Below are 111184 nucleotides of genomic sequence, written 5' to 3'. Positions count from 1 at the left end.
GGCAGCACGGCGGCGGTGAGAACGGCAGCAGCGCCGCTCAGGAACAGCCCACCTGTCATGGTCTCTCCCCTTGGCTCGGATCGGTGGGGGGTGAATGCGCCGGGCTCTCCCCAGTTTGATCGTGTGGACAACCAATGAAGTTTCTGTGAAGAGCCGGGGCGAGTGCATCGTAGGAAGCCACCTGGGACGCGCCCAGGGTGAACTCCGGCCATTCACCCCGGCCGGTTCACACCGCGACCAAGGGCCTACATGACGTCGAGGGCCCTGCAAGTCAGCCTGGCCGACGGTGCCCAGTGCCTACCGCGTCCGCCGTGCGGCACGGTACTGACGCGCCAACACCCCCAGCAGGGCGGGCAGTGCCGGTCGAGCGCCTCCGTCAGCCAGGCCGCCGCCCTTCCGGCGGACTGCGCGGAGCCGGAGTTCCTGTACCTGCACCATGGCGGTGATGAAGGGGCGCGTATGCGGTGGCACCAGATTCACCAGTGGCCGACTCGCGGTCAGCCGCGCATGCGCCAGTTCCGCCTGCTCACGGACCAGTTGCTCAAGCCCCGCACGGACTGCTCCCGTGGGCGCCCGAAGGCCCTCGACGGACAGTCCGTGACGCTCCAACTCCTCGACCGGGAGACCGACATGGCCCTGCGTCGCGTCCTCAGCCACATCATCGAGGAAGTCGACGCGCTGCATCGCCTCAATGAGGTCACGGCAGCGGCTCTCGAACGCGGCGGCTTCCGCACTGTTCTCCTGCTCCAGCAGACACGCCACGAGCATGAAGGCGGGCAGGGAGTACCCATCGACATAGACCTGAAGTTCGTCCTCAGTGCCGAACCCGGCGTAGTCCACCTCGTGTCGCGCTCCCTGCAGGAATGCCTCAACCCGCCGCTTCAGCCGCGGATGACGCATGGCCGCGTCCCCGAGGGCGCTCAGAGTCGCATCGGTGGCGGGCTCGCCGTCGACTGCCTTCAGTGCGGCGGTCCCCCACTCTTCCAGCGCTTTCCTGCGGGCATCGCTTGTGCCGGTGTCGATGCGCTGGTCCGTCTCGTGCATGAAGGCGGTCGCGGCGATCACCGCGGGGTGCAGGCGCGTCGGCAGGAGGAGTCGGACCGCCACATACTCCTCGACCTTGAATCGCCGGATGAGTACACGCTGTTGACCGTACGCCGCCGTCAAGTCCGGCTCGGTGATGCCAGCCTGACGGAGTGTATGGATCCACCTGGGCATGTCGTGTTCCTTGCCATGGGGCTGTTACCGAGACACGAGCGTACGCGCAGCGTCCTCGGCGGCCCGGGACCGGACGGACTGGACGGCTGGCGCTGTTCGTCACCGCGGCCGAGCGGTCACGAACTCCTATGCAGGATCGGGAAGTTGGAGCAGTCGGGCGCGGAAGTGGTCAAGGACCTGGTCGAGCGCCTGGCGGGTGGGCTGGCCGGGTTCGTCGATCAGATGCTCCGTGAGAACCGAGTGCGGGGAAAGCCGCCCGTCGGGGTTCGCCGCCGTGTCGTCGAGTTCGATCCCGACGAACGCCTTGCCGAGCTTTTCCCGTAGCAGTGCGAAGCGTTCGGCGGGGGCGATCCGGTCGCCGCGGAAGCGTAGGCCGAGCACGGTCAGGCCCGCTTCGCAGCGCTGCTGGACGGTGCGCAGGTCACTCGGGGAGATGTCGAGGGAGCGGCGCTTTCTCGCGGTGACGGCGAGCGGGAGGGAGGGCTGGCAGAGCACGGGCGCGAGGAGGCGTTCGTCGGTGGCCATGGCGAGGGCGTAGCCGCCGGTGAAGCACATGCCGAGCGCGCCGACGCCCGGGCCGCCGCACCGCTCGTGCTCGCGGACCGCGAGTGCCCGCAGCCACGTGACCACGGGTGAGGTGCGGCCCGCCGCGAGCATGGTGAACTCGCGACTCACGCAGATGTGGGCGGCAGCGCGCAGGCCTGTCATCGCCGCTCCGGTCCGCCCATGGGTCTTCGGATCGGGATCACGTCCGGCGACGCCGAACAGGTCCGGCAGAACCACCGTGCAGCCTATGTCGCGGACCCGCCGCGCGAACTGGGCGACCTTGGGAGTGATGCCCGGAATCTCCGCCATGACGATCACGGCCGGGCCGGTCCCGGAGCGCAGCACGACATGCGACCGGCCCTCGTGTGTGAACGGCTCCCGGGCGAAATCCGTCAGCGTGTCGTCGGCCACGCGTCCTCCTGGCTTCAGGGCGGTGCTGAATCCTGACAACGGATCAGGAGCCTACTCGCAAGTAGCCACGACCGCACCAGTCAGTCACGTGCACGCGATCGCGCTCTTCCCGGGGAACGGAATGGGCCCGCGGTACCCGGCACCTCTCGTGCATGTATTCGAGGGCTGGATGCTCGCACAGGCCCCGCCCCCGGCGGTCCGGCGCTCATGCTGCGGCGGGTGCCGGGCCCACCAGCTCGGAGAGGACGTCCTCCATCGTGACGAAGCCGAGGACGGCGCCGGTCTCGCCGGTGACTGCGGCAAGGTGGCTGCCGTCGGCACGCAGGGCGGTGAGGGTGTCGTCCAGCGGGGTGTCGATACGGACCCGGGTGACCGGGTGCAGGGCACCGCTCGGGAAGGGCCGGTCGCGGTCGGTGACGCCGAGGGTGTCCTTGATGTGCAGGTAGCCCAGCAGAGTGCCGTTCGGTCCGGTGACCGGGAAGCGGGAGTAGCCCGCGGCGGCGGCTGTCCGTTCGAGTTCGGCCGGGGTGACGGTGTGGTCGACGGTGCGCATCTGCTGCGAGGGGACGAGGATTTCGCCGACCGGTCGGGTGCCCAGCTCCAGTGCGTCGCGCAGCCGTTCGCCGTCGGCGGGCGAGAGCAGGCCTGCCGCACTGGAGTCGACGACCATACGGGCGAGCTGGTCGTCGGTGAAGACCGACTCCACCTCGTCCTTCGGCTCGACCCGCAGCAGCTTCAGCAGGGCGTTGGCGAAGGCGTTGATCCCGAACACGACCGGCCGCAGGGCACGGGTGAGGGCCACCAGCGGCGGGCCCAGCAGCAGCGCGGTGGGAACCGGTGCCGCGAGGGCGATGTTCTTCGGGACCATCTCGCCGATCAGCATGTGCAGGTATGTCGCCACGGTCAGCGCGATGACGAACGCGATCGGGTACACCAGGCCGTGCGGAATGCGGGCTGCCTCGAAGCCGGGTTCCAGCAGGTGCGCGATGGCCGGTTCGGCAACGGCGCCCAGCGCCAGCGAGGAGACGGTGATGCCGAGTTGGGCGGTGGCCATCATCGCGGAGAGGTGTTCCAGGGCCCACATGGTCATCCGGGCGCGGGTGTTGCCCTCCTTCGCGCGCGGCTCGATCTGGCTGCGGCGTACGGAGATCAGCGCGAACTCGGCGCCGACGAAGAAGGCGTTGGTCAGCAGGGTGAGGGCGGCGATGGTGAGCTGCAGGACGGTCATCGGAACTCCTCCCCCGCCGGGGCCGGCACTCGGGCCGGTTCGGTGATGAGGACGCGGTCGGCGCGGTGGTGATCGACGTCGAGGACGTCGAGGCGCCAGCCGTCGTCCAGGTCCAGGACGTCGCCCTTGGCGGGGATGCGCCCGAGGCGGGTGGCGACGAGGCCTGCCACGGTCTCGAACGGGCCCTCGGGTGCGGTGAGTCCTATCGCGGTGAGCTGGTCGATGCGTACGGAGCCGTCCGCCTCCCATGCCGCGTGGCCGTCCGCGGCCGGCTGGGCGGGCAGCAGGTCGGGCACTTCGAGGGGGTCGTGCTCGTCGCGGACCTCGCCGACGACCTCCTCGACGATGTCCTCCATCGTCGCTACGCCGGCCGTGCCACCGTACTCGTCGATGATCACGGCCATGGTGCGGGTGGAGCGCAGACGCTCCAGCAGCCGGTCGGCGGTGAGGCTGTCGGGAACGCGGAGGGGCGGGGTGGCAAGCTCGGTGACGGGGGTGTCCGCGCGCTTCTCCGGGGCCAGGGCGAGTACGTCACGGATGTGGACGGTGCCGATGACCTCGTCCAGGCTGTCGCGGTAGACGGGGAAGCGGGACAGGCCGGTGGCGTGGGTGAGGTTCGCGGCGTCGGCAGCCGTGGCGTGCGCTTCGAGGGCCTTGACGTCGACGCGCGGGGTCATCACGTTCTCCGCGGTCAGCTCGCCGAGGTGGAGGGTCCGTACGAAGAGTTCGGCGGAGTCCGCTTCCAGCGTTCCCTCGGCGGCAGAGTGCTCCGCGAGCGCGACCAGTTCCTCGGGGCTGCGGGCGGAGGCCAGTTCCTCGGCGGGCTCCAGACCGAAGCGGCGGACGGCACGGTTCGCGGTGTTGTTCAGGTGCCGGATGAAGGGGCCGAAGGCGGCCGTGAAGCCGCGCTGCGGGCCGGCGACCACCTTGGCGACGGCCAGCGGACGGGAGATCGCCCAGTTCTTGGGGACCAGCTCGCCGACCACCATCAGCGCCACGGTGGACACGGCCACGCCCAGGACGGTCGCGACGGTGGATGCGGCGCCGCCGAGGCCGATCGCCTCCAGCGGGCCGCGCAGCAGCGCCGCGAGCGACGGCTCGGCGAGCATGCCGATCACCAGCGAGGTGACGGTGATGCCGAGTTGGGCGCCGGAGAGCTGGACGGTCAGTCGGCGTACGGCCTTCAGCGCGCCCTCGGCGCCGCGCTCGCCCGCCTCGGCGGCACGCTCCAGGTCACCGCGCTCGACCGTGGTCAGGGAGAACTCGGCCGCGACGAACAGCGCGCAGGCCAGTGTGAGGAGGAAGGCCAGCAGGAGCAGCAGGACCTCGGTCACCGTGCCACCCCCGTTCCCTCAGGTCTGTGGCCTGGGCAGGGCTTGGCACGGCTGGTACTGGGAGGCTCACCCATTGCGGGACTCTGGCTCCTTTTCGGTACGTCGGGTGGATGTAAGCCGCTCTATGGTTCTACTCGATTGTAGAGAACGTACGGGCCCTCCCCGATGTTCCGCGCTTCCGCGACGCGAGCATGGCGGATCGTGATCGCAGGCGCCGACTGCGACTTCAAGCCGACCGAGCAGGCCGTGGCCCGCGAGGCGTGCTGCGCTCTGGACCTGCCGCCGCACGAGTTCGACCCGTGAGCACTCCCTGCACGCGGCGACGCCGCTCTGACCCCGGTCCTGGGTCAGAGCGGCGTCGCCGCGTACAGGATGAGGGCCATCGTCACCGCCGAGTTGGCGGACGACAGTGCGGACACGGCCGTTCCCGCGGCCGCCGTCCACGCGGCCACGCCCACCGCGGTGAACACCGAGGGCCAGGTACGTGTCGCGGGAGCGGGTCCCAGCAGGGCCGCCACCCGACGCGGCACCGGTCCGGGCGAGGCGAAGCCCGCGAGTGCGGGGACCGGCGTACCGCGGGAGACCAGTGCCGCCCTGCCGATCGCGCGCGCCACGCTCCGGCGGTCGCCGAGGGCGCGGGCCGCCTCCTCGTCCGCCCACCGCTCGGTCGTGCAGGCAACCGCCGTACGCAATGGCCGCAGGAAGGGATTGGCACGCGCCGCGAGTTGCGCGATCAGGAGGAAGCGGTGGTGACGGGCGGCGAGGTGGGCCCGTTCGTGAGCGAACAGGGCGCGCCGCTCGGCGGGTTGGAGACCGGCCAGCAGGGCCGTGGTGACGACGATCCGGTCGCGGGCGCCTCCGGGCAGGGCGTACGCGTACGGCACGCCGTCGGGCAGCACCGCGACCTCCGTGGCGGGCAGCCCGGCGAGGGCCTGGTGGGCGCGGCGGCGTACCCGGCCGTGCCGCCACAGCGTCCGGCCGCACATCAGAGCCACGGCGAGCAGGGCTGGAATGGCCGCCCTGCCCGCCACCTCGTCGTACGGGACGGCCTCGCGCACTTCCGGGTCCGACCAGCCGTCCGGCAGCGGGTTGCCGGGCAGTTGCGCGGTGCCGACCACCATCAGCAGCCCCAGGCACACCGTGCTGCACAGCGCCATCACCCCGGCGACACCCGTCAGCAGGCGGGTCGCGACGCGCGGATGCAGACGGTGCTCGGCCAGCCGCGCGATCGGCCAGGCCGTGAGGGGGAGTACCAGCGGCAGGAAGACGAACACCCCCATGAGGCCTCAGCCTTCCCCTTCGTCCTTCGGCTGACCCAGCAGGTCACGCAGGAGCCGCTCGTCTTCGGGGTCGAGGGCGGTGACGAAGCTGGCCAGTACCGCCTCGCGGTCCTGCTCGGCGTCCAGTACCTTGCGCATCTTCCGCGCGGCCAGCCCGGCCTCGTCCGAGGCCGGCGTCCACACGAACGACCGGCCGGCACGCTCCCGGGTCACCGCGCCCTTGGCCAGCAACCGGGTCAGGATCGTGATCACCGTCGTATAGGCGAGGTCGCCGCCGAGCCACTCCTGCACCCAGCCCGCGGTCGCCGGTCCGTCCGCCTCTCGCAGGGCCGCGAGGACCTGTACCTCCAGCTCGCCCTGCCCCCGTCGCCGGGGACGCCGGTGATCCGTCACGCCCCGTCTCCCTTCCGCTGCCGCGCACTTCACGGGCGGTCCATCGTAAGGACACCGGGTGCCACCCGAAGACCTCCCACTCCGGATCACACCGTCCGCCTTTTCTACAATGCTGTAGATTCTGCTGGGACGGAACCGGTATCTCAACCAGGAGGAAACAGTGGGTGTTTCTCTGTCCAAGGGCGGCAACGTCTCGCTCAGCAAGGAGGCGCCGGGTCTGACCGCGGTACTGGTCGGCCTGGGCTGGGACGTGCGCACCACGACGGGCACCGACTACGACCTGGACGCTTCGGCCCTGCTGCTCGACGCGGCCGGCAAGGTCCTGTCCGATCGGCACTTCGTCTTCTACAACAACCTCACCAGCCCGGACGGCTCCGTCGAGCACACCGGCGACAACCTCACCGGTGAGGGCGAAGGCGACGACGAGGTCGTCAAGGTGAACCTCGCGGGCGTGCCCGCCGAAGTCGACCGGATCGTCTTCCCGGTCTCCATCCACGACGCCGAGAACCGCGGCCAGAGCTTCGGCCAGGTCCGGGGCGCCTTCATCCGCGTGGTCAACCAGGCAGGCGGCGCCGAGATCGCCCGCTACGACCTGTCCGAGGACGCGGCCACCGAGACCGCGATGGTCTTCGGCGAGCTCTACCGCAACGGCGCGGAGTGGAAGTTCCGTGCGGTCGGCCAGGGCTACGCCTCCGGGCTGGCCGGGATCGCCTCCGACTTCGGCGTCAACGTCTGACGCGGCGGGAAGCGACATGTTCGGACTCACCGAACTCGCGGTCATTCTCATCGTCGTCATCGCCGTGCTCGCCGCCAAGAAAGGGCCCGAGCTGGCTCGTTCCGCGGGCAAGGCGGCGCGCATCCTCAAGGCGGAGAGCCGGGCGATGAAGGAGGACCGGGAAGCGGACGGGGAGCACCGCCCCGTGTGATCCAGGGCGAGGCCGCCGCCCCCGGCCCCTGACGCGCCGCGGCCGCCGGACACCCTCCAGCACGAACCCGGCTCAGCCCCGCCCGGCCAGCAGGCCCTGGACCGCATCCGCCGCGAGGTCCCGCTCGAAGGCGCACACCTCGACGTACCGCGTACGACTGGTGTCGTGGCGGATGCGTACGGCGGGCACGCCCGCCTCGGCGCACGGGACGATGGCCACGACGCCGTTGCGGGCCAGCACCTCGGCCATCAGGCCGATGCGTTCGACATCCGTGTCGTGGCCGCCCGCCCGGTCGAGCACCTCGACCCGGCGCCGTTCGGCCAGCAGGCGTTGGGCGAGGGCGTAGGCGGCGGTGCGCCGGTCGGCCGCCGAGGGCCCGGTCACCCACACCGTCGCTCCCGGGCACGTACATCGGCACGTCACATCGGTCAGGTCGCTCAACACGGATACCCCCAGGCGCGGGTGATGTCGCGCAGCGCCGCCGGAACGTCTTCCGGTTCCGGCAGTGGTCGCGCTTTCTGGATCTTCCCGGACTTGATGTTCGCGCTCCAGTCGCCGATGAAAGGCACGAACGGGCCGTGATCGCCCTTCTTGTAGTCGAGCATCCGCGCTGTCCAGGGCACACCGAGGAACGCGCAGATCTCCCGGGTGACCGCCTCGGGCCGCTCGGTCAGATCCTCGTAGCGCACGGTGAGACCGGGCAGTGCGGCGCGGGCCGCCTCGACCGCTTCGACGTACATACGCACTTCGCGTACGGTCGCGTCCGGATCGCGATCGGGGCGGTTGTTGATCAGAGAGTTCACCATCGACGCCGGATGGCGCAGCGGGAAGATGTACCGCGCCTTCGGCCAGCCCTCGCCCCTCGTACTGCTCGCCCAGAACCAGGCCGACCAGGCCCGCACCGCCCTCGCCGCGGTGCCCGAACCACCGCCCGACCACATGCAGGAGGCACTGTGGTGCCTGACCGCCCGCGCCGCCGTCCGCCTCGACGAACACAACATCGCCGCACGCGCCGAGACCGCCCTGCGCGATGCCCGCGCAGAACACGCCGGCGCCGCCAGCGGAATGCTGACCCTGGGCCCGGTGGCGCGATACCTGGCAGAGGCGGAGGCGTGCGCCAGAGCGGGCTGAAGCTCATGGGACAGGTCGGGGGCAGCCTGTTCGGATTCGCCGGGAGGGCCTGGACGTGTGTCCCGTCACTGGCCGCTCTGTGGGCTGTAGGGCTGGAGGAGCTGGTCGACGGGTGCGTAGTCGTCGGTGAGGAGTGGGGCGTCACCGATCCAGGAGGTGAGGGCGTCGCCTGTCGCGATCTTCCAGCCGGTCTTCCGGGCGTCCAGCGCTTCCTGGGTCGCGGACAGGTCGACGGGGCGGTTCGAGGCGAGCACGACCAGATTGCCGCCCTGGGGGGTTCCCGTCGGGTCGAGGCCGATATCGGTGGGCTCGCCGACAAGGGCGACGTGCTCGAAGGTCTCGCTGAGGGTGGCTACTTCGGCACGCGCGAAGGCCAGGCCACCGTGATCGATGAGGTTGGCAACGTACAGGCCGTCCTCGTCGAGCACCCGCCGTACGTCCGTCATCGCTTCCACCGTGGTGAGGTGCCACGGCACGCTGACGCCCCCGAAGGCGTCGCCGACGACGAGGTCTTGGCTGCCGGCATCCAGTCGCCGCAGGCCGAGCCGGCCGTCCTCGGTGCGTACGTCGATACCGGCTTGTGGTCTCAGACCGAGTTGTTCGCGGTTGATGCGCACAACCCCGCTGTCGATCTCGGATACGAGGCTGCGCGTCCCGGGCCGCGTGGTCGCGAGGTAACGGGGGAACGTGAGGCCGCCGCCGCCCACGTGGTAGGCAGCAAGTGGCTCACGTTCGGGAAAGGCCGTATCGACGACAGAGGCGATGGCGCGCACGTACGTGAACTTCAGGAAGGTCGGGTCGTCGATGTCGACGTAGGAGTGCCGCAAGCCGTCCAGGACGAGTGTGCGGCCGCTGCCCCGGTCGGGGTCTGCGACGACCCTGGCGCAGTGGTACCTGGTCTCCGTGTCGCAGCCACCGGGCGCGACCATGGTGGCGAGGCCGCCGGCAACGATCACGAGTGTCAGGGCGGGAGTACCGAGCCACCCGCGCGTTCGCCACTCCACCAGCGCTGAGCCGGCCACCAGCAGGATTCCGAGGCCGATCAAAATGCCGCTGACCGGAAACCGCGACAGGAGGACGAAGCCGGTCAGAACGGTGCCGAAGATGGCGCCGATGGTGCCGACGCCGGACAGGCGGCCGACCACCGTTCCGGTCTCGGCGAGGCTGGTGAGGCGCAGCTTGGTCACGATCGGCGTCACCGCGGAAAGCAGCGCGCCCGGCACGAGGATGGTCAGCGACGCGATCAGGAACAGCAGCGCCGGCGCCCACTCGGCCGTCGTGCGCAGCACGACGGGCGTGAGCGCCACCACCGCTCCCGACACCCCCAGGGAGGGGCCAATGAGCCGACGCGGGCTGACCTGGTCGGCAATGCGCCCGCCCAGCCAGGAGCCCGCGGCGATCGCGGTGAGAGCGATACCGATCACCATGGTGCTGGTCTCCAGCGTCAGACCGAGGTAGGGAGCCAGCAGCCGCAAAGAGACGATCTCGACCACCAGGACCGCGGCCGAAGAGGTGAACACCAGTAGGACAGCCGCACGGGAACCCAGGCCGTTGTCGCGAGGCCTGCTCCCGGCGACGGGCGTCGAAGACAATCCGGTCACACACGGCATCCTTCCATACGGCCCATCCACACACAGGAGTTGAGAAAAGCCGCCAGCCGGTCGGCGATGCATGTGTCGGCCAGGCTGTGCAACAGCCTCCGGCTCATGAACCACCTGCACGTGGCCCTGATGCCGCAGGACGCAAAATCGCCGCTTCACCCCTGCTTCCCCGCCGCACCGGACCCAGTCGGCCTTCTCACGACACGTCAGGCCAAAGCCTGACGCCCTGACAGGCAGCCGGCGGTCCGTCACCCGGCGGGTCGCCCCAAGTGGCGGGCGACGGGTTCCGCGCTGACCGTGGATCACGTCGAGGCGGGATCGGATCCAGTTGATACAGCGTCAGCCACCCGCCCGTCGGCAGAAAGGGATCTCAGATGCGTTCTGCACGCACACTGCTCGCCATCGCAGCGGCATCGGCCGCCCTCGCTCTCAGCGCTCCGGCCGCCTACGCCGTCGAACCGGACGGTGACCAAGAGGACTCCTCGTACAGCAAGGACCAAGGCAACGGCCAGGACTACGGGGCCGACAGCGAGGACTCCTGGAGCGGCAAGAAGGACGAGAAGGAGGACTCCTCGAGCGGCAAGCAGGACGAGAAGGAGGACTCCTCGAGCGGCAAGCAGGACGAGAAGGAGGACTCGTGGAAGGGTGACAACGAGGAGAACTCCTGGAAGGGCGACTACGACAAGCCCAAAGGCGGCATGCGCACCGGAGGCGGCGCGCTGGACGCGCCGACAGTGACCGCGGGCGGGCTGGCGGTCCTGGCGGTCGCCGGCACCGGCCTGTACGCGGCACGCCGCCGCAAGACCGCCACCACCGCGGCCTGACCATGCCCGACGCGATAGCCACCGCGGCCGCCACGCGCGTGCCGCGTGGCGGCCCCACGGCCGCCCATTACCCCGACCGCATTCCTGCCCCGCCCAGGTGAGGTGGACTCCCCCATGACGACTCGTCCCTCTCCCCGCACCGACGCCGATACGACCCGGCCGCAGCCCAGTTTCCGCGGCGGCGTGCTGGTCATGGCAGGCCTCGCCCTCACGGTGCTGGCCATGACTGTCTTCAGCGACGACGAGTCGTCCAGCACGCCCAGCACGCCGCCTTCCGCACGGACTTCCACATCAGCGCCGCCGGCAGGCCAGCCGGCGCATCATCCCGCGCGCAAGCACCTGCCCCGGTCCAAACCCGTACGGCTGCTCATCCCGAAGATCTTCGTCGACGCCCCCTTCACCGAACTGGCGATCGGCCGCTCAGGGCAACTCAATCCGCCGCCCGCGGACGACACCAACCTCGTCGGCTGGTTCGCCAAAGGTCCCACCCCCGGAGAAGCGGGAACGGCCGTCGTCGCCGGACACGTCGACACAGCCACCGCACCCGCCGTCTTCGCCAACCTCGCCGATCTGAAGAAGGGAGACGTCTTCCACGTCAAACGCGCCGACAAACGCAGGGCGTCCTTCGTCGTCGACAGTGTCGAGACCTTCGCCAAGGACGACTTCCCCGACAAGCGGGTCTACGCCGACACACCTGAAGCCCAAATCCGCCTCATCACCTGCGCAGGCAACTACGACCGCGCCGTCAAGGACTACACCGACAACCTCGTCGTCTTCGCCCACCTGAAATAGCACGCACCCCACCGTCGGGTGCCGTCGTATCCAGACGCGCTTCGCAGCGGCCCGCTCTGCTGAACGAGCGGGCCGCCTTTTCCGTGTCAGGCGAGGCCGAACCTCTCGGCGTGCACCTGTCGCGAGGGGACTTGCAAGTCGCGCAGGCCGGAGAGCACCGCCGCGGTCATGGCGGGCGGGCCGCAGACGTACACGTCGCGTTCGGTGATGTCGGGGACCAACTGGTGCAGAGTGCTCGGGCCGAACGGCGGGACGCCGTTCTCGCCGGTCCTGCCGGTCCTGCCGGTGAGCAAGTGCAACCGTCCGCCCTGGTGCGCAACCAGGTGGCGCACCTCGTTCAGCAGCACTGCGTCGGCCTCGCTGCGCACTCGGTACAGCACGACGACATCGCCGGTCGTCTCTTCCTCCAGCATGGCCCGCACGGGCGTAATTCCCACGCCGCCGGCGATCAGCAGGGCGCCGGGCCGGGTCCGGTGCAGCGAAGTAAAGGCCCCGTACGGCCCTTCGACGAAGGCGCGGCTGCCGGCCGGGACGTTGCGCAGGCCGGCGCTGCTGGCGCCCACGGCCTTCGCCGTCAGACGCAGTCCCTGTCCGCCTGGTGCCGCGGACAGGGAGAAGGGGTTGGCGATCCACCAGTGGTTGTGCCCGGTGAACCGCCAGATGCAGAACTGGCCGGCCCGGGCGGGGAACTTGTCGAGGTGCCGTCCGGTCACGTACACGGAGACCGCGTTCAGCGACTCCGGCACCACGGCCACAACGCGGAACCGGTGGTAGGCGTTGCGCCACAGCGGCACGGCGACCCGCCCGGTCAGCAGCGCGCCGAACGCGAACAGCCACAGAGCCCACCAGTAGGCCGTGGCGAACGCGGAGGACGTGAACGTGGTCGTCTCCTGCAACTGGTGGACGAACGCCAGGCCCAGGGCGACGTAGAGCAGCAGGTGCAGTCCGTGCCACACCTCGTACTGCAGTCGACGCCGCACGGCCCGGGTGGAGATCACGGCGATCACGACGATGACGGCCGCGGCGAGCATGCCCAGCAGGGAGGCCGGAACCCCGCTCAGTGCGACGAACGTCTTCCCCATGGATGTGTCGTCGAGTGTCGCGTAACCGAGGACCACCAAAGTGGCGTGGGTGAGGACGGTCCACAGCAGAGTGAAGCCGACCCAGCGATGCCACACCGTGAGCCGGTCCATCCCGATGCGACGGTCCAGCCACGGCAGCCGGGCCACCAGCAGCAGTTGAAACAGGATCAGCAGGGCCGCGTGCAGTCCGAAGAACTTCGCGACCGTGAGCACGTCGTTCTTGCCTTCACCGGCGCTGAGGAACAACGCCTCGACGACCGCCACGTTGACGAGAACAAATGTCCACATCACCCAGCGCGCCGCGTCCACCGGAAGCACGGTGCCAGTCCGCACCGTGTTGCTCGTCGCCATCATGGTTGCCCCCCATCCCCCGGGCCGCATAACGCATGGCCCATGTGCACAAACCCCATGAAGACCGAGAAATTCGGCCGAATGCGAACCTCGATCGGGTAAGGATACGGCGCACCGGCCCGATCCGTTCATGCCGGAACCGCCCATCTGACCACCATGTGTGGCGCTCGGCGGCTGCGGCCCCCGCGGGCGAACATGCCGGGCAGGCACCCAGCACGGGGGCCGGCAATGCCCGGCGCGCCCGGCATCATCCACCGCGAGCGGCGGACGCCCGCCCGCGGTCCCTCAAATGGGGTGATCTCCCCTACATACGGTCGGTCCCTTGATGGGTTGGCCGACGGAACGGGACAAGTTATCGGCGAAGGCCAGTCCATCCGACGGAGGAGAAGCGACCCATGGTCGAACAGGACGAGCGATTCGATGTCGTAGTACTCGGAGCCGGTCCCGGTGGCTACGTCGCCGCCGTCCGCGCCGCCCAGTTGGTCCTGCGGGTCGCCGTCGTCGAAGAGAAGTACTGGGGCGGCGTCTGCCTGAACGTGGGCTGCATCCCCACCAAGGCCCTGCTGCGCAACGCGGAACTGGCCCACATCTTCACTCATGAGGCGCAGACCTTCGGCATCAAGGTCGACGGGCAGGTCTCCTTCGACTACGGCGAGGCCTTCCGCCGCAGCCGCAAGGTCGCCGACGGCCGCGTCAAGGGCGTCCACAGCTGATGCCCGCGCACGCGGCCGAGGCCATGGGCACCATCGCCGCCGAGACCATCGCCGACGCCGAGACCATGGAGCTCGACTACGCCATGATCCCGCGGGCCATCTTCTGCCAGCCCCGGATCGCCGGCTTCGGCTACACCGAGGCCCAGGCCCGCGATCTCGGCTACGACGTCAAGGTGGCCAAGTTCCCGTTCACCGCGAACGGCAAGTCCCACGGCCTCGGTGACACCACCGGCTTCGTCAAACTCATCAGCGATGCCACGCACGGCGAGCTCATCGGCGGCCATCTGATCGGCCCGGACGTCACCGAACTGCTGCCGGAGCTGACCCTGGCTCAACAGTGGGATCTCACCGTGCATGAGGTCGCCCGCAATGTGCACGCCCACCCCACGCTGAGCGAGGCGGTCAAGGAGGCCGTGCACGGCCTGGCCGGCCACATGATCAACATGTGAGCACGCTGGGATCGCACCTCAGCTGATCCGCCAGGGACGGAGCTGCTCGGAGTTTCTGACCGCCCAGATGCGCCTGATGCGGTCGCCCGCGATCTCGAACGCGAACATCGTCGAGAGGTTGCCGTCCTGCTGCCTCACCAAGCCGGGCAGGCCGTTGACCGTGCATGCCAGGAGCGTGGTGCGGTCGCCCGACGCACGGCGATCGTGGCGTAGGCGCGCGCGATCTGCTCACTGCCCACGATCGGGTGCAGGTGGCTGACGGCAAGCCCGCCGCCGTCGGCGGTCGCGACGGCGGCGGGGGCGAGCAGGCTGATCAGCGCGGCGATGTCCTTGGCCTCCACGCTGTTCTGAACTGCCCGACGATGCCGGCCTGGTCGGCGCTCGGGCCCGCCGGGCTCCGCGCCGTGCGGATGCGCCGGCGGGCGGACGAGGCCAGTTGGCGGCACGCCGCCGGAGAGCGGCCGACGATCTCCGCGACCTCGCCGAAGGGGCAGCGGAAGACGTCGCGCAGGACGAATGGCCCGGCATCACCTCAAGGGCGATGATCGAGGTCAGAGCAGGACTCAGCAGCCATTCCCCATCCCGCTGAAGCGGGGCGCCCCCTGGCCAGGTCCTGATGGGTATGACGACGGTCGCCGCAGCCCGCCCAGGGAAGATCGCCGGTCTGCCCCATCCCGATCATCCGCAGCCGAGGAGGACACCATGACCGCTACCTATACCTTCGACGTCTTTTCCAGCCTCGACGGCTACGGCGCCGCCGGCGGCGACTGGACCGGCTACTGGGGCAAGCAGGGCCCCGAGTTGCTGGCCCACCGCCTTGACTTGTACGGCGCGGAGCAGCGGATGGTCTTCGGAGCCAACACGTACCGGGCGTTCGCGCAGATGCTGGCGTCGAGCACCGAGGAGTCCGAAGTGCGTGACCCATGGGTCACGCGGATGAGAAACCTGCCGGCAACGGTGGTGTCGAGAACGCTGGAAGGTCCTCTCGACTGGCCGAACGCGACCGTCGTGAGCGGTGACGCGGTCGACGTCGTTGCCCGGCTCAAGGAGGAGTCCGAAGTGCCGTTGCGCTCGCACGGCAGCCTGTCGCTGAACAGGGCGCTGATGGCCGCCGGCCTGGTCGACCGCTTGCAGGTGACGCTCTTCCCTGTCATCACCGGTCGGACCGGGCTGGACCCGGTCTTCCGGGATGCGGCCGACTTCGACCTGGAGCTGATCGAGAACCGGACGCTCGACGGTCACATCCAGGAGCTGATCTACCGGCCCACCCTCCATTGACCTCTGCGGACGGGAAGACCGGTCGGCGGCTGCGGTCGCGGTTCGGATTCAGCGGCCGTCGGCACCCCGGCGCCGTTCGTGGCTGGCATGGCGCAGCCGCTCGGTGTGGCCGGTGATGGTGTCGATGTGGGCGGCGAGGTCCGCGTGGGCGGAAGGGAGGTGGGGGCGGGCCGCTTCGAGGGGGGCGAGGAGCCGGGCGGCGTCGTTGTCCGCGAGGGCCTGGTTCAGGCGGCTGATGGTGGGGTGGGCGGCGGCGGGGAGGTCGGGGAGCGCTGTGATCTGGCCGGCGAGGCGGCGGAGGCCTGCGGCGTTCGCGCGGGCCCAGCTGGTGACGGAGCGGTTGGCGGCGCGGTGGTCACGCGTGGCTTTCACGCGCTGCTCACCGGTCGTGCCGGCGGCTCCGGGGCGCAGTCGCAGATAGCGGCGCTCCGCTGCCTGGCGGCTGGTGACGCCGAGGGGGTGGGCGAGGTCCGCCCAGCTCGCTCCCGCCTCCCGGGCCGTCTCGATCAGGTCGGTCTCCCAGCCCGCGAGCCGCTCGCGTACCTCACGCAGCAGGAGAAGAGAGGCCAGAACCTGTTCGGGACCAGGGGCAGCGTCGGTGCCGTGCGGCGCGTCGGCTCGCTGGTCGTGGGCGGCGCGCAGGGCTTCGTCGATGGCGCTCAAAGCTGCGGCCGCCGCGAGAAAGGAGGCGGGGCCGGTGCCTTCGGGCAGGTCGGTTCGGGTCCGGTCGGCTGCGGTCACGGCACGATTCCTCCAGGCGAAGGGGCTGTCACCCTTTCGACGACATCGAACTTGTCAACGTTTCGATGACATGCTACAACGAGAGACAGGTGAAGCGCATTGGCACATATCGCCACAAAACCTGGAGGTGTTCACCGATGTTGATGCGCACTGACCCGTTCCGTGAGCTCGACCGTCTTACCCAGCAGCTCCTCGGCACGCCCGGCACCTGGTCGCGGCCGACCACGATGCCGATGGACGCGTACCGCGAGGGTGACGAGTACGTGATCGCCCTGGATCTGCCGGGTGTCCCGGCTGACGCCATCGACGTGGATGTCGAGCGGAACATGCTGACCGTGAAGGCGGAGCGCCGCCCGGTCGCCAAGGCCGAGGACGCACAGATGGAGCTGTCCGAGCGTCCGCTCGGTGTCTTCTCCCGGTCGGTCATGCTGGCCGACACACTCGACGTCGATCGCATCAAGGCCGACTACGACGCAGGTGTCCTGACCCTGCGCATCCCGATCGCCGAACGCGCCAAGCCGCGCAAGATCTCGATCGGCACCGGGGACACCGGGCACAAGGAGATCAGCGGCTGACCCGCGGGCCCGACCAGGGCCACAGCCGACGTGCCCGTCGGACGACAGGGCACCGCCGGTCACATCGGCACCAACATGCCCGGACCCCGCGCGCGGAGGGCTCACCCCCTCCCCTCCAGCCCCCTCCGCGCGCGGTCCGGCCGACACGGGGAAAGCCTGGGGTTCATGGGAGGCGGTCGTCACCGCTGCCGGGGCGTAGGCGCATGCGGCGGACCTCCCCCAACTCCCCCTTGACTACGACCTCTTGTCCGGCCACTCCACGTTGTCCGGCCACTCCACGCCCTCATGAGCCGCGGCGCCTGGCCCCGTGACCGGCCCGCAGCACCGGCCTCTCAACCATCAGAAAGGTGATCCAGCCACCGATGTTCCCCGAGCCCGCACCAGCCCGGCCCACGCCCGCCATGTCCTACGACCAGATGCTGGAGAAGGTGAGGTATGAAGGCGCGTATCCCACCCGCGAACGAGCCGCGGAGGCCGTCAACCTCGTGCTCGCCGCACTGGGACGGCAGCTGACCGGCGACGAACGCGTCGAACTCGCCGCGAGACTGCCCCTGGAGGCAGCCCGGACCTTCACTGCTCAGATCCCTGGCACCCAGAACCTCACCGGCTGGGGCTTCGTGAAGGACCTCGCCACCCGGAGCGGCGGCACCCAGGCCACCGCGCGCTGGGACGCCGGAACCGTCCTCCAGGTGGTCGCCCACCTCGCGGGCCGCGACCTCCTCGCCCGCATCATCGCCCAACTCCCCACCGGCTTCGCCCTTCTCTTCGGCCAAGCCGAACTGACCCCGGCGGCCTGAAACGACCGGCCAATCCGCCGGGCCCCGCCCATGGCCGCGGCCCGGCACCCCAGTCGCACCCGGCGTACCGTCCGGACTCCGCGTCAGTGCAAGGCGAGGACGCAGAACTCGTGGCCCTCCGGGTCGGTCAGGCACGTCCACGCGACGTCGCCCTGGCCGAGGTCGAGGTCGGCGGCGCCGAGGGCCCGCAGCCGGGCCACCTCCGCTGCCTTGTCGTCGCCGGGGTACGGCAGCAGATCAAGATGGACGCGGTCTGGCACGGTCTTCACGTCGGGCGTGCGGAGGAACTCCAGGTACGGGCCGACACCCTTGGCGGAACGCAACACCGCCTGTTCGTCAGTGACTTCGTGCACGGTCCAGTCCATCGCCTCGCCCCAGAACCGGGCCATGGCCCGCGGATCCGCGCAGTCGACCACCACCGCGGCGATCGGCCCGGTGTCCCGGTAGATCTCCCGAGGTTCCAGCACACAGAACTCGTTGCCCTCCGGGTCGGCGAGGACCGTCCACGGCACGTCGCCCTGCCCCACGTCGGCGGGCGTCGCGCCGAGAGCGTTCAGGCGCGCGACCAACTCCGCCTGATGGGCCGCAGAGGTGGTGGCCAGATCGAGGTGCACACGGTTCTTGGCCGTCGTCTTGGGTTCCGGCACGGGCACGACGTCGATGCCGACGACGACCGGGTCCGGCCACACGAGTCCGCCGGCAGGGCCGACGTACGTCGTCACGCCAGGGCTGTACGCACTCCAGCCGAGCGCCTCCGCCCAGAACCGGCCGACCGCCGAGGCATCAAGAGCCTTGATGATCACGTGAACAGGTCGCAGTGCCATGCCGGCGATCCTATGTGCCCGCTCTGCAACGACATCCGCCGCCTCACTCCTCCACACTGCGTCTGCACGCGCCGGTCCGCGCGCGGAGTGAGCCGCCAAGTGCCGTAGGCGAAGGCCAACATGAGGGGATCAGCAGGCCCTAGGGTCGTCCCATGACCGACACGCGAACCGTTGACGAGACCCCGGCGGCGAGGGCCGCCCGCTTCCGCGCGGAGGCCGCCGCACGGGGGATTCCGGCAGCCGAGGTGGAGGCGTACATACGCACCGCCCGCCCGGCGATCTACCTCGCGGAAGACGGCCCCGGCCCCGTGGTGGCGCTGACCGGTGGGAACCCGCCGCTGCCGGAGGGCGCCCCCGCGCCGACGACGGCGTTCGTCGCGGCCGTCGACTGCGCGGCCCTGCCGCCCGGGGCAACGGACCTGCCGTTGCCCACCGAGGGCCGACTGCTGTTCTTCGCCGACCCCGACCCGGGCAGCGGGTACGTCACCGCTGACGCGGTGCGGTACATCCCGGCCGGTACGCCGTCGGCCGGGCGACCGAGCGACCCGGCCACGTACCACCCGGCGCGGCTGGACTTCTGCTTCCACCAGTGGTCGTGGCCGTACCGCGACGAGGACGACGACGAGTCGTCGCAGCGGGCCGCCGAGCTGGAGTCCGCCTGGTCTCACGTGGTCGGCTGGCGCCCGCGCTGGCGCTTCCAGCTCGGCGGTCTGCCGAACCTCTTCAACTGGGACCCTGTCGAGGCGGCCCAGGACGACGTGCCGCTGCCCCTCGCGGACGGCGACGAATGGACGCTGCTGGCGACCTGGCGCGGCGATGACGACTGCGAGGAGCTGGAGGCGGGCCTCTTCCACTGGGTGATCCGCCGCGCCGACCTGGCCGCCCTCCGCTTCGACCGGGTGTATGTGTACGTCGACGCGTTCTGAGGCACCTGGACATGGGCTCGATTTGCGCGGGGGTGGCGCTGCCCGATCCGGCGCGTCCCGGCAGCAACTCGTCGATCACCAAGGGCCCAAGTGCTCAATCGTGACGCCGTACAGCTCCGCCAATCGCTGGGCGATCAACGAGCTCGCGGACCGGTTCATTACTTTCGGTGCAGCCTTGGATGGTTGCCAGGGCGATGGCCACCGCGCAGACCGCGGCTCGTCATATGGCTCTCGGCATGGCGTCCATCTGACACCAGGTCACATCAGCAGCGGAAGAGCAGAAGGATGAACTGGCAGTCAGCCGACGGCTGGTGGTCCGCCAGGCGCGCCCCGGTCCGACAGGTGGCCTCCGGAGGCAGTGTCACGGTGTGGGGAGCGCTTGGGCCGTGTGGGATGCCTGGGCGGCGTCATCTCCCCGCACACCGTCCGCCACCACCTCAAGACCGTCTACGCCAAGGCCGGAGACTCCAGCAGAGGTGAGCTGGTCGCCCGCCTGTTCACCGAGCATCACTGGCCCGCCCTTCCGGAACCGGCACCGATCCAGCGCCCGGGCCGGCTGCCTGCCCATGCACGGGTGCCCAGCCGACGCTGACCGGTCCCCGCTGACGTCCCGCAGCGGACGCAGCTGCCGCACCGTGAGGTGCTGACTGTGCCGTGCATCGCTGTCGCAGTGTCACAGGCGTGTCCGAATACGGCTCTCACTCGATGTGAGCAGGCGGAAGCATCTCTCCCATGCGGCACGATCACCGGGACATTCCGACTCCCGGGGGACTTCTCATGGCTCACGCAGCTCGTTCACGCCGTACCACCGCCGTACTGGCCGCTCTCTCGCTCGGCATCCTGGCACTGACCGCATGCGACAGCGAAGCCGAGAAGGACACGGCCGCTCCGAGCGCGACAGCCAACCCGTCCAATACTGGTACGGACCAGGGCTCCGACACGCCCCCGACCAACGGCCCGGATGATGACAGCGGTGGCAGCACCCCGCCGCCGTCGGAGGCCGGGGCGGACGACGACCAGGACGGCGGCGTAGGGATGTGCGAGACAACCGACTTGAGCTACAACGTCACCGTCGCGTCCAGGCCCGTCAACCACGCCTTGCTGACCGCTGTGAACAAGGGCAGTGACCCCTGTCTGCTGCCGGCGAACGAGCTGGTGATCACGATTCCGGAACTCGACGGCGCCGCCGAGCACATGGGACCCGACGGTAAGGACTGGATTCTCAAGGCCGGCGAGAGCGCCTACGCCGGGATCATGTTCTCGCGCGCCGACACCGCGGGCGGCAAGAGCGCCGACCAGATGGAGGTGGCGCTCTCCGCCTCCGGGAGCCCTACGACGGTGTCGATCAGCGGTGGTCCCGTCACGGTCAACGACGGCCAGGTCACGAGTTTCTTCGGCACCGCTGAGGACGCACTCACGTACTGAGTGCTCCGCACGGGCAGTTCGCGGTCCTGGAAGCCCTCACGCGCGCGGGACCGGCGTCTCTGGTGGATCGGGAAGCGTCCGTCCCAGGCGGGCGAGTGGGGACAGGGCCATCAGGGCCGGCGACAGCAGCATGCCTGCGGCTGTTACGAGCAGGCTGGTGCGTGTCCCCCACACGTCCCCGAGAAAGCCGCCGAGCAGCGAGCCGAGCGGGGTCAGGCCCATGCCGACAAAGTTGATCGTCGCGGCCGCGCGGCCTTGCATGCCGTCCGGAGTGACCGTCTGCCGGACGGCCATGACCGTGACATTCACCAGCTGGCTGAAGGTCCCGGAGACGAAGTTGACCGCGAGGAGGGCGCAAACCGTCACCGCGGAGGAGCCGCGCAGTGCAGGCACCAACAGGAACACGCCGTCGCCGGGTGCTGCCCCGGACACGAGCACAGCGCCATATCCGAAGCGGCTCGGCAGGCGGGCGGCCAGCAGCGCGCCCGGCCCCGTCGCCGCTCCGCCCGGCCGTGCCTTGGCTGACGGACGTGCTCCAACTGGACCTTGGCCTTCTGCGGGCGCAGCTCGACCGCTCACCCTGCACCGTCGCTCTCAGCACGGACCCCACCGCGCTGCTGACGGACCTGGGAGCCGGCCGCCTGCCCGTGGCCCCTCGCCAAGGCCGGTTCCGGGTACAGCTCGTCGACGACGGCGCACGTGTCTGACCTTGCGCTTTCATGAGGCGGAGTCCGAGAGTTGATCAAGAAGGCGGGAAGCCTCGAACTGCGCCTGCCGAACCCCCGGCTGACCAGCGCTTTCCGAGGTCAGGGCTTCATGTAGTTCACGGGATTCGAGCAGTCTTCTTGGACGCCGTTCTCCAGCGCGCAGACGGTGATCTTGATCCGGTCGATCCCGCCGGGGAGGTTCGTGTCGCCAATGGAGCAGGACGTCGGTGTCCCAGCCCGGCAGGGGGTGTCGTACGAGCTCCCACTCCAGGTACTTGTTGTAGGGGCGGGGGCGGCGGTCAAGGGTGAAGAGCAGTTCGAGCAGATAGCGGATGCTGTCGGCGGCGTCGAGGCGAGCGGCGAGAGGCCGGCCGTCGCGGTGGTTTTTGAGGGAGCGGTAGAGAGAGTTGGCGTAGGCGTCAAGCCAGCCGCGGGAGTCCTGGAATGCCTCGTCCGCGTTCAGGCGGGCCTTGTCGGCGAGGATCTGGGCGATGTCTCCGTCGAGGCGGTCGAGGAGGATGTGGGCACGGGCGAGGGCGTAGCGTTCGAAGCCGGGCATTCCGGCTGCGCGGAACTGCGTGAGCGAGACGATGACGAGGTCGAGGTCGGCGGTGCGGTGGCCCCCGAAGCGGGTGAGGTCGGTCGGGGCGTCGTCGGCGATGATCACGTACAGGTCGTGATCGGAATGGCGCGTGATCATGCCGTCGTGGGCTCGGGAGCCTTTGAGGACGAGGCCGACGACGGCTGAATCAGCGGTGGCGAGTTCGACGAACGCGTCGTAGGTGAGTGGCTGCTCAGCAGTCATGGTGGGGATCTCCGGTGAGGTGATGACGGGTATGTCTGCCGGGGCCGCCCCGTGACAGGAGACGCCCCGCACCGTCTGCGGCTGCACATGGCCGCCGCCCGGAGGATCAACGCACAGCTGGACTCTAACGCCTGGCCGGCCGTTCGGCGGCTTGACCTTGACACCGTGACAAGGCCTTCACTGTGGCCAAGGAGGTGCTCTCCATGTCCCCAGAGAACACGAACACGATGGCAGCGCTCCAAGGCCTGCAGAACAGCAGCTCAACGGTGCGGCTCAGAGCGGCGCTGGCGGTCGGTACGGCTCCCGACCCCCGATGCGTGGACGGGCTCATTGCGCGATGCGCGGTTGAGCCTGAGTTTTATGTGCGGGACATGCTCACGTGGGCGCTCACCCGGCATTCAGCGGAGATCACGGTCCCGAAGCTGATCGATGAACTCCGTTCGGACTGTGCGCAGGCACGAAGTCAGGCCTTGCACACCTTGTCCAAGGTCGGCGACCGGCAGGCCTGGCCGGCGATCACACGTGCGCATCTGACCGACGCCGACGACGAGGTGGCGCAGAGCGCTTGGCGAGCTGCCGTCATACTCGTGCCCGAGGTTGAGAAGCCCGAGCTGGCCGAGGTACTGGTGACCCAGCTCGGCCGCGGTGGACGGGAAACGCAGTTGAGCCTGAGCCGGGCGCTGCTCGCACTCGGTGAGGTGGCCGAGCCTGCTGTGCGCGTCGCGACGACGCATCGCGTCGTTCGTGTGCGGCAGCACGCCATCGCCACGGAGCGGCTGTTGCGCCACCCGGATACCGCATTCGAGTTCGCGCTTGAGGAGGCGAAGCGCATCGTAGCCCTGGGTCCCAGCGGGCAGGAGGAGTGAGCAGCGGTGTTGATCGGCGATGTGGCACGGCGGTCCGGGGTCAGCGCTCGCATGCTCCGGCACTATGAGTCACTCGGCCTGGTGCGGCCCACAGGACGTACCTCGACCGGCTATCGCGAGTACTCCAGCGCGGACATCCAGAGGATCTTCCATATCGAGAGCCTGCGGTCGCTGGGACTGTCGCTGCGCGATGTCGGGCGCGCCCTGGATGATCCCGGCTTCCGGCCCTCGGCGCTGGTCGCCGACCTGATCCGCCAGACACGGGAACGCCTCGCGCGGGAGACGGAGTTGCTCCGGCAGCTCCGTCGCATCGATGCCGCGGAGCCCACCGGTTGGGAGGACGTCCTCCAGACCGTCTCCCTCCTCCAGGCCTTGGGCTCGGAGAGCGCGGGGAAGCGCCAGCGCGCGGCCTTGTCCTCTGTCGAGGAGGTTCCGGTGCCGGTGGAGGCTCTGGTCGACGCCGCGTTGAACGAGACGGAGCCGAACGTCGCCGGAGCCCTTCGATGGGCTCTGGCTCAGACCGGTGATGAAGGACTGGCACTGCTGGCGGAGGGCCTGGGCTCGTCGGAGGCCGAGGTTCGCAAGCGTGCCGTCCAGGCCGTCGCCGAGATTCCGACCGCTGCCGCGACCGCCCTGCTCCAGGACGCCCTCGCAAGCTCCGACCTCGTGGTCCGCAGGTGCGCGGCGCTGGTGCTGGGAGCACGGGGAGTGGCGGACTCGATCCCGACTCTCATCGACATGATCGCCGATGAGGTGAGCGACGTCGATGCCGCTGATGCGCTGAGCACGCTGGCCAGTGAGCCTTCGCCGGCGGAGACGATCGCTGCCGGCCTCGTCGACCGTCTGGGCGGCGCCGCCGGCTCCGGACGTCGACGTCTCGCCCAGGCGCTCGCGGACATCCCCGGCCCTACGGCGTCGCGCGCTCTGGCGGAACTGGCAGGCGACGAAGACCGTACCGTCGCGCTCACCGCGACATACATTCTCAAGCTGCGCGACTCACGCTGATGCCCCCAGCCGGTCCGTTACGTGGATGCCAGGTCGGTCTGCAGCATGGAGTGGTCCGAATACGGGCTGGGTTGCACGCGGTGATTGAGCGGGGCCATGCCGCGCAGGAAAACGTAGTCGAACTTGCTCTGCCATTCGGTCGTCGGCTCGCAGGTGCCGACGGGCGAGGGGTGGCACTCGGGGTCGACATCCGCGGCCACTGCCCATATCGGGGCGAGTTCGGGGGCGTCCGGTACGGCGTTGAAGTCACCGAGGACGATGGCGCGGTCGTGCCGGGCGACGGCGGCGGCGAGTACGGCCGTCTGGTCGGCTCGGACCTGTTCCTGACGGCGTTCGGCGAGGTGTGTGTTGAAGACCCGGACGAGCCGGCCGCCCACGCGGGTGGTGACTGCCATGTATCCGCGGTCTTCGGATCCGCCGTCGGGGTACTCCACGTTGACGTGGTCGGTCATCGGTGCCGCCGAGAGGATCGCCTGGCCGTAGGCCCCCGGACGCCATGGCGCTCCCCCGCAGCGGCCCCAATTCCGAAGCACCGTCCCGTACTCGACGTGGTACACCAGCCCGTACACGCTCTCCAGGTAGTCCCGGATCCTCGCGACGTCGCGCGCGCAGGCTTCTTGCAGGCCGATGACCTGGGGTGCGTACGTGGCGATCTCCGCTGCCCGGTCGAGGTTGCTTTCCTCGCAGGGGTTGCAGAGGTTCCACGTCATGACCCGGTTCGGTACGACATCGCTCTCGGCGTCGGCGGGCAGTGGCCTGCCGATGGGGGCACCGCTTGGCGCACTGGGGCCGACGAGCACCGCACAGGCCACGACTACGGCGCCCGCGAGCAGCCGCGTGCCCCTTTCGAGCACCATCGCCTCCTGACTGTGGATACACAGGGCAACTGACGTCTTCCTCCACGAGATTATGCGACGGGGTTGCCGGCAACACCTGCTTTTGGATCTTTACCGGGCGTGCGAGCCACGGCCCGGTGTCCGTCGTGCAGCAGGTCGGGGGCCAGTCGGCGGTGCTTCTTGGCCAATGCAGAGGAGGAGGGCAGCCCCTATCACAGGGAACCCGGGCCGGGGCGGGCCCTGTTGAGAGCCTCCGGCGGCTCGGCCACCGCAACCAAGGGTGTGGGGGGTTTACCCCGGGGGCGCTGGGGCACTCGTTGCGTGCCTGAGTGGCCGCGGGAACGAGGCTGCGGGCACGGTGGGACCCGTGCCCGCAGCCTCAACGTCTGCGCCAGGCATGCAGTTTGTGGTCTCACTCCCCCACTTCACCTGCCGGCGGCAGTTGTTCGTCGGGCACGACGTTCACCGCGGCCTCCTCCGCACCCCTCGCCGCGTCCTCGGCGGTGTCCGTCCCCGCGCCCTCGTCCGCGTCCGGCGCCGTCACGTCGGGTACCTCCTGCTCCAGCCTCTCGTCGAGGGACTCGCCCTCGTGTTGCTCGGACGCCGTGGTGCCTGTCCTGGTGACACTCATCGGCTCGTCCGGCGGGGAGTAGCCGTCGTCGAGCATGTCGTCGTACGTGCGCTCGTCCACCGCGTCCTGAAGGTCCAGCGGAGCGGCGTCCTCCTGCTCCTCGTTGCTCCCCGTGGGCTGATAGACGTCGTCCGCCATGTGCTCGTCGCTCATCTTCGCCTCCTGGGGTCGGATTCCTCGGGGGTCGGATTCCTCGGGGTCGCCGACGGCCGGGTTCCCCTCAGGCCTGCTGGAAACATTCGGGCTTCAGCCTTATCGGGCCTGGTCACAATGCCAGTGACAGCGCGAAGGCGAGGAAGAACGCCGCGCACAGTACGACGACGATCATGATGATGAGCAGCGGGCCCTTGGCCCAGCCCTTCGCCGGGTTGTAGCTCTCCTGCGGGCCGGCCCAGGGTGTGCTGCCCTCTGCGGGCGGTGTCTCGCCGGGCGGCACGCTGCCGCCGGGCTCCAGACCGGGGGTGCTGCGCGGGTCCGGATCAGGATTCTTCTCGTTCATTTCTCGTGCCTCTCCGTGGGGAGACCGTGGTCCTGGACTCCAGGGCGATGAGGCCTTGCGCTCGCCGAGTACCCGCGCCTGGGCGGCTCCAAGACACGACTTCGGGGAGGCCGTGGGTGGGCGGCACGGCGTCGTGCGGTCTCGCTGCGGCAGATCCACACGTCCTGCCAGGGCGGCGGAATGACCAGCGCCCGGATCCGGTCCGGCTCTCGAGGACCGCGCAGGCCTTGTCCTCCGGCGTGGGTTGCTCCCCAGTACCCCGAATCGGGGTGCCTGAACAATCAGGCTCACCCCGACCGGGCTGCGTCCCGGTCCGGCGCTGTGCACCAGTGGTCCAGCGCGGCAGTGAGGTCCCGTCGGCGGTGGTCGCGGTCGGGCTCGTCGGTGGCCCAGGCGACGTAGCCGTCCGGGCGTACGAGGATCAGGGGAGGTACGGCCGCGGCACGGCTGTCCGCCACGGCGTGGACGTCGACCGCGTCCGCCACCCGGCCGTCGAGCGCAGCCGTCTCGGACGGGTCCGCCGTCAGCAGGACGAACCTCCCCGTCCGCAACGCCTCGTACAGCCTGTTCGCCCCTCCCGCACCGGACAGCGGCAGGTCGGGCGCCCGTGCCCCGGCCGACGGATGAGCGTGCGGCCCGGCCTCGTAGCGGATGGCGATCCCGGACAGCGCGCCCGCCACCTTGTCCACGACGGGTCCGGCATGGAGCACGGTCCTGCCGACGAGTCCGCGCACGGCCCGCAGGGGCGGCGTGCGCAGGAGGACGACCCGGACCAGCGTCCCGGTCCTGCGTATCACCGCCTGCCCGACGGGATGGCGCTCGGCTTCGTAGCTGTCCAGCAGGGCGTCGTCCGCGCGGCCGCGTACGACGGCGGCCAGTTTCCAGCCAAGGTTGAAGGCGTCCTGCAGCCCGGTGTTCATGCCCTGCCCGCCGGCGGGCGAATGGGTATGGGCCGCGTCACCGGCCAGCAGGACCCGGCCCTGGCGATAGTGCGGGGCCTGGCGCTCGTCGTTGTGGAAGCGCGACAGCCAGCGGGCGTCGTGCATGCCGTAGTCGGTGCCGAGCGCGCGGCGGGTGTCCTCGCGCACCTCCTCCAGCGTGGCGGGCGCGTCGTCGGGCAGCTGGCGGTGCCGGTACCAGGTGATGACCCGGTACCAGCCGTCGCCGAAGGGCGCGATGAAGGCGAAGCCGTCGCCGGTGCCGTTGACGGTGAGTACGTCCGTCGGGGGCTCGGCGAGTTGTACGTCGGCCAGAACCAGCGAACTCATCACCGAGGAACGGCCGATGAACGGCAGTCCCACCGCGCGGCGAACGGTGCTGTGCACTCCGTCGGCGCCGACCAGGTACGGGGTCCGCTCGGTGCGCACCGTCCCGTCCGGCCCGCGCAGTTCGGCCTCGACCCCGTCGGCGTCCTGCCGCAGCGAGACCAGCTCGGTCCCCCACCGCATCCGCACGCCCACCGCCTCGGCCCGCTTCCGGAGCACACGCTCGGTCTCGTACTGCGGAGTGACCAGGACGAACGGGAATCGGGTGGGCAACCGGGTCAGGTTCAGGTCGGCCGCGCCGAAGATCCGGATACTGTCGACCGTCACGCCGCCGGCGACGAGTTCGTCGGCCGTCCCCCTCGCGTCGAGGGCTTCCAGGGTGCGGGCGTGGATGGCGAACGCCCGGGTCAGATTGGACTCGGTGTGCCGCCGCTCCACGAGCGTCGTGGCGACGCCGGTCTGGGCGAGTTCTGCGGCGAGGAGCAGTCCGGTGGGGCCGGCGCCCACCACCAGAACGTCCGTGTCCGGGGCCTTGTCGGTCATCTCCGGTCCTCCGCCCGGTCCGACGCGCACTGCATGACGCGACCGTCGCTACGGCCTCGTGGCCGATTGCCCTCACGGCCCGTCCATAAACTCGCCGGGCAGGGGATGCGGCGGCCGAGCCGGGTGGGGAATGGCGGGACTCATACGGTGTCGTGGTCGCGTCGAGGGCTGCCGTCGGGCGCGGGGGCGAAGCGGGTCGCGACGCGGCGGCCGCCGGTCCACCGGCCGGCGTCCGTCACTGGTGATCCCGGCCCGCGGGCCGGGCGCGTCCGGCAGCCGGTACACGGCGCCCGCCTCGGGTGTGCCGTCGGGCCAGGCCGTGTCCGCGCCCGGCCGCAGGGCGTACGGCGGTCCGAGGCCCACCGAGCACCCGGCAGGCGCACGCCCTGTGCGTGAGCCAAGGCGGCGAGGGGCCCGGTTCGTCGTGGGCTCCTCGGGTACTCGGAGAGCCCGGTGATGGAGGGGACTGAGACCGGACGAAGGGCCGTGAGGATGTCTTCCCTGACACAGACTGCCGCGCTGGAACCCCGGGTGAGCCGCGGCGCTTCCACCCGCTCCGCACGTGCGCGCGGCCGGGTGCCGGAGCCCGACGAGGAGCCGGATCTACTCGGCCAGTATCTGACCCAGATCGCGGCGACCCCGCTGCTCACCGCGGAGGGCGAGGTACGGCTGGCCCAGCGCATCGAGGCCGGAGTGCGAGCCGCCGAGGAACTGGGCGAGGCCGACGCCTACGAGCGGGAGCTGGCGCCGGAGCGGCGCCAGGACCTCGATGCGGTCGCCCGCGACGGCACGGCCGCCAAGGACCACATGATCCGGGCCAACCTCCGGCTCGTGGTGGCGATGGCCAAGCGGCACGCCCACCGGGGTGTGCCCCTGCTCGACGTCATCCAGGAGGGAAACCTGGGGCTGATCCGGGCGGTGGAGAAGTTCGACCACACCAAGGGCTTCAAGTTCTCCACGTACGCGACCTGGTGGATCCGCCAGGCGATCGAGCGAGGCCTCGCCCAGCACGCCCGGGCCGTACGGCTGCCGATGCATGTCGTGGAGGAGCTGCGAAAGCTCGGCAAGATCGAACGGCGTCTGCGGTTCGATCTGGGGCGTGAGCCCACCGCCGAGGAAGCGGCCCAGGACAGCGGCTTCAGCGTGGACCGGGTCGGCTGGCTGCGCCGCGTCGGGCGCCAGGCCGTCAGCCTGGACACCCCGGTCGACGAGGCCGGTGAGACGGTGATCGGCGACCTCATCCCCGACACCGAGGTGCTGCAGGCCGCGAACGTCGCCGAGTACCAGGCACTCGCCCAGGACCTGAGGAAGGCCATCGGCACCCTCGCACCCCGCGAGGCCATGATCCTCAGCCTCCGCTACGGCCTGCACGACGGGGAGCAGCGCACCCTCGAACAAGTCGCACGGCACGTCGGCCTCACCCGCGAGCGCGTACGCCAGCTGGAGAAGCAGTCGCTGGCGCGGCTGCGGGAGCCCGAGACGGGGCAGCGGCTGCTGGCGTGGGCGAGTTGAGCACCGGACCCCGGTCATCGACCCCGGATCAGCCCGCGCCCCTTTCAGGCGGCAAGAGGCGGGGAACTCGGTCACCGTTCATGCCCGCCCAGCGGTCAGGAGGCCGTCGTGACCGATCCGCAGCACACCCAGCAGAACCCGGCCACCCAGCACCCGCGCCCCGACTTCCCCCCGCAGGACCAGCCCCACCCCGGGTGGACCGGGCCGATGGACCCGCCGCCCGATCACGGTGAGGAGAGCTACCGCGGTGCCGGACGCCTTGAGGGCCGCAAGACCGTCATCACCGGCGGCGACTCCGGCATCGGACGGGCGGTGGCCCTGGCCTTCGCCCGGGAGGGGGCCGATGTGCTCTTCACCTACCTTGAGGAGGAGGCGGACGAGGCCCGCGAGTCCGCCCGGCTCGTCGAGGACGCCGGCCGCAAGGCGGTCGCCGTCTCCTGCGACATCCGCGAGGAGGACAACTGCCGGGCCCTGATCGAGCGCGCGGTCGGGGAGTTCGGACACATCGACGTCCTGGTGAACAACGCCGCCTACCAGATGTCCCAGCCCGAGGGCATCGAGGCGATCACGACCGAGCAGTTCGACCGGGTGATGCGCACCAACCTCTACGGCATGTTCTGGCTGACGAAGTTCGCGCTGCCGCACATTCCCGAGGGTGGCAGCGTCATCAACTCGACGTCGGTGCAGGCCTACAAGCCCAGCCCGCATCTGCTGGACTACGCGACGACGAAAGGCGCGATCGTCACCTTCACCCAGGGACTGGCCCAGATGCTCGTCGACCGTGGCATCCGCGTCAACGCGGTCGCACCGGGCCCGGTGTGGACGCCGCTGATCCCGGCGACGTTGCCCGACACCGTCGAGTTCGGCAAGCAGAGCCCCCTGGGGCGCCCGGCGCAGCCCGCGGAACTGGCTCCGGCGTACGTCTATCTCGCCTCCCAGGAGGCCGGCTTCGTCACGGCGGAGATCCTCAACGCGACGGGCGGCACACCACTTCCGTAGTCAGAGGTCGCGTTGCTCCAACGGCCGCAGAGCCGGCCCTTGGAGCACGCGGCCCTGCGGGTCGAACCGGGAGCCGTGGCAGGGGCATTCCCAGGCCCGTTCCGCGCGGTTGAAGGCCACCAGACAGCCCAGATGGGTGCAGCGCGCGGAGACGGCGTGCAGTTCGCCGTCGTCGTCGCGGTGGACGGCGCTGCGCTGCCCGTTCACATGCACCACGGCTCCGTCGCCCGGGGCGATGTCCGTCACCGCCGGACCCGACGGTGACGGCAGGCGGTCACCGACGAAGTGCCGTGCCACCTGGGCCTGGTGCTTGAGGAACTCGGTGCCTTCCCTTACGACCGAGGCCACGCGCCGGGGATCGTACAGATCACTCCACGGCGACTTCCCGCCGGTGACGAGCGTGCTCAGCAGCTGACCGGCCATGATGCCGCCGCTCAGCCCCCAACCGCCGAAGCCGGTGGCCACGTAGACGTGACGGCTCGCGGGATGCAGTGGGCCGACCAGGGGGACGGAGTCGGTCGGGTCGTTGTCCTGTGTAGCCCACCGGTGGGTGAAGGTGAGCCCGCCGAAATGCCCCTCCGCCCACTCGGACAGCCGCCGGAAGCGTTCCTCGACGTCACCGCCCGTGCCCGGGGTGAAGTGCTCGCCGGTCACGATGAGCAGCCGTTGTCCGTGCGCGTACGGGGCGCTGCGCAGCGAGCGCGTGTTCTGCTCGGGGGTGATGTACATGCCGCGGGGGGCCGTCTCGGCGGGGACCGGGGCGGCAACGACCAGTTCGCGGCGGGGCGAGAGCCGGGTGAAGAGGAGGGCCCGGTCGAAGACGGGGTAGTGGGTGGCGACCACGACTGCGTCGGCGGTGACCTTCACACCGGTCTCGGTCGTCACGACGCTCGGTTCGCCCTCGGTGAGGCCGACGATCCGGGTCCCTTCGTGGATCAGTCCGCCGCGGCGCCGAATGCCGTCGGCGAGCGCCAGGAGGTACTTGCGCGGATGGAACTGCGCCTGGCCCGGGAGCCGGATCGCGCCGGCGACGGCGAACGGCAGCTCGGTCTCCGTCACGAACTCGGCGGGCAGCCCGGCCGCGCGGGCCGCGTCCACCTCCGCCCGCAGTTCCTCCACGCGGGCGCTGTCCTCGGCGTAGGTGTACGCCGCCGTCTCCTCCCACTCGCAGTCGATGCCGAGTTCCTCCACGATCCCGGCGGCACACCGGATCGCGTCGGACTGGGAACGTGCGTACTGCTGAGCGCCCTCCGGGCCACGGGTGCGGCGGAGCCGGTCGTAGACGAGCGTATGCAGAGCGGTGAGCTTGGCGGTCGTGTGGCCGGTGACTCCGGCCGCGATCCGCCCGGCCTCCAGCACGGCGACGCTCCGGCCGCGTCGGCACAGCTCCCAGGCGGTACTGAGGCCCGCGATGCCGGCCCCGACGACGGCAACGTCGACGGACAGGTCCTCGACCAGCTCCGGAAAGGGATCACCGGGCGGTGCGGTCTGCAGCCAGTACGACACCTGAGGGACTTCCTGTCGGTTCATGGACACCGAGTTCCACGGCCGGGCCAGGTCACACGGTGCCCTCGACGTCGGGTGCTACCGAGCCGCGAGGCCGGCGAGCAGGCCCTCCAGCGGGGCCGGGACGCGGTCGGCGGTGAGGGCCTCGACGAGGACCCGGCCGTAGTGGATCTTGCGGCCCTTCTTCGTTCCGAGGAAGCGCTTGAACTGCTGGTGGGGGGTGCGGCCCTGCTGTGCGGGCTGACGCAGGAAGGTCCGCAGTGCTCGGAAGTCGCCTTCCGCCCGGACGAGCTCCGCCACCCGTGGCACGCCCAGCGCGCGGATCAGCTCGTCCTCCAGGTCCGCGGCACAGACGTAGAAGTCCTGCTCTGTCGCACCGGCCTGCGTGAAGCCGCGGGCGTAGTAGGGACGTTCCGCCTCGTCGCACAGGCCGGCGAGAGCAAGGCCCAGGCCGGGTGCGCCGAGGAGCCGGGCGTAGCGGCCGACGCTCATCGCACCGCCGATCGACAGGACGCAGATCCCTTCGGCCGCCAGGTCCCGGCCGCGACGCTCGGCCAGCGCGCTGACCGCCGCGACGTCGCTCAACCCTTCGAGCAGGACGGCCACCCGGACGGACAGCGACGCCGCCACATCATGCGCGGGCTCGCCGGGGCCACCCGCCGCCCACGCGGTGACCGCGTCCCGGAACGCCCCCATGTCAGCCATGGGAGGAGTCTCGGGCCGTTCCGGCCACAGCGCGAGGGAATTTCCCCGGGTGTCTCGATCGGCGCCGGCCGCCGTCACCGAACGGGAGCGGCCGCCCGGTGCACGGCAGTGTCCGCCGACCGCACCCACCCCCACAAGGACAGCGAGAGCCACGTCACCGACGCGCCCGCGAACACATGGACGAGGCTGGTGAACACCGAGTCGGGCAGCGGCGCGACCAGTGCGAGCGCGCCCAGCATCACGGCGTACCCCCACGAGGGCACCTTGGGACAGAGCCCCGTGCGCACCATCGAGAGCCCGAACAGCGCGGTGCCGACGGCGAACACGACCGCGCTCCCGAGCAGCGCTGCCCGGGCCGTCCCGCTCAGCACCTCCTCCAACGTGGCGTCGTCGAGGCCGAACAGCGCCATGTTCAGCGTGAACGCCGCACCCCCGAACAGCCCGAGGCCGATGAGGTTCACGGCGTACGCGATCGCGCCCCCGCGACCCGCCTCGCCGTGCTGGCGCAGGTGCAGGGCGACGAGCAGCGGCGTGGCGAAGGCAGGTGAGACGCCCAGGACGAAGCTGGTGGCGGTGGTCTCGCCGGTGAAGGCCTCGATGGCGCCGGGCAGTGCGATGAAGAGGCCGGACAGGATTCCGCACACGGCACCGAAGCGGAAGAACGAAGGGGCAGGGGCCAGCAGCATGACGGCACACTCCGAGGACGACGGTTCCCGCAGTTCAGCGGGACACGGCGAATGTAGGAGCGGCCCGGGGCGGGCCGTGAGTGCCGGCCGTCCAGTCCTCGCGGCCAAAGGTCATATGACGTTCGGCAGGGTCCGCGGCGGGGCCGGTCCACGTAGCCTGGGGCGGGGAGGGGCGATGGCGACACTGGGGATGAGCGGCCACAGTACGAGCTCTGGCATGGGCGCCACGGACACCGGCCCCGTGCCCGCCGGTCCCTCCCGTCCCGTTTCCTGGGTAGCGCCGCTCCTCTACCTCGCCGTCCTCATCGCGGGCCTGACCGCCGCCGCCCACACCAGCTCCCTCGCCACTGCCCCCACCGCCGCCTTCGTCGCAGGCATCCTCCTGCTCCTCCTCCTGGAGAGCGGACCGCTCCGCCCGCCCCTGGCCGTGCTCGCCGCCCGGCTCGTCCTCATCGTCGCCGTCGCAGCGCTCGACGAGTCGGGCCTGTCCAGGGCGCTGCTCGTGCTGGTCCCCTTCACCGCGTACTTCGCCTTCGGCCGCACCGCCGCACTCGCCCTGACCGTCTGCTGCGTGGCCGTGGTCCTTGCTCTCTACACGCTGTCCGAGCCCGCCTGGTACGCCGACCCGGAGTACGTCTCCGACCTGCTGATGCTGCTCATCGGCCTGGTCCTCGCCCTGTCCATGGCCGCGGTGGCGATCGGCGAGCAGCGGGGACGGGCCCGGCTGGAGGAGTACGCGGCACGGGTCGCCGAACTGTCGGCCACCAACGAGCGCAACCGGCTCGCCCGCGACATCCACGACGGTCTCGGGCACCATCTCACCGCGATCGCCGTCCAGTTGGAGAAGGCCGCCGCCTTCCGCGGCCACGATCCGCACACCGCCGACCAGGCCGTGGCGGACGCCCGCCGCTCGGCGGGGCTCGCCCTCGACGACGTACGGACATCGGTACGGGCACTGCGTGATGACCATGCCGCGCCCTTCCCGCTCCCGGCCGCGCCGGCCGATCTCGTACGGGAGCTCAATGACGGCCGGATCCAGGCGACCTTGCAGGTCGACGGCGAGCCGTACGAGGCTCTCGGCCCCGACGGGACGGCGCTCACGGCCCTCTACCGCGCCGCCCAGGAAGCGCTCACCAACGTGCGGCGGCACGCGGATGCGCGGCACGTGACCGTGTCCCTGACGTTCGGCGCGGACAGCGCGCGTCTCGTCGTCGCGGACGACGGCCGCGGGTTCGAGCCCGGCGCCGTCTCCCAGGGGTTCGGGCTGCTCGGCATCCAGGAGCGGGCGCGGCTGCTCGGCGGCACGGTCGGGGTCGACAGTGCACCCGGGGCTGGTACGCGTATCACGGTCGAGATCCCGCGCGCCGTACCGGAGAGGGACGCATGACCGACGTATCCGAGTCCATGTCCGTGTCCGTGTCCGTGTCCGCACGTCCCCTTCTCCGTGATCGAGCTGGAGGGCGGCACACTCGTCGGCACCGCGAACCTGTGGGGCATCGACACCCACAACCGGGGCGCGCACATCGGCCTCGGGCTGTTGCCGTCCTGCCGGGGCTAGGGCTACGGCACCGACGTGGTCGCGGTGCTGTGGTAGGGGGCGAAGAACGCCAGCCGCCACACCCACTGGCCGGGCAGGCCGGTGTGCACGAGCAGGGCCATGGCGAGGGCGACCGCGACGAGCGGGACGGTCGACAGGACGGTGAACCACACGGTGTGGCCGAGGGCGCGCCACATCTCCGCGTCGCCGAAGGCCTCGGTGAAGTTGTCGAGGCCGATGAAGGACGGGTCGTGGGCCGACAGGGAGGTGTCGGTCAGGCTCATCCACAGTCCCTGGCCCAGCGGCCAGAGCATGAAGACGGCGAACAGGGTGAGGAAGGGGAGCGCGAAGAGCAGGCAGGGGGAGAGCAGCCGGCGTACTGACAGGGCCCCGGTGCGGGGCGAGGCGTGGGGAGAGGACATCGTTGTGCCTCCTGCGCGGGAATCGTTCGCAGCCGGGTCAGGCCGGGCTGGGCTTGGAGAGGAAGGTGTTCAGGCGGCGCACCATGGCGCGCGCCGCGCGGTCGGGGGCGAGGCCGTCGAGGAGGGCCTGCTGGAGGACCGGGACATGGCGTTCTGGAAGTCGGATCCGGCGCCGGCGAACCAGACCGCCGGGTCGAGCACGACATGGCTCTGCGCCTGCACGTAGTGGGCCTGCGGCTTCAGGCGCTGGTACTCGGCCGTGCGGGTCACCGGCCGGTAGGACGGGATGTGGCCGGCGGTGGCCCAGATCTGGCCCGCCTTGAGCAGGGCGGCGACCGCGCGGTGGGTGCGGCGGCGGCGCTCGGTGTCCGGGTCGGGGTGGTGCGGGAGGACGAAGGCGGGCGCGTCGGCGTAGACGGCGGGGGTGCCGAACACCGTGGGGAACGGGGCCGCTCCGACGTTCTCGTCCGCGGCGCGGAAGGTGCCGAGCTCCCACCCTCCCGAAAGGATCATCGCCGTCTGCCGGTTGGCGAAGGCGGCGATGGCCGCGGCGTAGTCCAGTCGGCGGGGGTTGACCGTGCCGTCGACGAGCCGGGCCATGAAGGCGATCACGTCGGCCATGCTCGGGACGGGGGACGTCCGGGAGGTGCGGGACGGGCATGGGGCTCCTTGCATCGAGAGTGCCGATCGGTGCGAGGCTCATGGCACCATGGGTTTACATCGATATAAATACTCGGAACCAGGATGGCGCGGCCCGAAATCGATTCGTGACGGTCGGTACGATCACGGTGAGCGGAAGGATGGGGAAACGTGGCGGCCAGACCGAGGATCAAGGACGTGGCGGAGTACGCCGGGGTCTCCCCCAAGACCGTCTCCAATGTGATCAACGACTTCGAGCACGTCTCGGAGCAGACCCGGGCCGCCGTGCGCGAGGCGATCGACGCGCTGGGCTACCGGGTCAACATCGCCGGCCGACAGCTACGGCAGGGCCGCACCGGCATGATCACCCTGGCCGTACCGGAACTCGACGTCGCCTACTTCTCCGAGCTGGCCAAGCACGTCATGGCCGAGGCCGACCGCCGCGGCCGTACCGTCCTGCTCCACCAGACCGGCGCCGTGCGCGAGCGCGAACTGGCCGCACTGCGGGGCTTCGACACACAGTTCTCCGACGGCGTCATCCTCAGCCCACTGGCCCTGCTCCCCCACGACCTCGCCACCCGCGACCGCAGACTGCCGGTGGTCCTGCTCGGCGAGCGCTCCGTCGAGGGCACCGACCACGTCGGCATCGACAACGAGCGAGCGGCCCGGGACGCCACGGAACACTTGCTCGCCCGGGGCCGGCGCCGCATCGCCGTGATCGGCGGCGCCGTGCGCGGCCGCCAGGGCACGGACCGGCTGCGCACCGACGGCTACCGCGAGGCGCTCAAGGCGGCCGGGCTGCCCTTCGACGCAGGGCTGGTGGTGCCGGTGGAGGCGTACCACTGGCAGGACGGCGCCCGGGCCGCGACGGCGCTCATGCAGCGGGCCGCTCCGCCGGACGCACTGCTGTGCCTGAACGACCACATGGCGCTGGGTGCGTTGCGCGCCCTGCACGAGCTGGGCCGCTCGGTCCCCGGCGACCTCGACGTGGTCGGCTTCGACGACATCGAGGCGTCCCGCTTCAGCGTGCCCTCGCTGACGACCGTGGCCCCGGACAAGCGGGAGATCGCGCGTGCCGCGGTGGCCCTGCTGCTGGAACGGATCGACGGTCCGGACGGGGGGCCGTTGCAGGACCATGTGGCCGGACACCGGGTCGTCGTGCGGGAGAGCAGCGGGGGCTGACGCGGGGACGGGCGGAGTGGCGGCTTCCGTGAGGCCGCCGCCGGTAGCCGGGGACGGTGCTGCGCCCGCTGCTGGGCCGCCGCATCCCGCTCGCTACCGGGATGCGCCCCCTGCGCGCCTCCGTGCGCGGGGTCGGATGGCCGAATTCCCGCCATCCGTAAGGCACTTGGCTGCGAAGTGGGTATCCACATCACGGTGGCACCGGGGAGGCATTGGGGGGCTGGCACTGTGGCGCGCCTGTCGTGGACGTCCGGCCCCTTCGAATCGCGTCGCGCGCAACGGCGGCAAGCCGTGCGACTGCTGCGAGCCCGCGGACTCTACGGGCCCAGGTTCCGCGAGGTGCTGCCGGCGCTCGCGTTGCTGGTGGCGGCGGTCTGCTCCGTGGTCGCGCTGCTCGCCTGGGGATACCGTGCCGCGGGGGTCGCGGTGCCGCTCGCCGGGGCCGTGGTCGTCGTGGCTGCCGTCGCGTTCTGGGCCCGGCGTCGGCGCCCGGGTGCTCGTCGGCGCCTCGGGTATTACACGCCGGACGACCTTCTCGAACTCGACACCCAGGGCCTCGCGCTGGCCGTGGCGCGGATGCTGCGCAGGGACGGCTGGCGAGTACGGCTGATACCCGCGCCCGACCGGCCACACGTGTGCGCGCGAAACACCGACGGCTGTCACCTGGACGTGTCCTTCCGGCCGGTGGCCGAGCCGCTGCCCGACGAAGAGCCGCCGCATCCCCATGCGCGCCGCGGGAAGCCGGACGACGAGGTCCTCCGCTTGGTCGTCCACCGGGGCACCTTCGCGGCCCGCGACGTCCGATGGGCACGCCGGGAGGGCAAAACCCGTCTGCTCGACGGCTCCGCTCTGCGGCGTTGGGGAGCGGGCGAGAAGCTGGACGAGTTGCTCGCCGAAGAGGCGTGAGCCCGAGTGGCGCCCCGTTGCGGCGACGCCTCTGCGCGGGGCGACGCCCGTCTGCCGACCGCCGTGCGGCAGGATGAGCGCCATGAGCGTAGTCAAGATCAACGTACTGACCGTCCCCGCCGAGCAGCGCGAGACGCTGGAGAAGCGCTTCGCCTCCCGTGCGCACGCCGTCGAGAACTCCGACGGGTTCGAGTGGTTCGAACTCCTCCGGCCCGTCGAGGGCACCGACAACTACCTCGTCTACACGCGCTGGCGCGACGAGGAGTCCTTCCAGGCGTGGATGGAGGGCCCGATGAAGACAGCGCATCAGGGCGGCGGCGCTGAGGGCGGCGAGCGCCCCCGGCCGGCGGCCAGCGGGTCCACCCTGTGGTCCTTCGACGTGGTGCAGCAGGCGGCACCCAAGGGCGACTAGCCTCTACGGTCCGACAGCACCCCGGGCAGGCCGGCGCCGCGCCGCTCGCTGGCGCGGGCGGCTCAGGCGTCGGCCTCGTCGGCGGCCGGGGTGCGCTGGGCCTCGTAGCCGAACGTGATCCTGCACAGGCGCACGACCTGAAGCCGACCTACCCCCCGCCCGCAGCGGCCCGGCACAATGGGCGCTGCTTCACACCGGCGTCACCGCACCCGGGTCCGGCACGCGGCCAACCATCCACGGCCATCGGGGAGTTGTGGGCTATGAGAGCACGCCGTACCACCAGGGGACGTTTCCGGTCGACCGCCGGCGCACTGAGCCTGCTCGTCGCAGCCGTCCTCGCCCTGCCCGGAACGGGCTCGGCCGCCGCGGCCGAGGCGGTGACGACCCGCGCGACAGAGGCCGCCACGGCCGTCGAGACCCTGGGAATCGCCGGGACAGCCTGGGCCGTCGACCAGCGCACGGGGACCCTGCGGGTCCATGCCGACTCCTCGGTGACGGACGCCGACCTCGCCCGACTCCGACAGGTGGCCGCGCATTCCGCCGGAGGCATGACCCTCGAACGGCAGGACGGCCGGCTCCGCACCCTCCTCTCGGGCGGCGACGGCGTCTACGCCGCCGGCCTGCGCTGCTCGGCTGGGGTCAACGTGCGCAGCGGAAGCACGTACTACTTCGTCACCGCCGGGCACTGCACGGACACCACGTCCACCTGGTACACCACTTCCGCCCAGACCACCGCGATCGGCCCGACCACCAGCAGCAGCTTCCCGGGCGACGACTTCGGCGTGGTCCGCTACGCCAATACGGCCGTGCCGCACCCCGGCACCATCGGGACCGTCGACGTCACCGGCACTGCCACCGCCTACGTCGGCCAGAGCGTCTGCCGCCGGGGCGCGACCACCGGTGTCCGCTGCGGCGTGGTCACCGCGCTCAACGCGACCGTCAACTACGGCGGCGGCGAGATCGTGTACGGCCTCATCCGGACCAACATCTGCGCCGAGCCCGGCGACAGCGGCGGCCCCCTCTACGCGGGCGACAAGGTCATCGGCGTCCTCTCCGGCGGTTCCGGCAACTGCACGACCGGCGGGACGACTTACTGCCAGCCCATCCAGGAAGTCCTCGCTGTCCATGGGCTGTCCGTCTACTGAGCGGAACCGTTCTCACACCGAAGGCTGCTCCGGGCGTCACGCTCCGATGAAGCTCACGGTTTCGCCGCCGCGGCGGAGAAGCGGTCCAGACACGGCGGGCCCAGTCCGACCGGGTACATCGGATACTCCCGCCCATCCGCCGGGTCCCCCGCGAGGGCCCTGGCCGTCGCACGTCTCTTCAGTTCGGCCAAGGGCTCGCCGGTCACGACATACACGTGCCCCTCCTTGGACACCGGCTCATCGCTGAAGGCCCGCACAGCCCGGCGACTGTCCACCGCCTCGTACACATCCACGCCTTCTCGTCTCCTCACTCGACGGCAACCACCTCTCTGCCGTGGTCAGCATGCACAAGCGGCCAGGCTTGGCCGACGGGTGGTGTGGCGTGGGTCCGGCGAGCAACAGCACGGTGCCGCCCGCCTGGTTCCCCCGTGGCGGGCGGCTGGTGCCGTAGGTGTTCAGAGATCGACATCGGCGGCGGCGCACTGTAGGCGTCCTGGGCCGCTGGACGACATCGGCCGTGGCCGACGGCGGGATTCAAACCCGCGTTACCCGCTTGAGAGGCGAAGCAGCCGCTGCCTGCGCACCTGAACGAGGCCTACCGTACGGCGTTCTCCGGGGCGGGGCACCTGAATTCCGGCCGGCTCAGGCTTCTTCCCATACGAGCACCGTGAGGACCGCGCTGGTGACGGTGATGGGCACGTCAGCCTGGTTGAGGAGGCGTACTCGCATGCTCCGGCCCGATGCCAGTCGCTTCGTGAGGGGCACGACCGCGAAGGTGTCACCGCCAGTGCCGACGATTTCGTCGATGGGGTGGTCCGTGCGGTGCTCGGTCCCCTCGAACTCCGACATCCGCGCCTGGACCACGCATCTGTCGGGCAGGCCGTCGAGTCGCAGGCTCACGGACCCGGTGAAGCGGGCCGGGCCGCGGACGAAGACGCTGCCGCCTGCGGCGTGGTCGCCGGGCTCGTCGGTCCACTCAGCGGTGAGCTCGATCGAGTCCCAGGCGCCGGGCGCCAGCTCGTACGGTTGCGCCAGGCCGAGGTTGACGTACTGGGGCATGGGGTCGTCGTCTCCTTCCCACACGCCGGCCGGGAGGTCCAGGCATGCGGCGAGGTCGCTGCGGAAGTCCTTCATGTCGAAGCCGCGAGGGTCGATCTTCCAGTCCGACCATTCCAGGTGGCCGATGGCGCTCTTCGCGCTCCAGCCGTGCGCACGGCAGATCCCGGCGGTGGCCTTGACCATGGCGAGGTACTGGACCAGCGGCCACGGGTCCCTGCCGTCGCCCTTGTTCTCGCACTCCCAGCCGTAGAAGCGTGCGTTGCCGTCCACCGAGCCGTCGCTGCCGTCGTGCTCGTTGGTGGGCGGCGGGTGGTTGCCGTACGACTCGTTGATGACGGCGGCGAGCACGTCAGGGTCTCCGCCGCCGGCGTGGTTGGCGCGGCCGTTGCCCGTGAGGTGGACCGTGCCGTCCTTGGTGATGCAGCCGGTGGCCAACGGACCGGGCAGCGCGCTGTGGCCGTCGTAGATGAGGCTGACGACGTCGGTCCCGGGTCCGGTGACGGTGTGGTGGATAATCACGCCGTTCACGGGGCCCCAAGGGCCCTTGTGGTTACGGTTGTTCGTGCGCCAGCCGCTGACCTCGCGGACGGCGCAGCCCTCGGAGCGCAGTGCGGCAACCAGCCGGTCGGCGTTGAGCGGATCGGCCATGGCCAGTCCTCCGATCTCCGTGGAGCCCAAGTCGTGCCAAGCGGGCATTTCTTCACCGCGAAAGTCTTGCCCTCCCTGGCGTGGCCGTACGCCACACGGGCCGTGTTGAGTCGATGATTTCTCGGGGTGCGTCGGGTCTATGTCCTGAGTAGCTCTGGAACGTGGATGGGAGTGCAGCATGAACAGTCGCGGATCTGACAGCGAAGCCCTTGCTCCGGAGCCGGAATTGGTGAATCTGGACCCTGCGACGACAGCGGTTGTCCGTGGTGTCGTTCCGATGGCCGAATTGCTGAACTTCTTCGATGCGTCCTTCGGCGCTCTGGCCCGGATCATCGATGAGCAGGGCATCACCTTGTTGAGTCCCGCCTTCGGGCTCTGCCACGGGTCGCCGGGAGAGACCCTGGACCTGGAGGTCGGTTTCGTGACGGACCGGGCGGTACGGCCGGAGGCCGGGGTCGCGGTCGGTTCGCTGCCGGGAGGACGGGTCGCACGGCTGACGCACCGCGGCTCGTTCGACGGTCTCGGGTCCTCCTGGGAACGCCTGCATTCCTGGATGCGGGCGCAGGGACTATCGGCCGGAGAGGACAGGTGGGAGTTCTACGTCACACGGCCCTCCCCGGACATGGACCCGCGGGACCTGCGTACCGAGCTCAACTGGCCAGTGGCGTAGCTGGGACCTCTTACGCCAAGCGACCCCTTCGGTGTTCAATCAACGTCACCTTGGACGGGTGCTGCGATCATCGCGTCATCCCCGCCGACGAAGATTTGCATCGTCACGCGGTCGAGAAACTCGCCCAGGCCGATGCCCTCTTCTTTGGCCGGGTGACGTACGGACTGATGGAGGAAGCGCCGCGGAGCTCGTGCGCGGCCCGCTGGCGTTGGCGGAGCTGGGGACGGCCCCGTTCAGCAGCTCAAGCGGGAGTCCGGCAAGGGACTGTTCGTGGGGGGCGTGAAGCCCTCGCTGGCGTTGGCGGAGCTGGGGTTGATCGCAGCCCCACCCCCGCCACGTGCGCATCAGACCCGCAGGGCCGTCCCACACCGTCGTGGCGTTCTTGACTCAGCTCAGCAGGGCGTAGCCGTACTCGTACCGGTCAAGCGTTTGAGTGCAGCATCGGTGCTAGCTCTTTCGTGGGGTTTGATCACCCGTTTGCCGGACAACCCCCTTCCCGATTGCGTTCGTTATGCGGACGTGAACGCGACAGAGAAGTTCGGAGAAAGGATTCTTCCGCGATCGGTGATACACGCGAACTTGACCGACGGCGGGACCTGCTCAAACCAACTTGGATGATTTTCTGAACGTGATCAGGGATATGAGAACTGAATACTGGCGAGCCCATGAGGGGCATGGCAGCGAAGGCTCTGGGTCGGCGCAGGCGTCCGGGTCCCGTGCGCAAGACGGAACAACGTGAACGAGGGCACGGAGGGCTTCCACCCGGTGGACAGGTACAACGACAGGGCACACTTCTACACCCCGCAGTACCCGCTGAGATCAGAGCACGACACGCGTGACCCGTACGACAGCGTCCCGATCCCCGCCCAGCAGTCCTGGGACAGCGCGGTGCCGGACGCCACGCTGAGGCGCAGGGATCTGGAGGAGGAACTGGCCCGGACGCTGCCCACGGCATCGCGCCCGACACCGTCTTCCGCCCCCGCGGACGAACCACTGCGCAGAAGCGACCGGCGGCGCATGCAGCGCAAACCCCCCTTCCGCATCGGCGGTCATCCCATCACCCAGGTGACGGTCCTGTTCGCCGCTATCGCGGTGTGCGCGGCGTGCCTGCTGGGCTGGTCCATCACCTACACCTACGGCCAACTCACCACGATCGCCCAGCTCGTACTGCCCGAGCAGCTGGCGCAGTGGTGGCCGCTCACGGTGTACGGCCCGTGGTTCGTCGCGGCCCTGTCGATTCTGCGGGCGACGGTCCAGCGTCAGCCCGCGACCCGTTCGTGGGGTGTTCTCCTGGTGACCTCGGCCATGGCGGTGGCCTTGTGTGTCAGTCATTCGTCGCGCTCGCTGCTGGCGTTCGTGACGCTCGGAATTCCGCCCATCACCGCCCTGGTGTGCTTCTGGGAACTCGTCGGTCAGATCGCGTCCAAGCACCAGACGAGGAAAGGGGCTCATGCACAGCGGAGTTCCAAGATCTGAGTTCAGTTCAGTGTGAGGTCGGTGGCCGGGAGGGTTCTCCCGCGCTCGCCGTCTGTCCCGTGTGGCCTGCCCGCAGGTGTGGGCAGGCCACATGTCCGGCGAATCAGGAACACAGGAAATCCGCTCATGGCCATCGCTCGACGCCCCTTCTTCTCGCTTCCGCTGGCCGTTCAACTGGCGGTGCGGGAACAGACGGGAGCGATCCATACCGCACGCACGGTGAGAGGGGGCGGCAGTTCAGGTGTCGCCGCCTGTCTCGAAACGGAGAAAGGAAAGGTGTTCGTCAAGGGCATCCACGAGGGCCATCCGCTGGCCTCCGCTCTCGGGCGGGAGGCACACATCAATCCCCACCTGCCGGAGGCGTGCCCGCGGCTGATCTGGCGGGTCGAGGCCAAGGCATGGGCGCTTCTGGGCTACTCGTTCCTGGCCGGCCGCCACGCCGACTACCGGCCGGGCTCGCCCGACCTGCGCCCGGTGCGGGAGGCCCTGAACGAGGTGCAGTGCCTCACCGTTCCCGAAGGCACCTCCACGCTGTCGGCGCAGCAGCGCTGGGCCTTGTGCGCCCCGGCCGGCAGCGCGCACCGCTTCGCCGGTGACACGCTGCTGCACACGGATCTGGCCCCGGACAACGTTCTGGTCGGTGAGCGGGCGCACCTGGTCGACTGGGCGTGGCCGACCCGAGGGGCCGCGTGGATCGATCCGGCGCTCCTCGCCCTACGGCTGATCGCCGCGGGGCACTCCCCCAGGCAGGCGGACGCCGTCGCCCACACCTTCCCCTCGTGGAAGGGTGCGGACCTGGTCTCCAAGTGCGCCTTCGCCACGGCCACCGCCCGCCTGTGGAGCGACATCGCCGGCAGTGACCCGGCCGTCTGGAAGTACCGGATGGCCCGCAGCAGCACGGCGTTCGCCGAGTTCCTCGCTCACTCCTGACGCTGGGGACGTGGCCACACCTTGTCCTGATCAAGGAAAAGCCAAGAGATCTGACGCGAAAGGCCCCGTCCACCTGTGGACCTGCCACACCGGACCCAACCAGAAATGGACACTGCCATGACCGCCTGAGCCACCCGCACGAGCCGGCGAGGTGACGAACAAGCGTATAGGGCACGGCTATTGAGTGCCCTCGGCTGCCGGCCGCAGGGGTGCGGCGGGAGTCACCGCGGCGGTCCGATCAGAGGGCTGACTCGGGGTGACGCCCGCCCTCCCAGCCGAGCCGCCTGGTTCAGGGCGACTGGCGCGGTGTCTCGTGTCGGTGGGTCAACACAGGGGCACGCGAGGTCTGGACAGCCTCTGGGGGCCGTGCTGTCATACCGCTGTCACACGATTTCCAACGTTGAAAGGCCGACGCCGACGACTCCGTCAGGTCACGGCCTCTGCACGAGGAAAGGGTTCGATGACACAACACCGCACCCGCCCGAGAGCCAGATTGTCGGCGCTGCTCGCCGTGGCCGCCCTGATCCTGCCCCTGCTGGGGCTGATGCCCACCGCGACGGCCGCCGTGCAGCCGAGCGGCTCGTCGGTGCCCGCGGCGGCGCAGGCCGACGTCCAGACACGCGGTCTGAAGGGCGAGTATTTCAAGATGTCCGCGCCCGGCGCCCGCGACTTCGCCGAACTGGGCGGCACCCTCCTCGACCCTCAGATCAACTTCTCCGGACTGACCAGCACCTTCCAGGAGTTGACGGGACAGACGGAACACACCACCGCACGGTGGACGGGACAGATAACGGCGCCCGCCACCGGTGACTACACCTTCCACGCCATCGGCGACAACGGCTTCCGGCTCTACATCGACGGCGAACCCGTCATCGACCACTGGGTGGGCGACTGGGACAGGGAGCAGACGAGCGCCCCCGTGCGGCTGACCGCGGGTGAGCGGCACGACTTCCGCCTGGAGATGTTCCAGGACACCGGCGGAGCCAACATGTATCTGCGCTGGTCGACACCGACACTGTCCAAGCAACTGGTGCCCATGTCGGCATTCACCCCACCGGCCGACTTCGAGGTGTACCCGGTGGAGCCCTCCGTCGCCGCGGACGGCAAGCGGCTGCGCCTGCGCTTCGACGGCCGGGTCGGCATGCTCCAGGCGGTCAAGGACCACCTCAAGATCGAGGGGGACACCACCGCGATGCCCATCGGGTCGGTCACGGCCTACCCTGGTGACCCTTCGTCCCTGCTGGTCACGCTCTCCGAGCCGATTCAGAAGAACCAGCTGGTCAAGGTCGCCTACGACGGAGAGGGCGGTCTGACGGCCGGCGGCGAGAGCGTGCCGAGGGTCATCCGTTACGCCGAGAACGCCTCCACCCACCGCCTCACCACCCGGTGGGGTGACGGGCTCGACAAGCAGCGTCCGCTGCCGGAGTACCCTCGCCCACAGCTGGTGCGCTCCGCCTGGAAGAACCTCAACGGGCCTTGGCAGTTCAGCGCCGCCAAGGAGGGCGAGGAGCCGGTCTTCGGCAAGAGCCTCGACGAGAAGATCACTGTGCCGTTCCCGGTCGAGTCCCAACTGTCGGGCCTTGAGCGGCACGAGGACCACATGTTCTACCGCAGGCTGGTCGAGGTCCCCAAGGACTGGAAGGTCGGCGGGGGCAGCGAGGCCAACCGGCTGAAACTCCACTTCGGCGCCGTGGACTACCGGGCCCGCGTGTACGTCAACGGCACGAAGGTCGCCGAACACACAGGCGGCTACACCGCCTTCAGCGCCGACATCACCGACGCGCTCAAGCCCACCGGCCCACAGGAGATCGTCGTCGCGGTCACCGACACCGGCGGCGCGAACCAGCCCATGGGCAAGCAGTCGACGAACCCCAGCGGCATCTTCTACACACAGACCTCCGGTATCTGGCAGACCGTGTGGATGGAGCCCGTCGCCCCCTCGTCGATCGACGACCTCGTCACCACCCCCGACATCGACACCGGCACCCTCGCCGTGACGGTCGACTCCGATGACGCCTCCCCCGCCGCCCGAGTCGAAGCCGTGGCCCGCGACGCCCGCGGCAACGTTGTCGGACGGGTCAGCGGACCGGCCAACGAGCAGCTCACCCTGCCCGTGGCCAGGCAGCGTCTGTGGAGCCCGGACGACCCCTACCTCTACGACCTCGACGTCAAGCTCACCGACGGCAGGTCCACCGACAGGATCGGCAGCTACTTCGGCATGCGCGAGGTCGGCGTCGAGAAGGTGGGCGGCTTCAACAAGCTCGTCCTCAACGGCAAGCCGGTCTTCTCCCTCGCCACCCTGGACCAGGGCTTCTGGCCCGACGGTCTGTACACCGCGCCCAGCGACGAAGCCCTCGCCTTCGACCTGAAGGCGCACAAGAAGCTCGGCTTCAACGCCGTCCGCAAGCACATCAAGGTGGAGCCCGCCCGCTGGTTCTACCACGCCGACAAGCTCGGCCTGCTGGTCTGGCAGGACTTCGTCTCCGGGAACATCACCAACGACACGGGCCAGAAGGCCTTCGTCGACCAGGGCCGGGAGATGATGCGGCAGCACCACAACTCACCCTCCGTGATCGGCTGGATCGTCTTCAACGAGGGCTGGGGCGAGTGGAGCCGTGAGGAGACCGGCCGCATCGCCGAGTCCGTGAAGGCCGCCGACCCGTCCCGCGTCGTCAACACCCACAGCGGTGTCAACTGCTGCAACTCCAAGGGTGATTCGGGCAAGGGCGACATCATCGACCACCACGACTACAACAACACCGACCCCGCCTTCCCCGACGAGCAACGGGCCGCCATGGACGGCGAGCACGGCGGCTTCACCCTGCGCACCCCGGGGCACATATGGCCCGGCGCCCCGACGGTGATCTACAGCGGGGTCACCACCAAGGAGGAGCTGACCCGCAAGTACGTCGAGAACACCGAGGAGTTCTATCTCGCCCAAGCCGGAGCGGAGCTGTCCGGATCGGTGTACACACAGATCACCGACCTGGAGAACGAGCTCAACGGCCTCTACACATACGACCGTCGCGAGATCAAGGTGGACCCGGCCCGGGTACGGGAGATCAACCGCAAGGTGATCGCCGCCGGCGCCGCCGCTGGCTCACGGCAGCCGCTGACGGGCGGCGGCCACTGGAATCTGGACGAGAACTCCGGCACGACCGCCAACGACCAGGGCCCCAACAGCCGGCCCCTCACGCTGCGCGAAGGCGCCTCCTGGACCTCCGGCGTCAGCGGCAGCGCGCTGAGATTCGACGGCCAACAGCAGTACGCCGAGACGGCCGGACCGGTGCTCGACACCACGGGCAGCTACTCGGTGGCGGCCTGGGTCCGGCTCGACCAGCTCCCCGGCAACTACGCCACCGCGGTCAGCCAGGACTCCCGCGCCACGGCCAACTCCTTCTATCTCCAGTACGGACACGGCACCTTCGCCTTCAGCACGCCCGGAGAGCGCCGCGCCCAGGTGGCCACCACCGTGGAGATGGGCCGCTGGTACCACCTCGTCGGCGTCCGGGACGCCACGAGCAACCAGATCCGGCTCTACCTCGACGGCACGCTCGCGGCGACGACCACCGGCGGCGCCGCCTATCCGAGCACCGGCCCGCTGACCGTGGGCCGGGCCCACTGGGACGGCACGAACGTCGACTTCTGGAACGGCGCGATCGACGAGGTCCACGCCTTCGACAAGGCGCTCACCGCTGAGGAGGTGGGCGGCCTCTACGCCGACGAGAAGCCCTGACCGGCAGCGCGCCGAGCGTCGTCGACTGCGCACAGGTCTGGGGACGTCCACCCGCCTCCGTAGGTAAGGGGTGGGCCGAGAGGGGCCCGGTCACCGGGCCCCTCAACGGCACAGATGGGCCGCCGCCCCGATCAGCCCTGACCGCCCTCCCCCGGCGTCGCCCGCCCCAGCGTGCTCTCCCGCTGCACCAAGTGGTAGTCCGCCCACACGCGGCGCGCCTCGGGCAGCGCACCGCCGCCCAGCCGCGCCAGCACCGACTCGACCGCGAGCCGGCCGATGGCTTCCTTGTCCGGGGAGACGGAGGTGAGCGTCACCGCGCCGAACCGCCCCTCGACCACGTCGTCGAAGCCGACGAGCGCGATGTCATCGGGCACCCGCAGCCCGCGTTCATGAAGGACCCGCATCGCGCCGATGGCCATCGGGTCGTTGTAGGCGAAGACCGCGTCCGGACAACGGCCGGCATCCAGGATGCGCGCCATGGCCGCCGCGCCGTCCGCGTGGCCCCATCCGTCGGTGGCGGCGACCAGTCCGTCATCGGCCGGCAGTCCGGCGGCCGAAAGCTCCTCGCGCCAGCCCCGTACACGCAGTTGGGCGGGTTCACTGCGACCCCGCCGCGCACCGATGAACGCCACCTCCCGCCGCCCCAGGTCGACGAGGTGACGCACCGCAGTACGGGCCGCGGCCACGTTGTCGATGGCGATGTGGTCGTACGGCAGGTCGTAGTCCCGTTCGCCGAGCAGCACCAGAGGGACGTTTTCCGCCTGGTCACGCAGGTCCTCGGCCTCCAGCTCGATGGGGCTGAGGATGAGCCCGTCGATGACCCTCGCCCGGAAGCCCTGGCTGACCAGGACCTCCTGCTCTCGACGGCCGCCCGTGTGGTCCAGCAGCACGATGTAGTCGTGTGCGGCGGCGGCATCGACCACGGCGGCCGCGAGTTCGGCGAAGTAGGGATTGCCCAGTTCGGGCAGGGCCAGGGCGATGATGCCCGTGCGCCCTTTGCGCAGATGCCGGGCGGCGAGATTGGGCCGGTAGCCGAGCACGTCGATCGACCGCTGGACGCGCTCGCGCATGGCTGGTGCGACGTGCTGATAGTTGTTCACCACGTTGGAGACGGTCTTGATGGAGACCCCGGCGTGCGCGGCAACGTCCTTGAGGCTGACCCGCACAGCAATCCCTTCACGTGGCCTTTGCCACGTTATACCGGCGTGCTCACCGGGCTGACAAGGGAAGCAGCGACCGCGCAGGCGGTCCTGAGAAAATGGCTGGTGGGTGAGGCGGGCTACGCCGCTGGAGTCCGCTGCATGAACACGTACGGACTCCGGGCTGGCCGACCCGTCGGCCGCCGTCCGCGCGGCGGTGTGCCGGGAAATGCGCGCGACGGGCGACGATCCCCGCGCGCATTACCAGGCGCTGTGCGCCGATCCGGCCGCCGTCGTGCCGGCGGCGGTCATCGGCCTGGCCGAGCAACGGTGTCCCGAGGAGGCCGTCCCGCTGCACTCTCTCACCCGTCACTCGCTGGCCGCGGTCCGGGCCCGTGCCCTGTCCGCGCTGCGGATGCTGGGGGCCCTCGGCGACGACGCGTTGGCGTACTTCGCCGACGACGGCCCCGACCGACAAGAGGACTGCCTGCCCGGCCTTGGCTCGGTCCCCTGCCCGCCGCGACCGCCGTTGCACGAACACCATCCCGAGCAGCGCGCCGAGCGCGGTGCAGAACCCCGTCACCATGCGCGCAGTGAAACCGGGGCGTCACTGATCGCCAAGAGGCTGCGCCCGTACCGGCGCCGGAGGCTCGCAGGCCTCGGCGCCGGTGGTGGCGTACGAAGCGGTTACGAGCTGTATGTTTCGAACTCCGCCACCTTCGGTGTACCGGTCGAACCGGTGATCTCGAAGGTGATCTTGCTCAGTGAGGTCTGCGGGAAGGTGATGGCGCCAGCGCCGGTGCCGGAGGTCAGGACGGTTCCCGTGTCGGCGTTGAGGAGCCGCCAGGAACCGATGGTGCCCACGGAGCCGGCGGCCTCGCGGATGTTGACGCGGGAGACCGTGGTGGCGGAGCCCCACTTGATGGAGACGGATCCGGTCGAGGCGGTCGGTGACCAGTACGTGCTCATGTTGCCGTCGCGGACGTTGCCGTAGCTCGTGCCGTCGGCCTTGCTGGAGCCGTCGGAGCCTGCCCCGATACTGAGGTTGGTGCCACTGGGCTGGGTCGGGGTCGGCGTGGGAGTGGGGGTGGGGGTGGGAGTCGGCGTGGGTGTCGTGGTCGGGGTCGGTGTCGGTGTCTGTGCCGTGCAGTTGCCGTCCGACACCTGAAGGCCGGTGCCGGCGCCCGCGGTTCGGCTCACGACATCGGGCACGCATGCGGCCGCGTCGAGCGTGTAGGCGTAGGGGATGCTCACCGTGGTGTTGGACTGCGGGTTCGGGCCCGCGGGGTGGTTCTCGGTGCCGGCACTGGACCAGGTGACGTTGTCGAAGATGTTGCCGCTCACCTGCCAGTAGCCGAGTTGGTCGGTGTAGAAGGTGCCGAGGACGTCCTTCGAGTCCTCGAAGTAGTTGTTGTCCACCTTGGCCTTGGCCCCGGCGCGGGAGTTGATGCCGGACTCGTTCAGGCGCACGTAGTAGTTGTTGTAGGCGTGGGCCGTGCCGCCGCGCAGCAGGGGTGCGCGGGAGTCGATGTTCTCGTACAGGTTGTGGTGGAAGGTGACGTACCCGTTGCTCAGGTCGCTCTCGCTGGAACCGATGAGGCCGCCGCGGCCGGAGTTGCGCAGGATGCTGTAGGACAGCGTCACGTACTTCGTGTCGTCCTTCATGTCGAAGAGGCCGTCGTAGCCTTCCGACTCGCCGCCCGACGCCTCCAGGGTGGTGTGATCGACCCAGACGTTGCGGACGCCGCTCTCCATGCCGATGGCGTCGCCACCGTTGGATGTGGGCGAGCCCGACTTCTTGACGTTCCGGACCGTCACGTTCTGGATGATGATGTTGCTGGATTCACGGATGTGGATGCCCAGTTGATCGAAGACGGCTCCGCTGCCGACGCCGACGATCGTGACGTTGCTGATCTGCTTGAGCTCGATCACACCGTCGGCCGTGTTGCAGCTCTCTCCCGAAACCTTCGCGGTGTTGCCGTGGTTGATGGTTCCCTCGACCTCGATGATGATCGGCGTGCTGCTGCTGGCCCGGCCGCACAGAGCCGCGTGGATCGCGGTACCCGTGGTGGCCCGGACCGTCTGCCCGCCGGCTCCGCCGGTGGTTCCGCCGTTCTGAGTCGCGTACCCGGTGGCGCCGCCGGTCGCCGCCGATGCCTCGGGCATCGACAGGGCCACACCGGCCGCGGTCGCCAGGGCCAGCGCGGCTGTTCCCGCGGACAGTCGCAGTGCGACGTGTCTTCTCATTCTCGTCTCCTGAGTTCGCGTGGTTCTTATGAGGTGCGGCGCGTCTGAGGTGCGGCGCGTCTGAGGTGCGGCGCGTCCTCGCGTGCCATGTGCGCCCGTACGGGTCCGCACCGCCTGGGGGACGCGGGACGCGAACAGGCTGTCGACGGTGCGGAATTCAGCGCGGCATGGAGCGAAGCCGGCAGAACCGGAAGGGTGGGGCGGCTCGTTGCACACGCCGCGGCGGCCCACCGCGACGGTCGGTCGACTCTCCCGAAGTGGTCCCAACACTGCGGGAAAGCGCTTTCTGACGGCAGACGATAGGGGGCGGCCGACAGGCTGGCAAGACTGCTAGCGGAATTTGGTTCACATTCTCGAACAGCTCTCCGGCGGCCGCGGAGCCCGGACCCCGCCCCCTCGACCCAGCCGCGAACACGTCCCCGTGTCGCTCTCGTTGACATGAACCGGTCCGCGCGCGACGCTGAGAGCGCTCTCAAAGTGGTCCGGACCAACCTCCCCCACCCGATCACCCGCAGGGAGACGAAGCATGTTCAGAACCCTCAAACGCCGCCTGCCGGCGCTCGCCGCCGCGGCCGCACTGCTCGGCGCCGTGCTGTCGGTCACGGGACCGTCGACGGCCGACGCGGCGGTGCCCGCGACCATCCCCCTCAAGGTCACCAACAACTCCGGGCGCGGCGATGCCGTCCATGTCTACGTCCTGGGCACCTCCCTGACGACCGGTCAGCTCGGCTGGGCCGACGCGAGCGGCACCTTCCACCCGTGGCCGGCCGGCGGTGTCCCGCCGATCCCCGCGCCCGACGCGTCCATACCGGGCCCCGCCAACGGCCAGTCCAAGACGATCACCATCCCGAAGCTCGCGGGCGGCCGTATCTACTTCTCCTACGGACAGAAGCTCGTGTTCAAGCTGGCCACCGGCGGCCTGGTGCAGCCGGCCGTGCAGAACCCGTCCGACCCGAACCGCAACATCCTCTTCAACTGGTCCGAGTTCACGCTCAACAACGACGGACTCTGGATCAACAGCACCCAGGTGGACATGTTCTCCGCGCCCTACTCGGTCGGCGTCCAGCGCGGCGACGGCAGTGTGGTCAGCACCGGGCGGCTCAAGTCCGGTGGATACAACGGGGTGTTCGCCGCGCTGCGCGCCCAGCCCGGCGGATGGGGCTCGCTGATCCAGACCCGTTCGGACGGCACCGTGCTCCGGGCACTCTCCCCCACCTACGGTCTGGAGACCGGGGCGCTCCCGGCGAATGTCCTGGACGACTACATCAATCGCGTCTGGCAGAAGTACGCCACGACCACCCTCACGGTCACCCCGTTCGCCGACCAACCGGGCACCAAGTACTACGGGCGGGTCTCGGGCGGCGTCATGAACTTCACCAACTCCGCCGGGGCGGTCGTCACCAGCTTCCAGAAGCCCGACGCGCCCAGCGTCTTCGGCTGCCACCGGCTCCTGGACGCCCCCAACGACCTGGTGCGTGGCCCGATCTCACGCACCCTGTGCGCCGGATTCAACCGCTCCACCCTGCTGACCAACCCCAACCAGCCCGACCCCTCGGCGGCCGGCTTCTACAAGGATGCCGTGACCAACCACTACTCGCGGATCATCCATGAGCGGATGGCGGACGGTAAGGCGTACGGGTTCGCGTTCGACGATGTGGGACGCCATGAGTCCCTCGTCCACGACGGCAGCCCCCGTCAGGCGTACGTCACCCTCGACCCGTTCTCCTGAGACCGGGCACCCGATACCTCAGCGGCTCATTGCGCGCCAGGGTGGAGCGGCGAGGCAATGCTGAAACACGCCGACTGAAGCTCCGGCGGGGTGCTCACCGGTTCGGCAAACAGCTTGAAGTCCCTGTGCCGGATGAGGCGATCAGGGAATTTGAGCACCTCATCGACCAGGTCGGCGACAAACCGGGCCAGGTGGTCCTCGGGCAGCCAGTCATCCAGCGACGGCGGCAGCAACAGGACCTGATGCGGATCGAACGCCCGGAACGTCTTGTCCACCGCCGCAGGACCCATCGGCCGCTTCTTCTCGACCGGCTCGACCTCGAACAGTCCATCGCCACCACGCATACCGAGATCATCCCGCACCAATGATCACGAACCGCAGGCGGGTTGCCCATTACTGAGACACGCTCCTAGCCGGCCGAGTGCCGCGGCCACGGCCTCACGGACCTCCGGGGCGCGGTCGTTGGCCGATCCGGCCAGGATCCATGCGTGCTCGTCCCGTCCGATCCCGCGGCGTAGAGCCTGACCGGACAGCGATCACCCCTTGACCATCCGGACGGGCACGGTCCGCGTCTCGCGGATTCGCCGGCCAGCCTGCTCACTCGGCTGCTCTCGTACCACCAACGGGCCGAGATCGGCGTGCCGTTGTGGCCCATGACGGGAGCCAGGCCGGCTCGGGAAGCGGTGTCAGGCTTCTGAAGTGGTTGATGATCGCCCGCAGTCCCGGGTGTGGATTGGCTCGGAGGAAGATGAGCGAGAGCGGGTAGGCGAGCGTCGGATTCACGATCGGGATGCGGCGCAGGTCGTGGTTGGTCGGCCAGATGTACCGGTCGCGTGAGCCCACGAGGGTGGCCACGTCCGCGGAGTCCGCGAGGATGTCGAGGAGTACCTCGTTGCCGAAGTTGGGTCCTGCCGTGTCGACGCGGAGGTCGAAGGCGGTGGCGAGTTGGTCGTAGAACTCCGCCCATTCGCTCAGCGGCGCGATACCCGGCACCCAGATCCGGTGCCCGCGCAGCTGGGGCGGTGTCAGTGTTCGTGCGGCGGCGAGCGGGTGCCTCGGGCCGACGAGGAGTTCCAGCGGCGAGTCGAACGCGTGGATCATTTCCACCTCGCTCGGCAGTGCGGCCCGGTCGGTGACCGAGCGGAACGAGGCGTCGATGTCGCCCGCCTGGACGGCGGTGACCGCCAGGCGCGGGTCATTGACCCTGAGGGTCACCACGTCGAGGTCGGTTTCGGGATGCGACCGCCAGTACTCGTGCAGGACGACGGCCTGTGCGGAGCGCAGGCCGAGAACGTCGATCCGAAGGCCCCGCGAGCCCGGTCTGATCGCGGTGATGGCGCGATCGACTCCCGCGACGATGTTCCGGGCGTGGGGAAGGAAGGCCTGGCCGTCGAGGGTCAGCTCGACTCCTCGGGCGGTGCGGGTGAACAACCGGACGTCGAGTTCGCGCTCCAGGGCCGCGATCCGCTTCGACACGGCTTGTTGCGTCACGCCGAGCTCGTCGGCCGCGTGTCGCAGCTGTCCGAGCCCGGCCGCGCGGACGAACGATCGTACGGCCTCCGTATCCATTGAGCCAGCATAAGCGTGCACAACCGATGGTTGTGGCTCGTCCGGGAGTCGGTTGTTTGATCTCGTGATGCTTCGGCCGGTGTGATGCGAAGACCCGAACATCGGTTGTCGCGAGGGAGTCATGGGCGTGCGATTGGGGCGCGGTTTCGGCTGGCTGTGGTCGGCCTACGCCGTCAGTACATGCGGTACGTGGATTGCCTTCGGCGCGTTCCCGCTGATCGCAGTGCGCGTGCTGCACTCGTCGGCATTCGCCGTGTCACTGCTGGGGGCGGCCGGGCCTGCCGTCGCGGCGGTGCTTGCGTTCTCGCTCGGGCCGTGGGTCGAGCACCGGGCCAAGCGTCCGGTGATGATCGCGATGGACCTGATCCGGTTCGCCGCGATGGCGAGTGTCCCGATCGCGCACGTCCTCGGCTTGCTCTCCTACGGCCAACTGCTCGTCGTCTCGGTCATCTCCGGGACGGCGAGCATCGCCTTCACCGCGGCGTCGGGCGCGTATCTGAAGTACCTCGTCCGCGGTGACCACCTCCTCGTGGCGAACGGCAGATTCGAGGGCACGAGCTGGGTGGCGACCGCGGCGGGCCCGCCCCTCGGTGGAGCACTCACCGGGTTGCTCGGCCCGGTCATCACGGTCGTGGCCGACGCCCTGAGCTTCCTGTTGTCAGCGCTCGGGATCCTCCGTATCCGCGGAGGCGACGTCGCAGCACCCCGCGACCGGGCCACCAGGTTGCGCGCGGCCGACCTGCTCGCCGGCTGGCGGTGCATCTTCCGCGACCGCGTACTGCGACGCCTGTTCCTCAACTCGATCCTCGTCAGCGGGCTGATCATGGCCACCGTCCCGCTCCTGTCCGTCCTCCTGCTGGGCCAGTACCACTTCCCGGCCTGGCAGTTCGGCCTCGCCTTCGGCATCCCGGCACTTGGCGGCTTCGTGGGCGCCCACCTCTCCGGGCGCCTCGTGACCCGCTACGGCCGGCAACGGGTCATGATCGTCTCCGGCTGGCTTCGATCACTCTTCCCACTGGGGCTCATGTTCGTCCGCCCCGGCATCCCAGGACTCCTCACCGTGATCATCGTCGAGGGCCTGCTGATCACCTGCATGGGCATCTTCAACCCCATCTACGCGACAGAACGCCTGCGCCGGACTCCCGCGGATCACACCGCCCAAGTCCTCAGTACATGGAGCGCCATCAGCAGACTTCTGCAAGCTGCCCTGATGGTGATCTGGGGCATGCTCGCCACACTCACCAGCCCGCTCGCCGCGATCACCATGTCGGGCGTTCTCCTGCTCGCCACGCCGCTGTTGCTGCCCAAACGGTCACATGAGTCCGCCCGGCCGCTGGAGGAGGTCCCAGTCGCATGACACACCGCAACGGCGACCTGAGACAGGGGCTGCTCCCGGTGGCCCCTCGGCCCAGAACGATCATGCTCACCAGACGCCTCCAGCCTCCTCCGTCACCACCTCCGGCGAGACCCGGTCGATAGCTGCCCAGACCCTCCCGTCGGCGCACCCGGCGCCCTACGGTGGGACCGCGAGGAGAGACCGCTGTGCGCGGTTTCTGATCGAGCAGGGGGGAATTCCATGACCATGTACGAGGCCGCGTCCGGCCATTCCAACGAGGTGAAAATCCCCGGCGATTCGCTGGCGGCGCTGACCGATGCCAGGACCGCGGAGTTCGAGCGGGAGATCAAGAAAAGGGACGATCGCGCGCACCTCAACGCGGCGCTCATCGAGGCGGCAACATCGGTGCGGGCCGATTCGTCGGACGCCGAGGCGGTCTCCGCGTGGCAGGACAAGGTGCGCGCGACGATGCGGCGCGCGCCGGAGTACGCGCCTCCGTCCGACGCGGAGGCGGCCGACCTTCAGCTGTTCGCGCGACCGTGGCCATGGCGGCGGGGCACCGCAACGCCCGGCCACACGTCGACGGTGAACCTGGACAGCGGTGAAGCCCATGTCGGGCTGGGGATCTACTTCACGACCGGCGCCGCCGGCGGCACCGCGGAAATGGGCGGGCCGTTCCGCCTGCCGGCCTTCAGCGACTTCGAGTTCCGGACCACGGTCGACTACCGCTACGACTGGTACTTCGCCACCGCGCTCGGTGGAGCGGACAGTCAGGGCTGGATCTCGATCATCGTGGATGAACTGCTGGACGCGCCGGGCTCGCAATGGCACTCGGTCGTCAACCGCAGGCTGCAGCTCTGGTCGGACTCCACCGCCAGCGGCGGCTCGGACGGGGCGACCGAACCCGGCAACCGCATCACCGTCAACGAGCGTTTCCGCGGCCGGCCGGATGCCAGCTACGTGTGGTGGGTCGGCGGCAACGAGACGATCCAGACCGAGTTCCAGGCCGCGTCGCAGGCCAATCTGTACGTCGACCTCCGCTATCTCGTCGCCGTCGGCCGCGTATGAGCGGGCAGGCGGTCGGAGGCTGACTCCAGTCACGCGAACGGCCCCGGACGAGTCCGGGGCCGAACCGCGGCCCTGCGTCACTCGCTGCTCAAGGCGTGGCTACGAGTGCGTAGTCGCTGGTGTGCGCCCGCAGCTGCGAGCTCTGCGCGCTGTAGAGGATCCTCGTGCCGGTGGAGGACGCGTCGAGGACGACCCTGAGGGCGAGGTTGCTGGTGATGTTGTTGGTGGCCAGGTAGTTGCGGGCGCCGCCGGCGACCAGGACGACCCCGGGGTCAGCCTTCGTCCAGGCGGCGCACGTCCTCCTCGTCCCACTTCCTCGTGTCCCGGGGCTGGGTGTAGGGCTCGACGTCCGGCGGATGCCCGCCCGCGATGGCGCGCTGGCGCACGGTCTCGGCGTCGAACTCCAGGCCCAGCAGAATCGCGAGATTGCTGATCCACAGCCAGACGAGGAAGACGATGACGCCGGCCATGGTGCCGTAAGTCTTGTTGTACGAGGCGAAGTTGGTGACGTAGAACGCGAAGCCGGCCGAGGCGGCCAGCCAGATCACCAGGGCCAGGAAGCTGCCGGGAGTGATCCACCGGAAGCCCTTGACCTTGGCGTTCGGGGTCGCCCAGTACAGGATGGCGATCATGAACGTGACCAGGACGACCAGGACGGGCCATTTCGCGATCGACCACACCGTCAGCGCCGTGTCCCCGATCCCGAGCGCCTGTCCGGCCTGACTGGCCAGACCACCGGTGAAGACCACGATCAGCGCACAGGCCACCGCGATCACCATCAGCACCACGGTGACCGCCACCCGCACCGGCAGGATCTTCCACACCGGCCGGCCTTCCGGCATGTCATAGACGGCGTTCGCGGCACGGATGAATCCCGCCACATAGCCGGAGGCCGCCCACACCGCCAGCACGATGCCGACCAGGGCCATCACCGATCCGGTGCCGGCGTTGTTCTGCAACTGCTCCACGGCGCGGGTGATGATGTCCCGCGCGGAGCCGGGGGTGAGCTCCTGGAGATTCTCGAGCACCTTGTCCGTCGCCGACTTGCCGGCGATGCCCAGCAGGGACACCAGCACCAGCAGCGCCGGGAACAGGGACAGCACGCCGTAGTAGGTCAGCGCCGCGGCCCGGTCGGCCAGTTCGTCGTCCTTGAACTCCTTCAGGCTGCCCTTGAGCACCGCGCCCCAGGCCCGCCTCGGCAGCTTCGTCGGCGACTCGGGCGCCGCCTCCTCGACCTGCCGGTCCGGGCCCGCTTCCTCGGGCGACACCCTTCCATGGGCCGGGCCCTGATCAGAGCCGTGGTGTTCCCTACGACCTGGAAGATGCAGCTTCGCCATACCGCGCCGAGTAACCCCATCACGCCCACTCAAAGCAGCTGCGCCTTCCCAGGGTTCGCGGTGTACACGGCAGGGCCTGGGTCGCCGCCTCCACGTCGCCCGCGTGCTCGGCCGGCGCGGCGGCGACGGCCGAGCCGATCAGGTCCAGGTCGTCGGCGGCCTTCAGACGAGGGCCGACGGGCACGACCTTGACGCCGGGTGCAGGGGGCTGTCCTGCCTGCCGACGGGGGCCTGCCGACGGGGCTCGGGCTGCGGTGCGGGCTCGGCGGCGCCGCATTCCGCGGGATCCAGGTGCTGCGGGAAACGGCGACCTGGTGGCGGGCCGGCTCCCCGCACAGGACACAGGACTCGACCGCGGCCAGGGTGACGACGACGTCGTCGTCGCCGGACTCCTGGTGAGCGTCCGCGGGCTCCTCCGCGGGAGCCTCCTCGGCCACGGCCGCGGCCAGCTTGTCCCGGGCGCCGTTGAGGAAATAGGCGTACTTCTCCCGCACTTCACCGCTGGGATCGCGTCCGGACTCCCAGCCCGCGACCGTCGACGGGCTGACGTCCTGCGCCTGCGCGAACTGGGGCCGAGAGACATTCAGTCCCTCGCGCAGGGAACGCCGCTCCTCGGCGGGTGGCAGCGGGACCTCTTTCCTGGCCTCGGCGAGCAGGGCGTCGATCGCGTCGAAGTTCGTCACCGTGCTCCCCCGTCCTGTACGGCGGCGGCGCGTGCCGTGGCGACGGGGCGGCCGGATGCGCGGCGGCGCCCCTCCGGCAGGGCCTCCGAGGCCCGGGTGGGACCCGCGAGGAGTTCCAGGACGTCGATGCCGTAGTGCGCGGCGACCGCGTCGCAGTCGGCCAGACTCCATGCGGCCGTACCGGACTGACGGCGGCTCACCTGCGCCTGGCTCACTCCGAGGGCGGCAGCGAGCTCCGTCTGCGACTCGCCGGTCGCGTGCAGGAGCGCGGCCACCGCGGACCGGACTCGATCATCGAGGCTCATACCCACGACGGGAACTCCAGCCCGCAGAGCTCATGAAGCATGCGCATTCCGCATGATGGCGCTCAGGCGGCGCGCTTCCTCCCCCGGCGCCCGGCCTTGGCGAGAGCCTCGATGAGTTGCTCGCGGCTCATCTTGGAGCGGCCGGACACGCCTTGCTCGGTGGCCCGCTGGTACAGCTCCGCCTTGCTCAGCCCCTCCAACTCCCGCTTTCCGCCGCCTCTTGCAGCGCGGCCCTTCTTCGAAACCGATGAGCGGCCGGCGGCCTTCCTCCTCCCGGCGCCTCCTGCGCCGCGCGCTCGCTCCAGAGAGCCCTCAAGGGCTTCCATCAGGTCAATGACGTTGGTCGCCTCGGGTGCCTCCTCGGCCAGCGCGACTTCCTTGCCCTCCGCCTTCGCGCGGACGAGCTCGCGGACCTTGTCGGCGTAGGTGTCGTGGTACTGCTTCGGGTCCCACGGACTGCTGAGGGCGTCGATGAGCTGAAGGGCGACGTCCATCTCCTTGCCCTTGCCCGCCCGGCCCGAAGGAAGTTCGGGCAGCTCCTGGCGCGGGTCGCGGACCTCGTCGGCCCAGTGCAGGGTCTGCAGGACGAGAACCTTGTCCTCCGCGCGAAGCGCGGTCAGATACTGCCTGTTGCGCATGACGAAGGTGGCGATACCCACTCTGTTGGTCTTGGCGAGCGCTGCCCGCAGCAGCTCGTAGATCTTCAGGTACTCCTTGCCGCGTGGGGCGAGGTAGTAGGTGCGGGCGAAGTAGACCGGCTCGATCTCGGCCAGGTCGACGAAAGCGCTGATGTCGAGTGTCCGGGAGCGGCCGGGCGCGATCTCGTCGAGTTCGTCGGGCTCGACGATGACGTACTCACCCTCGTCGACCTCGAAACCCTTGACGATGTCGTCGGTGTCGACTTCCTTGCCGGTGCGTTCGTTGACGCGCCGGTTGCGGATCCGGTCCGCGGTGCCCCGCTGGAGCTGGTGGAAGTGGACGGTGTGGTCCTCGGTCGCGGTGTAAAGGCCGACGGGCACGCTCACCAGCCCGAACGTGATCACGCCAGTCCAGATTGCCCGTGCCATCGCCGTCCGCTCACCTTCCGTGACCGCCACCCTGACAGGTGCTCCATGTGGCCACGCTGGCACTACTCCGCCCCGAGCGCGCGCCGAGCCGTGCACCCGGCCACTCGGTCGGGGGAAGATTCGATCGCGGTCGTACGATGGCCTGGCCGTGTCGCGTCATCCCAAGGAGTCACCGTGGCCCGCCCTCGTGCCGCCGCCCGGACGGTGGAGCACCCCGATCCGGCGGCGGTCTCGCTCCAGCAGGTTCTGGAGGCGCTGGTGGATCCGGTGCGGCGGATGATCGTGTCCCAGCTGGCCCGGGCCGACGGCGAAAAGAGCTGCGGCACCTTTGACACCCCGGTTTCGACGTCGACCTTGACGCACCACTCCAACGTGCTGCGGGAGGCGGGCGTGATCCGGCAGTACTACGTCGGTACGACGAAGATGAACACGCTCCGCGCGGACGAGCTGGAGGAGCGGTTCCCGGGCCTGCTGTCGTCCGTGGTGGCCGCCTCCGCCGTCGAGCCCTAGACCCGTACTTCGCAGGTCACCCGATCGTGAAGACCAAGCGGTCGTAGCTGATCGCTCGCCGGTCGGAACCGCAGCAGCGATGGCCGTCTCGGTCCGGCCCGGTCGAGATCGGACGCCGTGAGGCCGATGCGGAGAACCTTTTCGGCGACCTGCGAAGTACGGGCCTAGAGCGCGCGGCACGAGGGTCTACGCCAAGCCGCCGGCCCACGCCATCGGCACCGACGCCCCGCCGACGCCTGCACACACGGCGGGCCGTCGGCCAAACGCAGCCGACCGCAGCAGGTCAGGCCCGGCAGCGGAGCATCTCCAGCGGCGGGCTCGTGCGGAGGTCCGCCCAGAAGTCCTCGCCGTACTCACGGATGCCGGCTTCGGACACCTGCAGCGGAACCCACTCCACCGCGCTGAACCCGGCCGCCCGCAGGCACTTCTCGTAGACCTCGCGGCGCGGGGCCGAGCTGACGATGGTGATCGGCTGCGGGTCCAGGAGGGCTGTGACCCGTACCCGCGGACCGGTCTCGATCTCCTCGCCGGCCGGCTCGCAGCGGAACCCGTACCGGTCCAGGGACGCACAGTCGAACTGGTAGTCGGGCTTCTGGGCGAGCACGAAGAACTCGCCACCCGGCACCAGGCTTTGGTGGATGTTGCGGCACATCCGCTCCATCGCCGCGATGTCCTCGGCGTAGTTGAGGCACTGCACGCCCAGCGCGATGTCGAAACGACGGTCAAGGGGCCGCAGTTCGATCACGTCACCGACCTCGTAGTCCACGCCCAGCGGATCACGCTGCTCGATCTCCCGCGCGGCGGCGATCATCTCGACGGAGATGTCGACGCCGAAGACGTCCGTGGCGCCGCGCCGCTTGAACTCCCGGCTGTAGAACCCGGTGCCGCAGGCCAGGTCGAGAACCGACTTGCCGCTCACGTCCCCGACCATGCCCAGGAAGCTCGGCACCTCCCCGTAACGCATCAGCGGCAGGGACTTGAACCCCTCGAATGCCTCGCCGATCTCGTCGTACTGCTGCACGCTCACGTGCGGCCCCCTTCTGCGCTTGATCCTTTACGTGGCAGAGAGTCTCCCCTCGCCCTGTCCGGCCGCCCTACCGGCAGATGACACGAAGAAGTCGGCCGGTCGCCCTCCGATCACCCAAGACACGCGGGATGGGGAGTGACCGGCCCACCGTGTTCATCTTCAGGGCAGGAACTCGTAAAACGGGCCGTCAGGCGCGAAGTTGTGGGAACACAGCGTCACGTCCCTGCCCTTGAGGTAGTCCAGCAACCAGTCGCTGAACCTCATCTCCTTGAGGGTCCGGGCCGGACTGCCGGATTCCTGGACCACGACTCGCCAGGGCGAGGAGGGATCATCAGGGATGCGGAGGAAGACGGTTTCCCCCGTAGTGGCCGACGCCACGGGTATCAGCTCACCGGGATTCGATCCCACCGGACTCGGCAGGAACTCGACCATGTCCTCGTCGCGCCAGAGTTCGAGATCTCCCCTGATGTTGTCTCCCAGACTGTGCAGAAGACGACTGGCGGGGTGCGTCAGATACAACTGCCCGTTTGACCTCGATGGAACCGTGGGCGTCCACAATTTCACGGAAGTCCGCCGGGAATCCGATACCGAGTTCCCGCTCCAGTTCGGTCCACGGAGCCGGATCCGACCAGTTGAACCGGGGTTCGCCCAACAAGGCTGTGATCTCTGCAAGCGACGCTGCCACCACTAAGCTCCTTCCCGGAGCTGGTCGTACGGTTGCTGGATTCCGCTTCCGGCGAGGAAGGTGCGAACGGCTGTGATTTCGGTGGGTGTTGCCCGCTTGGCGTGCCACAGCCGTACGCGTGTGGTGCCCGTGATGTCGACGATGCCTCCGTCGAGAGCCAGGCAGCCTTTCTGGTGGGGAAGCCCCGCTGTCCACGTGCCCTCGCCCGTCTCGTACTCCCAGACGAGGGCGCGGGCGAAGATGCCGGTGAGCGGGTGATCGCGGTAGTAGCGGGCCCACTCGGCATGCGGCCATACGCGGTCCTCGTGCAGCAGCGCATGCAGGCGGCGGCGCTCGGCGCAGAGCGTGTCCTCGATCTTGCCGGCCAGCAGCCGGGTCGCGTCGACGTTGTGGGGCAGGTACTTGGTCTTGAATCCGGTGGGCGAGCGGAAGGGCGCGACGGTGCGGGTGGTGGTCCCGCCTTCGTCGACGTCGATCCAGTCCACGCTGACCCGGCCCGTTTCGGAGACGGTGATGACGGCCTCGTAGGGAATGTTGAGCCAGACCGCGCCGCGGCCGATCCAGCCCAGTCGCAGGGTGCCGTCCTCGCCGACGCCGTGCGTGTGCACCGTCCGCTCCTCCACCTGGTGGGGCGGAACACCGAGGCGGGCGGCGGTCTTCCTGACCATCTTCGCCAGGTGCCGGTGGGAGTGGGCGCCGGGCTGGACCTCGCGGTGCAGGGTCCACAGGGCTTCCATGGCCGACAGGTCGGCGAGCGCGGTGAACACGGCCCCGGACAGCTCGTCGTCCCGCTTGTAGTAGCCGTCGAGGACGAAGGCGTTCTTGCGCGCCACCGTCACCAAGTCGTCGACCAAGTCCTGGAGTTCGGACGGCGCGGCGCCACGGGCCAGGTATCCGGCGGCCAGGGCGAAGCCGTTGGCCAGGTCGCGGGTGGGCGTCCGGTCCGACTTCGCCCAGAGTTCCTCCCACGTGACATTCGGGTCGGTGCAGTCGTGCAGGGAGCCGCCGGCCGCCAGCGCCCGTATCGCCTCCGCCACCAGCTGCCGTGCGCCGCTCGCCTTCAGCAACGCCTTGGTCTGCCGCTTCCAGGCGGCGTCGACCTTGTAGTGCCAGTCCCAGAAACTGCCCGCCTGCCCAAGATGCAGCACCAGAGCGGTCAGCTCCGGCGACAGCTCGCTCACCCGATCCCGGATCCGGTCCGCCCATCCGTTACCGGGCTCCAGCAGCTCATCCACACGTTCGGTCATACGACGATCTTGCCAGCCACCACTGACAATCCCTCCGACTCCCCCGATACGCCGGCGGGCCTGCTCTCACCCGCGCCTCACAAAGCGGTCCGTGATGGCCAGGGCCGTTGCCATGATGCTCAGTTGGGGATTGACCTCAGGGCAGCTGGGCAGTGCCGAGCCAATCGGTGATCAGGATGCCGTGGACGCCGCGGAGGTGGCCCTCCGGGTCGGTCGGTGAGTGTTCGGGGTCTGCGCCGGCGGCTGCCGTGCCCGTGGGGTGGAACGCGGAGATGTGCAGCCGGCGTGCCGTCACCGTGTCCAGCAGCGCCTCCAGTTGGTCGGGTGTTCGCGCGCGGGGGCGTGCGGGACGCCGGTGAGGACTTCCTCCGCGCCCGCGGCGAACAGCAGGCGGCGCATGGCTCGTTGGGCCCGCAGGAGGCGGCCGGCGTCGCGGGGGGCGAGGTCGTAGCGCAGGGAGCGTGCGCTCGCGGCCCAGGACCCGGCCCGAGGGCGATCGGCGACCATGGCGCCGAGGGTGGCGAGGTGTGCGGTGGTCTCCAGTTCGCGGCGCAGGGTCTGGCCCACGCCCGGCAGGACGAACGAGGTCATGCCCGGTGGAGCCGCGGTCGCCTCGATCAGGATGCCGTCGGCGTGCAGCTCTTCCACGCCGACGCTCTGCAGTACGCCCTTGCCGTCGGTGACCGGACGGCTGAAGCGGCCCGCGACACTGATGGCCGGGTGCACGCTGAGGTTCCGGCCCGTGCGGGGGTGTCCGCCGAGACCGGAGCGGCGCAGCAGCGGCGGGGTCTGCAGGGCGCCCGCGGCGACCACCACCAGCAAGCTGAGGATCTCCAGCGCGCTGCCGTCCGGGCGGAGGGCCAGTACCCGGCGGCGCGCGGGCCACCCGGCCGGTCGGGGTCGGTGAGGATGCGCCGTACGCGGGCGCCCGTCACGATCCGGGCGCCGGACGCGCAGGCGTCGGGGAGCACGGAGAGTTGGACGCTCTGCTTGGCGCCGGTGGGGCAGCCGACGACACACTGGCACGAGCCTTTGCAGCCGGGCGCGTTGCGGCGCAGGGGCGCCACGCTCCAGCCGAGCTCCTTCGCTCCGGCCAGGGCGAGCCTCCCATTGGCGCCGATCACGTCCAGCGGCTGTCGGGCCACGCGCAGGGTGCGTTCCACCTCGTCCAGGTAGGTGTCGAAGCCCTCGGCGGCGGCGAATCCGTACCGGCTGCGCCAGCGGGCCACGAGATGGTCGGGTGTGCGGTAGCAGGTGCCGGAGTTGACGACCGTGGTGCCGCCGACCGCGCGGCCCACCGGCGGGACCAGCGGCGGGTTGCCGAGCGCGAGTGTGGCGCCGCCGTGCCGGTAGAGGTCGGTGAAGACACCGCGGCGATGATCTCCAGCACGTCGCCGCCGCCCAGATCCGCGTGCAGCCAGGCCCAGCGCCGTGCGTTGCCATGGCCGTAGATCCTCGCGCTCGCGCCCACCGCCTCCTCCAGCCGCAGTTCGGCCGCGCCGTAGCGGACGGTGCCGGTGTACAGGCAGCGGGCGGCGGGCAGCATCTGGCTGGCCGGCAGCCAGGGGCGGCGCCACGACCAGCGGGGGAACGTGTGGACCGGGGCGCCCTGGGGCGTCTCGGTGAGCTCCCAGGTGAAGGAACCCGCCGAGCCCGCCAGCCGGCCGGGCAGCGCGCTGACGTCCTCGGCGAGGAAGCCCTGCCGAGGGGCCGTCCACGGTACGGGGCCGAAGCGTGCGTGCTCGACGGGACCGTCCTTGGGGAAGACGGCCACCCAGCCATGGGCGTAGGCGCCGGAACCGTCGGTGGGCGCCACCACTTCGTGGTGCAGCCGGACCCCGCTGCCGGTGGCCGGATCGGTGAGGGTGGTGTACCAGACCTCCGTGTGCCCCGGGGTGCCGTCCCACCGTGACGCCGGATCGGGAGCGGCGGCGGGGGCGGCCGCTCGTGGGAAGCGGAAGCTCGCCAGGAAGGGCAGCAGGCCGGTGGTGAGGGGGAAGCGCAGGGTGCCCTCGCCGACGCGTTCACCGTCTTCGTACAGGGTGAACGGCAATACGGTCATCGAGGTGAGCGGCCGTGCGGGCGAGACGGACTTCCAGCCGTCCAGCTTGAGAGAGGACCTGACGGACACCATGAGTCGCCGCATGAGCCGGCCAACGCACGGCGCGCTGCACCACGTCGAGCTGTGGGTGCCGGACCTCCACCGCGCCCTCGCCTCGCTCGGCTGGCTGCTGGAGGCACTGGGTTACGACCCCTTCCAGAGCTGGGAGGGCGGACGCAGCTGGCGGCTCGGCGCGACCTATCTGGTCGTCGAGCAGTCCCCGGACCTCACCGCCGCACAGCACGACCGCCGGCGCCCGGGACTCAATCACCTGGCCTTCCACGTCGAAGACGCCCCCACGGTCGACAAGCTGACGGCGGACGCGGCCCATCACGGCTGGCACCTGCTGTTCCCCGAGCGGCACCCATACGCCGGCGGCGGACAGCACTACGCCGCCTACCTGGAGAACGACGACGGCTTCGAAGTCGAACTCGTCGCGATCAACTCACCCGAGCGAAGCTGAGACCAGCCGTCAACGCGTCCGGCCCGCCCCGATGTTCGGGACGGGCCGGAGATCCGAGCGCCGGGCAGGCCTTGCACCTGCATCTCCCCGCAGGAAGCGGGATGTCTTTCCTTGGACCACCGACGCAGTACCGGAGCGCCGTGATGAACGGCGACCAGCTCATGATCGACTATACAGCACCTAGGGGCTGAGGCTCGGCCGCCGCGCGTACACCTCGATCTCGAGCGGTGAGGAGCTCAAGCGGTTCCGCATCCGGCACGACAGCTACTTCGTGGAGGACTTCGAAGCCGGAGCGGGGTAGGTCGTCAGCGGCAGTGCGGTGAACGTGTGCCCTTCCCAGAGCCGGCGGGACGTCTCCTCCGGGTAGGCGGCGACCTGGGCTTCGGTGTCGAGGAGTTGGACAAGACGCCGTTCGGTGTCGTAGGCGGGCCAGCCCGGGTCGCCGGTCGTGGCGAAAGCCGTCCACGCGGAGCGGATACGGGCGGACAGCGCCTCGGTCTCCGGGGAGGGCGTGGGCCCGATCAGCAGGGCGCCGAGGCCGCCGTAGACACCGAAGGTCAGTGGCACGTCCAGGCCGTGGCAGGCGCCCAGCGCGCCGCCGCCCGCCGGGGCGGACCAGGTGAGTTCGTAGACATGCGCCCGACCGCCACCGGCCACGTGGGCCTCGGCGAGGTGCAGGGAGGGCATGCGGAACAGCCAGTCGGACTGCACGAGTTCGAAGAGGTGCTCCGCCGAGGCGTCAGGGAAGGCGGCGCGATAGGACCGCTCGGCATCCGGTGCCGGCCCGAACCAGTTCAGGGCTGACGCGGCGAGGCTGTCGTCCACCCGCCCGAGCAGACCGCCGAGCAGGAGGAAGAGCCGGTACTCGTCCCGGTTGTGGCCGGCGATCAGCTCCACGTCGCGCGCGGTGCCGTCGGCCAGCGCCTCCCACGGCGACCGGGTCAGGACCTCTCCATCGACGACCGGCGAGTACGGCGTCGGGGTCTGGGCGACCGCGCCCCAGCGGTGCCCGTACGCACGCATCCGCCCGCCCAGCACGGCCCCCGCCTCGGGCAGCTTGCGCGGGTCCACGCCGGACAGGTCGGCCACCGTGGGCCGCAGCCCCAGCTCCCCGGCGATCGCTCCGGCGATGTCCACGGCCAACTCGTCCGAGAAGAACGTGCCCGGCACACTCTGGACGATGGCCCGCCGGAACAGGCCCCGCGCTGTGTCCATCGTCAGCAGCGCGGCGATGGACCCGGCGCCGGCCGACTCACCGAAGACGGTGACCTGGTCGGGGTCGCCGCCGAAGGCGGAGATGTTCGACCGCACCCACTCCAGGGCCGCGACCTGGTCAAGGAGACCACGGTTGGCCGGGGCGCCCTCGATGCGGGCGAACCCCTCAATGCCGACCCGGTAGTTGAAGGTGACGACGACCAGGTCACCGTCGTGTGCGAGGCGGCCGGCGTCGTAGGCGGGGTCGTCGGCTGAGCCGAACTTGTAGGCGCCGCCGTAGATCCAGACCATCACCGGGCGGCGGGCGGCCGTATCCGCCTCCGGCGTCCACACATTGACCGTCAGCCAGTCGTCCCCGGCGGCTGTCGTGCCCACAGGCGTGGCCTCAGGACCGAACGGCTCCTGCGGGGGCGGCGGGCCGAAGGAGTACGCCTCCCTCACGCCGTCCCAGCGCCTCACCGGCCGCGGAGCCGCGAAACGTGCCTCTCCGACCGGCGGCTGCGCATACGGAATGCCGCGGAAGACCGCCAGGCCCGCCTCGCGACGCCCGCGCACGGCGCCCGACACCGTCATGACCTCGGGAAATTCGGCACTGCTCATGAAGGCTCCTCAAGCGACGGACCCCGCCTCGGCCCGGCCATCCTCCCCCGAAACTCTTGAAGTATCAATTAGTGGGTCGGTGTCTCCCCCGAACTCCACCGCTTCCGCCCGGGCGTGTCTCACCTCACCATCCGAATACCAGGCCTCACCCGCGCACCCCCTCGACAGCCCCGTACGCTGGCCGGTGCAGCTGGTTCGCCCCGTCCGCCAGGCGGGATGCGTCGTAAGAGGGAACCCGGTGAGAATCCGGGACTGCCCCGCAGCGGTGAGTGGGAACGACCGCCGTCATCCGCACTGGGCCCGACGAACTGGGTCTGGGAAGCGACGGCCAGTAGGTGTCCTCCCGAGGAGGACGTGCCCGCGAGTCCGAAGACCTGCCATCTGCCCGCGCGCGGACCACTCGTGCGCGGACATCCCGGTGACCTCGCGGGCGGGTCGGCGACACATACCAGGCGGCGCGACACCCTTCGCTTCCCGCCCGGTCCGTCTCCCCTTCGCGCTCTCGTCCCGTCCCCGGGATCTCAGGGATTCATCTCGCGAAGGAGATCTCCGTGACCACCACATCCGCAGCCCCGGCTGCGCAGGCCACCGTGTACGGCTACCCCCGGCAGGGCCCGGACCGGGAGTTGAAGAAGGCCGTCGAGAGCTACTGGAAGGGCCACGTCGACGCCGACGCCCTCCGCGCCACCGGCGCCGAGCTGCGGCGCGGCACCTGGCGGCAGCTGGCCGAAGCCGGCATCGACGAGGTCCCCACCGGCGACTTCTCGTTCTACGACCATGTCCTGGACGCCACCGTCATGGTGGGCGCGATCCCCGATCGCCACCGGGCCGCCTTCCAGGCCGAGCCTCTCGACGGGTACTTCGCCATGGCGCGCGGCACGCAGGACGTCGCCCCGCTGGAGATGACCAAGTGGTTCGACACGAACTACCACTATCTGGTCCCCGAGTTGGGCCCGCACACCGTGTTCACCGCCGACTCCGGCAAGCAGGTGAGCGAGTTGAAGGAGGCCCTCACGCTCGGCCTGAGCGCCCGGCCCGTCCTCGTCGGTCCCGTCACCTACCTCCTCCTCGCCAAGCCCGCTCCGGGAGTCGCCGCGGGCTTCGATCCCCTCACCCTGCTGGACCGGCTGCTGCCGGTGTACGCCGAGGTCCTCGCCGACCTGCGCGCTGCGGGAGCGCAGTGGGTTCAGCTCGACGAGCCCGCCCTCGTCCAGGACCGCACCCCGGCCGACCTCAACGCCGTCGCACGTGCCTACCGTGGCCTCGGCGCGCTCACCGACCGGCCGAAGCTGCTGGTCGCCTCCTATTTCGGCGCCCTCGGCGAGGCGCTGCCGGTGCTGGCCAAGGCCCCGGTCGACGGACTCGCGCTCGACTTCACGGACGCGGCAAGCCTCGACGCCCTCGCCGCCGTGGGCGGACTGCCGGGCAAGCGGCTGGTCGCCGGAGTCGTCAACGGCCGCAACATCTGGGTCAACGACCTGGCCACCTCGCTCACCACCCTGGGCACCCTCCTCGGCCTGGCCGACCGCGTCGACGTATCGGCGTCCTGCTCCCTCCTCCACGTCCCTCTCGACGCCGCGGCCGAACGGGACATCGAGCCGCAGATCCTGCGCTGGCTCGCCTTCGCCCGTCAGAAGACCGCCGAGATCGTCACCCTGGCCAAGGGCCTGACCCGCGGCACCGACGCCATCGCCGCCGAACTCGCCGTAAACCGAGCTGACTTGGCCTCCCGCGCCCACTCCCCCATCACCCGCGACCCGGACGTACGGGCCCGTGCCGCCGCGGTCACCGAGGCAGACGCCCGCCGATCCCAGCCGTACGCCGAACGCGCGGCCGCGCAGCGTGCCCTGCTCGGCCTGCCCCTGTTGCCGACGACCACCATCGGCTCCTTCCCGCAGACCGGCGAACTGCGCTCCGCACGGGCCGACTTGCGGGCTGGCCGGATCGACACAGCCGCGTACGAGGAGCGCATCCGGGCCGAGATCCAGGAAGTGATCTCCTTTCAGGAGAAGGCCGGGCTCGATGTCCTGGTGCACGGTGAGCCCGAGCGCAACGACATGGTCCAGTACTTCGCCGAGCAGCTCACCGGGTATCTCGCCACGCAGCACGGCTGGGTGCAGTCCTACGGCACCCGTTACGTCCGCCCGCCGGTCCTGGCCGGCGACATCTCCCGTCCGGAACCGATGACGGTGCGCTGGACGACGTACGCCCAATCGCTCACCGGCCGCCCCGTCAAGGGGATGCTCACCGGACCGGTCACCATGCTCGCCTGGTCCTTCGTCCGGGACGACCAGCCGCTCGCCGAGACCGCACGGCAGGTCGCGCTCGCCTTGCGCGACGAGGTGAACGACCTGGAGGCGACGGGCAGTTCGGTGATCCAGGTCGACGAGCCCGCGCTGCGCGAGACACTGCCGCTGCGCGCCGCCGACCGGCCGGGGTATCTGTCCTGGGCGACGGAGGCGTTCCGGCTCACCACCAGCGGGGTTCGGCCGGACACCCAGATCCACACGCACATGTGCTACGCCGAGTTCGGTGACATCGTGCGGGCCATCGACGATCTCGACGCCGATGTCATCAGCCTGGAGGCCGCCCGCTCCCATATGCAGGTGGCCCGTGAGCTGGCCGCGCACGGGTATCCGCGGGAGGCGGGGCCGGGGGTGTACGACATCCACTCGCCGCGTGTTCCGAGCGTGCGGGAGGCGGCTGATCTGCTGCGGACCGGGTTGCGGGCGATTCCCGCCGAGCGGTTGTGGGTCAATCCCGACTGCGGTCTGAAGACGCGGGGTTGGCCGGAGGCCCGCGCGGCGCTGGAGAACCTCGTCGCGGCGGCGCGGATCGTGCGGGCAGAGCGGGACGTCTAGGATCCTCAAGATCGTTCAGTCGTTCGGCAGATGGTGGGCTGGGGTATGGGGGAGCTTCGTCGTGCGGTGGGGGTACCGGTCGTCGTGCTCCTGCTGCTGTGACCGGCTGCGGCACCGACAAAGCCACCGAAGCGTGTGAAGGCATCCAGGTCTACCCCGCCCACACCACCGAAACGGCCGCCGCGCTGATCGCGGATCCCGAGAGCGCGGAGCGGTTCAAGGCCGCGGTCGCTCGGTACGGGAGCCGTACCGAGCGGGCCGCGGTGCGGCATGTGACGGGGCTCAGCAGTCCCGGCGAGGGGGTTGAGCACGACCAGGTCTCCCTGTACGTCGAGACCGACCGCACCCCTCCCCCACCCATCGACGGCCTCTCCGACGAGCGGTACTCGGAGAAGAGCCGGGCGCATGACCGCCTGGAGCAGGAGGGCAAGGTCATCGTCCGGGCGCTCAGCAAGTGGTGGCGGGGGCGCGATGCCTCCCAGGCCGAGCATCTGGAACCTTGGGTGTGGGTTCAGTACGAGGGGGGCGGCGGGTCGATGGCGCGGGAGACCTTCGAGGCGTCCCGCGACTTCTGTGCGCCGCGGTAGTGAGCCCCGAAACTCGGTTCCTGAGTGCGGTCGGTTCCGGCCGGATCCGAGTGCCTTGGCTCCGGCCTGGACCGTGGTGTTATAGGGGCCGCCCGACCTCAACTGCGAAGAGTCACTTCAGGAGCCGACGATGGATGACGACATTCAGCTGATCAGCGACGGCGACGGCCTGGCGGTCATCGGAAGTCCGACGGCTGTCGAGCGCTTCCTCCTCTCCGAAGGACTGCCGTCGAAGGACCTCGGACTGGGAAGACTCGGCTCCACCCTTCATGCCGTGGCGGGAGCCGCGCAGACAGGTTCCGAGATTGCAGCCGCGTCGGGTCGTTGGGTGAGGTTGTCCGAGCAGTCCGCGCGAGTTGTCGAGAAGTACGGGCTGATGAAGGGTTCGCATGCGGGTGTCAGCCGTGCCGTGTTGACAAAGAACGGCAAGATCAAGGGACTCCTCGAATTGGAGAGGTCGCCCGCATCGTTCCTGACCAATCCGGCGCGTCTGGCTGGTGCCGCGGGGCTCATGGCACAGCTTGCGATGCAGCAGACGATGGACGAGATCACCGACTATCTCGCCGCGATCGACGAGAAGGTCGACGACGTGCTCCGCGCCCAGAAGGACACGGTGTTGGCGGACATGATCGGCGCGGGTTTCGTCATCGGGGAGGCCATGACCGTCCGAGAGCAGGTGGGCCGGGTCTCCGAGGTCACGTGGTCGAAGGTGCAGGCCACATCGATGGTGATCGCACGTACCCAGGCCTATGCCTTGCGTCAACTCGACGCGGTCACCGAGAAGATGGAGCACAAGACCAAGATCGGTGATCTCGCCAAGGCGTCCAAGGAGGCTGAGTCCACGGTTCGGGAGTGGCTCGCCGTGCTGGCTCGTTGCTTCCAGTTGCACGACGCGATCGCCGTGCTCGAACTCGACCGCGTGCTGGATACGTCTCCGGATGAGCTCGACCGGCATCGCCTCGCCCTTCGGGCTGCCCGGCAGAACCGGATGGAACTCATCTCACGGAGCACCGAGCATCTGATGGCCCGCGTGGATGCGGCTGTCGGCACGGCCAACACGAAGGTGCTGCTGCACCCGACCGCGTCCCCAGCGGTGGTGCATTCGAGCAACCACGTCGCCCTCGCCGTCGTTGACTTCCACGGGCGGCTCGGGATCGCGCACGGTCGACAGTCCTTGGACGCCAGACGATGGGCGGACGCGGCCGCCGAGGCGAAGGACAACGTGCTGGAGACGGGGGCAGAGGGCGTCAACGCCGCGCTGCGCCTCCGTAACGAGACCCTCAACCGAGCCAGATCGGTGACGGGCAAGCTCTCCAGCGGTATCGCCGAGCGGGTGCGCCGTCGGCGGGTGGACGACGAGGGACGCGACGAAGAAGGCTGAAACGCCGGCACACATGCACCGACGGCGGACCGGTCGCTCTTGGCGGCGTGGGCCAGTACGCCGGTGCCGCGCACCGGCGTCTGTGCCGTCAGGGCGAGTGGGCTGACCCCGAAAGCCTCCGTTCCCCGAGGGTGAGGAGTGCGTCCTCGGCCTCGCCTGAGCCTTGCCCTACCGTGCGCTCAACCCCGTCCACAGCCGCAGCACTTCGTCGGCGCGCCGTCGCACGGAGCGCACCACGGGCCGATGACCAGCGTCCACCCGTCGGCTTCGGGGCGTACACCCGGCCGAGTCCGTCGGGGTTCTCCTCAGCGTCGCCATGACGCCGGCTTGGTCACCCATACAGACAGCAATCCAGTGCGGCCAGCATGTCGCGAGAAGCCTTGGCTGTCCTCAGACCTCCGGCGGCACCTCCGCCTCATCCGATGCACGCGCCTCCCGCACCCGGGAAATCCCCAGCACCACCGCCTGAAGGACCGCCCCGCACAGCCCCACCCACAGGGCGAACCGATAGCTGACCTGGTCGGCCAGCACTCCCCCGAGCGGCGCTCCCACCGCCACCATCCCCCAGTTGAACGACCGGATGGTGGCGTTCATCCGCCCCCGCAGCCGCTCCGGAGTGACCGCCTGCCGGTAGCTCAGTTCCACCGGGCTCTCGATCGCGATGGCCAGGGACACCAGGAAGAAGGCCGAAGACACCGCCGGGAGTGCCCAACTCCCCTTCTCCGCAAGGACAATCGGCAGCCAGCCCGCAGCCGCCAGCACCCGGAACACGATCAGCGTGACGCCGACGTCGAGCCTTGCCAGGACGCGCCCGGAGAGCGCCCCGCCGAGCACCGCGCCCACCCCCGCGCACGCGTAGGTGGCCCCGAGCCCGAAGTCCCCGACCCTCAACTCGCGCAGGGCGAAGACGACGAACACCGTGCTCACCATGGTGTTGAAGAGCAGCATCGCGTGCGAGGTCAGCGCGATGGGCGCCAGGGTGCGGTGGTGGTAGACCCATGCCACTCCCTCGCGCAGCTCGCTGCCCAGACCACGCCGCTTGCCGCGATCGGGGAGGGGGTCATGGGCCTTGACCGACATGAGCAGCAGGCCGGACACGAGGTAGCTGAGGGCGTCCAGCAGTACGGCGAGCGGCGCGCCCAGGTACTTGATCAGTACTCCGGCGATCAGCGGACCGGTCGAGCCGGCCACCGCACTCGCCTGCTCGGTACGCGCGTACCCCGCGTTCAGGAGTTCCCTCGGCACGAGCTGCGGGACGTACGACTGATTCGCCGCCTCGAACAGGAGGCTCAACAGCCCCACCCCGAAGACGAACAAGCACAGCGTGGCGATGCTGAGCAGGTCCAGTGCGTGGAGCAGCGGGATCGCGGCCAGGAGCACCGCCCGCCCGAGATCCGTGCCGACCAGCATGGGCTTGCGGCGGCAGCGGTCCACCAGGACTCCGGCCAGGAGCCCGAAGAGCAGGTACGGCAGCCAGCGGGCGGCGCTGACCAGTCCCACCTCGGTCGCGGAGGCGCTCAGCGTGACGGCAGTGAGGATCTGCAGGGCCAGACCCGAGATCTGGGTGCCGAACGCCGAGACCGCCGAGGCGGTCCAGAAGAGCGGGTATCCGGGGACGTCCACCAGTCGCGGCATGATCGGACCGTAGCAACTCCCTTTCGCCGCATGCCGGTTCAGGCCGGAGCCGTGGACGTTCACCACCTCGCCACTGCCGTGCCGTTGACGCGCGTAGCACTTGGCCTCAGGCTTGGCAGCGATCGCCGCCGAGAGGGCGGTGGTCACAGCAACCGGAAGTCGACGACCCGGAGGTCGGGATGTTCAGACGGATGGCACGTTCCCTAGCCGCGTTTGTCATGATCATGTCCGGTGTCGTGGTGGGCGTGGGCGCCACCGCGGGCACCGCGCACGCCGACGAGTGCTACACCTGGAGCCGCACCCTCTCCCAGGGCGCCTCCGGCAGCGATGTCACCCAGCTCCAGATCCGGGTAGCGGGCTGGGTCACCTCCGGCGAACGCCTCTCCTACGACGGCCAGTACGGCGCCCGCACCACCGCCGCCGTCAAGAAGTTCCAGTCCGCGTACGGCCTGGCTGCCGACGGAGTCGCGGGACCGGCGACCTTCAGCAAGCTCTACTCCCTCCAGGACGCCGACTGCACCCCGATCCACTTCACCTACGCCGAGCTCAACCGCTGCAACTCCGACTGGTCCGGCGGCGCCGTCTCCGCGGCCACCGCCAAGGCGAACGCCCTGAAGACCATGTGGAAGCTGGAGGCCATGCGGCGCGCGCTCGGCGACGCCCCGCTCACCGTCTCCAGCGGCTTCCGCTCCTACGCCTGCAACAACGCCGTCGGCGGCTCGTCCACCAGCCGCCACCTCTACGGCGACGCCGCCGACCTCACCGGCTCCCCGACCCTGTGCCGCCTCGCCCAGCAGGCCCGCACGCACGGCTTCTCGGAGATCCTCGGGCCGGGCTACCCCGGCCACAACGACCACACCCACGTCGCGCTCGACCCCTCCCCTTACTGGTCGGCTCCCACCTGCGGCATCTGAGCGACCGTTGTCATAGCCGGCGGCTGGTCTGCGCGCGTGACAGAGACGACTGTGGACGACCGCGCACTGCCGCCGGCCCTGGCCGAAACAGCCGCAGTGGAGTTCGAACGTACGTCGAGGACATCGACGCGCTCTGCCGGTAGCAGAGTGGGCCTGGTTCAGTCCGACAACGCGGCCGTGAACGTGTCGCGCCTGCCTGCCAGCCAGGCCTGGATGCGGTCCCACCGTCCCCAGCCGCCGCGCTCGGCGAGCATGCGCTGGTAGACGGGGTCACCGTCGGCGACCCGGCGGGCGACGAGGGCCCGGCAGGTCTCGGTGGCCTGCTCGATGACCCCGGGCAACTCGGCACGCTCGCCCGGCGGCAGGCCGTAGGCGTCGGCGAGGACGCGCAGGCGTGCGGGTGCGTCGAGGTCGGCGGGGTAGAGGGCTTCCGCGGATTGCGGGTCGAGCATGGATGCCCAGTAGCGGGCGGCCATGGCGAGGTCCCACACCGGGCGGCCCGGGGCCGCGCAGTCGAAGTCGATGAGGGCGGCGGCTCGGCCGTCGCGGAAGACGACGTTGTCCGGGCACACGTCGTTGTGGCAGACGACCGATCCTCCCGCCGGGTCGGCAACGTCCGTCGGCCAGTCGACGTCAGCCGCGACACCCACGGCCGCACTGGCGTCGTGCAGGCGGCGCAGGAGGCTTCCCACCGAGGCGAGGGCGGTGTCGGTCAGCGCCCAGGGCGGGAAGGGCGGCAGGGCGGCAGGGCGGCAGGGCGGCAGGGCGGCAGGGCGGCAGGGCGGCAGGGCGGCAGGGCGGCAGGGCCACGGTGCCGGGGAGAAAGGTCAGTTGCTCGCGGCCGTCGTCGGTGAGCGTGACCGGGGTCGGGGCCGCGTCGAAACCGTGGTCCTTGAGCGCGACCAGGTGGGCGTGGAGGGCGCGGGCGTGGGGCGGCGCCGGGCGGTCGACCAGCTCGCCTCGGCGGAAGACCGCTCCGGCGTTCGCCGAGCCGCCGGTCAGCTCCTCGCCGTCAGCCGTCAGCCGTCAGCCGTCAGCCGTCAGCCGTCAGCCGTCAGCCGTCATGCCGATCATGCTAGGGCCGCTGTCGGTCATGCCTCGACGGCAGGCGGGACCGCTGACAACGCCGACCTCAGCGCTGCCACCGCGGAGGCGGGGTCTTCGGCGTGGAAGCGGAAGGTGCGGGCCTCGGCGGGCCTGCCCAGCGCGCGTATGTAGCGGGCGGGCTCGGTCAGTTCGACCGTGACGGTGGTCTGGCCCCCGACGGCGAGATCGCAGACTCCGTTCTCGTCCACGGCCCCCAGCTTGCTCTCGGGGTACTTGCGGTCCTGGCGGACCGAGGCGATGCGGCCGGCCGGGATGCGGATGTCCAGCAGGGCGCCGTAGCGCAGGCGCAGGGAGCCGTCGGGGCCGATCACATGGGGGCGGACCACGCAGGAGGCGTGCAGGGCGAGGACGAAGTAGCAGCCCCAGATGTCGAGCACGAGGGTGACGGCGTGCACCACGGGCCAGGGGATCAGGAAGGCGAGGGCCACGGTCTCGACGACGCAGACGAAGAAGAAGCCGAACATGACCGCCGTCTGGCCCGGGGCGTACGGGACGGCCTGGTCGCCGTCGCGTACGCCGTGCGGGCCGCGGCGGGTCACCCAGCGCAGGAAGCTGGTGGAGAGGAAGACCTCGTGGGCGGTCAGCTTGCGCACGAGGGCCGGGACGATGTCGGCGAGCGCGGCGAGGAGGGCGGGGTGGCGGTCGAGACCCTCGCGGCGGTGGCGCCGGTAGTCGAGGGAGAGCAGAGCGCTCCCCGCGATCAGGACCGTGAGGACGGCCGGCTCCATGGCCAGCCGCGCTGCCGGAGGTATGGCCACTCCCCCGGCCAGGCAAAGGATGAGCAGGACCTCGCCCGGGACCAGGGCCGCGAACGACCACCGCACAGCCTTCCTCGACGCCGTCGTCCCACCCGCAGGCTCTCCGATTCGCATGGCCCCAGTAGAAACGTTGCCGTTGCGACAAGGTCAAGCGGTCCTTCACGAAGCGGTACTTCAGGTGGGTGGCGAGGGGCGTGTCCTCCACCCTGACCGCCTCAAGGTTGCGTTGCTCGGCGCCCAGGCCGTCGAAGAGCCGCAGGCCGTCGCCGAGGAGCACGGGCACCACGTGCAGGTGGAGTTCGTCGATGAGGCCTTCCCTGAGGTACTGCTGCACCGTGTCCGCCCCGCCCGCGATATCGACGTTCCGGTCCCCGGCGGCGGCCTTCGCCTGGTCGAGGGCGCTGTGGATGCCGTCGGTGACGAAGGGGAAGGTGGTGCCGCCCTCCTTGACGAGGGTCGGCCGGGGGCGGTGGGTGAGGACGGAGACGGGAGTCTTGAAGGGCGGGTTGTCGCCCCAGAACTCCTCGCCCAAGTCGTACATCGTCCGTCCCATGACCACCGCTCCGGTGGCGTCGAACCACTCGCGGATCAGCTCGGAGTCACGGTTCTCCTCCCCGCCGGTCATGCCCTGGCGCTGCCGCCAGCTCGCCAGGCTGTGGATCCACTCGAAGATCGGTTCGGCGCCGTCGCCTCCCGGGTTGTCGAAGGAGACGTTGACCAAGCCCATGAGGCCGTAACCGACCTACACGCTCGCCGCGCGCCGGCCCGCCTACCGGGAGCTCACCGACGCGTGGATGCGCCGTAGCCGTAGCCGTATCCATGTGGAGAAGCACTTCGACCCGGACACCGCCCGCCGGCTGGACGCCCTCATCGAGGGGCTGGTGGTGGCCAGGGTCAGCCAGAACTTGGTGTAGACCCACCGGTGCCTGGCCAGCCCCCAGACCGTACCCAGGGAGAGCAGCAGGCCGCTGAGGAGCGTCAGGGAGGCGACGGGGAGCAGGAGCCAGTCCGCGAACAGCTTCATGGCCCGCACCGACGCCTCCACCGTCACCGGTGAGCCGGTGCCCGCGGCGGTGCCGCCCAGGGCGAGCAGGCCGAGCGTGAGCCCGAGCCAGGAGGCGGAGGCGACGACATGGACGACGAGGGTGGCCCGGCGGGCGGGGCGGCTGAGTTTCACGTGCAACAGCCTGCCGAGCGGGCCCGCCCGGTGCGTCTGACGGCGGGAGCAACCTCATGTACTCGCCAGGGCGTACGCCGCTGTCGTCAGGCTGCTCCGCTGACGCCCGGAGGGACGAAGCGCCGGTGCAGCGGGGCCGCTGTCACCTGAGGATCGCCTTGTACGCCCAGTTCGCCCTTCATCACCGGTTCGATCCGGCCGGCGATGAACTGTGCGAACTGCCCCTCCGACTCCCAGATGTCGAAGGCGTGGAAACCGCCGTCGTCGAACCAGCTCCCGTGCAGCACGAGTCCGTCCGGCACGTCGGTTTCCCAGCCGACGCGGTCGCGGGCGGCTTCGTACACCTCGGGGGTGATTCCGGGCCAGTCGATGTTCACTGCGATTGCCATGGGGGTCCTCTCGTGTGCCGATGCGTGGGGTTGTTCAACCCCCGGCCAAGTCTTCGACGGACCCGCCGGGCTCACAACCGGAGACTGCGTCCCCCGGCCCACAGGCCTACGACTTTGGTGCCGTCCGACCTGGGCCCGCGGCCCGATGGGTCCAGCCGCGGCAGCGGTTAGCGTCACGGCATGCGTATAGGACTACTTGGCACCGGCAATGTCGCCCGAGCACTGGCCCACGGATGGAGCGCCGCGGGACACGACGTACTCCTTGGCTCCCGTAGGCCGGACGAGCGCAAGGAACTCGGTCTTCCCGTGGCTGGGCTGAACGAGACCGCCGCCCACGCGGAGGTTCTGGTCAACGCCACACCGGGGAACGTCTCCGTCGAGCTGCTGCACTCCATCGGCGCGTCCGCGCTGGCCGGCACCCTGCTGATCGACGTCGGGGTCGGCCTCTCCGACGACTACACCGAGCTCTCGCACCCCAACAGCAGCCTGGGCGAACAGATCCAGGCGGCCTTCCCCGAGACCCGCGTCGTCAAGACGCTGTGCACCATGGACTCCACCGCGATGGTCTCCCCGGCCGGTCTCAGCGGACCGAGCACCGTCTTCCTCTCCGGCGACAGCGCCGAAGCCAAGCGGACGGCCGGCGAGTTGCTCACCGACCTCGGCTGGCCGCCGTCGTCCCAGCTGGACATCGGCGGCATCACCAGCGCCCGCGGGCAGGAGCACTTCGCCCTGCTGTTCACGGGGATCGCGCACGGTCTGGGATCCCACACGTTCAACATCAAGGTGGTCACCCTGCCGTGACCCGGGTCCTGCGCGGGCCTAGTCCCAACGCCGTGTAGTTAGGCGGATGGGTTGGGTGTCAAGGCTCTGGTGTGGTCAGGATGTTGATGCTGATGGTGGCCTTGTAGCTGGTCCGGTCGATGGTGCCTTTGGCGTTGTATTTGGAGATCGCGCGTTTGACGACGCGGGGTCGGGTGCGGGTGCGTCGGTCGGGCATGAGGTCGGCCAGGACGTGGCGGCCGATGGTGCCGACGAGGTCGATGACGGTGTCGGCGATGACGCCCGCGGCTTGGATGACCAGGTCGCGGGCGGTGTTCAGGGCGATGGTGAAGCTGGCCCGGTCGGGGTCGATGCCGGGGCGGGTGGCGGTGGCGTCGGCCATGGCCAGGCGCAGGACCTGCCGGGCGCGAGCTTCGTCGGCCCGGACGGCATGTTCGAGATGCGCGGCGCCCCGACCCTGGTCAGCCGCTCGGCGGCGGCCAGCGACGCGGCGACGGCCCGCCGTCTGTGGACCGCCTCGGAGGAGCTGACCGGCGTCACCTTCCCCGAACTCGCCACTGCGGCCGGGAACTGAGGGCGCCTCAGCCCAGCTCCCACGGTCCGAAGACCGCGCTGTCGGCACCTGCGCCCAGGGCCCAGTAACGGTCCCCGTAGGACCAATGCCACCACTCCGTCGGGTAGTTCACCAGGCCCGCCGCCGTCATGGCGGCACTGAGAATCTCGCGGTACTCACGGGCCTCGGCCGTGATGCCGGCGGCGTCGGTGCAGCAGGCGCCGTTGCTCTCTTCGGGGCTTGCGTTGAGGCGGGTGCCGAGGTCGAGTTCGTGTCCGTGGGCGTCGGCAAGGGTCAGGTCGACGGCGGCTCCGGCGCTGTGCGGGGCGATGTCCGGCGGGGAGACGTAGCGGCTGGCGGCAGCGTGGACCTGGGCGGTGGGCCAGCCGGGGTGGGCCATGCGCAACTCGGCCGCGTACTCCTCGAAGTAGCGGCGTTGCAGGGACAGTGGGCGGTACCCCTCCACGAACAGCAGGCGCAGGCCGTCGGGCAGCAAGTCCTGGGCGGTGACGAGCCGTTGGAGGACGCCTCGGCGCAGGTGGGCGAAGGCGCCTTCGGGGTCGCTCTTGCGGGGGTCGACCAGCAGGGAGCCGTCGCTGCGGACGTCGACGAGGGGCTCGCCGCATTCCTGGACCGGTATGGCCGCGATCCTGGGGTCCGACATCAGAGTGATCTCGTTCATGAGGAGATCATGACCTCTGATGGCGCTCCAGTCGGGCAGTTGCCGCGTCCGCACGGCGTCCGGCCTCACGCACGCGGCGTTCGACCGCCCTCAGCTTCTCGCGCGCCTGACGCTCTTCCTGGCGTGCCTGGCGGTGGTCTTCCTCGACGCGGCTCAGCTCCTCGGTCAACTCACTGATCCGCTGCTGCAGTTGGGCGGTCCTCTCCTGCACCGTCTCGTGCTCCCGCCCGGCTACGGCCGCCTCGTCCTCCAGTGCCCGCAGCTCGCGTACGGCCGTGTCGGCGTCCCGGCGGGCCCGGCTCAGCGCCTCGTCGTCACGGCGCTTCGCCGGGCGGGGCGTGGGCGGAGGTGGGGTGGCGGCGCGGCGTACCGCGGTCGGGCTGACCTCGGGGAAGCCCACGATCGCCTCGAACGGTCTGACCAGTCGCCCCTTCGCCCATTCCCCGGCCGCCTCGGGATCGGCCAGGACCGCGTGCAGGGTCGCCTCCACCTCGCGCCCCACGTCCTCGCCGACCGGATGACCGGCCTCCGCCGCGAGCTGCCCGGCCTCCCGGGACAGCGCGCGGATCAGGGTCTTCTGCCGGCCGCCGAGTTCCCGCAGTTGCCCTCCGTCCAGGTCGTGATGGGCTCGCCGCAGCCCTTCCCCGAGCCGGAGCAGCGCCTGGACCTCTTCGGGGCGTTCACGGACCAGGAGGTTGCTGACCCAGGCCGCCAGGCTGGGGCGGCGCAGCTTGCCGATCTTCTCCGCGAGAGCCCGGTCGCCGGCTGTGCGAGCGGCGGCCATGCGAGTATTGCGCGCCGCGGTGAAGTCCTCCGGCCGCAGCGCGTACAGCTCGTCGGCGACCGTGTCGATGTCCACGATGACTCCTGTCCATGGGCGCGCTCTTCGAGCCTAGACCCGTACTTCGCAGGTCACCCGATCGTGAAGACCAAGCGGTCGTAGCTGATCGCTCGCCGGTCGGAACCGCAGCAGCGATGGCCGTCTCGGTCCGGCCCGGTCGAGATCGGACGCCGTGAGGCCGATGCGGAGAACCTTTTCGGCGACCTGCGAAGTACGGGCCTAGAGCCTGTCACGGCCCCCCACACCTCCAGAGTTGAACGCGTTCAACAACTCTGCCAAGGTGTCTTTGTCATGGCCCGCCGCACAGGCGGGTCCATCCGGGCTGCGGGCAGGGGCTGGTCGTGGAGCAGGTCAAGCCGTGGGGACGGACGCTCATCCTCGGGATCGCGGCGATGGGGCTGACCGTCCTGACGGCGTGCGCGGGCCCCTACCAGTACTACGAGGGCACGGGGCTGGACGACGCCACGGTCGCCGAGGTCGCGGGAAGCTGGAAGAGCATCGAGGGCACTCGCATGACGCTCCGCCCGGACGGTACGGCTCTCCTGCGGCGGCTCGACGGTCAGGACTTCGACTTCGACGACGGCTGGCGGGTCTCCGGCCGGGGAACCTGGGAAATGACCGACGACGCCGACGGGCAAGACGTACATCTGACCATGACGACCCGGACCGGAGTGGCGATGCGCGCGGCGGCCGATGCTTCAGCCGCGACCGAGCCGCCCACGACGTACGAATGGCGCTTCTCTCTGCGACGCGATCAGCGAGACGCGCTGGAGCTGTTCTTCTTCTACGGCGATCCCGACATCGGCAACACGTACCTGATGACACGAGCGGTCACACTTCCGCGCCGGGATCCGTCAGTGCAGTGACAGGGCGCCGCCGACGGCTTCAACGTCATGCCGCCCCATCTGCCGGGCGGCCTGGAGGACTTCGTCGACCACGTCGTGCCGATCCTCCAGCGGCGCGGCCTGTTTTGTACGCAGTACACCGGCCGCACCCTGCGCGAGCACTACGGCCTGGCCCGCCCCGCCAACCGGCTGGCCACGGCGGCCGTGGCAGCGGGACGGCCGGCGTGAGCGGGCCCGAACTCACCACCGACGTCCTGGTCGTCGGCGGCGGACCCGCGGCCACCTGGGCCGCGCTCAAGGCCGCCCAGGACGGTGCGGACGTGATCCTCGCCAACAAGGGCTACTGCGGCACCAGCGCCATCCGCCGCCTCCGCCCAGGTGGGTACCTGGCCGACCGGCACTGGATGGCGCGCGTACTTCATGATCGAGTCGTCGGTGAAGCCGGTGTCCGCCCGCTGTTCCGGTGTCGCCGCCCGCAGTTGCCGGTAGGCCTCGGCTATCTGGCCGTCCAGGGCGGCGAGTTCGTTGTCGACGTCCGTCCTGGCCGCGTCCGGAACCTCGGTCAACTCGCTGCCCACGTCAGGGCAGTCGATCGTGGCCTCGCCGCTCTGCGCCGATGTGCCGTCCCCGCCCTCGGTCGCCGAGGCGTAGATGCTGGTCGCCACCAGCCCGCCGCCGCCCAGGATCAACGCGACCGCGGCGAAGGCCGCGCGTCGTGGGCCGGTCGGACGCCTGCGCGTATTGCGTCTCAAGGCCGTACTCCTACGTTCGGGGCCAGCGAGCGAGCATACGAATCCCTCGCCCCCATGCGGACGCGGGGCCGACCGTGTTCAACCGCCTCACGGATTCACAGGAAGCTCTCGGAGAGCCGCCCGTCACGCACGAGGCCAGATACATTTAGCCCGCGCATGCAACTATCTCTGGGGACCCCGATCATGGCCCTTCGAACAGGCGGGTTAGCATATGAGCACCGCCTAGCTCGAAAGAGACTTCTGTGACTGTCAACGACGACTCGTTCACCAACTGGAAGAACCGCGAGGAGATCGCGGAGTCGATGATCCCGATCATCGGGAAGCTGCACCGCGAGCGGGACGTGACGGTCCTGCTGCACAGCCGCTCCTTGGTGAACAAGTCGGTGGTCAGCATCCTGAAGACCCACCGGTTCGCGCGGCAGATCGCGGGCGAGGAACTGTCGGTCACCGAGACGCTGCCCTTCCTGCAGGCGCTGACCACTCTCGACCTCGGCCCGTCCCAGATCGACATCGGCATGCTCGCCGCGACGTACAGGTCCGACGACCGCGGCCTGTCGGTGGCGGAGTTCACCGCGGAGGCCGTCGCCGGGGCGACCGGCGCCAACAAGCTGGAGGGCGGCGCGGGCCGTGACGTCGTCCTGTACGGCTTCGGGCGCATTGGCCGCCTCGTCGCCCGTCTCCTGATCGAGAAGGCGGGCTCCGGCAACGGCCTGCGGCTGCGCGCCATCGTCGTGCGCGGCGGCGGCGAGCGGGCCGCCGAGGACATCGTGAAGCGGGCCTCGCTGCTGCGCCGGGACTCCATCCACGGCCAGTTCCAGGGCACGATCACGGTGGACGAGGAGTCCGGCACGATCTTCGCCAATGGCAACGCGATCAAGGTGATATACGCCAACGACCCGTCCGAGGTCGACTACACGGCGTACGGCATCAAGGACGCCATCCTGATCGACAACACCGGCAAGTGGCGTGACCGCGAGGGCCTCTCGCAGCACCTGCGCCCCGGTATCGACAAGGTCGTCCTCACCGCGCCCGGCAAGGGCGACGTCCCGAACATCGTGCACGGCGTCAACCACGACACGATCAAGCCGGACGAGCAGATCCTGTCCTGCGCCTCCTGCACCACCAACGCGATCGTCCCGCCGCTGAAGGCGATGGCCGACGAGTACGGCGTCGTCCGCGGCCACGTGGAGACCGTCCACTCCTTCACCAACGACCAGAACCTGCTGGACAACTACCACAAGGCCGACCGCCGTGGCCGCTCCGCCCCGCTGAACATGGTCATCACCGAGACCGGTGCCGCCTCCGCCGTCGCCAAGGCACTGCCCGACCTCAAGGCGCCCATCACCGGCAGCTCGATCCGGGTCCCCGTGCCGGACGTCTCGATCGCGATCCTCAGCCTGCGTCTGGGCCGGGAGACCACCCGCGAGGAGGTCCTGGAGTACCTCCGTGACGTCTCGCTGAACTCGCCGCTCAAGCGCCAGATCGACTTCACCACGGCCCCCGACGCCGTCTCCATGGACTTCGTCGGTTCGCGGCACGCCTCGATCGTCGACGCCGGCGCCACCAAGGTCGACGGCGACAACGCGATCCTCTACCTCTGGTACGACAACGAGTTCGGCTACTCCTGCCAGGTCATCCGGGTCGTCCAGCACGTCTCCGGGGTGGAGTACCCGACGTACCCGGCCCCGGCGGTCTGACCCACGTCACGGCGAACCCGCCAGCGGCAGTTCCGTCCAGATCACCTTGCCGTTCGGCGTGTACCGCGTACCCCACCGCTCGGCGAACTGGGCCACCAGAACAGGCCCCCGGCCGCCCTCGTCCGTCGTGGCCGCGCTGCGCAGGTGCGGGGCGGTGCTGCTGCCGTCGGAGACCTCGTTCGTCGGGCGCGAGGTCCAGGGCGGAGAAGTTGTGGACCGCTGTACGGAGCCGTCCCATCGTGGCCGCCGCGTGCAGTCCGTGTCCCACGATGTCCCCGACGACCAGCGCCACGCGCGCGCCCGGCAGCGGGATGACGTCGAACCAGTCCCCGCCGACCCCTCCCTGCGCCGCGTGCGCGGGCAGATAGCTGTAGGCGACGTCGAGGGCGCTCTGGACCGGCAGCGCCCGAGGCAGCAGGCTGCGCTGGAGCGTGACCGACAGGAGTGTGCTCGCGGGTGTAGCGGCGGGCGTTGTCGATGCTGACGGCGGCGCGGCGCGGGCCACCAGCTCCTCGGCGAGGGAGACGTCGTCCGGTTCGAAGGGCTCGGGCTTGTCGGCGCGCCAGAAGGTGGCCATGCCCATGATGACGCGCGGGCGCGCAGCGGGACCGTGAGCATCGCGTGGATCCCGAAGTCCACGAGTCTGCGGGCGTTCTCGGGATCCTGCTCCTGCCAGCCCGAGAAGACGGGCAGGTCCGCCTCCGGCACGGTCCGGCCGCCTGGAGCAGGAAGACCTGCCGGGCGACGGGACGCGCGCTCACCATCGAGCGCAGGCGGCCGAGGAATCCGGCCATGCCTCTGTTCTAACACGGGGCGCTGCGCGGGAGCGCCCCGCTGGGAGAGCCGTGAGGACAGTGCCGCGCGGCGCCGTCGTTCGGCTGCTGCGCCGTGGTGGCTGTTCGCGCGCTTCCCCGCCCCTCCGGGGACGCGGACGAGCCCGGCATGTGCAGCAGGAGCAGGGCCGCGTCGTCGTGCAGTCGGCCGCCCACGTGGGCCAGCAGTTCGTCGTGGAGTGCGGCGACGGTGCGGGCCGGCTCGTGGCAGGTGTGCCGGGCCAGGCCCTCGGCGAGCGGGTAGAACTCGCGGTCGTGGTTGCGGGCCTCGGTGACGCCGTCGGTGTACAGCAGCAACTGGTCCCTGTCGGCGAAGGACAGCACCTGCAGTGCGGGGGTCTCACCCGAGAGGGCGCGCAGCCCGAGGGGCGGGGCCGGACGGTCCGGCTCGACCGGTACGACGACGCCGTCGCGCACCAGCAGCGGCGGCGCATGGCCGCAGTTGACGACCTCCAGCTGTCCGGCCCGCGGGTATCCGGCGACCACGGCGGTGACGAAGTCGTCGGCGCCCAGATTGCGCGCCAGGCTCCGCTCGATCCGCGCGATGACGGCGAGCAGATCCGGCTCGTCGTAGGCGGCCTCACGAAAGACCCCGAGCACCAGAGCGGCGGTTCCCACGGCCGGCAGGCCCTTGCCGCGCACATCGCCGACGATCAGCCTGACCCCGTACGGCGTGGAGACGAGAGCGTAGAGATCACCGCCGATCCGGGCCTCCGCCGCGGCGGCGCTGTAGCGGACGGCCACCTGGAACGGACCGACCGTCGCCGGTATGGGCTGGAGCAGCGCGTGCTGGGCGGCCTCGGCGACGGAGCGGACCGCCGCCAGCACCCGCTCACGCCGTCCGCGCAGCGCGCTGGCCAGGCCGCCTGCCAGGGTGACGGCCAGCAGGGCGGCCAGGACGACCGCGAGCTCAGCGCCGGGAGCACCTGCGTGGATGCCGAGGGCCACACCCGCGGCGGCGGCCAGCAACCCCACGCAGGCCACCCCGCGCGGCCCGTTGGCCGTCGCGGCGAGCGCCGGCCCCGCGGCCAGCAGCGGCAACCACGTCGTCCCGGCCGCAGTGACGAGGTGGACGAGCACGACGGCGGAGACGATCAGCAGGGGCAGAGCGGCGACCAGTCGCCTCGGCCAGTGGTCATGACCATGGTGTGGGGCCTGGCTCATGTCTTGTCCGCTGTCCTCACCTGTATCCGGGGGCATAGCCCATGAAATGTCCGTTTCGTATAAGGAAATCGGTTCGATCCGAACCGGACAAGGAGCGGATTTTCAGATAGTGAGCGAGAGCCCTCTGGTCACGCGGCTCGCGGTCGGGAGCAGACGCGCTCTGATCTCCTCCAGCCGGGAGATGCGGTCGGCCCGCAGCGAGACGCCGAGCGAGCCGAGGGTGTTCCCGCTGTAGACGGGTACCGCGACGCAGACCGTGCCGAGGGTGTACTCCTCCATGTCCGTGATGGCCGGGGCCATGGGCGAGGAGTCGAGCCGCCGGAGCAGCTCCGCGGGACGGGTGATCGTCCTGGGCGTGAGGTCGGCGAGCGGATGCCGGGACAGGTAGTCGTTGCGCGCTTCGTCATCCAGCTCGCTCAGCACCGACTTGCCCAGCGCCGTCGCGTGCCCGGCGTCCTCGAACCCCACCCAGAGGTCGACCCGGGGAGCGTGCGGCCCGTCGACGATCTCGGCGACCCGGATCTCCCCCTCCTCGTAGAAGGTGAGGTAGGCGGCGGTCGACAGCTCGTCCCGCAGCGCGGCGAGCGTGGGGCGGATCCGGGTGAGCAGCGCCTGGGTCCGGCCCGCCGTGTTCAGCGTCTGGAGTCGCTCGCCCAGGATGAACCCACCGTCGTCGAGCTTGCGCAGATATCCGTCGTGGACCAGCGTCCGCAGCAGGTGGTACGCGGTGGCCAGGGGCAGGCCCGTCTCCCGTGCCAGTTGCTTCGCCGGCGCGCCGTTCTCGTGCGCGCTCACCGCCTCCAGCAACCGGAAGGCCCGCTGGACGGAGCCGATGAGCGTGGGACCCGCGCTCGCACCCATACGAACAGCGTGCGCCGGGCGCACTGCACGGGCAACTACAGGACCCGCGCGACGAGAAGGGCCACGTCGTCGTGGTCGTCGGGATGGCGCAGGCCGTACAGGAGGAGGTCGCAGGTCTCCTCAAGCGGCCGGTGGGGTTCGTCGAGGAAGTCGAGGAGGACGTTCAGGCGGTCGTCGATGGGGTGGAGGCGGGTCTCGACCAGGCCATCGGTGTAGAGGACCAGCAGATCGCCGGAGTCGAGGCTGACGGTGGTGGCCCCGAAGGGGATGCCGCCGACGCCGAGTGGCGCTCCGGCGGGCAGGTCGAGCAGTTCGGGCGGCCGGCCGGGGTGGGCCAGCGCGGGCGGCATGTGTCCGGCGTTGGCGATGTGGCACCGCCTCGTGCGGGGGTCGTACACCGCGTACAGGCAGGTGACGATGTAGTGCTCCAGATCGCGGGTGATCTTGTCCAGGTGCTGCAGAACGGCGCCGGGTTCGAGGTCAAGGTCCGCGTAGGCACAGGTGGCGGTGCGCAGCCTGCCCATGGTGGCGGCGGCGTCGATGCCGTTGCCCATGACGTCGCCGACGATGAGGGCGGTCCTGTCGCCGGTCAGCGGGATGACGTCGTACCAGTCGCCGCCGACCTCGCTGGTGGCCTGGGCGGGCTGGTAGCGGGAGGCGAGCTCCAGGCCGGTGTGGTGCGGCGCGTGGTCGGGCAGCAGGCTGCGCTGGAGGGTGAGTGCGGTGTTGCGCACGCTCTGGAACCAGCGGGCGTTGTCGATGGCTATGGCGGCCCTGCTGGCCAGCTCACTCGCCAGGACGACATCGTCCTCGTCGAACGGCACCGGATTGCGGGTGCGTTTGAGGTCGAGCGCGCCGAGCACCTCGCCGTGCGCGATCAACGGCACCGCGAGGTAGGAGTGGACGCCGGCGCGGGCCAGCAGGGAGGTGGCCTCCGCGTCCCGGGCGATGCGCGGCAGATCGTGTTCGCCGACATGGCGCACCAGCACCGGCCGGGCGGTGTGGACGCACAGGGTGACCAGGCGGTCGCCGTCGTAGGCGGCGAGGTCTCCGGGCGGGTCGGCGGCTCGCAGCGCCACGCTGGGGTAGGCCGCCTTGAGAGCGAGGGCACGGAACAGCTCGGGGCCGTTGTCCGGTCGGCGCATACGCCGGCAGGCGAGGGCGGAGTCCAGGACGTCCACGGCGGCCACGTCGGCCAGTTCGGGAGCGGCGATCTCGGCGAGTTCACGGGCGGTCTGCTCCACCTCCAGCGTGGTACCCACACGCGTGGAGGCGTCCGCGACGAGGGCGAGGCGCCGCCGGGCCCGGTCGGCCTCGGCGGCCGCGCGATGCCGCTCGGTGACGTCGACGAAGGAGATGGCCGCGCCCAGGACCCGCCCGCCGGGGTCCTCAAGACGGTAGAAGGACAGGGACCAGGCGTGCTCGTGGTCCGGGTCGGCCGGCGGGCGGCCCACGTGGTACTGGTCGAGCAGCGGGGTGCCGGTGGTGAGCACCTGACGTAGGCAGGACTCGATGCTGTCGATGTCCGGGAGCGGCAGGGTCTCCCTCAGCCGACGGCCGATGTGGTCCTCGGCCGGGGTGGCGTCGATGCGCTCCAGTGCCGGGTTGACCAGCAGATAGTGCAGGTCGGGGTCGAGGAGGGCGAGGCCGATCGGAGACTGGTTGATCAGCCGCTCGCACAGCGCCAGGTCGGTCTCGACGCGCTGGAGCAGGGAGTGGTCGGCCGCGATGCCCAGGGCGTAGGCGTCCCCGAGATCGTCCAGCAGCCGCATGTTGCGGAACTCGGTCAGCCGGGTCCTGCCGTCCTTGTGCCGTATGGGGAAGGTGCCGGCCCAGCTGCGGCCGGTCTCCAGCACCTCGGCGAACAGCTTCGTCACGGACGGCAGGTGCTCGGGGTGGACGAACAGCCGCGCCGCGTAGGTGCCGAGGGCCTCCTCGGAGGTGTAGCCGAAGAGGTCCTCGGCCTGCGGGGTCCAGAACACGATGCGCCCGTCGGCGTCGAGGACCACGGCGGCCACGCTCAGCATGTCCAGCAGGCCGGTCGGGCGGGGCGGCTCGGGGCCGTACCCGCGTGCGTCGGGCTCGAAGCGTTCGGATTCTGCTGTCATCCCAGCTCCTCCACCGCCGGTCGGCAGGGCCTGCCGGCCTCGGCCGTACACCCCCGGGTACCACGGTTGCGACGACCGGCACGTCCACTCCCCCGCCCGCTGCGCCGGGACGGGGACCGTCGGCCCGTGCACATCGGGCGGACAAGCAGGAACATGGTCGTGTAAAGGATGGGACCCATGGACGCTGCGTGAGGACCCATGAACGCTGCGCGAGAAGAACCGCACGCGCCCACGTCCGCAGGACCGCGTGCGCTTTTCGACGCGTCCTCGGACGCGGCGGCGGTGGTGTCCGGACAGGGTGTGGTGCTCGGCTGGACCCGGGCCGCGGAGGAACTCCTCGGCCACCCTGCGTCGGAGATCGTCGGCGGCTCGGCCGCACGTCTGCTGGCGATGCCAGGTGATCCGGTACGGGTGGCCGGTGTCGCGGAGCGCTGCCGGGCCGGTGGGGGATGGAGCGGGCTCATCCCCCTACGGCACCGCGACGGCCGCCGCGTCGAAGCGGACCTGCGGGTCTCCGCGTCCTTCCGGATCGGCGCTGACGAGTGCTTTCTGATCTCGGCGCGGGAACGGCGCCCGCAGTGGACGGTGGGTCAGTCGATCCTCGACGGTTTCCTGACCCGTTCGCCGGTCGGCATGGCCGTGATGGACACGCGGTTGCGCTACGTCTGGCTGAACGACACCCTGGAGCGCTTCGGCGGGGTGCCCCGTGAGCAGCGGCTGGGGCGGCGGCTGAGCGAACTGCTGCCCGGGCTGCAGGCGGAGACGATCGAGGGCCTGATGCGCAAGGTCCTCGACACCGGCGTTCCGGTCACCGACTACGAGTACCTCGGATGGAGTTGGGCCGATCCGCACCGCCAACACGCCTACTCCACCTCCTTCTTCCCGCTCGTGGATCACGACAACTCGATCACCGGGGTCTGCTACATGGTCCAGGACGTCACCGAGCGGTGGAACGCCCGCCAGCTGCTGGCGCTGGTCAGCGAGGCCGGGACACGGATCGGCACGACCCTGGACGTGCTGCGGACGGCCCAGGAGCTCGCCGACTTCGCCGTGCCCCGCTTCGCGGACTTCGTCGTCGTGGACCTTCTGGAGCCCGTTCTCAGCACTGAGGGGCACGGAGCGTGGCTCACCGACGCGGGACCGGCACCCGCCAAGCCGGTGATGCGCCGGGCCGGCCTGAGCTCGGTGCGCGAGGGAGCGCCGGAGGCCGTGGCGCGGATCGGGGACCGCGTGGACTTCGTGCCCCCGCCGCACGACGCGCAGCTGATCGTCGACGGCGAGCCGATCCTCATGTCGGTCCTCGATCCGTCCGACGAACTGTGGGTCACCGAACAGCCCGCGCGTGCGGACAGCATGCGCGAGTTCGGCCTGCACTCCCTCATCTCCGTGCCGATGCGGGCCCGCAACACCGCACTGGGCCTCACCACGTTCCTACGGTCACTCAATCCCGTCTCGTTCGAGCCCGACGACGTCCTGGTCGCCCAGGAGCTGGTGGCCCGCGCGGCACTGTGCGTCGACAACGCCCGTCGCTACACCCGGGAGCACACGGCCGCGGTCACCCTGCAGCGCAGCCTGCTGCCCCAGGCCCTGACGGGCGGTACGGCGCTGGAGGTGGCCTCCTCCTATCTGCCGGCGGATCCGACGGGCGGGGTCGGCGGTGACTGGTTCGACGTGATCCCGCTGTCCGGCGCCCGCGTGGGCCTCGTCATCGGGGACGTCGTCGGCCACGGCATCACCGCGGCGGCGGCGATGGGCCGGCTGCGCACCGCCGTGCAGACCCTCGCCGACATGGAGATGCCGCCCGACGAACTGCTGGCCCATCTGGACGACCTGGTGCTCCGGCTCAGCGAGGAGCACCCCGATGGAGAGGGGGCCGAGAACTCCACCGCCTTCCTCGGAGCGACCTGCCTGTACGCCGTCTACGATCCGGTCACCCGGCGCTGCACGATGGCCCGCGCCGGGCACCCGCCGCCGGTCGTCGTCGCGCCCGACGGGCAGGTCTCCTTCCCGGAGCCTCCGGCCGGGCCGCCGCTCGGCCTTGGCGGGATGGCGTTCGAGGCCGGTGAGATCGAGCTCGCCGAGAACAGCCTTTTCGGTCTCTACACCGACGGCCTCGTCGAGGCGGCCGACGGCGACATGGAGCGGGGCATGGCCAGGCTCGGCGACCTGCTGGCCCGACGCGATCTCGACCTCGGCACCCTGTGCTCGTCCGCGGTGCGGCAGCTCGTGCCCGTACCGCAGCCCGACGACATCGCCCTGCTCCTGGCGCGCACCCAGGCCCTGGGCGCCGAGCACGTCGTCTCGTGGGACGTGCCCGCGGACCCGGCCGCCGTCGCCGACGTCCGGGCACGGGCGACCCGCCAGGTGGAGGCCTGGGGCTTCGAGGAGCTGGCCATGACGACGGAGCTGATCGTGAGCGAGCTGGTCACCAACGCGATCCGCTACGCGGACCCACCCATCCGCCTACGGCTGCTCCGTGACACCCGCCTGACCTGCGAGATCGCCGACGCCAGCAGCACCGCCCCACGGCTGCGCCACGCCCGGAGCATGGACGAAGGCGGGCGTGGCCTGTTCCTGGTGGCCCAGCTCGCCCATCGCTGGGGAGCCCGCTACACGGCCGACGGAAAGATCATCTGGGCCGAACAGGAGATCCCCTGAACGGCAACGCTCAGGCGGCGCGCGGTTGTCCGGCCTCCAGCAGGGCCATCAGCTCGGCGCGGTGCAGGTCGGCGACCGGCGCCAGCAGGTCGGGGTGGCGCAGCAGCGCCGCTGCCCGCCGCTCGTTGTCGTCGGGCTCGATCAAGCGCCGGAACTCGACCGGTGCGCCGTCGGTGTGGGTGCCGTCGTCCACCGCGGCTACCGCGAGTCCGGCCAGTCGCGGGTCGGCGAGCAGACAGGCCGCCCAGCTCGCGATCACCTCGTCCACCCAGGTGCGCCAGACTCCGGGCTCCCCCTCGGCTCCGGTGATCCAGTCGAGCCGGGCCGAGCCTCCGGAGCCGGCCATGCCCGCGAGCGCGGCATCGGTGGGCGTCGGGTAGCGCAGCCATGCCGCGATCGTCACGGCCTGCCGGGCCTGGGCGTCGCAGAGGGCTGCGGCGAGCGCGCCGCCGTTGGGCGGGAAGGCGCTCGTCAGCCAGCGGGCGGTCGCCGCGATGAGCGAGGAGAAGTCCGAGAGCACTGGCGGGCCGTCCGAAGGGGTGTGCGAGGGAACCAGGGGTTACACGGTAGCTTCCCGCTCCGTCATCCCATCAGTCCGGCCGCGAGTGAGGCCCCCAGCTCCCAGCACGCCTCGATGTCCGCTTTGACCGGTTCGCCGGTCACCGTCACGGCCTCGGCCGCGCGTCGCCAGCCGAGTCCTGTCGTGACGGACTCGATGGACCGCACCGCGCCCGTGACGTCGTTCCCGCCGTGCACGTAGTAGCCGAAGGGCCGCCCGCGCGTGGCATCGAGACACGGGTAATAGACCTGGTCGAAGAAGTGCTTCAGGGCGCCGGACATGTACCCGAGGTTCGCCGGGGTGCCCAGCAGACAGGCGTCGGCGTCCAGTACGTCGGAGGCCGTGGCCGCGAGGGCTGCCCGTCGCACCACGTGCACGCCCTCGATCTCGGGTGCGGTCGCCCCGGAGATGGCGGCCTCCAGCATGGCCTGGCAGTGGGGCGAGGGCGTGTGGTGCACGATCAGCAGAGTTGCCACACGACCGAACCCTGCCGTGCCACCGCGCGCCCCCGCAAGTTCGCCAGGCCGTACGTCCGGTTATGCCCGGCATGGCGCTGTTCTCGGGGAACCCCTCCGCCGGCCATGGAAAGGGCGGGGTTCCGCAGCGGTATCGTCACGGAAATCAAGGGGAGGCAGACTGCCGCACGCGTGGTGAGCGGGGAGGCGTGAGTCACCAGGTGAGCGATCCGAGATGCCGGTGTACCTGCCCCGGCGCGACGGTCTGGGTCACCGGCAGGCCGCTGGCCGACCGGCTGGCCGCCGCCTACGCGCTGGCGGAGCGGCTGCTCGCGCAGGCCCGGCGGGTGGCGGTGCTGGACCGGTACGACGACCTGTGCGCCGACGCGGCGCGCCTGGGAGTGGTCGCCGAGGTGCTGGCCCGCAATGGCCTCGTGGTGATCGTCCCGTGCGCCGCGGAGGGCCTGGACGCGGTGCGTGCACGGCACGAAGCAAGTGGTACCCGCTATGTCGAGGTGTCCGTCACCGGGCGGACGAGTCCCGAGGAGTCCGCGTCGGCCGTGTGGGGGCGGCTCGTCGCGCACGACTGAGGCCGCGAAAGATACGGCGGTCACAACATGACCGTCCGGGTTTACGCGGCTGTGGTGGCGTGACTACGGTGTCCCGGGTGTCGGCACATGGGCCACACAGGTAACTCTTGTAAGAGGTGTTCTGCTCTGTCTGGGTTCCGTCGGGATGGGATCGTGCAGCAAACGCTGCCCCCACGCAGCCTCGGACAGGCTCAGGCGCCTCCGGACGCCACGCCGTCCGCGCAGGCCGGACGGACTGCTCGGTCGGTCAAGGAGCGGGACGCGTTCTTCGACAACGCCAAATACCTGGCCGTCGTGCTGGTGGCGGTGGGGCACGCGTGGGAGCCGCTGCGGGACGGCAGCCGGACGGTGACCGCGCTGTACATGCTCGTCTACGCCTTCCACATGCCGGCGTTCATCATCATCTCCGGCTACTTCTCCCGGAACTTCGACGCGAGCCCGCGGCGCATCAAGCGGCTGGTGACCGGCGTCGTCGTGCCGTACGTCGTCTTCGAGGTGGCGTACACCTTCTTCACCAGATGGACGGACAACGAGCCGGACCGCAAGATCAGTCTGCTGGATCCGCTGTATCTCACCTGGTTCCTGGCGGCGTTGTTCATCTGGCGGCTGACGACGCCACTGTGGCGGACCGTGCGGTGGCCGCTGCCGGTGGCCCTCGGTGTGGCGATGCTGGCGACGTTGTCGCCGTCGATCGGCAACGACCTGGATCTGCAGCGTGCCTTGCAGTTCCTGCCGTACTTCGTGCTGGGTCTCGTGCTGAAGCCGGAGCACTTCGCGCTGGTGCGCCGGCGTGAGGTGCGGATTCTGGCGGTGCCGGTGTTCCTCGGCGCGGCCGTCGTGGCCTACTGGGCGGTCCCGCGGATGAACTACGCCTGGTTCTTCCATCGCACCAGTGCCGAGGAGCTGGCCGCGCCCGCCTGGTACGGGCCGGTGATGACGCTGGTGCTGTTCGGCTGCTCGACGGTCCTGGTCGCGTGCTTCCTGGCGCTGGTGCCGGGGCGCGGAATGTGGTTCACGGCGCTCGGCACGGGCACGCTGTACGGCTATCTGCTGCACGGTTTCGTGATCCAGGCGGCCAACCGCTGGCACTGGTCCCGCATGGACTGGGTGCAGGAGCCGCTCGGGAAGATCGCCGCAACGCTGGTCGCCGCCGCGGTCGTGACCCTGCTGTGCACGCCGCCGGTACGGCGGATGTTCCGGTTCGCCATGGAGCCGGAGATGAACTGGGCGTTCCGGCGTGATCCGGCGGAGGCCGCCCGGTCCCGCTGAGACCGGGCGGCCCGTGGGTCGCTGTGCGGGTCAACGGCTGGCGGCGTCCTTACCCTTCTCCTTCGCCTGCCGGACATCGCCCTTGGCCTGTTCGGCCCGGCCCTCGGCCGTCATGCGCTCATTGCCCACCGCGCGACCTGTCGCTTCCTTGGCCTTGCCTTTGGCCTGTTCCATCTTGGCCTTGGCCTTCTGCTGTCGCGCCATGTCACTTCACCCCACACCGTGCTCGGGATCGGCTACTGCTCCCCGTGTGCACAGGCACGGAGAACATAAACGGCGTACGTCACGGCGCGGGCGCATCCGTGCGCTCGCCGGTGACCTTGGCGACCGCGGCGGACACCTGTTTTTGCACCGGTTCGCTCAGTGCCTCGCCCCCGACGGTCGCCACCAGGTCGCGGGCGAGGTGGTGGAGCTTGGTGTTGGTGTTCTGCGAGGCCATGACCAGGACCGTCCAGGCGTCCTCGGCCTTGAGGCCGAAGGAGGCCATCAGGATGCCCCGGGCCAGGTCGATCGTGGGGCGGGTCTGCATCGCCCGCCGCAGTTGGACGACCTCGATCCGCAGATCTTGCAGCATGCTCTCGTCCTCGGTCTCGTCCGACGAGGAAGTGTCCATGTCGTCGGTGTCCTCGTCCACGGGGGCGAACAGCGAGAGGGTGCCGGTCAGGGTGAGGAGGCGTTCGGCCATGGGTCCGGCGGAGCGGACGACGAGGGTCTTCCCCTCGCGCAGGGCGCGGTGGCGCAGGCCGAGCATGATGTTCAGCGCGGAGCAGTCACAGAACTCGACTCCGCTCAGGTCCAGGTCGACACCCGCGACGGAACGGCCGAGGGCCTCGCGCAGCGCGCGCTCCAGCTCCGGGGCCCCTTCGAGGTCGAGCTCCCCTCGGACGACCACGGTCACACGATCGCCGTCGGGCCAGATGCCGATCTCTGGCGCGTACGGCGACTGCAGCGCCGACATCGCCTCCGACATGACCGCCTCCCCCGGTCACCAGTGCCCTTCTGTCGATTCCAGCGTCACCGCTCAGCCGCTAACACGTCAAGAGATACATGAAATCTTCTTCGTGTTTTTGAATGCGCGAACGCTCAACCGTACAATCGCCCCATGGAGGGAGTGCCCGAACCACACACCGGATGGACGTTCCTCACGAACCACGCTCGCGTCCTTGCCGTCATTGCCGACAACCACAACGCCCGCATCCGCGATATCGCCGTGCGCTGCCGGCTCACCGAGCGGGCGGTGCAGAAGATCATCACTGACCTGGAGGATGCCGGTTACCTTTCGCACACCCGGGAGGGCCGCGGCAACACCTACCGGATCGATCCCAGCAAGGTTCTACGACATCCGGCGGAGGCGGGGCTGACCGTGTCGGCCCTTCTCTCGCTGCTCGCCCAGGACGAGTCCGTTCGCACGGGAGAGTCTCAGTCGACGTCGGCGTCCACGGGCAGGAGGTAGCGCCGCTTCTCCTGCGCCCGGGCGCCCAGTCGGTCGGAGAACCTGATCGCGTCGGTGTTCCACGGCGGTGTCTGCCACTGGACCTGGCCGAGTCCCCGGGCCCGTGCGTCGCCGACCACGGGGTGCGCTGCTGGGTCGCGTAGTCGACACTTGGCGCAGCCGCCCGGAGCGGCGCTTGCGGGGCGCCGCTCCGGGGTCCTGCTTCGGTGCCGTTCGTTCGCCGGTGCCGTGGGCAGGGGTGGTGGTCATCGGGGCGTCCGTGGTCACGAGGTGGACATCTGCTGCTGGGCCTTGTCGAGCTTGGCCCGCATCGACTCGGTGGTGACCGCCCGGCCGGCGGCGGCGTCGGCGAACAGCTCCTTGACGGCGGTGCCCACGACGGTCTCGAACTGCGACTCCTCGGGGACCTGGGGCAGCGCGGTGGCGCTGGTGGCGAGGGTGTCGCGCAGGACGGCGAGCGCCGGGGTGTTGAACGCGGGGTCGTCCTGGGCGGACTTGACCGGCGGGATGGAGCCGTAGGCGCCGTTGAGGATCTTCTGTTCCTCGTCGCTGGTCATGAACTTCACGAACTTCTTGGCGCCGTCGATGTTCTTGGTGTTCTTGAAGACGGCCAGGTTGACGCCGGCGACCATGGAGTTGGTGTTGGCGCCCTGGCCGGGAGTGCCGGACTGGACGGGGGCGGGCGCCACGCCCCACTCGTCGTCGTTCATGCCCTGGGCCTTGAAGGTGGCCGACGCGGTCTGCCACAGCACCATGGCCGTCTTGTCCTTGGCGAAGTCGCTCAGGGACTGGTTCTGGGCGTACTCGGCGTTCCCCGGCGCGATGATCTTGTCCTTGGGCATGAGTCGACGTACTGCTTCACCGCGGCGACGGCGCCGTCGGAGGTGAAGTCGGCCTTGCCGTCGGGCGTGAAGAAGTCCGCGCCGTGCTGTTTGCCGAGGACGAACACCTGGTGGATGTTGTTGGCGAGGTTCGAACCCTCCGCCGCGAGCGCCCACTTGCCGTCCTTGGACAACTTCTTGCCGACCTCGGTCCGCTCCGCCCAGGTGGCCGGGGGCTTCTCGATGCCCGCGTCGGCGAACATCTTCTTGTTGCAGTAGAGCGCGTAGGCCATGGAGTACAGCGGTACGGCCGCGGGGTCCTGGCCCTGGACGCCGGTGGAGCCGAGCGCGGAGGTGACGAAGCGGTCCTTGCCGCCGATCACGTCGAAGTTCTTCGCGTCCCAGGGCAGCAGGGCGCCCGTGGCCTGGAGGGGGCGCTCCAGGTGTTGCCTATGTTGAGGACGTCGGGCCCCTGGCCCGAGGTGGTGGCGGTGAGGATGCGGTTGAGCAGGTCCGACCAGGGCACCACCTACAGCTTCACCTTGATGCCGGTCTCCTTCTCGAACTTGTCGAGCTCCGGCTGCAGGACCTTCTTGTCGACCTCCAGGTTGGCGCCCTGGTTGGAGCCCAGTAGGTGAGCGTCTTGGGCTGCTCGTTGGATCCCTCCGAGCCGGACGACCCCCCGCCGCAGGCAGCCGCCGTGAGGACGAGCGACAGGGTGACGGCGCCGATGGCTGCGACTCTGCCTTCTGCGCATGACTTCAGTAGGCCTTCCGGGAAGGAGCGACTGGCGCCTGCGCTGCGGAGGATCCGGAGCGACGCCCCGTGTGCGGACCGCAACCCCGACGGCTTAATTTAGAGTGTGAGTTAAGCGTCAAGCTAAGATCGCGTCAAGAGCCCCGGCCCAGGTAGGTTGCGGCGAGGGCATCGAGACGAGGGAGCAGGGGTGACAGTGCGCAGCGGTCGTACGGTACGTGACCTGCGGCGGGAGAACCGCACCGCCGTTCTGCAACGGCTGTACTTCGACGGACCGCTGAGCCGGTTCGCGCTCGGGCCCGCCACGGGGCTCAGCTCCGGTTCGGTGAGCAACGTGGTCTCCGAGCTGATGGCGGAGGGTCTGGTCGAGGAGGCCGGCAGCGTCGACTCGGTCGGCGGGCGTCCACGCACCCTGCTGCGGGTCAGCCCGCACAGCGGCCACATGATCGGCATCGACGTGGGCGAGACCCGGGTCCGTATCGAGCTGTTCGACCTCGCGCTCACCGAACTGGCCCGCGTCGAGAAGCCGTTGGCGACCGAGGGGCCGCGCCGCGTCGACCGCTACGACGTCGATGTCGTCGTCCGTCATCTGCGCGAGGGCATCGCCGAGGTGCTGGAGCAGACCGGGATCACGGCCGAGCGGCTGCTGGGCGTCGGGATCGGCGTCCCGGGCATCGTCGCGCGCACGCCCGAGGACGGTGCCATCGTGCACGGGCAGACGATCGGCTGGGACGCGGTGCCGCTGGAGCGGTATCTGCGGGAGTCGGGCCTGCTGCCCGAGGCGGTGCCGTACTACGTCGACAACGGCGCCAAGACGCTCGGGCAGGCGGAGATGTGGTTCGGCGCCGGGCGCGGCGCGCAGAGCGCGGCGGTGGTGCTGTTCGGCTCGGGTGTCGGCGCCTGCGTCGTCTCCGGCGACATGGGTCCGGGCCGGGCCGTGGAGTGGGGGCATCTGACCGTACGGGTCCGGGGGCGGCGCTGCCGCTGCGGCGCCCAGGGCTGCCTGGAGGCGTACGCCGGGGCCGAGGCGCTGCTGGAGCGGTGGGCGGAGGCGGGCGGCCGGCCACCGGCCGGGGTGGACGAGGAGACCGCGCTGACCGCCATGCTCGCGGCCGCCTATCCCGGCGAGGGCCCCGCCGACGGGACGGCCCTGGCCATTCTGGAGGAGACCGCCGAGTACCTGGGCGCGGGCTTCTCCGACCTGATCAACCTGTTCCAGCCGGAGCGCATCCTGGTCGGCGGCTGGGCGGGACTCCAACTGGGCCGCCGCTTCCTGGACTCGGTACGGGCCCACGCGACCGCCTACTCCCTGCGCTACCCCGCCTCGCATGTCCGCATCGACCTCGGCACCCTCGGCCCGGACGCGGTCACGGTCGGCGCCGCGATCCTTCCGCTCGCCGACTTCTTCGCCCGCGGCGGGCGGCCGCTGGAGGCCGAGCCGAAGGAGCAGAATCCGGCCTGGCAGACCAATCTCCAGGACCGCGCCGCGCAGTGATGGGCCCTCCGGGCCGGGCGCGGGGAACTCCCGGCCCGGAGGAGCCGGTCACGGGAAGGACGTGACGGTGGACGGCACGGTCGACGTGCCCGCGGGGACGGTCGAGGGCCCGCGCCGCCGATACGGATGTACACGTCCTGGACGGTGGCCGGGTTGGCGGCGTGGTCGGCGCTCGCGTTCTGCGGGCCGACCTCCAGCAGGGTGGTGGAGTTGACCGTGCCGGCGTCGATCAGGAAGCCGGCCAGCCGGACGCCGTCGATGTCGCCGACGCGCATCGCCGTGATGCCGTTGTCCGGGACGATCGTGGCCAGGCCCAGGCCGAGCACGATGGTGTTGGCCCGGTTGATCTGGATCGTCTGGTCGACCCGGTAGACACCGGGCGTGAACAACGGGTGCAGCCCTTGGCTCACGGCCTGGTGATGGTCGCCGCGCTGGCGCCGGGCTTGACCAGGTAGAAGTCACTGAGCGGGATGGACTGGCCCTGCGGAGTGCCGTTCTCGCAGGTCGTGCCGCGGGCGTCGGTGCGCAGGGCGGGGGCGAGCGAACACCTTGTAGTCGTTGCCGTCCAGGTACAGGAACGGCTTCTCGCGCGAGAGGGGTGTTTTGCAGCGCGGTGTACTTCGGCTCGGGGAAGCCGGTCGCCGGAGCTGCCGGCGTGGACGGGTCGAAGACGTGGGCGTTCGGGCCGAGGTCACCGGCGCCGGGGATGGTGGGGCCGCCGTCGGACGTGCCGTAGACCTTGAACTCCCAGAGGGAGTAGCCCCATCCGGTGGCGCGGGCGGTGCCGGACACGCGGACGTAGCGGGCCGTGCCGGAGATGTTCAGGGTCTCTGTGCCGCCGGTCGCGGTGGAGGCCGAGCAGGCCGTCGACCAGTCGGTGCCGTTCTGCGAGATCTCGATGCGGTAGGCCGTGGCGTAGGCGGCCTCCCAGCGCAGTTCGACCTGGCTGAGCGCGGCGGGGGCGCCGAGGTCGACGCGGATCCACTGCGGGTCGGAGAAGGCGCTGGACCAGCGGGTGCCGTTGTCGCCGTCGACGGCGGCGGTGGCGGGGGTGCCGGCGTGCTCCTGGCTGGAGGCGGTGACCGGCTTGCCCTGGGACAGCAGCGTGGGTGCCGCGTCGGCCCGGGTGGCGGGGGCGACGGCGAGCAGGGCTGCGGCCGGGGCGAGGGTTCTGTGCGCCTGATGGCCGGTAGTTGACCTGAAACCGGTCTGCGATCAGCGTCCCCGCGTGGTCCAGACCTCCGGAAGAAACACCGGCGGGCCCAGGCGGCCCGCCGGTGTGCCGTTCAGGCCCCCGGCCAGCACTCAAGGCACTTCGTTCCCCGGCCGCGCCACCCCCTCGGCCGGGCTCGGGCACGTCATGTCCCGCCCGATCACGACCAGTTGGACACCTGCGCTTTTCCGTCATGTTTCGCAAGATGACCACGAAAGCTACACACAGACACCACTATGTGACGCGACGGATGCGTTGACGACCGGCTACTGAGGGGGGCACGGCGTCACGCAAGGGGGGTGCGTCCGCTCTGCGCGAGCAGGTGCTCACCCCTGCCCGGGGAGGGGACAAAGCCGCATGAAGCGGATCTTAAGCACCACCATGCTGACGGTGGGCGCGCTCGTCGCCGCACTCGGCCTGCCGGCCGGAGCGGCCCACGCCGACACCACGCCCCGCGTCGATCTGCGGATGCTGGTCGTCAGCGACGGCGGACCGTCGACGGACGCGATCGCCGCCGAACTCGACGTGGCGGGAACGCCGTACACCGAGATCGACCTGACCGAGGCGAACCGCCCGGTCATCGACGCGGAGCTGCTCGCGGACACCGTCGACGGGCGGCCGCGGGCCAAGTACCAGGCGGTCGTGCTGCCCAGCGACAACCCTTTCGCGGCCGGCTCCGCCGAGATGGCGGCCCTGGTCGCCTATGAGCAGACGTACGGCATTCCACAGGTCGACGCCTACACCTACGCGCGTCCGGAGGCCGGGCTCAAGTACCCGGTCGAGGGTGGCTACGCCGGAAGCCTCGACGGGGTGCGGGCGGAGGTCACGGACGCCGGGCTCGCGGGGCCCTTCGGCTATCTCGACGGCGCGGTACCCTTCGAGGACAACTCCCCCGCCGTCGGCGAGAGTTACGCCTACCTCTCCACGCCCGTCGCGGGCGCCGACTTCACTCCGTACGTCGATGCGGCGATCCCGGGGACCTCTCGACGCGGCTCGCTGGTGGGCGAGTACCGGCACGACGGGCGGCGCGAGCTCGTCGTCACCTTCGTCTACAACCAGTACCAGCAGCAGTTCCGGCTGCTGGCCCGCGGGATCGTGGAGTGGATGACGGGCGGGGTGCACCTCGGGGCGTCGCGGAACTACTTCGCCGTCCATGTGGACGACGTGTTCGCCGCCGACAACCGCTGGAACACCGGGCTCAACTGCACGCCCGGCGACGTCGACTGCCCCGACGGGGCGGGCACTCCCGACCCGATCCGGATGACGCCCGAGGACGTCACCTACGCCGCCGACTGGCAGGACAGTCGTGGCTTCACCCTGGACATGGCCTACAACGGCGCCGGGAGCGTCGAGCACCGCGGGGCCAACGGCGGCGCCGATCCGCTCGCCGACAAGTTCCTCGCCGACCGCACCGCGTTCCGCTGGATCAGCCACACCTACACGCACGCCTTCCTCGGCTGCGAGCAGGACACCACGGCCGTGCCGTGGCGCTGCGCCACCGAGGCGGACGGCGGCACCCGGTGGGTCTCCCGGACGACGATCGGCGACGAGATCGCCATCAACCGGGTCTGGGGCGAGAACGCCGGACTGCCGCTGGAGAACGACGAGTTGGTCACCGGGGAACACTCGGGGATGAAGGTGCTGCCGCAGCAGAGCGAGGACAACCCGAACCTGGCGCTCGCCCTCGACGACACCGGCATAGCCTGGCTCGGCTCCGACAACTCCCGCGAGCCGCAGCAGCGGCAGGTCGGCCCGTCGACGACGGTGCCCCGCTACCCCATGAACGTCTTCTACAACGCGGGCCGGGCGGCCGAGCAGGTCGACGAGTACAACTGGATCTACACCAGCCGCGCCCAGGGCGGCAGCGGCATCTGCGAGGACAACCCGGCGACCTCCACCTGCCTCACCGAGCCGCTGGACCCCGCCACCGGATACGCGGACTACATCGTGCCGCTGGAAACCGACACCGCCCTCGGCCATGTGCTCGCCAACGACCCCAAGCCGCACTTCATCCACCAGTCGAACCTCGCCGAGGACCGCATCGCCTACCCGGTGCTCGACGGCGTCCTCACCGGCTACGACGCGCTGTTCGCCGCCGACACTCCCATGGTGAACCTGCGGATGAAGGACATCGGCGCCGAACTCCGGCGGCGCGCCGCCTGGCAGGCCGCGCTGAGCCAGGTGACCGGCTACCGCATCGGCGACACCGTGACCGTCGAGGCCCCGGACGGCATCGCCGTCACCGCGACCATGCCCACCGGAACCACCCTGGCCGGCACCGCCTTCGGCGAGGCCTACGCGGGTGAGAGATCCGGCTGGACTCCCTCCGCCGGAACCCCGCTCACCCTCGACCTGCCGCCGTCGGTGAGCCCTTCGACGACCGCGGGCACCGGGTCGGCGACAGTCACGGACCCGGCGCCCGACACCTATGTCCCCGAGGGGACGCGAGAGCCCGCGGCGGACTGAACGGCGCACCGATCGACGGTCCCGGCCGCCCACCCGCGGCCGGGACCGGCACGACCACCCACACCTCGGCCGTGGAGCCCATCGATGCACGTTCCCCACGGCGCGCGACGCTCGGACGCGACGCGCGTCACCCTGCTCACCGAAGGCACCTATCCGCACAGCCACGGAGGCGTGAGCGTCTGGTGCGACCAGCTCGTCCGTGGCATGCCCGACCTGGAGTTCGACGTCGTCGCCGTCACCGGCACCGGACACGAACCGCTCGTGTGGGAGCTGCCCTCCCATGTGTCCCACGTCTGGTCCGTACCGATGTGGGGCGCGCCTCCCGAGGGCGCCCCGCCCAAAGGACGCGCCCGCCGTCGCCTCGCCCACGCCTACGAGCGGTTCCTGACCGCGCTGCTCGACCCCTGCGCCGAGGACGGCTTCGCCCCGGCCCTGTACACGCTGGCGCGGGCCGCGGCGGACGGCACCCTCAGCCCCTTTCTCCGCGGTGACCAGGCGGTCTCCGTGCTGGCCTCCGTATGGAACCGGCCCGGGCTCGTGGTGCGGGAGGCCCGGCCCTCGCTGCACGACGCGCTGACCGCCACCGCGCTGCTGGAGCACGCCCTGCGCCCGCTGACCGCTCCGGTGCCGGGCGACGGGGTGACGCATGCGGTGAGCGGAGGGGTCGCCGTGCTGCCCGGTCTGGCCGCGCTGGAACGTTACGGCGTTCCGCTGCTGCTCACCGAGCACGGCGTCTATCTGCGCGAGCGCTATCTCGGCTACCGCACCGCCCCCTACCGCTGGCCGGTCAAGGCCGTCGTGCTGGGCTTCTTCCGGCTGCTGGCGGAGGAGACGTACCGCAGGGCGGCCCTGATCACCCCGGGCAACCGCTACAACCGGCTGTGGGAGGAGCAGGGCGGTGCCGCGCCGGAGTCGATCCGGACCGTCTACAACGGCGTGGATCCCGCGGCCTTCCCGCCCGCCGGGCCCGAACCGCAGCCGCTCACTCTCAGCTGGGCCGGCCGGGTCGACCCCATCAAGGACCTGGAAACCCTCATCCGGGCCTTCTCCCTCGTACGCGAGCAACTGCCCGACGTACGGCTGCGGTTGTTCGGCGGCACGCCACGCGGGGGCGAGGCGTACCGGGAGCGGTGCGAGGCGCTGGCCGCCGAGTTGGGGCACGCGGACGCCGTGAGGTTCGAGGGCCGGGTCGACGACATCAAGGACGCCTATGCGGCGGGGACCGTGGTGATGCTCTCCAGCATCAGCGAGGGCTTCCCGTTCACGCTGATCGAGGCGATGTCGTGCGGCCGGGCCACCGTCTCCACCGATGTGGGCGGGGTGCGCGAGGCCGTCGGCGACACGGGGTTGGTGGTGCCGCCGAGGGATCCGGCCGCGATGGCCGCCGCCGCGCTGGACCTGTTGGGCGATGCCGAGCGGCGGACGGCGATGGGCGAGGCGGCGCGGCTGCGGGTGATCGAGCAGTTCACCCTTCGGCGGACCATCGAGACCTTCCGGTCCATCTATCAGGAACTCCCCGAGAGGGAACGGGTGTTGGAATCCGTGCCGGACGTGGCAAGGAGCCTCGCCCTATGAGCGGGCCCATGGCACTCGAACCGGGCGGCACGGAGCAGGACACACTCGCGCTCCGCCTCGCCGCCGACACCACCCTCGCCCTACGGCTCCCGGACCGTGGCACGCATCGCGCCGAGGTCGACGGGCTCGCCGCCGAGCTCGCCGACCGCATCGGGCCCGCCGTCCACCCGTACGAGGTGGCCGCGCTGCTGGAGTCGGAGGGCCTGACGGCCGCGGTGGTCAGGGACCGGTACGGGCATCCCGACATCTTCTCGCTCGCCTCCGCCCTGTACGAGCGGGTCCCCAGAGTCTTTCCCGAGCCCGCGCCGCTGCCCGACCCCTGGCGCCCCGACCATGTGCGCTGTCTGCTGCGCGGGGTGCTCTTCGCGCTGCCGGGGCTCGCCTATCTCCTGGCCGCGCCCCTGTGGTACGCCACCGCTCACGCCAACGCGCTGATCGTGGCCGGGCTCGCCTCCTGGGCGTGGGGACAGGCCCTGGGCCATCGCGCCCACCTGCGCATGGCGGCGGGCCGCCGCGAGGCGGGCCGCACACTGCTCATCGGCGCACCGCTGGGCGCCCTCGTGGCCACGGCCGGTGCCGCGGTGCCCGCGCAGGGCGGCCCGGTGACCCTGGTGGCGGCCGCGCAGTCGGTCTATCTGGCCGCGGCGGGCGTGCTGTTGGTGCTCGGCGCGGAGTGGCTGCTGCTGGCGGCGCTCACTCCGCTCGTGGCGGGCTCCGCGGTGCTGCCCTGGTGGGAACCGGCCCCGCTGCTGCGCGCCGGGCTGCCGCTGCTGGCGCTGCTCGCCACACTCGCCGTCACCGCCCATGCCCTGCGCACCGCCCTCGCCACCCCGCCCGCACCCGCCGCTCCCCCGCCGGCGGCGCACCGGTCCCTGCCGTACGGTCTGTTCGGTCTGGCGGCCGGAATCCTGGTCCTGCTGGAAGGACGACAACACCCGTACGCGGTGATCGCGTTGACCGTGTCCATGGGGCCCGCCGAGTGGTTGCTGTACCGCTACCGCGGACTGTCCGTCGGCGCGTTGCGGGCCGCCGCCACGCCCGCCGCGTTCCTGTGGCGCTCGGCCGGTGTCCTCGGCCTGTGTCTGCTCGCCTATCTCCTGCCCCTGCTGCCCGCCGCGCTGCTCACCGACAGCGATCCGCCGGCGCTGCTGCCGCTCGCGGCCGCCTTGTGGACGGCCCTGCTGCTCCAGGCGTTCGGCATCGCCTGGCCGCCGGCGGCGATCTGTCTGGCGGCAGCGGCCTGCGCCGCCGCCGTGCCCTCGGACTACCTCGCTTTCCCTTACGGGTCGGCGGCCCTGTGTCTCACGGTCTGCGTGCTGTGGACGCTCGGCCGACCCGCTCCGCACGTCTGAGCCCGCACCTCAACCCATCGGAAGGACCCCCCAGTTGACCTCCGCACCGCTCGCCGCCGTCACCGGAGCCGAAGGCTTCATCGGCTCGCACCTCACCGAGGCGCTCGTCGCCTCCGGGCACCGGGTCAGGGCGATGGCCCAGTACAACTCCTTCTCCTCCTACGGCTGGCTGGAGACCCTGCCGGCGGACGTCCTGGACCACGTCGAGATCGTCCTCGGCGACGTCCGAGACCCCGGCTCGGTCCGCGGACTGATGGAGGGCGCCGACTGCGCCTACCACCTGGCCGCCCTTATCGCGATCCCGTACTCCTACCAGGCGCCGCACAGTTACGTGGACACGAATGTGACCGGCACCCTCAACGTCCTGGAGGCCGCCCGGTCCCTGGGCACACCCCGGCTGGTGCACACCTCCACCAGCGAGACGTACGGCACCGCGCAGACCGTGCCGATCACCGAGGACCACCCCATCAACACCCAGTCGCCGTACGCCGCTTCGAAGGCGGGCGGGGACCGGCTGGCCGACAGCTACCACGCGAGTTTCGGCACTCCCGTGGTGACCCTGCGGCCGTTCAACACCTTCGGTCCCCGGCAGTCGATGCGGGCGGTGATCCCCACGGTGATCGGTCAAGTGGCCGCCGGGGAACGGACGATCACTCTCGGCGATCTGCGTCCCACCCGGGACTTCACCTACGTCAAGGACACCGCGCAGGCCTTCCTCACGGTGGGCACCGCGCCCGCCGAGCAGGTGGTGGGCCGCACCTTCAACGCCGGTACCGGCGGCGAGATCTGCGTCGGCGACCTCGTCGCGCTGATCGGCAAGGTGATGGACACCGCCCTCGACGTACGCGAGGACCCCGAGCGGCTGCGGCCCGCCGCCTCCGAGGTGATGCGGCTGGTCGCGGACGCCTCCCGGCTCACCGCGGCCACCGGCTGGCAGCCCGCCCACACCCTGGAGGAAGGCCTCGCCCACACCGTGCAGTTCTTCCGCGACCCGGCCAACCTGGCCCGCTACAAGACCGGCATCTACAACATCTGAACCCCCCACCACGACGTTCCATGAAGGAGCAGTCACCATGTACGCAGTGATCCTGGCGGGTGGCAAGGGTGTCCGGCTGCGGCCCTACACCACGGCCCTGCCCAAGCCCCTCGTCCCCATCGGCGACCAGCACGCCATCCTGGAGATCGTGCTGCGCCAGCTCTCGGCGGCCGGCTTCACCCACTGCACCCTCGCCATCGGCCACCTCGGGGAGATCATCCGCGCCTACGTCGGCGACGGCTCCCAGTGGGGCCTGAAGGTCGCCTACGCCACCGAGGACAGCCCCCTGGGCACCATGGGCCCCCTGCTGTCGCTGCGCGACCAACTGCCGGAGACCTTCCTGGTGATGAACGGCGACATCCTCACCGACCTCGACTATGCCGACGTACTGCACCGGCACCGGGACTCGGGAGCGCCGCTGACCATCGCCACCTACGCGCGCAAGGTGCACATCGACTTCGGGGTGCTGACCACCGACGCCAGCAAGGTGGTCGCCTTCACCGAGAAGCCGAGCATGGACTACCGCGTCTCCATGGGCGTCTACGGACTCACCCGCGGCACGCTCGACGCCTACACCCCCGGGCTGCCGCTCGGCTTCGACGAGCTCGTCCTGGATCTGCTCACCGCCGGGCGGGCGCCGCACGCCTACGACTTCGACGGGTACTGGCTGGACATCGGCCGGCCCGACGACTACGACCGGGCGAACGCGGAGTTCACCAGCCGCAAGTCCCTTCTGCTCAAGGGAGCCTGAGCACCGTATGCGCATTCTCGTCCTGGGCTTCACCGGCTATCTGGGCGGCCATGTCGTCGAGCGACTGCGTGCCCTGCCGGGCACGCGGGTGCTCGGCGGCGGCCGCGCCTCCGACGCCGACCACCGCATCGACCTCGCCTCGGCCGACCCCGAACGGCTGGCGAAGACCCTGGCGTCGGCGGCACCCGGCGCCGTGGTCAACTGCGCCGGCGCCGTCGCCGGCGATGCCGTCACGCTCGCCGAGGTCAACACCCGCGGGCCCGCCGTCCTGTGCGCGGCACTGCGGGCGGCGGCACCGGCCGCGCGCCTGATCCATCTGGGCTCGGCCGCCGAGTACGGCCCCGGTGCCCCCGGCGTCCCGGTCACGGAATCGGCGCCGACCAGCCCGGTCGGCCTCTACGGCGCGACCAAGCTCGCGGGCACGGCGGCGATCGCCGCCTCCGGCCTGGACGCGGTGGTGCTCCGGGTGGGCAATCCGGTGGGGCCGGGGGCTCCGGCGACCGGGCTGCCCGGCCGGGTGGCGGCCCTGCTGCGCGAGGCGGGTCCGGTCCTGCGGCTCGGTGATCTGTCGGCCTACCGCGACTTCGTCGACGTACGGGATGTGGCACGGGCGGTGGAGCTGGCGGTGACCGCCACCGGCCCCTTGCCCTCCGTGCTGAACATCGGCGGCGGAACTGCGGTCCAGGTGCGTGAAGTCGTGGGCCGACTGGCCGAGTTGGCGGGCTTCCGGGGCCGTATCGGGGAAACCGCGCCCAGCTCGGCCCGTTCGGCTCAGGTGTCGTGGCAGTGCTCGGACATCACCGCCGCGCACGACACGCTCGGCTGGCGGCCGACCCGCACCCTGGAGGAGTCACTGAGCGCACTGTGGGAGGGCGGCCGAGCACCGTGAGTCTGCTGATTCCGCTGTACGTCCATCCGGCCGAGGATCCGGGTGCCTGGCACCGGCTGATCTCGGGCGCCGCCCGCACCTACGCGGTGGTCCTGAACCCGGCGAGCGGACCGGGCCGGGAGCCCGACCCGGCGTTCACGGCGGCGGCCGGTGCCCTGCGTACGGCGGGCGCCCGGCTGCTCGGGTACGCGGACACGGCGTACGGGCACCGCGATCCGGCGGAGGTCGTCGACGACATGCGCCGCCACCGGGAGTGGTACGCGGCCGACGGCTGCTTCCTCGACCGGGTGCCGGCGGAGCGGGCCGGCCTGTCGGAGTGCCGGAAGCTGGTCCGCTCCGTGCGCCGGGCCGGCGCCGGCACCGTGGTCCTCAATCCGGGCGTCCACCCAGCCCCCGGTTACGCCCGCCTCGCCGATCTGACGGTCACCTTCGAGGGGCACTGGTCGACGTACGTCTCGGCGTTCAGCCGCCCGGCGTGGACGACGCGGCAGCCGGCCGAACGGTTCTGTCATCTGGTGTACGGGGTGCCCGAGGCGCTGGTGCCGCTGGCCGTGCGGACCGCGCACGATCGGGGGGCGGCGGTGTCGGGGCCGGTCACGGGGGAACAGCCCAATCCCTGGGCCGACTTGACTCCCGCGCTGTCGGGAGCGGAGCGATGAGGAAGGCGGCTCTGGTCGCTTTGGCGGCCCTGATGACCGCGTGCTCCGGGACCGGAGACGGCGGCTCTCCCTCCTCCGCAGCCCCTTGGCAGCCGCGTCCCGGTCTGACCTGGCAGTGGCAGCTCGACGGCCGGGTGAATCCGTCGGTCGACGTGCCCGTGTACGACATCGACGGCTTCGAGAACTCCGCGGCGGACGTGGCCCGGCTGCACCGCGACGGACGCAAGGTCATCTGTTACATCAACGTCGGCGCCTGGGAGGACTTCCGCCCCGACAAGGACGCCTTCCCCGCCTCCGTCCTCGGCCGGCCCAACGGCTGGAAGGGCGAGCGCTGGCTGGACATCCGCCGGCTGTCCGTGCTCCGGCCGATCATGGAGCGCCGCTTCGACATGTGCCGTGACAAGGGATTCGACGCCGTCGAGCCCGATCTGGTGGAGGGGTACGGCAATGACACCGGCTTCCCGCTGACCGCGCGGGACCAGCTCCGCTACAACCGCATGATCGCGGAGATCGCCCACCGGCGCGGGCTGTCCGTCGGGCTCAAGAACGATCTGCCCCAAATCCCCCAGCTGGTCCGGTACTTCGACTTCGCTGTCAACGAGGAGTGCGCCCAGTACGACGAGTGCGGGGAGCTGAAGCCGTTCATCGCGGCGGGCAAGGCGGTCTTCCATGTGGAGTACGCCGAGCCGACCGCCGCCTTCTGCCCCGACTCGCGGCGGCTGAAGCTGTCGTCGATGCGGAAGAAACCGGCGCTGGGGGTGT

The 111184-nt window shown here is 70.3% G+C and carries 105 protein-coding genes, 17 pseudogenes and 1 riboswitch (2 of these 123 cut by a window edge); of the genes and pseudogenes, 56 read left to right on the top strand and 66 right to left on the bottom strand.

The genetic code is table 11. The features are described from left to right. The 5 genes from RMT89_RS05070 to RMT89_RS05050 all read right to left on the bottom strand — a co-directional run. Positions 1-59: the start of a DUF4360 domain-containing protein gene (locus RMT89_RS05070; protein WP_315882686.1), read on the bottom strand. It extends 592 nt beyond the left edge of the window; only the first 59 of its 651 coding nucleotides appear in the window; the start codon lies at positions 57-59; the stop codon falls past the left edge of the window. Positions 60-297: 238 nt separating this feature from the next. Beyond that, positions 298-1218: a squalene/phytoene synthase family protein gene (locus RMT89_RS05065; RefSeq protein ID WP_315882685.1), complete on the bottom strand. Its 921-nt coding sequence runs from the start codon at positions 1216-1218 to the stop codon at positions 298-300. Between the two features lie 126 nt (positions 1219-1344). Further along, positions 1345-2175, bottom strand: a complete 831-nt coding sequence (locus tag RMT89_RS05060) for a dienelactone hydrolase family protein (RefSeq protein ID WP_315882684.1) — start codon at positions 2173-2175, stop codon at positions 1345-1347. 205 nt (positions 2176-2380) lie between these two features. Then, entirely contained in the window at positions 2381-3403 is a 1023-nt protein-coding gene (locus RMT89_RS05055; protein WP_315882683.1) for a hemolysin family protein, read from the bottom strand. Continuing rightward, positions 3400-4737 carry a hemolysin family protein gene (locus RMT89_RS05050; RefSeq protein WP_315882682.1) on the bottom strand — a complete coding sequence of 446 codons (1338 nt, stop codon included), beginning with the start codon at positions 4735-4737 and terminating at the stop codon, positions 3400-3402. Before RMT89_RS05050 ends, RMT89_RS05055 begins: the two co-directional genes overlap by 4 nt. Positions 4738-4935: 198 nt before the next feature. Between RMT89_RS05050 and RMT89_RS05045 the strand changes: the two are divergent. Then, positions 4936-5040: pseudogene (locus RMT89_RS05045) on the top strand (TerB family tellurite resistance protein); the annotation flags it as partial. Between the two features lie 44 nt (positions 5041-5084). On the opposite strand, the gene RMT89_RS05040 reads toward RMT89_RS05045, so the two are convergent. Together RMT89_RS05040 and RMT89_RS05035 are read right to left on the bottom strand one after the other, a co-directional pair. After that, the gene (locus RMT89_RS05040; RefSeq protein WP_315882681.1) at positions 5085-6017 is read right to left on the bottom strand and encodes a M56 family metallopeptidase; all 933 of its coding nucleotides are present in this window, start codon (positions 6015-6017) and stop codon (positions 5085-5087) included. Between the two features lie 6 nt (positions 6018-6023). Next, entirely contained in the window at positions 6024-6410 is a 387-nt protein-coding gene (locus RMT89_RS05035; RefSeq protein ID WP_315882680.1) for a BlaI/MecI/CopY family transcriptional regulator, read from the bottom strand. A gap of 160 nt (positions 6411-6570) precedes the next feature. On the opposite strand from RMT89_RS05035, the gene RMT89_RS05030 reads away from it, so the two are divergent. Together RMT89_RS05030 and RMT89_RS05025 are read left to right on the top strand one after the other, a co-directional pair. Continuing rightward, complete coding sequence (locus RMT89_RS05030; protein ID WP_315882679.1) at positions 6571-7146, top strand: TerD family protein; 576 nt, start codon at positions 6571-6573, stop codon at positions 7144-7146. A 16-nt stretch (positions 7147-7162) separates the two neighbouring features. After that, positions 7163-7336 carry a twin-arginine translocase TatA/TatE family subunit gene (locus RMT89_RS05025; RefSeq protein ID WP_315882678.1) on the top strand — a complete coding sequence of 58 codons (174 nt, stop codon included), beginning with the start codon at positions 7163-7165 and terminating at the stop codon, positions 7334-7336. A 72-nt stretch (positions 7337-7408) separates the two neighbouring features. Here the strand turns inward: RMT89_RS05025 and RMT89_RS05020 are convergent, their stop codons facing one another. Both RMT89_RS05020 and RMT89_RS05015 read right to left on the bottom strand, forming a co-directional pair. Then, positions 7409-7720 carry a hypothetical protein gene (locus RMT89_RS05020; protein ID WP_315882677.1) on the bottom strand — a complete coding sequence of 104 codons (312 nt, stop codon included), beginning with the start codon at positions 7718-7720 and terminating at the stop codon, positions 7409-7411. A 53-nt stretch (positions 7721-7773) separates the two neighbouring features. Beyond that, on the bottom strand, positions 7774-8142 hold the full coding sequence (locus RMT89_RS05015) for a sulfotransferase (RefSeq protein ID WP_315882676.1): 369 nt from the start codon (positions 8140-8142) through the stop codon (positions 7774-7776). A gap of 52 nt (positions 8143-8194) precedes the next feature. Here RMT89_RS05015 and RMT89_RS05010 point away from each other — a divergent pair. Continuing rightward, positions 8195-8467, top strand: a pseudogene (locus RMT89_RS05010) (SARP family transcriptional regulator); the annotation flags it as partial. Positions 8468-8532: 65 nt separating this feature from the next. Here the strand turns inward: RMT89_RS05010 and RMT89_RS05005 are convergent. Beyond that, positions 8533-10077: a fused MFS/spermidine synthase gene (locus RMT89_RS05005; protein WP_315882675.1), complete on the bottom strand. Its 1545-nt coding sequence runs from the start codon at positions 10075-10077 to the stop codon at positions 8533-8535. Between the two features lie 365 nt (positions 10078-10442). On the opposite strand from RMT89_RS05005, the gene RMT89_RS05000 reads away from it, so the two are divergent. Continuing rightward, positions 10443-10892 carry a hypothetical protein gene (locus RMT89_RS05000; protein WP_315882674.1) on the top strand — a complete coding sequence of 150 codons (450 nt, stop codon included), beginning with the start codon at positions 10443-10445 and terminating at the stop codon, positions 10890-10892. 114 nt (positions 10893-11006) lie between these two features. Beyond that, complete coding sequence (locus RMT89_RS04995; RefSeq protein ID WP_315882673.1) at positions 11007-11684, top strand: class F sortase; 678 nt, start codon at positions 11007-11009, stop codon at positions 11682-11684. Between the two features lie 86 nt (positions 11685-11770). On the opposite strand, the gene RMT89_RS04990 is transcribed toward RMT89_RS04995, so the two are convergent. Next, complete coding sequence (locus RMT89_RS04990; RefSeq protein WP_315882672.1) at positions 11771-13120, bottom strand: ferredoxin reductase family protein; 1350 nt, start codon at positions 13118-13120, stop codon at positions 11771-11773. 392 nt (positions 13121-13512) lie between these two features. Here RMT89_RS04990 and RMT89_RS04985 point away from each other — a divergent pair. After that, positions 13513-14279: pseudogene (locus tag RMT89_RS04985) on the top strand (FAD-dependent oxidoreductase). A gap of 18 nt (positions 14280-14297) precedes the next feature. Here the strand turns inward: RMT89_RS04985 and RMT89_RS04980 are convergent. Together RMT89_RS04980 and RMT89_RS04975 are read right to left on the bottom strand one after the other, a co-directional pair. Beyond that, the gene (locus RMT89_RS04980) at positions 14298-14420 is read right to left on the bottom strand and encodes a hypothetical protein (RefSeq protein ID WP_315882671.1); all 123 of its coding nucleotides are present in this window, start codon (positions 14418-14420) and stop codon (positions 14298-14300) included. Beyond that, on the bottom strand, positions 14414-14620 hold the full coding sequence (locus RMT89_RS04975; RefSeq protein WP_315882670.1) for a hypothetical protein: 207 nt from the start codon (positions 14618-14620) through the stop codon (positions 14414-14416). Before RMT89_RS04975 ends, RMT89_RS04980 begins: the two co-directional genes overlap by 7 nt. Positions 14621-14981: 361 nt before the next feature. Here RMT89_RS04975 and RMT89_RS04970 point away from each other — a divergent pair, with 361 nt between their 5' ends. After that, positions 14982-15557 (top strand): dihydrofolate reductase family protein, encoded by a 576-nt coding sequence (locus RMT89_RS04970; RefSeq protein ID WP_315882669.1) that lies wholly within the window; start codon positions 14982-14984, stop codon positions 15555-15557. Positions 15558-15605: 48 nt separating this feature from the next. On the opposite strand, the gene RMT89_RS04965 is transcribed toward RMT89_RS04970, so the two are convergent. After that, positions 15606-16298, bottom strand: a complete 693-nt coding sequence (locus RMT89_RS04965; protein ID WP_315882668.1) for a type III effector protein — start codon at positions 16296-16298, stop codon at positions 15606-15608. A 137-nt stretch (positions 16299-16435) separates the two neighbouring features. Between RMT89_RS04965 and RMT89_RS04960 the strand changes: the two genes are divergently transcribed. After that, a complete protein-coding gene (locus tag RMT89_RS04960) occupies positions 16436-16873 on the top strand; it encodes an Hsp20/alpha crystallin family protein (protein ID WP_315882667.1) in 438 nt (145 codons plus the stop codon). 362 nt (positions 16874-17235) lie between these two features. Continuing rightward, positions 17236-17670, top strand: coding sequence for a DUF2267 domain-containing protein (locus RMT89_RS04955; protein WP_315882702.1), 435 nt, complete (start codon positions 17236-17238; stop codon positions 17668-17670). 83 nt (positions 17671-17753) lie between these two features. Here the strand turns inward: RMT89_RS04955 and RMT89_RS04950 are convergent, their stop codons facing one another. Beyond that, positions 17754-18494: a VOC family protein gene (locus RMT89_RS04950; RefSeq protein WP_315882666.1), complete on the bottom strand. Its 741-nt coding sequence runs from the start codon at positions 18492-18494 to the stop codon at positions 17754-17756. A 152-nt stretch (positions 18495-18646) separates the two neighbouring features. Here RMT89_RS04950 and RMT89_RS04945 point away from each other — a divergent pair, with 152 nt between their 5' ends. The 3 genes from RMT89_RS04945 to RMT89_RS04935 all read left to right on the top strand — a co-directional run bounded on the left by RMT89_RS04945 (position 18647) and on the right by RMT89_RS04935 (position 20845). Then, positions 18647-19420 carry a DUF1963 domain-containing protein gene (locus RMT89_RS04945; RefSeq protein WP_315882665.1) on the top strand — a complete coding sequence of 258 codons (774 nt, stop codon included), beginning with the start codon at positions 18647-18649 and terminating at the stop codon, positions 19418-19420. Positions 19421-19799: 379 nt separating this feature from the next. Next, positions 19800-20012 (top strand): hypothetical protein, encoded by a 213-nt coding sequence (locus tag RMT89_RS04940; RefSeq protein WP_315882664.1) that lies wholly within the window; start codon positions 19800-19802, stop codon positions 20010-20012. Between the two features lie 185 nt (positions 20013-20197). Further along, on the top strand, positions 20198-20845 hold the full coding sequence (locus RMT89_RS04935) for a DUF4232 domain-containing protein (RefSeq protein WP_315882663.1): 648 nt from the start codon (positions 20198-20200) through the stop codon (positions 20843-20845). 36 nt (positions 20846-20881) lie between these two features. Here the strand turns inward: RMT89_RS04935 and RMT89_RS04930 are convergent. Continuing rightward, positions 20882-21346, bottom strand: a pseudogene (locus RMT89_RS04930) (MFS transporter); the annotation flags it as partial. 11 nt (positions 21347-21357) lie between these two features. Between RMT89_RS04930 and RMT89_RS04925 the strand changes: the two are divergent. Further along, the gene (locus RMT89_RS04925) at positions 21358-21552 is read left to right on the top strand and encodes a hypothetical protein (protein ID WP_315882705.1); all 195 of its coding nucleotides are present in this window, start codon (positions 21358-21360) and stop codon (positions 21550-21552) included. 10 nt (positions 21553-21562) lie between these two features. On the opposite strand, the gene RMT89_RS04920 is transcribed toward RMT89_RS04925, so the two are convergent. Then, positions 21563-22357: a hypothetical protein gene (locus RMT89_RS04920; protein ID WP_315882662.1), complete on the bottom strand. Its 795-nt coding sequence runs from the start codon at positions 22355-22357 to the stop codon at positions 21563-21565. 203 nt (positions 22358-22560) lie between these two features. Here RMT89_RS04920 and RMT89_RS04915 point away from each other — a divergent pair, with 203 nt between their 5' ends. Both RMT89_RS04915 and RMT89_RS04910 read left to right on the top strand, forming a co-directional pair. Next, entirely contained in the window at positions 22561-23223 is a 663-nt protein-coding gene (locus tag RMT89_RS04915) for a HEAT repeat domain-containing protein (RefSeq protein WP_315882661.1), read from the top strand. Between the two features lie 6 nt (positions 23224-23229). After that, entirely contained in the window at positions 23230-24228 is a 999-nt protein-coding gene (locus RMT89_RS04910) for a HEAT repeat domain-containing protein (protein WP_315882660.1), read from the top strand. A 17-nt stretch (positions 24229-24245) separates the two neighbouring features. Here the strand turns inward: RMT89_RS04910 and RMT89_RS04905 are convergent, their stop codons facing one another. The 5 genes from RMT89_RS04905 to RMT89_RS04890 form a co-directional block, all read right to left on the bottom strand. Further along, entirely contained in the window at positions 24246-25085 is an 840-nt protein-coding gene (locus RMT89_RS04905; protein WP_315882659.1) for an endonuclease/exonuclease/phosphatase family protein, read from the bottom strand. 391 nt (positions 25086-25476) lie between these two features. Beyond that, a complete protein-coding gene (locus RMT89_RS04900; protein ID WP_315882658.1) occupies positions 25477-25848 on the bottom strand; it encodes a hypothetical protein in 372 nt (123 codons plus the stop codon). Positions 25849-25960: 112 nt separating this feature from the next. Continuing rightward, positions 25961-26194 (bottom strand): DUF6480 family protein, encoded by a 234-nt coding sequence (locus tag RMT89_RS04895; protein ID WP_315882657.1) that lies wholly within the window; start codon positions 26192-26194, stop codon positions 25961-25963. After that, positions 26191-26475: a hypothetical protein gene (locus RMT89_RS45860; protein ID WP_399497594.1), complete on the bottom strand. Its 285-nt coding sequence runs from the start codon at positions 26473-26475 to the stop codon at positions 26191-26193. Before RMT89_RS45860 ends, RMT89_RS04895 begins: the two co-directional genes overlap by 4 nt. Positions 26476-26481: 6 nt before the next feature. Further along, positions 26482-28002 (bottom strand): FAD-dependent monooxygenase, encoded by a 1521-nt coding sequence (locus RMT89_RS04890; protein WP_315882656.1) that lies wholly within the window; start codon positions 28000-28002, stop codon positions 26482-26484. A gap of 492 nt (positions 28003-28494) precedes the next feature. Between RMT89_RS04890 and RMT89_RS04885 the strand changes: the two genes are divergently transcribed. Together RMT89_RS04885 and RMT89_RS04880 are read left to right on the top strand one after the other, a co-directional pair. After that, on the top strand, positions 28495-29514 hold the full coding sequence (locus RMT89_RS04885) for a sigma-70 family RNA polymerase sigma factor (protein WP_315882655.1): 1020 nt from the start codon (positions 28495-28497) through the stop codon (positions 29512-29514). 108 nt (positions 29515-29622) lie between these two features. Then, positions 29623-30513 (top strand): SDR family oxidoreductase, encoded by an 891-nt coding sequence (locus tag RMT89_RS04880; protein WP_315882654.1) that lies wholly within the window; start codon positions 29623-29625, stop codon positions 30511-30513. Here RMT89_RS04880 and RMT89_RS04875 read toward each other — a convergent pair whose 3' ends face one another. The 3 genes from RMT89_RS04875 to RMT89_RS04865 all read right to left on the bottom strand — a co-directional run bounded on the left by RMT89_RS04875 (position 30514) and on the right by RMT89_RS04865 (position 33410). Further along, a complete protein-coding gene (locus RMT89_RS04875; protein WP_315882653.1) occupies positions 30514-32043 on the bottom strand; it encodes an FAD-dependent oxidoreductase in 1530 nt (509 codons plus the stop codon). 54 nt (positions 32044-32097) lie between these two features. Beyond that, complete coding sequence (locus tag RMT89_RS04870) at positions 32098-32724, bottom strand: TOPRIM nucleotidyl transferase/hydrolase domain-containing protein (protein WP_315882652.1); 627 nt, start codon at positions 32722-32724, stop codon at positions 32098-32100. A 74-nt stretch (positions 32725-32798) separates the two neighbouring features. Continuing rightward, positions 32799-33410, bottom strand: a complete 612-nt coding sequence (locus RMT89_RS04865; protein WP_315882651.1) for a hypothetical protein — start codon at positions 33408-33410, stop codon at positions 32799-32801. Between the two features lie 217 nt (positions 33411-33627). Between RMT89_RS04865 and RMT89_RS04860 the strand changes: the two genes are divergently transcribed. Beyond that, positions 33628-34797: a sensor histidine kinase gene (locus RMT89_RS04860; RefSeq protein ID WP_315882650.1), complete on the top strand. Its 1170-nt coding sequence runs from the start codon at positions 33628-33630 to the stop codon at positions 34795-34797. A gap of 42 nt (positions 34798-34839) precedes the next feature. Next, a pseudogene (locus tag RMT89_RS04855) lies at positions 34840-34965 on the top strand (GNAT family N-acetyltransferase); the annotation flags it as partial. A gap of 35 nt (positions 34966-35000) precedes the next feature. Here RMT89_RS04855 and RMT89_RS04850 read toward each other — a convergent pair. Next, positions 35001-35369, bottom strand: a pseudogene (locus tag RMT89_RS04850) (carbohydrate ABC transporter permease); the annotation flags it as partial. A 69-nt stretch (positions 35370-35438) separates the two neighbouring features. Further along, positions 35439-35990 carry a hypothetical protein gene (locus RMT89_RS04845; protein ID WP_315882649.1) on the bottom strand — a complete coding sequence of 184 codons (552 nt, stop codon included), beginning with the start codon at positions 35988-35990 and terminating at the stop codon, positions 35439-35441. 189 nt (positions 35991-36179) lie between these two features. Here RMT89_RS04845 and RMT89_RS04840 point away from each other — a divergent pair, with 189 nt between their 5' ends. The 4 genes from RMT89_RS04840 to RMT89_RS04825 all read left to right on the top strand — a co-directional run bounded on the left by RMT89_RS04840 (position 36180) and on the right by RMT89_RS04825 (position 39653). Then, positions 36180-37190, top strand: coding sequence for a LacI family DNA-binding transcriptional regulator (locus RMT89_RS04840; RefSeq protein WP_315882648.1), 1011 nt, complete (start codon positions 36180-36182; stop codon positions 37188-37190). 291 nt (positions 37191-37481) lie between these two features. After that, complete coding sequence (locus RMT89_RS04835; protein WP_315882647.1) at positions 37482-38096, top strand: hypothetical protein; 615 nt, start codon at positions 37482-37484, stop codon at positions 38094-38096. A gap of 82 nt (positions 38097-38178) precedes the next feature. Beyond that, entirely contained in the window at positions 38179-38508 is a 330-nt protein-coding gene (locus tag RMT89_RS04830) for an antibiotic biosynthesis monooxygenase (RefSeq protein WP_315882646.1), read from the top strand. A gap of 260 nt (positions 38509-38768) precedes the next feature. Beyond that, entirely contained in the window at positions 38769-39653 is an 885-nt protein-coding gene (locus RMT89_RS04825; RefSeq protein WP_315882645.1) for a S1 family peptidase, read from the top strand. Positions 39654-39712: 59 nt separating this feature from the next. Here the strand turns inward: RMT89_RS04825 and RMT89_RS04820 are convergent. Beyond that, a pseudogene (locus RMT89_RS04820) lies at positions 39713-39946 on the bottom strand (nitroreductase); the annotation flags it as partial. Positions 39947-40295: 349 nt separating this feature from the next. Then, positions 40296-41408 (bottom strand): N-acetylmuramoyl-L-alanine amidase, encoded by a 1113-nt coding sequence (locus RMT89_RS04815; RefSeq protein WP_399497590.1) that lies wholly within the window; start codon positions 41406-41408, stop codon positions 40296-40298. Between the two features lie 130 nt (positions 41409-41538). On the opposite strand from RMT89_RS04815, the gene RMT89_RS04810 reads away from it, so the two are divergent. The 4 genes from RMT89_RS04810 to RMT89_RS04795 all read left to right on the top strand — a co-directional run bounded on the left by RMT89_RS04810 (position 41539) and on the right by RMT89_RS04795 (position 48172). Next, entirely contained in the window at positions 41539-42030 is a 492-nt protein-coding gene (locus tag RMT89_RS04810) for a GyrI-like domain-containing protein (protein ID WP_315882644.1), read from the top strand. Positions 42031-42765: 735 nt separating this feature from the next. Next, complete coding sequence (locus RMT89_RS04805; protein ID WP_315882643.1) at positions 42766-43506, top strand: DUF2637 domain-containing protein; 741 nt, start codon at positions 42766-42768, stop codon at positions 43504-43506. A 126-nt stretch (positions 43507-43632) separates the two neighbouring features. After that, positions 43633-44436, top strand: a complete 804-nt coding sequence (locus RMT89_RS04800; protein ID WP_315882642.1) for an aminoglycoside phosphotransferase — start codon at positions 43633-43635, stop codon at positions 44434-44436. Positions 44437-44896: 460 nt separating this feature from the next. Next, positions 44897-48172, top strand: a complete 3276-nt coding sequence (locus RMT89_RS04795) for a LamG-like jellyroll fold domain-containing protein (RefSeq protein ID WP_315882641.1) — start codon at positions 44897-44899, stop codon at positions 48170-48172. Between the two features lie 131 nt (positions 48173-48303). On the opposite strand, the gene RMT89_RS04790 is transcribed toward RMT89_RS04795, so the two are convergent. Together RMT89_RS04790 and RMT89_RS04785 are read right to left on the bottom strand one after the other, a co-directional pair. After that, the gene (locus tag RMT89_RS04790; RefSeq protein ID WP_315882640.1) at positions 48304-49338 is read right to left on the bottom strand and encodes a LacI family DNA-binding transcriptional regulator; all 1035 of its coding nucleotides are present in this window, start codon (positions 49336-49338) and stop codon (positions 48304-48306) included. Between the two features lie 660 nt (positions 49339-49998). Then, the gene (locus RMT89_RS04785) at positions 49999-51558 is read right to left on the bottom strand and encodes a pectate lyase (RefSeq protein ID WP_315882639.1); all 1560 of its coding nucleotides are present in this window, start codon (positions 51556-51558) and stop codon (positions 49999-50001) included. Positions 51559-52084: 526 nt separating this feature from the next. On the opposite strand from RMT89_RS04785, the gene RMT89_RS04780 reads away from it, so the two are divergent. Further along, positions 52085-53287, top strand: a complete 1203-nt coding sequence (locus RMT89_RS04780) for a glycoside hydrolase family 64 protein (protein WP_315882638.1) — start codon at positions 52085-52087, stop codon at positions 53285-53287. 152 nt (positions 53288-53439) lie between these two features. On the opposite strand, the pseudogene RMT89_RS04775 reads toward RMT89_RS04780, so the two are convergent. Then, positions 53440-53613: pseudogene (locus tag RMT89_RS04775) on the bottom strand (IS1182 family transposase); the annotation flags it as partial. A 271-nt stretch (positions 53614-53884) separates the two neighbouring features. Beyond that, complete coding sequence (locus RMT89_RS04770) at positions 53885-54856, bottom strand: LysR family transcriptional regulator (RefSeq protein WP_315882637.1); 972 nt, start codon at positions 54854-54856, stop codon at positions 53885-53887. Positions 54857-54977: 121 nt separating this feature from the next. Between RMT89_RS04770 and RMT89_RS04765 the strand changes: the two genes are divergently transcribed. Together RMT89_RS04765 and RMT89_RS04760 are read left to right on the top strand one after the other, a co-directional pair. After that, positions 54978-56213: an MFS transporter gene (locus tag RMT89_RS04765; RefSeq protein ID WP_315882636.1), complete on the top strand. Its 1236-nt coding sequence runs from the start codon at positions 54978-54980 to the stop codon at positions 56211-56213. 219 nt (positions 56214-56432) lie between these two features. Continuing rightward, positions 56433-57260 (top strand): hypothetical protein, encoded by an 828-nt coding sequence (locus RMT89_RS04760; protein ID WP_315882635.1) that lies wholly within the window; start codon positions 56433-56435, stop codon positions 57258-57260. Between the two features lie 88 nt (positions 57261-57348). Here RMT89_RS04760 and RMT89_RS04755 read toward each other — a convergent pair whose 3' ends face one another. The 5 genes from RMT89_RS04755 to RMT89_RS04735 all read right to left on the bottom strand — a co-directional run bounded on the left by RMT89_RS04755 (position 57349) and on the right by RMT89_RS04735 (position 60652). Next, positions 57349-57492 carry a hypothetical protein gene (locus RMT89_RS04755; RefSeq protein ID WP_315882700.1) on the bottom strand — a complete coding sequence of 48 codons (144 nt, stop codon included), beginning with the start codon at positions 57490-57492 and terminating at the stop codon, positions 57349-57351. Between the two features lie 40 nt (positions 57493-57532). Next, positions 57533-58597, bottom strand: a complete 1065-nt coding sequence (locus tag RMT89_RS04750) for a YihY/virulence factor BrkB family protein (RefSeq protein WP_315882634.1) — start codon at positions 58595-58597, stop codon at positions 57533-57535. A gap of 29 nt (positions 58598-58626) precedes the next feature. Next, positions 58627-59280: a hypothetical protein gene (locus RMT89_RS04745; RefSeq protein ID WP_315882633.1), complete on the bottom strand. Its 654-nt coding sequence runs from the start codon at positions 59278-59280 to the stop codon at positions 58627-58629. Next, complete coding sequence (locus tag RMT89_RS04740) at positions 59277-59585, bottom strand: helix-turn-helix transcriptional regulator (protein WP_315882632.1); 309 nt, start codon at positions 59583-59585, stop codon at positions 59277-59279. Before RMT89_RS04740 ends, RMT89_RS04745 begins: the two co-directional genes overlap by 4 nt. Before the next feature lie 62 nt (positions 59586-59647). After that, on the bottom strand, positions 59648-60652 hold the full coding sequence (locus RMT89_RS04735) for a Ku protein (RefSeq protein ID WP_315882631.1): 1005 nt from the start codon (positions 60650-60652) through the stop codon (positions 59648-59650). Between the two features lie 174 nt (positions 60653-60826). Here RMT89_RS04735 and RMT89_RS04730 point away from each other — a divergent pair, with 174 nt between their 5' ends. Beyond that, the gene (locus RMT89_RS04730; protein WP_315882630.1) at positions 60827-61162 is read left to right on the top strand and encodes a helix-turn-helix domain-containing protein; all 336 of its coding nucleotides are present in this window, start codon (positions 60827-60829) and stop codon (positions 61160-61162) included. Positions 61163-61445: 283 nt separating this feature from the next. Here the strand turns inward: RMT89_RS04730 and RMT89_RS04725 are convergent, their stop codons facing one another. The 6 genes and pseudogenes from RMT89_RS04725 to RMT89_RS45855 form a co-directional block, all read right to left on the bottom strand. Continuing rightward, the gene (locus RMT89_RS04725) at positions 61446-62189 is read right to left on the bottom strand and encodes a class I SAM-dependent methyltransferase (protein WP_315882629.1); all 744 of its coding nucleotides are present in this window, start codon (positions 62187-62189) and stop codon (positions 61446-61448) included. A 159-nt stretch (positions 62190-62348) separates the two neighbouring features. After that, positions 62349-62708 (bottom strand): SMI1/KNR4 family protein, encoded by a 360-nt coding sequence (locus RMT89_RS04720; RefSeq protein WP_315882628.1) that lies wholly within the window; start codon positions 62706-62708, stop codon positions 62349-62351. 168 nt (positions 62709-62876) lie between these two features. Then, on the bottom strand, positions 62877-64121 hold the full coding sequence (locus RMT89_RS04715; RefSeq protein ID WP_315882627.1) for a DUF4132 domain-containing protein: 1245 nt from the start codon (positions 64119-64121) through the stop codon (positions 62877-62879). Positions 64122-64257: 136 nt separating this feature from the next. Continuing rightward, a complete protein-coding gene (locus RMT89_RS04710) occupies positions 64258-64416 on the bottom strand; it encodes a GMC oxidoreductase (protein WP_315882626.1) in 159 nt (52 codons plus the stop codon). Next, entirely contained in the window at positions 64413-64937 is a 525-nt protein-coding gene (locus RMT89_RS04705) for a GMC family oxidoreductase N-terminal domain-containing protein (protein ID WP_315882625.1), read from the bottom strand. The genes RMT89_RS04710 and RMT89_RS04705 overlap by 4 nt, the downstream gene beginning before the upstream one ends. Before the next feature lie 110 nt (positions 64938-65047). Then, positions 65048-65698, bottom strand: a pseudogene (locus tag RMT89_RS45855) (GMC family oxidoreductase N-terminal domain-containing protein); the annotation flags it as partial. A 567-nt stretch (positions 65699-66265) separates the two neighbouring features. On the opposite strand from RMT89_RS45855, the gene RMT89_RS04695 reads away from it, so the two are divergent. Then, positions 66266-66685: a VOC family protein gene (locus RMT89_RS04695; protein WP_315882624.1), complete on the top strand. Its 420-nt coding sequence runs from the start codon at positions 66266-66268 to the stop codon at positions 66683-66685. A gap of 264 nt (positions 66686-66949) precedes the next feature. Here the strand turns inward: RMT89_RS04695 and RMT89_RS04690 are convergent, their stop codons facing one another. After that, the gene (locus RMT89_RS04690; RefSeq protein ID WP_315882623.1) at positions 66950-68500 is read right to left on the bottom strand and encodes a carboxylesterase family protein; all 1551 of its coding nucleotides are present in this window, start codon (positions 68498-68500) and stop codon (positions 66950-66952) included. Positions 68501-68689: 189 nt separating this feature from the next. After that, a riboswitch (cobalamin riboswitch) is annotated at positions 68690-68883 on the top strand. 168 nt (positions 68884-69051) lie between these two features. Here RMT89_RS04690 and metE point away from each other — a divergent pair. From metE to RMT89_RS04675, 3 genes are all read left to right on the top strand, one after another. Then, positions 69052-71361 carry a 5-methyltetrahydropteroyltriglutamate--homocysteine S-methyltransferase gene (gene metE / locus RMT89_RS04685; RefSeq protein WP_315882622.1) on the top strand — a complete coding sequence of 770 codons (2310 nt, stop codon included), beginning with the start codon at positions 69052-69054 and terminating at the stop codon, positions 71359-71361. A 98-nt stretch (positions 71362-71459) separates the two neighbouring features. Further along, entirely contained in the window at positions 71460-71948 is a 489-nt protein-coding gene (locus RMT89_RS04680) for a hypothetical protein (protein WP_315882621.1), read from the top strand. Positions 71949-72078: 130 nt separating this feature from the next. Then, entirely contained in the window at positions 72079-73329 is a 1251-nt protein-coding gene (locus tag RMT89_RS04675; protein ID WP_315882620.1) for a hypothetical protein, read from the top strand. Between the two features lie 390 nt (positions 73330-73719). On the opposite strand, the gene RMT89_RS04670 is transcribed toward RMT89_RS04675, so the two are convergent. Then, positions 73720-74964 (bottom strand): MFS transporter, encoded by a 1245-nt coding sequence (locus RMT89_RS04670; protein WP_315882619.1) that lies wholly within the window; start codon positions 74962-74964, stop codon positions 73720-73722. Positions 74965-75143: 179 nt separating this feature from the next. Between RMT89_RS04670 and RMT89_RS04665 the strand changes: the two genes are divergently transcribed. Further along, positions 75144-75878: a D-Ala-D-Ala carboxypeptidase family metallohydrolase gene (locus tag RMT89_RS04665; RefSeq protein ID WP_315882618.1), complete on the top strand. Its 735-nt coding sequence runs from the start codon at positions 75144-75146 to the stop codon at positions 75876-75878. A gap of 158 nt (positions 75879-76036) precedes the next feature. Here RMT89_RS04665 and RMT89_RS04660 read toward each other — a convergent pair. From RMT89_RS04660 to RMT89_RS04650, 3 genes and pseudogenes are all read right to left on the bottom strand, one after another. Then, positions 76037-76901, bottom strand: a pseudogene (locus tag RMT89_RS04660) (phosphotransferase). A gap of 68 nt (positions 76902-76969) precedes the next feature. Then, entirely contained in the window at positions 76970-77809 is an 840-nt protein-coding gene (locus RMT89_RS04655) for a hypothetical protein (RefSeq protein ID WP_315882617.1), read from the bottom strand. Between the two features lie 91 nt (positions 77810-77900). Continuing rightward, positions 77901-78470: pseudogene (locus RMT89_RS04650) on the bottom strand (dihydrofolate reductase family protein); the annotation flags it as partial. A 16-nt stretch (positions 78471-78486) separates the two neighbouring features. On the opposite strand from RMT89_RS04650, the pseudogene RMT89_RS04645 reads away from it, so the two are divergent. Then, a pseudogene (locus RMT89_RS04645) lies at positions 78487-78636 on the top strand (TetR family transcriptional regulator); the annotation flags it as partial. Here the strand turns inward: RMT89_RS04645 and RMT89_RS04640 are convergent. Together RMT89_RS04640 and RMT89_RS04635 are read right to left on the bottom strand one after the other, a co-directional pair. Next, positions 78606-78920, bottom strand: a pseudogene (locus tag RMT89_RS04640) (DUF2269 domain-containing protein); the annotation flags it as partial. The pseudogenes RMT89_RS04645 and RMT89_RS04640 sit on opposite strands and share 31 nt — an antisense overlap. An 86-nt stretch (positions 78921-79006) precedes the next feature. Continuing rightward, entirely contained in the window at positions 79007-79309 is a 303-nt protein-coding gene (locus tag RMT89_RS04635; protein ID WP_315882616.1) for a hypothetical protein, read from the bottom strand. Between the two features lie 180 nt (positions 79310-79489). Between RMT89_RS04635 and RMT89_RS04630 the strand changes: the two genes are divergently transcribed. Next, entirely contained in the window at positions 79490-80110 is a 621-nt protein-coding gene (locus tag RMT89_RS04630) for an NAD(P)-binding domain-containing protein (protein ID WP_315882615.1), read from the top strand. A gap of 58 nt (positions 80111-80168) precedes the next feature. Here RMT89_RS04630 and RMT89_RS04625 read toward each other — a convergent pair whose 3' ends face one another. Further along, positions 80169-80471 (bottom strand): hypothetical protein, encoded by a 303-nt coding sequence (locus tag RMT89_RS04625; RefSeq protein ID WP_315882704.1) that lies wholly within the window; start codon positions 80469-80471, stop codon positions 80169-80171. Positions 80472-80519: 48 nt separating this feature from the next. Between RMT89_RS04625 and RMT89_RS04620 the strand changes: the two genes are divergently transcribed. Beyond that, positions 80520-80663 carry a hypothetical protein gene (locus RMT89_RS04620; protein ID WP_399497583.1) on the top strand — a complete coding sequence of 48 codons (144 nt, stop codon included), beginning with the start codon at positions 80520-80522 and terminating at the stop codon, positions 80661-80663. A gap of 7 nt (positions 80664-80670) precedes the next feature. Here the strand turns inward: RMT89_RS04620 and RMT89_RS04615 are convergent, their stop codons facing one another. Continuing rightward, a complete protein-coding gene (locus RMT89_RS04615) occupies positions 80671-81324 on the bottom strand; it encodes a M15 family metallopeptidase (RefSeq protein ID WP_315882614.1) in 654 nt (217 codons plus the stop codon). Between the two features lie 7 nt (positions 81325-81331). Then, positions 81332-82183, bottom strand: a complete 852-nt coding sequence (locus tag RMT89_RS04610) for a hypothetical protein (RefSeq protein WP_315882613.1) — start codon at positions 82181-82183, stop codon at positions 81332-81334. A 323-nt stretch (positions 82184-82506) separates the two neighbouring features. On the opposite strand from RMT89_RS04610, the gene RMT89_RS04605 reads away from it, so the two are divergent. Together RMT89_RS04605 and RMT89_RS04600 are read left to right on the top strand one after the other, a co-directional pair. After that, on the top strand, positions 82507-83031 hold the full coding sequence (locus tag RMT89_RS04605) for a lipocalin-like domain-containing protein (RefSeq protein WP_315882612.1): 525 nt from the start codon (positions 82507-82509) through the stop codon (positions 83029-83031). 3 nt (positions 83032-83034) lie between these two features. Continuing rightward, positions 83035-83238 (top strand): annotated as a pseudogene (locus RMT89_RS04600) (LLM class flavin-dependent oxidoreductase); the annotation flags it as partial. Here RMT89_RS04600 and RMT89_RS45850 read toward each other — a convergent pair. After that, positions 83172-83762, bottom strand: coding sequence for a hypothetical protein (locus RMT89_RS45850; RefSeq protein WP_399497582.1), 591 nt, complete (start codon positions 83760-83762; stop codon positions 83172-83174). The pseudogene RMT89_RS04600 and the gene RMT89_RS45850 overlap by 67 nt on opposite strands. Positions 83763-84004: 242 nt before the next feature. Between RMT89_RS45850 and RMT89_RS04590 the strand changes: the two genes are divergently transcribed. Beyond that, positions 84005-85459, top strand: a complete 1455-nt coding sequence (locus RMT89_RS04590) for a glyceraldehyde-3-phosphate dehydrogenase (protein ID WP_315882611.1) — start codon at positions 84005-84007, stop codon at positions 85457-85459. A 178-nt stretch (positions 85460-85637) separates the two neighbouring features. On the opposite strand, the pseudogene RMT89_RS04585 reads toward RMT89_RS04590, so the two are convergent. From RMT89_RS04585 to RMT89_RS04570, 4 genes and pseudogenes are all read right to left on the bottom strand, one after another. After that, positions 85638-86176 (bottom strand): annotated as a pseudogene (locus RMT89_RS04585) (PP2C family protein-serine/threonine phosphatase); the annotation flags it as partial. A gap of 86 nt (positions 86177-86262) precedes the next feature. Next, positions 86263-87456: a PP2C family protein-serine/threonine phosphatase gene (locus tag RMT89_RS04580; protein WP_315882610.1), complete on the bottom strand. Its 1194-nt coding sequence runs from the start codon at positions 87454-87456 to the stop codon at positions 86263-86265. A 102-nt stretch (positions 87457-87558) separates the two neighbouring features. Next, on the bottom strand, positions 87559-88317 hold the full coding sequence (locus RMT89_RS04575; protein WP_315882609.1) for an IclR family transcriptional regulator: 759 nt from the start codon (positions 88315-88317) through the stop codon (positions 87559-87561). A 35-nt stretch (positions 88318-88352) separates the two neighbouring features. Continuing rightward, a complete protein-coding gene (locus RMT89_RS04570; RefSeq protein WP_315882608.1) occupies positions 88353-90425 on the bottom strand; it encodes a SpoIIE family protein phosphatase in 2073 nt (690 codons plus the stop codon). A 198-nt stretch (positions 90426-90623) separates the two neighbouring features. Here RMT89_RS04570 and RMT89_RS04565 point away from each other — a divergent pair, with 198 nt between their 5' ends. Then, complete coding sequence (locus tag RMT89_RS04565) at positions 90624-93083, top strand: SpoIIE family protein phosphatase (RefSeq protein WP_315882607.1); 2460 nt, start codon at positions 90624-90626, stop codon at positions 93081-93083. Between the two features lie 10 nt (positions 93084-93093). Here RMT89_RS04565 and RMT89_RS04560 read toward each other — a convergent pair whose 3' ends face one another. Together RMT89_RS04560 and RMT89_RS04555 are read right to left on the bottom strand one after the other, a co-directional pair. Next, the gene (locus RMT89_RS04560; RefSeq protein WP_315882606.1) at positions 93094-93603 is read right to left on the bottom strand and encodes a hypothetical protein; all 510 of its coding nucleotides are present in this window, start codon (positions 93601-93603) and stop codon (positions 93094-93096) included. 62 nt (positions 93604-93665) lie between these two features. Continuing rightward, positions 93666-94118, bottom strand: coding sequence for an NAD(P)H-dependent oxidoreductase (locus RMT89_RS04555; RefSeq protein ID WP_315882605.1), 453 nt, complete (start codon positions 94116-94118; stop codon positions 93666-93668). A gap of 200 nt (positions 94119-94318) precedes the next feature. Here RMT89_RS04555 and RMT89_RS04550 point away from each other — a divergent pair, with 200 nt between their 5' ends. Together RMT89_RS04550 and RMT89_RS04545 are read left to right on the top strand one after the other, a co-directional pair. After that, entirely contained in the window at positions 94319-94687 is a 369-nt protein-coding gene (locus RMT89_RS04550) for a hypothetical protein (protein WP_315882604.1), read from the top strand. Between the two features lie 153 nt (positions 94688-94840). Then, on the top strand, positions 94841-95956 hold the full coding sequence (locus RMT89_RS04545; RefSeq protein WP_315882603.1) for an acyltransferase family protein: 1116 nt from the start codon (positions 94841-94843) through the stop codon (positions 95954-95956). Positions 95957-95986: 30 nt separating this feature from the next. Here the strand turns inward: RMT89_RS04545 and RMT89_RS04540 are convergent, their stop codons facing one another. Both RMT89_RS04540 and RMT89_RS04535 read right to left on the bottom strand, forming a co-directional pair. Beyond that, positions 95987-96160: a CsbD family protein gene (locus RMT89_RS04540; RefSeq protein WP_315882602.1), complete on the bottom strand. Its 174-nt coding sequence runs from the start codon at positions 96158-96160 to the stop codon at positions 95987-95989. A gap of 79 nt (positions 96161-96239) precedes the next feature. Continuing rightward, positions 96240-96926 (bottom strand): ANTAR domain-containing protein, encoded by a 687-nt coding sequence (locus RMT89_RS04535; RefSeq protein ID WP_315882601.1) that lies wholly within the window; start codon positions 96924-96926, stop codon positions 96240-96242. A 132-nt stretch (positions 96927-97058) separates the two neighbouring features. Here RMT89_RS04535 and RMT89_RS04530 point away from each other — a divergent pair, with 132 nt between their 5' ends. Then, the gene (locus tag RMT89_RS04530; RefSeq protein ID WP_315882600.1) at positions 97059-97409 is read left to right on the top strand and encodes a helix-turn-helix domain-containing protein; all 351 of its coding nucleotides are present in this window, start codon (positions 97059-97061) and stop codon (positions 97407-97409) included. Here RMT89_RS04530 and RMT89_RS04525 read toward each other — a convergent pair. Both RMT89_RS04525 and RMT89_RS04520 read right to left on the bottom strand, forming a co-directional pair. Next, positions 97376-97528, bottom strand: coding sequence for a hypothetical protein (locus RMT89_RS04525; protein ID WP_315882599.1), 153 nt, complete (start codon positions 97526-97528; stop codon positions 97376-97378). The two genes, RMT89_RS04530 and RMT89_RS04525, sit on opposite strands and share 34 nt — an antisense overlap. 144 nt (positions 97529-97672) lie before the next feature. Further along, positions 97673-98995: pseudogene (locus RMT89_RS04520) on the bottom strand (extracellular solute-binding protein). A 181-nt stretch (positions 98996-99176) separates the two neighbouring features. On the opposite strand from RMT89_RS04520, the gene RMT89_RS04515 reads away from it, so the two are divergent. Continuing rightward, complete coding sequence (locus RMT89_RS04515; protein WP_315882598.1) at positions 99177-100481, top strand: ROK family protein; 1305 nt, start codon at positions 99177-99179, stop codon at positions 100479-100481. A 104-nt stretch (positions 100482-100585) separates the two neighbouring features. Here RMT89_RS04515 and RMT89_RS04510 read toward each other — a convergent pair. Next, positions 100586-101630, bottom strand: a pseudogene (locus RMT89_RS04510) (discoidin domain-containing protein); the annotation flags it as partial. Positions 101631-102051: 421 nt separating this feature from the next. On the opposite strand from RMT89_RS04510, the gene RMT89_RS04505 reads away from it, so the two are divergent. From RMT89_RS04505 to RMT89_RS04470, 8 genes are all read left to right on the top strand, one after another. Then, entirely contained in the window at positions 102052-104160 is a 2109-nt protein-coding gene (locus tag RMT89_RS04505; protein WP_315882597.1) for a hypothetical protein, read from the top strand. Positions 104161-104244: 84 nt separating this feature from the next. Beyond that, on the top strand, positions 104245-105735 hold the full coding sequence (gene pelF, locus RMT89_RS04500) for a GT4 family glycosyltransferase PelF (protein ID WP_315882596.1): 1491 nt from the start codon (positions 104245-104247) through the stop codon (positions 105733-105735). Then, a complete protein-coding gene (locus RMT89_RS04495) occupies positions 105732-107087 on the top strand; it encodes a hypothetical protein (protein ID WP_315882595.1) in 1356 nt (451 codons plus the stop codon). Before pelF ends, RMT89_RS04495 begins: the two co-directional genes overlap by 4 nt. A 34-nt stretch (positions 107088-107121) precedes the next feature. Continuing rightward, positions 107122-108123, top strand: a complete 1002-nt coding sequence (locus RMT89_RS04490) for a GDP-mannose 4,6-dehydratase (RefSeq protein WP_315882594.1) — start codon at positions 107122-107124, stop codon at positions 108121-108123. Positions 108124-108160: 37 nt separating this feature from the next. Then, positions 108161-108874, top strand: coding sequence for a sugar phosphate nucleotidyltransferase (locus tag RMT89_RS04485; RefSeq protein WP_315882593.1), 714 nt, complete (start codon positions 108161-108163; stop codon positions 108872-108874). A 7-nt stretch (positions 108875-108881) separates the two neighbouring features. After that, positions 108882-109763 (top strand): NAD(P)-dependent oxidoreductase, encoded by an 882-nt coding sequence (locus RMT89_RS04480; RefSeq protein ID WP_315882592.1) that lies wholly within the window; start codon positions 108882-108884, stop codon positions 109761-109763. Next, complete coding sequence (locus tag RMT89_RS04475) at positions 109760-110422, top strand: spherulation-specific family 4 protein (RefSeq protein WP_315882591.1); 663 nt, start codon at positions 109760-109762, stop codon at positions 110420-110422. The genes RMT89_RS04480 and RMT89_RS04475 overlap by 4 nt, the downstream gene beginning before the upstream one ends. Then, positions 110419-111184, top strand: partial view of an endo alpha-1,4 polygalactosaminidase gene (locus RMT89_RS04470; RefSeq protein WP_315882590.1) — the 5' portion only. Its footprint extends 17 nt past the window's final position; 766 of the gene's 783 nt are visible here — the first part of the coding sequence; it begins with the start codon at positions 110419-110421; the stop codon falls past the right edge of the window. Before RMT89_RS04475 ends, RMT89_RS04470 begins: the two co-directional genes overlap by 4 nt.

Origin of the sequence: Streptomyces sp. P17 (assembly GCF_032436805.1) — a bacterium.
In the GTDB taxonomy this organism is placed as follows: Bacteria; Actinomycetota; Actinomycetes; order Streptomycetales; family Streptomycetaceae; genus Streptomyces.
Note: the sequence above shows the minus strand (reverse complement) of the source record. Positions and strands in the feature narration are given on the sequence as shown.

Bases quoted from the DNA above. Each gene is read 5' to 3' on its own strand.
- RMT89_RS05065 (WP_315882685.1), bottom strand. From the start codon at position 1,218: ATGCCCAGGTGGATCCATACACTCCGTCAGGCTGGCATCACCGAGCCG.
- RMT89_RS05055 (WP_315882683.1), bottom strand. From the start codon at position 3,403: ATGACCGTCCTGCAGCTCACCATCGCCGCCCTCACCCTGCTGACCAAC.
- RMT89_RS05040 (WP_315882681.1), bottom strand. From the start codon at position 6,017: ATGGGGGTGTTCGTCTTCCTGCCGCTGGTACTCCCCCTCACGGCCTGG.
- RMT89_RS05025 (WP_315882678.1), top strand. From the start codon at position 7,163: ATGTTCGGACTCACCGAACTCGCGGTCATTCTCATCGTCGTCATCGCC.
- RMT89_RS05015 (WP_315882676.1), bottom strand. From the start codon at position 8,142: ATGGTGAACTCTCTGATCAACAACCGCCCCGATCGCGATCCGGACGCG.
- RMT89_RS05005 (WP_315882675.1), bottom strand. From the start codon at position 10,077: ATGCCGTGTGTGACCGGATTGTCTTCGACGCCCGTCGCCGGGAGCAGG.
- RMT89_RS05000 (WP_315882674.1), top strand. From the start codon at position 10,443: ATGCGTTCTGCACGCACACTGCTCGCCATCGCAGCGGCATCGGCCGCC.
- RMT89_RS04995 (WP_315882673.1), top strand. From the start codon at position 11,007: ATGACGACTCGTCCCTCTCCCCGCACCGACGCCGATACGACCCGGCCG.
- RMT89_RS04990 (WP_315882672.1), bottom strand. From the start codon at position 13,120: ATGATGGCGACGAGCAACACGGTGCGGACTGGCACCGTGCTTCCGGTG.
- RMT89_RS04970 (WP_315882669.1), top strand. From the start codon at position 14,982: ATGACCGCTACCTATACCTTCGACGTCTTTTCCAGCCTCGACGGCTAC.
- RMT89_RS04960 (WP_315882667.1), top strand. From the start codon at position 16,436: ATGTTGATGCGCACTGACCCGTTCCGTGAGCTCGACCGTCTTACCCAG.
- RMT89_RS04955 (WP_315882702.1), top strand. From the start codon at position 17,236: ATGTTCCCCGAGCCCGCACCAGCCCGGCCCACGCCCGCCATGTCCTAC.
- RMT89_RS04950 (WP_315882666.1), bottom strand. From the start codon at position 18,494: ATGGCACTGCGACCTGTTCACGTGATCATCAAGGCTCTTGATGCCTCG.
- RMT89_RS04945 (WP_315882665.1), top strand. From the start codon at position 18,647: ATGACCGACACGCGAACCGTTGACGAGACCCCGGCGGCGAGGGCCGCC.
- RMT89_RS04935 (WP_315882663.1), top strand. From the start codon at position 20,198: ATGGCTCACGCAGCTCGTTCACGCCGTACCACCGCCGTACTGGCCGCT.
- RMT89_RS04920 (WP_315882662.1), bottom strand. From the start codon at position 22,357: ATGACTGCTGAGCAGCCACTCACCTACGACGCGTTCGTCGAACTCGCC.
- RMT89_RS04915 (WP_315882661.1), top strand. From the start codon at position 22,561: ATGTCCCCAGAGAACACGAACACGATGGCAGCGCTCCAAGGCCTGCAG.
- RMT89_RS04905 (WP_315882659.1), bottom strand. From the start codon at position 25,085: ATGGTGCTCGAAAGGGGCACGCGGCTGCTCGCGGGCGCCGTAGTCGTG.
- RMT89_RS04900 (WP_315882658.1), bottom strand. From the start codon at position 25,848: ATGAGCGACGAGCACATGGCGGACGACGTCTATCAGCCCACGGGGAGC.
- RMT89_RS04895 (WP_315882657.1), bottom strand. From the start codon at position 26,194: ATGAACGAGAAGAATCCTGATCCGGACCCGCGCAGCACCCCCGGTCTG.
- RMT89_RS04890 (WP_315882656.1), bottom strand. From the start codon at position 28,002: ATGACCGACAAGGCCCCGGACACGGACGTTCTGGTGGTGGGCGCCGGC.
- RMT89_RS04885 (WP_315882655.1), top strand. From the start codon at position 28,495: ATGTCTTCCCTGACACAGACTGCCGCGCTGGAACCCCGGGTGAGCCGC.
- RMT89_RS04875 (WP_315882653.1), bottom strand. From the start codon at position 32,043: ATGAACCGACAGGAAGTCCCTCAGGTGTCGTACTGGCTGCAGACCGCA.
- RMT89_RS04870 (WP_315882652.1), bottom strand. From the start codon at position 32,724: ATGGCTGACATGGGGGCGTTCCGGGACGCGGTCACCGCGTGGGCGGCG.
- RMT89_RS04865 (WP_315882651.1), bottom strand. From the start codon at position 33,410: ATGCTGCTGGCCCCTGCCCCTTCGTTCTTCCGCTTCGGTGCCGTGTGC.
- RMT89_RS04860 (WP_315882650.1), top strand. From the start codon at position 33,628: ATGGGCGCCACGGACACCGGCCCCGTGCCCGCCGGTCCCTCCCGTCCC.
- RMT89_RS04845 (WP_315882649.1), bottom strand. From the start codon at position 35,990: ATGGCCGACGTGATCGCCTTCATGGCCCGGCTCGTCGACGGCACGGTC.
- RMT89_RS04830 (WP_315882646.1), top strand. From the start codon at position 38,179: ATGAGCGTAGTCAAGATCAACGTACTGACCGTCCCCGCCGAGCAGCGC.
- RMT89_RS04825 (WP_315882645.1), top strand. From the start codon at position 38,769: ATGAGAGCACGCCGTACCACCAGGGGACGTTTCCGGTCGACCGCCGGC.
- RMT89_RS04815 (WP_399497590.1), bottom strand. From the start codon at position 41,408: ATGCCCGCTTGGCACGACTTGGGCTCCACGGAGATCGGAGGACTGGCC.
- RMT89_RS04810 (WP_315882644.1), top strand. From the start codon at position 41,539: ATGAACAGTCGCGGATCTGACAGCGAAGCCCTTGCTCCGGAGCCGGAA.
- RMT89_RS04800 (WP_315882642.1), top strand. From the start codon at position 43,633: ATGGCCATCGCTCGACGCCCCTTCTTCTCGCTTCCGCTGGCCGTTCAA.
- RMT89_RS04795 (WP_315882641.1), top strand. From the start codon at position 44,897: ATGACACAACACCGCACCCGCCCGAGAGCCAGATTGTCGGCGCTGCTC.
- RMT89_RS04785 (WP_315882639.1), bottom strand. From the start codon at position 51,558: ATGAGAAGACACGTCGCACTGCGACTGTCCGCGGGAACAGCCGCGCTG.
- RMT89_RS04780 (WP_315882638.1), top strand. From the start codon at position 52,085: ATGTTCAGAACCCTCAAACGCCGCCTGCCGGCGCTCGCCGCCGCGGCC.
- RMT89_RS04770 (WP_315882637.1), bottom strand. From the start codon at position 54,856: ATGGATACGGAGGCCGTACGATCGTTCGTCCGCGCGGCCGGGCTCGGA.
- RMT89_RS04765 (WP_315882636.1), top strand. From the start codon at position 54,978: ATGGGCGTGCGATTGGGGCGCGGTTTCGGCTGGCTGTGGTCGGCCTAC.
- RMT89_RS04760 (WP_315882635.1), top strand. From the start codon at position 56,433: ATGACCATGTACGAGGCCGCGTCCGGCCATTCCAACGAGGTGAAAATC.
- RMT89_RS04750 (WP_315882634.1), bottom strand. From the start codon at position 58,597: ATGGCGAAGCTGCATCTTCCAGGTCGTAGGGAACACCACGGCTCTGAT.
- RMT89_RS04740 (WP_315882632.1), bottom strand. From the start codon at position 59,585: ATGAGCCTCGATGATCGAGTCCGGTCCGCGGTGGCCGCGCTCCTGCAC.
- RMT89_RS04735 (WP_315882631.1), bottom strand. From the start codon at position 60,652: ATGGCACGGGCAATCTGGACTGGCGTGATCACGTTCGGGCTGGTGAGC.
- RMT89_RS04715 (WP_315882627.1), bottom strand. From the start codon at position 64,121: ATGACCGAACGTGTGGATGAGCTGCTGGAGCCCGGTAACGGATGGGCG.
- RMT89_RS04695 (WP_315882624.1), top strand. From the start codon at position 66,266: ATGAGCCGGCCAACGCACGGCGCGCTGCACCACGTCGAGCTGTGGGTG.
- RMT89_RS04690 (WP_315882623.1), bottom strand. From the start codon at position 68,500: ATGAGCAGTGCCGAATTTCCCGAGGTCATGACGGTGTCGGGCGCCGTG.
- RMT89_RS04675 (WP_315882620.1), top strand. From the start codon at position 72,079: ATGGATGACGACATTCAGCTGATCAGCGACGGCGACGGCCTGGCGGTC.
- RMT89_RS04670 (WP_315882619.1), bottom strand. From the start codon at position 74,964: ATGCCGCGACTGGTGGACGTCCCCGGATACCCGCTCTTCTGGACCGCC.
- RMT89_RS04665 (WP_315882618.1), top strand. From the start codon at position 75,144: ATGTTCAGACGGATGGCACGTTCCCTAGCCGCGTTTGTCATGATCATG.
- RMT89_RS04635 (WP_315882616.1), bottom strand. From the start codon at position 79,309: ATGGCAATCGCAGTGAACATCGACTGGCCCGGAATCACCCCCGAGGTG.
- RMT89_RS04630 (WP_315882615.1), top strand. From the start codon at position 79,490: ATGCGTATAGGACTACTTGGCACCGGCAATGTCGCCCGAGCACTGGCC.
- RMT89_RS04625 (WP_315882704.1), bottom strand. From the start codon at position 80,471: ATGGCCGACGCCACCGCCACCCGCCCCGGCATCGACCCCGACCGGGCC.
- RMT89_RS04620 (WP_399497583.1), top strand. From the start codon at position 80,520: ATGTTCGAGATGCGCGGCGCCCCGACCCTGGTCAGCCGCTCGGCGGCG.
- RMT89_RS04615 (WP_315882614.1), bottom strand. From the start codon at position 81,324: ATGAACGAGATCACTCTGATGTCGGACCCCAGGATCGCGGCCATACCG.
- RMT89_RS04580 (WP_315882610.1), bottom strand. From the start codon at position 87,456: ATGAGCCAGGCCCCACACCATGGTCATGACCACTGGCCGAGGCGACTG.
- RMT89_RS04575 (WP_315882609.1), bottom strand. From the start codon at position 88,317: ATGGGTGCGAGCGCGGGTCCCACGCTCATCGGCTCCGTCCAGCGGGCC.
- RMT89_RS04570 (WP_315882608.1), bottom strand. From the start codon at position 90,425: ATGACAGCAGAATCCGAACGCTTCGAGCCCGACGCACGCGGGTACGGC.
- RMT89_RS04565 (WP_315882607.1), top strand. From the start codon at position 90,624: ATGAACGCTGCGCGAGAAGAACCGCACGCGCCCACGTCCGCAGGACCG.
- RMT89_RS04540 (WP_315882602.1), bottom strand. From the start codon at position 96,160: ATGGCGCGACAGCAGAAGGCCAAGGCCAAGATGGAACAGGCCAAAGGC.
- RMT89_RS04535 (WP_315882601.1), bottom strand. From the start codon at position 96,926: ATGTCGGAGGCGATGTCGGCGCTGCAGTCGCCGTACGCGCCAGAGATC.
- RMT89_RS04530 (WP_315882600.1), top strand. From the start codon at position 97,059: ATGGAGGGAGTGCCCGAACCACACACCGGATGGACGTTCCTCACGAAC.
- RMT89_RS04505 (WP_315882597.1), top strand. From the start codon at position 102,052: ATGAAGCGGATCTTAAGCACCACCATGCTGACGGTGGGCGCGCTCGTC.
- pelF (WP_315882596.1), top strand. From the start codon at position 104,245: ATGCACGTTCCCCACGGCGCGCGACGCTCGGACGCGACGCGCGTCACC.
- RMT89_RS04495 (WP_315882595.1), top strand. From the start codon at position 105,732: ATGAGCGGGCCCATGGCACTCGAACCGGGCGGCACGGAGCAGGACACA.
- RMT89_RS04485 (WP_315882593.1), top strand. From the start codon at position 108,161: ATGTACGCAGTGATCCTGGCGGGTGGCAAGGGTGTCCGGCTGCGGCCC.
- RMT89_RS04480 (WP_315882592.1), top strand. From the start codon at position 108,882: ATGCGCATTCTCGTCCTGGGCTTCACCGGCTATCTGGGCGGCCATGTC.